General features: G+C 32.5%; 71 protein-coding genes and 2 pseudogenes (1 of these 73 only partly in view). 68 read left to right on the top strand and 5 right to left on the bottom strand.

All coding sequences use genetic code 11. From position 1 onward, the window contains the following. Positions 1 to 201, bottom strand: a pseudogene (locus BW929_RS02775) (ISNCY family transposase); the annotation flags it as partial. Positions 202 to 367: 166 nt separating this feature from the next. On the opposite strand from BW929_RS02775, the gene BW929_RS02770 reads away from it, so the two are divergent. The 22 genes from BW929_RS02770 to BW929_RS02665 all read left to right on the top strand — a co-directional run bounded on the left by BW929_RS02770 (position 368) and on the right by BW929_RS02665 (position 33642). Beyond that, a complete protein-coding gene (locus BW929_RS02770; protein ID WP_076543849.1) occupies positions 368 to 1906 on the top strand; it encodes a tagaturonate reductase in 1539 nt (512 codons plus the stop codon). A gap of 84 nt (positions 1907 to 1990) precedes the next feature. Further along, positions 1991 to 3514, top strand: coding sequence for a tagaturonate epimerase family protein (locus BW929_RS02765; RefSeq protein ID WP_076543848.1), 1524 nt, complete (start codon positions 1991 to 1993; stop codon positions 3512 to 3514). A 99-nt stretch (positions 3515 to 3613) separates the two neighbouring features. After that, complete coding sequence (uxaC, locus tag BW929_RS02760; RefSeq protein ID WP_076543847.1) at positions 3614 to 4987, top strand: glucuronate isomerase; 1374 nt, start codon at positions 3614 to 3616, stop codon at positions 4985 to 4987. Positions 4988 to 5072: 85 nt separating this feature from the next. After that, positions 5073 to 6578 carry a UxaA family hydrolase gene (locus BW929_RS02755; protein WP_076543846.1) on the top strand — a complete coding sequence of 502 codons (1506 nt, stop codon included), beginning with the start codon at positions 5073 to 5075 and terminating at the stop codon, positions 6576 to 6578. A 158-nt stretch (positions 6579 to 6736) separates the two neighbouring features. Continuing rightward, on the top strand, positions 6737 to 7723 hold the full coding sequence (locus BW929_RS02750; protein WP_076543845.1) for a Gfo/Idh/MocA family protein: 987 nt from the start codon (positions 6737 to 6739) through the stop codon (positions 7721 to 7723). A gap of 78 nt (positions 7724 to 7801) precedes the next feature. Next, the gene (locus BW929_RS02745) at positions 7802 to 9124 is read left to right on the top strand and encodes a glycoside hydrolase family 28 protein (RefSeq protein ID WP_076543844.1); all 1323 of its coding nucleotides are present in this window, start codon (positions 7802 to 7804) and stop codon (positions 9122 to 9124) included. A 20-nt stretch (positions 9125 to 9144) separates the two neighbouring features. Then, the gene (locus BW929_RS02740) at positions 9145 to 10200 is read left to right on the top strand and encodes a dienelactone hydrolase family protein (protein WP_076543843.1); all 1056 of its coding nucleotides are present in this window, start codon (positions 9145 to 9147) and stop codon (positions 10198 to 10200) included. 60 nt (positions 10201 to 10260) lie between these two features. Then, positions 10261 to 11622: a hypothetical protein gene (locus BW929_RS02735; RefSeq protein ID WP_076543842.1), complete on the top strand. Its 1362-nt coding sequence runs from the start codon at positions 10261 to 10263 to the stop codon at positions 11620 to 11622. 58 nt (positions 11623 to 11680) lie between these two features. After that, entirely contained in the window at positions 11681 to 13678 is a 1998-nt protein-coding gene (locus tag BW929_RS02730; RefSeq protein WP_076543841.1) for an FAD-dependent oxidoreductase, read from the top strand. 81 nt (positions 13679 to 13759) lie between these two features. Continuing rightward, entirely contained in the window at positions 13760 to 14596 is an 837-nt protein-coding gene (locus tag BW929_RS02725) for an AraC family transcriptional regulator (protein WP_076543840.1), read from the top strand. A gap of 162 nt (positions 14597 to 14758) precedes the next feature. Beyond that, positions 14759 to 16021, top strand: a complete 1263-nt coding sequence (locus BW929_RS02720; RefSeq protein WP_076543839.1) for a glycoside hydrolase family 28 protein — start codon at positions 14759 to 14761, stop codon at positions 16019 to 16021. A gap of 356 nt (positions 16022 to 16377) precedes the next feature. Beyond that, the gene (locus BW929_RS02715; protein ID WP_076543838.1) at positions 16378 to 18288 is read left to right on the top strand and encodes an ABC transporter substrate-binding protein; all 1911 of its coding nucleotides are present in this window, start codon (positions 16378 to 16380) and stop codon (positions 18286 to 18288) included. 106 nt (positions 18289 to 18394) lie between these two features. Next, complete coding sequence (locus tag BW929_RS02710) at positions 18395 to 19405, top strand: ABC transporter ATP-binding protein (RefSeq protein WP_076543837.1); 1011 nt, start codon at positions 18395 to 18397, stop codon at positions 19403 to 19405. Then, entirely contained in the window at positions 19402 to 20424 is a 1023-nt protein-coding gene (locus BW929_RS02705; RefSeq protein WP_076543836.1) for an ABC transporter ATP-binding protein, read from the top strand. Before BW929_RS02710 ends, BW929_RS02705 begins: the two co-directional genes overlap by 4 nt. A gap of 35 nt (positions 20425 to 20459) precedes the next feature. Further along, entirely contained in the window at positions 20460 to 21449 is a 990-nt protein-coding gene (locus tag BW929_RS02700; protein WP_076543835.1) for an ABC transporter permease, read from the top strand. A gap of 25 nt (positions 21450 to 21474) precedes the next feature. Continuing rightward, the gene (locus tag BW929_RS02695; protein ID WP_076543834.1) at positions 21475 to 22599 is read left to right on the top strand and encodes an ABC transporter permease; all 1125 of its coding nucleotides are present in this window, start codon (positions 21475 to 21477) and stop codon (positions 22597 to 22599) included. Positions 22600 to 22729: 130 nt separating this feature from the next. Next, positions 22730 to 24307 (top strand): glycoside hydrolase family 43 protein, encoded by a 1578-nt coding sequence (locus BW929_RS02690; protein ID WP_076543833.1) that lies wholly within the window; start codon positions 22730 to 22732, stop codon positions 24305 to 24307. Positions 24308 to 24395: 88 nt separating this feature from the next. Beyond that, complete coding sequence (locus tag BW929_RS02685) at positions 24396 to 25082, top strand: rhamnogalacturonan acetylesterase (protein WP_076543832.1); 687 nt, start codon at positions 24396 to 24398, stop codon at positions 25080 to 25082. A 29-nt stretch (positions 25083 to 25111) separates the two neighbouring features. After that, a complete protein-coding gene (locus BW929_RS02680) occupies positions 25112 to 27451 on the top strand; it encodes a pectinesterase family protein (RefSeq protein WP_076543831.1) in 2340 nt (779 codons plus the stop codon). A 92-nt stretch (positions 27452 to 27543) separates the two neighbouring features. Further along, positions 27544 to 28353 (top strand): alpha/beta hydrolase, encoded by an 810-nt coding sequence (locus BW929_RS02675; protein WP_076543830.1) that lies wholly within the window; start codon positions 27544 to 27546, stop codon positions 28351 to 28353. Positions 28354 to 28706: 353 nt separating this feature from the next. Then, positions 28707 to 32516 (top strand): bacterial Ig-like domain-containing protein, encoded by a 3810-nt coding sequence (locus BW929_RS02670; RefSeq protein WP_076543829.1) that lies wholly within the window; start codon positions 28707 to 28709, stop codon positions 32514 to 32516. A 178-nt stretch (positions 32517 to 32694) separates the two neighbouring features. Then, positions 32695 to 33642, top strand: a complete 948-nt coding sequence (locus BW929_RS02665) for an AEC family transporter (RefSeq protein ID WP_076543828.1) — start codon at positions 32695 to 32697, stop codon at positions 33640 to 33642. 182 nt (positions 33643 to 33824) lie between these two features. Here BW929_RS02665 and BW929_RS02660 read toward each other — a convergent pair whose 3' ends face one another. Beyond that, positions 33825 to 36251: a glycoside hydrolase family 94 protein gene (locus BW929_RS02660; RefSeq protein ID WP_076543827.1), complete on the bottom strand. Its 2427-nt coding sequence runs from the start codon at positions 36249 to 36251 to the stop codon at positions 33825 to 33827. A gap of 255 nt (positions 36252 to 36506) precedes the next feature. Between BW929_RS02660 and BW929_RS02655 the strand changes: the two genes are divergently transcribed. The 8 genes from BW929_RS02655 (at position 36507) to BW929_RS02620 (ending at position 43632) form a co-directional block, all read left to right on the top strand. Then, entirely contained in the window at positions 36507 to 37379 is an 873-nt protein-coding gene (locus BW929_RS02655; RefSeq protein ID WP_076543826.1) for an aldose 1-epimerase family protein, read from the top strand. 91 nt (positions 37380 to 37470) lie between these two features. Further along, entirely contained in the window at positions 37471 to 38121 is a 651-nt protein-coding gene (locus BW929_RS02650) for a hypothetical protein (protein WP_076543825.1), read from the top strand. Between the two features lie 151 nt (positions 38122 to 38272). Further along, positions 38273 to 38557, top strand: a complete 285-nt coding sequence (locus tag BW929_RS02645; RefSeq protein ID WP_076543824.1) for a hypothetical protein — start codon at positions 38273 to 38275, stop codon at positions 38555 to 38557. Between the two features lie 264 nt (positions 38558 to 38821). After that, positions 38822 to 40963, top strand: coding sequence for an EAL domain-containing protein (locus tag BW929_RS02640; protein ID WP_076543823.1), 2142 nt, complete (start codon positions 38822 to 38824; stop codon positions 40961 to 40963). 15 nt (positions 40964 to 40978) lie between these two features. Then, positions 40979 to 41422, top strand: coding sequence for a GNAT family N-acetyltransferase (locus tag BW929_RS02635; RefSeq protein WP_076543822.1), 444 nt, complete (start codon positions 40979 to 40981; stop codon positions 41420 to 41422). A gap of 63 nt (positions 41423 to 41485) precedes the next feature. Continuing rightward, positions 41486 to 42271, top strand: coding sequence for an inositol monophosphatase family protein (locus BW929_RS02630; RefSeq protein ID WP_076543821.1), 786 nt, complete (start codon positions 41486 to 41488; stop codon positions 42269 to 42271). Between the two features lie 21 nt (positions 42272 to 42292). Further along, positions 42293 to 43081, top strand: coding sequence for a fumarylacetoacetate hydrolase family protein (locus BW929_RS02625; protein ID WP_076543820.1), 789 nt, complete (start codon positions 42293 to 42295; stop codon positions 43079 to 43081). A gap of 92 nt (positions 43082 to 43173) precedes the next feature. Next, positions 43174 to 43632: a hypothetical protein gene (locus BW929_RS02620; RefSeq protein ID WP_076543819.1), complete on the top strand. Its 459-nt coding sequence runs from the start codon at positions 43174 to 43176 to the stop codon at positions 43630 to 43632. Positions 43633 to 43700: 68 nt separating this feature from the next. On the opposite strand, the gene BW929_RS02615 is transcribed toward BW929_RS02620, so the two are convergent. Beyond that, on the bottom strand, positions 43701 to 45515 hold the full coding sequence (locus tag BW929_RS02615; protein WP_076543818.1) for a heme NO-binding domain-containing protein: 1815 nt from the start codon (positions 45513 to 45515) through the stop codon (positions 43701 to 43703). A 265-nt stretch (positions 45516 to 45780) separates the two neighbouring features. Here BW929_RS02615 and BW929_RS02610 point away from each other — a divergent pair, with 265 nt between their 5' ends. The 6 genes from BW929_RS02610 to BW929_RS02585 all read left to right on the top strand — a co-directional run bounded on the left by BW929_RS02610 (position 45781) and on the right by BW929_RS02585 (position 55461). Continuing rightward, positions 45781 to 48255, top strand: a complete 2475-nt coding sequence (locus BW929_RS02610; RefSeq protein WP_076543817.1) for a GH39 family glycosyl hydrolase — start codon at positions 45781 to 45783, stop codon at positions 48253 to 48255. 295 nt (positions 48256 to 48550) lie between these two features. Next, positions 48551 to 50032, top strand: a complete 1482-nt coding sequence (locus tag BW929_RS02605) for an MFS transporter (protein WP_084566060.1) — start codon at positions 48551 to 48553, stop codon at positions 50030 to 50032. A 118-nt stretch (positions 50033 to 50150) separates the two neighbouring features. After that, complete coding sequence (gene uidA, locus BW929_RS02600; RefSeq protein ID WP_076543816.1) at positions 50151 to 51962, top strand: beta-glucuronidase; 1812 nt, start codon at positions 50151 to 50153, stop codon at positions 51960 to 51962. Positions 51963 to 52056: 94 nt separating this feature from the next. Beyond that, complete coding sequence (locus tag BW929_RS02595; RefSeq protein ID WP_076543815.1) at positions 52057 to 52899, top strand: HAD family hydrolase; 843 nt, start codon at positions 52057 to 52059, stop codon at positions 52897 to 52899. Positions 52900 to 52915: 16 nt separating this feature from the next. Next, a complete protein-coding gene (locus BW929_RS02590; protein ID WP_076543814.1) occupies positions 52916 to 54622 on the top strand; it encodes a glycoside hydrolase family 3 protein in 1707 nt (568 codons plus the stop codon). A gap of 260 nt (positions 54623 to 54882) precedes the next feature. Then, complete coding sequence (locus BW929_RS02585) at positions 54883 to 55461, top strand: class I SAM-dependent methyltransferase (RefSeq protein ID WP_076543813.1); 579 nt, start codon at positions 54883 to 54885, stop codon at positions 55459 to 55461. A gap of 108 nt (positions 55462 to 55569) precedes the next feature. Here the strand turns inward: BW929_RS02585 and BW929_RS02580 are convergent, their stop codons facing one another. Further along, the gene (locus BW929_RS02580; protein WP_076543812.1) at positions 55570 to 56775 is read right to left on the bottom strand and encodes an ISL3 family transposase; all 1206 of its coding nucleotides are present in this window, start codon (positions 56773 to 56775) and stop codon (positions 55570 to 55572) included. A gap of 987 nt (positions 56776 to 57762) precedes the next feature. On the opposite strand from BW929_RS02580, the gene BW929_RS15445 reads away from it, so the two are divergent. The 27 genes from BW929_RS15445 to BW929_RS02445 all read left to right on the top strand — a co-directional run bounded on the left by BW929_RS15445 (position 57763) and on the right by BW929_RS02445 (position 90475). Continuing rightward, positions 57763 to 58314, top strand: a complete 552-nt coding sequence (locus BW929_RS15445; RefSeq protein WP_234978051.1) for a reverse transcriptase domain-containing protein — start codon at positions 57763 to 57765, stop codon at positions 58312 to 58314. 46 nt (positions 58315 to 58360) lie between these two features. Beyond that, positions 58361 to 59011 carry a group II intron maturase-specific domain-containing protein gene (locus BW929_RS15440; protein ID WP_234978050.1) on the top strand — a complete coding sequence of 217 codons (651 nt, stop codon included), beginning with the start codon at positions 58361 to 58363 and terminating at the stop codon, positions 59009 to 59011. A 283-nt stretch (positions 59012 to 59294) separates the two neighbouring features. After that, the gene (locus BW929_RS02565) at positions 59295 to 60023 is read left to right on the top strand and encodes a GntR family transcriptional regulator (RefSeq protein WP_076543809.1); all 729 of its coding nucleotides are present in this window, start codon (positions 59295 to 59297) and stop codon (positions 60021 to 60023) included. A 95-nt stretch (positions 60024 to 60118) separates the two neighbouring features. Further along, positions 60119 to 61462, top strand: coding sequence for an extracellular solute-binding protein (locus BW929_RS02560; protein ID WP_076543808.1), 1344 nt, complete (start codon positions 60119 to 60121; stop codon positions 61460 to 61462). 76 nt (positions 61463 to 61538) lie between these two features. Beyond that, positions 61539 to 62441 carry a carbohydrate ABC transporter permease gene (locus BW929_RS02555; protein WP_084566059.1) on the top strand — a complete coding sequence of 301 codons (903 nt, stop codon included), beginning with the start codon at positions 61539 to 61541 and terminating at the stop codon, positions 62439 to 62441. Position 62442: 1 nt separating this feature from the next. Further along, positions 62443 to 63279, top strand: coding sequence for a carbohydrate ABC transporter permease (locus BW929_RS02550; protein ID WP_076543807.1), 837 nt, complete (start codon positions 62443 to 62445; stop codon positions 63277 to 63279). Between the two features lie 41 nt (positions 63280 to 63320). Continuing rightward, positions 63321 to 64241: a carbohydrate kinase family protein gene (locus tag BW929_RS02545; protein WP_076543806.1), complete on the top strand. Its 921-nt coding sequence runs from the start codon at positions 63321 to 63323 to the stop codon at positions 64239 to 64241. A gap of 23 nt (positions 64242 to 64264) precedes the next feature. Next, positions 64265 to 65635: a family 4 glycosyl hydrolase gene (locus tag BW929_RS02540; protein WP_076543805.1), complete on the top strand. Its 1371-nt coding sequence runs from the start codon at positions 64265 to 64267 to the stop codon at positions 65633 to 65635. 574 nt (positions 65636 to 66209) lie between these two features. Further along, positions 66210 to 67586 carry an extracellular solute-binding protein gene (locus BW929_RS02535; protein ID WP_076543804.1) on the top strand — a complete coding sequence of 459 codons (1377 nt, stop codon included), beginning with the start codon at positions 66210 to 66212 and terminating at the stop codon, positions 67584 to 67586. A gap of 89 nt (positions 67587 to 67675) precedes the next feature. Beyond that, a complete protein-coding gene (locus tag BW929_RS02530; protein ID WP_076543803.1) occupies positions 67676 to 68539 on the top strand; it encodes a carbohydrate ABC transporter permease in 864 nt (287 codons plus the stop codon). Further along, positions 68536 to 69363, top strand: a complete 828-nt coding sequence (locus BW929_RS02525) for a carbohydrate ABC transporter permease (protein ID WP_076543802.1) — start codon at positions 68536 to 68538, stop codon at positions 69361 to 69363. The genes BW929_RS02530 and BW929_RS02525 overlap by 4 nt, the downstream gene beginning before the upstream one ends. A 15-nt stretch (positions 69364 to 69378) precedes the next feature. Continuing rightward, complete coding sequence (locus tag BW929_RS02520) at positions 69379 to 70473, top strand: ABC transporter ATP-binding protein (protein WP_076543801.1); 1095 nt, start codon at positions 69379 to 69381, stop codon at positions 70471 to 70473. Between the two features lie 40 nt (positions 70474 to 70513). Beyond that, positions 70514 to 71986: a CehA/McbA family metallohydrolase gene (locus BW929_RS02515; protein ID WP_076543800.1), complete on the top strand. Its 1473-nt coding sequence runs from the start codon at positions 70514 to 70516 to the stop codon at positions 71984 to 71986. A 114-nt stretch (positions 71987 to 72100) separates the two neighbouring features. Further along, positions 72101 to 73375 carry a Gfo/Idh/MocA family protein gene (locus BW929_RS02510; protein WP_234978049.1) on the top strand — a complete coding sequence of 425 codons (1275 nt, stop codon included), beginning with the start codon at positions 72101 to 72103 and terminating at the stop codon, positions 73373 to 73375. A gap of 154 nt (positions 73376 to 73529) precedes the next feature. Next, a complete protein-coding gene (locus BW929_RS02505) occupies positions 73530 to 76157 on the top strand; it encodes an alpha-mannosidase (RefSeq protein WP_076543799.1) in 2628 nt (875 codons plus the stop codon). Positions 76158 to 76183: 26 nt separating this feature from the next. Continuing rightward, a complete protein-coding gene (locus tag BW929_RS02500) occupies positions 76184 to 78445 on the top strand; it encodes a pyruvate formate lyase family protein (protein ID WP_076543798.1) in 2262 nt (753 codons plus the stop codon). A 57-nt stretch (positions 78446 to 78502) separates the two neighbouring features. Next, on the top strand, positions 78503 to 79408 hold the full coding sequence (locus tag BW929_RS02495; RefSeq protein WP_159437144.1) for a glycyl-radical enzyme activating protein: 906 nt from the start codon (positions 78503 to 78505) through the stop codon (positions 79406 to 79408). A gap of 73 nt (positions 79409 to 79481) precedes the next feature. Next, positions 79482 to 81893, top strand: a complete 2412-nt coding sequence (locus BW929_RS02490) for a glycoside hydrolase family 38 N-terminal domain-containing protein (RefSeq protein WP_076543796.1) — start codon at positions 79482 to 79484, stop codon at positions 81891 to 81893. Between the two features lie 166 nt (positions 81894 to 82059). Further along, the gene (gene istA, locus BW929_RS02485; RefSeq protein WP_234978052.1) at positions 82060 to 83259 is read left to right on the top strand and encodes an IS21 family transposase; all 1200 of its coding nucleotides are present in this window, start codon (positions 82060 to 82062) and stop codon (positions 83257 to 83259) included. A 97-nt stretch (positions 83260 to 83356) separates the two neighbouring features. Next, a complete protein-coding gene (locus BW929_RS02480) occupies positions 83357 to 83881 on the top strand; it encodes a DUF6431 domain-containing protein (RefSeq protein ID WP_076543794.1) in 525 nt (174 codons plus the stop codon). A 155-nt stretch (positions 83882 to 84036) separates the two neighbouring features. Continuing rightward, positions 84037 to 85299, top strand: coding sequence for a helix-turn-helix domain-containing protein (locus BW929_RS02475; protein WP_076543793.1), 1263 nt, complete (start codon positions 84037 to 84039; stop codon positions 85297 to 85299). Continuing rightward, complete coding sequence (locus tag BW929_RS02470; RefSeq protein WP_076543792.1) at positions 85292 to 86092, top strand: ExeA family protein; 801 nt, start codon at positions 85292 to 85294, stop codon at positions 86090 to 86092. Before BW929_RS02475 ends, BW929_RS02470 begins: the two co-directional genes overlap by 8 nt. Before the next feature lie 157 nt (positions 86093 to 86249). Continuing rightward, positions 86250 to 86606: a hypothetical protein gene (locus BW929_RS02465; RefSeq protein WP_076543791.1), complete on the top strand. Its 357-nt coding sequence runs from the start codon at positions 86250 to 86252 to the stop codon at positions 86604 to 86606. Then, positions 86599 to 87348 carry an IS21-like element helper ATPase IstB gene (gene istB, locus BW929_RS02460; RefSeq protein ID WP_076543790.1) on the top strand — a complete coding sequence of 250 codons (750 nt, stop codon included), beginning with the start codon at positions 86599 to 86601 and terminating at the stop codon, positions 87346 to 87348. Before BW929_RS02465 ends, istB begins: the two co-directional genes overlap by 8 nt. 277 nt (positions 87349 to 87625) lie before the next feature. Next, positions 87626 to 88696: an IS30 family transposase gene (locus BW929_RS02455; RefSeq protein ID WP_076543789.1), complete on the top strand. Its 1071-nt coding sequence runs from the start codon at positions 87626 to 87628 to the stop codon at positions 88694 to 88696. 158 nt (positions 88697 to 88854) lie between these two features. Continuing rightward, positions 88855 to 89967 carry a GntR family transcriptional regulator gene (locus BW929_RS02450; RefSeq protein ID WP_076543788.1) on the top strand — a complete coding sequence of 371 codons (1113 nt, stop codon included), beginning with the start codon at positions 88855 to 88857 and terminating at the stop codon, positions 89965 to 89967. Between the two features lie 229 nt (positions 89968 to 90196). After that, on the top strand, positions 90197 to 90475 hold the full coding sequence (locus BW929_RS02445) for a helix-turn-helix domain-containing protein (protein ID WP_076543787.1): 279 nt from the start codon (positions 90197 to 90199) through the stop codon (positions 90473 to 90475). A gap of 228 nt (positions 90476 to 90703) precedes the next feature. Here the strand turns inward: BW929_RS02445 and BW929_RS02440 are convergent, their stop codons facing one another. After that, positions 90704 to 92143, bottom strand: a complete 1440-nt coding sequence (locus BW929_RS02440; RefSeq protein WP_076543786.1) for a DDE-type integrase/transposase/recombinase — start codon at positions 92141 to 92143, stop codon at positions 90704 to 90706. A 164-nt stretch (positions 92144 to 92307) separates the two neighbouring features. Between BW929_RS02440 and BW929_RS02435 the strand changes: the two are divergent. The 5 genes and pseudogenes from BW929_RS02435 to BW929_RS02415 all read left to right on the top strand — a co-directional run. Further along, positions 92308 to 93157: pseudogene (locus tag BW929_RS02435) on the top strand (IS30 family transposase); the annotation flags it as partial. 201 nt (positions 93158 to 93358) lie between these two features. Then, positions 93359 to 94801: an ISLre2 family transposase gene (locus tag BW929_RS02430; RefSeq protein WP_076543785.1), complete on the top strand. Its 1443-nt coding sequence runs from the start codon at positions 93359 to 93361 to the stop codon at positions 94799 to 94801. Between the two features lie 845 nt (positions 94802 to 95646). Beyond that, positions 95647 to 96654, top strand: coding sequence for a sugar ABC transporter substrate-binding protein (locus tag BW929_RS02425; RefSeq protein WP_076543784.1), 1008 nt, complete (start codon positions 95647 to 95649; stop codon positions 96652 to 96654). Between the two features lie 56 nt (positions 96655 to 96710). Beyond that, positions 96711 to 98204 (top strand): sugar ABC transporter ATP-binding protein, encoded by a 1494-nt coding sequence (locus tag BW929_RS02420; protein WP_076543783.1) that lies wholly within the window; start codon positions 96711 to 96713, stop codon positions 98202 to 98204. Positions 98205 to 98229: 25 nt separating this feature from the next. Continuing rightward, positions 98230 to 98276 carry the 5' end (the start) of an ABC transporter permease gene (locus BW929_RS02415; RefSeq protein WP_076543782.1) on the top strand. The gene runs 919 nt beyond the window's last position, so the window shows 47 of its 966 coding nt (coding positions 1–47); the start codon lies at positions 98230 to 98232; the stop codon falls past the right edge of the window.

Raw genomic sequence — 98276 nt, 5'->3', positions numbered from 1 at the left:
AAGCATCGATTCTAGATCATATTCTCTTTTTCTACCAAAATATTTGTAGTAAGCAGTGTAGAAACTGAATGGAATAAATTCAGATAAATCAAGATATTGATCGAGCATTTCAAGGAATTGAGGTTTATCATTTTGAGCCCAATCTTTGGCCTGTTCATAAAGATCACCGAAAGACAATTGCTTTTTAGAATTAAAAGACATTATGATTTCCTCCTTTTGGCTTTGTGGTATTTTTAGTATCTCTAACTATATTATACCATATCTTAAGGAGGAAATCACCAAAAATTTATGTCATGAGCCCTGTCATTTAGGGCCTTAGACATTATACAAACGACTACTAGTTTTTTAAATTTGAAGGAGGCAAATGATGTCTGAGAATAATTTACCGATGCTTGATCGTAATTACTTAGAATCAGAACTTTTAGGGACAGAGATTGCAGATTTTCCTGCTGAAATTCTTGATTATCCCGAAAAAGTAGTTCAAATTGGTGAAGGTAACTTTTTACGAGCCTTTGTTGACTGGATGTTTCATACAATGAACAAAAAAGGAATTTTTAAAGGAAGAACAGTTGTAGTTCAGCCAATTAGAGAAGGTAGAATTTCTAATTTGAATCAACAGGATGGTCTTTATACTCTTTATTTAAGAGGAATTGAAAATGGTGAGGAAGTAAATAAAAAAGAAATTATGACCGCTATTTCTCGCGGAATAGAATCATATAATCAGTGGGAAGAGTATTTAAAATTAGCTGAAAATCCTGATATAGAATTTGTTGTCTCTAATACTACAGAGGCGGGGATTGCCTATAATGAAGATGATAAATTAACAGATAATCCTCCAGAATCATATCCAGGGAAATTAACCGCCTATCTTTACCGACGTTATCAAACTTTTAATGGGGCTGAAGATAAGGGAATGGTAATTATTCCGGTAGAACTAATTGATCGTAATGGAGATAATTTAAAGAAAATTGTGCTTCAATTAGCAGAGGACTGGGAATTAGAGGCTGGATTTTCTAATTGGATTAAAGAATCAAATCATTTTTTAAATACACTTGTTGATCGAATTGTAACTGGGTACCCTTTTAACGAAATAGAAGAATTAGAAACTGAACTTGGTTATCATGATCAGAATCTGGATACTGGCGAAATTTTTCATCTCTGGGTTATTGAAGGGGATGAAAGCTTAAAAGAAAAACTGCCATTCCATAAAGCAGGATTAAATGTTAAATGGGTCGATGATTTAACACCTTATCGGACAACAAAGGTAAGGATATTAAATGGGGCCCATACTTCTACGGTACCTGTATCATATTTGGCTGGAATTGATCTGGTTCGAGATGCAGTTAATGACGAACTGGTGGGAGAATTTATTAATCAGGCAGTATTTAAAGATATTATACCTACTCTTGATGCGGATGAAGAGGAGTTAGAAGACTTTGCATCTAAGATTTTTGAGCGCTTCAAAAATCCTTATATTGATCATAAATGGCTTGATATTTCTTTAAACTCAACTTCTAAATTTAAAACCAGAGTGCTGCCTTCACTGGTCCAGCATATTGAAGAATATGATAAAGTACCAGAACGTTTAAGTTTTGCCCTTGCTTCTTTAATTCATTTTTACCATGGAACAGAGTTAGAAGAAGGCAAACTGGTTGCTTATCGTGATGGAGAAAAATATCTAATCAGAGATGATAGAGAAGCCCTTGAATATTTTGCTGATCTCTGGTCTAAATTTGAAGCTGAAGATATCACTTTATCTGAATTAGGTGAAGATGTACTGGCAAATAATGATTTTTGGGATAGAGATTTAAATGAACTTCCTGGATTGACAGATTCCCTAGTTCATAATTTAAAATTAATAAAAAATGAAGGAATGAGAGCAAGTATAGAGAAATTAATTAAATAGATGAACCAAGTAGATCTATCCTCACTTTTTGAGTGGGGATATTCTGCCTGAATAAAGTTTATTAATTATAAGGAGGTAATATATATGTCCTGGAGAGATTTTGCTGAAGAACTTGTTGGAACTTCAAAAGAAGCGGTAAAAAAAGTTGCTGAATATGCCGAAGATTATCGTATTTATCCCCGGTCAATAGTTAAAGAGGGTAAGTCATTTTATTTTATTGCGAAGATTGATCAGAAAAAGAAATTAGTTATTCTAAATAAGAGTAAAAATTTCAAACTTTTTCAGGGTAAAATCGAAGAGTTAGCAGGCTTTAAAGCAAAAATAGCACCTTTAAGTCATTATAATGCGGAGATATTAAGAGATATTTTTCCTTTTACTGCTCCTCAGGCTCTCGGTAATCAGTCTGCAAGCATTGGGCTTGGAGATAGATTAGGAATTGCTACCCCCGGACATATTGCAGCCATTAAAGATTTTGATGTTATGCCTGTTTTTGCTCAGCAGTCAGTCAGAGAATTAACTTTAACTGGAAGAACTTTTAAATCAGTACTTGATGATGTTAGTTGGGCGGTTTTTCAGGAGGGGTATCAGGATGGTTTTGCTGCTGATGCAGACCATTTAAAGGAAAAACCAGATATTCAAAACGCTCTAGATTTAGGCTATACTATGCTGACTTTGGATTGTACAGATTATATTAATGATGATCTGGACCAGATGTCTAAGGCTGAGATTGAAGAAGCTTATCAAGAAGTGCCTGATTATTTAAGAGAGGGACTTGAAGATCAATATTTAAACAAAACTTTTGTTCTCGATTCAGGCTATCAATTAGAGTATAATGAAAATAATTTTCAAGAGATTGTATTAGTCTATTATAAGATGCTTGATTTTGCTAAAGAAATTCAGCATTTACTTAAAAAATCAGATAAAGATGTGGACTTTGAAATTTCAATTGATGAGACTTCAACCCCGACAACTCCAGAAGCACATTTCTTTGTTGCTAATGAACTAAAAAGGAATAAAATTAAAGTTAACTCTCTTGCACCTCGTTTTGTGGGTGAATTTGAAAAAGGAATTGACTATATTGGGGACTTAGATCAGTTTGAAAAAGAGTTTAAAGTTCACTCAGATATTGCTGATCGTTTTGGTTATAAACTAAGTATTCACTCAGGTAGTGATAAATTTAGTGTTTTCCCAATAATTGGTCGTTATACTCAGGGGAGAGTTCACGTTAAAACTGCAGGTACCAACTGGTTGGAAGCCATTAGAGTAGTAGCAGAGAATGATCCATCTTTATATAGAGATATACATGCTTATGCTTTAGAAAAATTTGAAGCTGCAAAAGAATATTACCATGTTACTACAGATTTATCTAAAGTACCTGAACTGGCTAAGATTAGTGATCGGGAACTCGGATCTTTATTAGAAATAGACGAAGTTCGTCAGCTCCTGCATATAACCTATGGCTTTATTCTTCAGGATAAAAAGGATGGACGTTATATATTTAGAGATAAATTATATAAATTCTGGGATGAGCATGATAAAGAATATCGACAGGGACTGGAAAAACATATCGGCAGACATTTAAAAAAATTAGGGTTTTATAAAGAATAATTAAAAATTTGCATTTGTTATAGAAAAGTAACTTTTAAAATGATATTATAATTATGAAAACATTTTCAGGAATGAAATTATAAAATTAGGAGGAGAAAAATGGCTTTTTTAGACGAAAATTATTTACTTGAAGGTGAAACAGCAAAAAAGTTATATAAAGAAATTGAAAATCTACCTATTCTGGATGCTCATAATCATGGTGATGTTCCAGAGATTTTAGAAAATGAAGGTTGGGACGATATCTGGGAAGTAGAAGCAGAAACAGATCATTATGTCTGGGAAATGATGCGTAAAAGAGGTGTTCCAGAAGAAAAAATTACTGGTGATGCTTCTAATAAAGAAAAATGGTTTGCTCTGGCAGAAATTTTCCCTGAGATTGCAGGAAACCCAACATATGAGTGGATTCATCTTGATTTAAAACGACGTTTTGGGATAGAGGAGCCAATTTCTGAGCACACAGCTGAGATGATCTGGCAGAAAACTAAAAATATGCTGGCTGAAGATGAAATGAGCCCTCAGAACCTATTAAAAGAAATGAATGTAGAGATAATGTGTACAACTGATGAGCCATATTCTCTTTTAGAAAATCATAAAAAAGCTAAAGAAGAGGTTGAGGGAGTAAAAATCCTTCCTACCTGGCGTCCTGATAAGATTATGAATATTGAACATGAAAATTGGAGCCAATATGTTGAAAAATTAGGTGAGGCTTATGAAGAGGATGTTAATGATTTAGATGGTCTTTTAACCGCACTTAAAAAGTCTCATGATTATTTTGAAGAAATGGGTTGTGTTGCCAGTGACCATGGTATTGTGGAACCTATTTCCTATAAAGTTGAAAAACCAGATGCTGCTGAAATTTATGAAAAGGCAGTTAATGGTAAAGAATTAACTGAAACTGAGATTAGAGATTTTAAAGCATTTACTTTAGTTGAATTTGGTAAGTTAAATAAAGAGAGTGGCTGGGTAACTCAACTCCATATTGGAGCTGTGAGAGACTATAGAGATAATTTATATGAAAACTTAGGTCCGGATACAGGTGGAGATATTTCTAATAATGATATAGAACTTGTAGATAATCTAAGATATTTTGTAAATAAATTTGATTCTGAGCTGGATATTGTTCTATATACTATGGAGCCAACACACTGGTTTACAGCTTCTACAATCTCCAGAGCTTTTCCTAATGTTTCATTGGGTGCTCCCTGGTGGTTAACTGATAGTCCGTTTGGAATGGAGAGACAGCTGCAGCAGGTTACAACAGTTGATTTATTTTATAATTTGGCCGGTATGGTAACTGACTCCAGAAAATTAATGTCCTATTCTTCCAGATCAGAAATGTTTAGAAGAACACTGGCAAATGTTGTGGGTCGTCAGGTTGATCGAGGGAGAATGCCTTACAGTGTTGCTGCCGATCTAGTAGCTCAAGTTAGTTATTATGGTCCAAAGAAATTATTTTTTGAAAATGTAAAGTAATTTGTTTTAGTAATAATCAAATATAAATTTAAATAGCCTGGGATTCTAGATTCCAGGCTATTTTAGAATAAATAAGGAGGTTCTTATGGGAGCCAGAGTTTTGTTAATAAATGAAAATGATAATATTGTTATTGCAGTAGAAGAGATAAATGCTGGAGAAATAATTGAAGTTCAGGGAAAAAAAATAAAAGTTTTAAGTGATATCCCGGTAGGTCATAAGGTTGCTCTTAAAGATTTTGCCGAGAATGAAGAAGTAATTCGTTATGGTTTTCCAATTGGAAAAACAATAGAGGAAGTAAAAAAAGGTGAATGGATACACACTCATAACTTAAAAACTGCTTTAGAGGGGAAATTGGATTATGACTATCAACCTGATTTACCTGAGCTAAAAGAGCCTGAGCAAATCCCTACATTTATGGGCTATCAACGTGAAAATGGAAAAGTCGGGATTAGAAATGATATCTGGATAATTAATACGGTTGGTTGTATTAATAAGGTAGTAGAAAAAATGGCTTTAAAAGCAGAAATGAAGTATGAAGATTTAATTGAAAATGAAATTATAGATAGTATCCATGCTTTTCCACATCCTTATGGATGTTCTCAGCTGGGGGATGATCTTGAGATGACTCAAAAGGCTTTAGCTGGTTTAGTTAATCATCCTAATGCAGCAGCTGTTATGGTTGTGGGACTTGGCTGTGAAAATAATTTGATTGAAGATTTTAAAGAATATATAGGAGATTATAATCCAGAGCGGGTTAAATTTATTAATCTTCAGGATGTGGAGGATGACCAGAAGGCAGCAGGAGCTATTTTAGATAACCTGGTAGATTATGCTTCCAAGTTTGAGCAGGAAGAGATTCCGGTTTCTGAACTAAAAATTGGCTTAAAGTGTGGTGGCTCAGATGGATTTTCTGGAGTAACTGCTAATCCATTACTTGGAAGGATTTCTGATAAGTTGGGAACATATGGAGGAACAAGTATTTTAACTGAGGTTCCAGAAATGTTTGGGGCTGAGAAAATTTTAATGAATAGAGCTAAAGATGAGGAAACCTTTGAAAAAGTGGTGGAATTGATTAATGGATTTAAAGATTATTTTCTTTCTCATGATCAGGAAATTTACGAAAATCCTTCACCAGGAAATAAAGAAGGTGGAATTACTACTCTGGAAGAAAAATCACTGGGCTGTACTCAAAAAGGCGGGACGGGTATTGTTAATGATGTATTCTTTTATGGAGATCAGGTTACAGGTAGCGGTCTAAATCTTCTGGAAAGTCCCGGGAATGATTTAGTAGCAACAACTGCCCTATCTTTATCTGGAGCTCACATGGTGCTATTTACTACCGGTAGAGGAACTCCTTTTGGGGGGCCGGTACCAACTGTAAAAGTTTCCACTAATAATAGATTATATAATCAAAAGCGTAACTGGATAGATTTTAATGCTGGAGAATTGCTGGAAGGTAGGAATATGGATTCTTTGGCTGAAGAATTTTTTGAATATCTACTGGATCTGGCTTCCAAAAAAACAAAAACTAAAAATGAAATTAATGATTATCGAGAAATAGCAATTTTCAAGGATGGAGTTACCCTATAAAATTTTTTGAAGAATAGATAATAACAATAAAGGTTCTTCCTAAGGCTGGAGATTTTTGAAGGACCTTTATTGATAATTTGACTTTCAGAGTTGAATCTGATATTTTTTATTTGATCATGGAAAATGTTTTCCACCAAATTATATGAGGGGTGTAAGAGATGAAAATAGTTCTTATTGGTTCAACAGGCCACACTAATTATGTTGTTGAAGGTTTAAAAGATAACTATGAGGATCAAATTGTTGGAATCGCACCTGGATCTGAAACTGAAGAAGTTGATTCTCTCTATCAAAAATTGGCTAAAGATTATGACATAAAAAAATATAATAATTATATAGAGATGCTTGACCAGGAAAAGCCTGATGTCGCAGCTGTTGCCTGTCATTTTGGAGATCATGCTCAGGCTGCAATTGAAGTATTAAACAGAAATATTAATTTATTTGTAGAAAAACCAATTGCTACTACTTTATCTAAACTGGCAGAAGTTAAAGCAGCCTATAAAAAAAGTGAGGCTAAACTTGCTGCAATGTTTGGAATTCGTTATAAACCCTGGTTTTTAACTGCTCATAAATACATAAAAGAAGGAGCTATTGGCGAAGTAAGACTAATGAATGCTCAAAAATCCTATCGCCTGGGCCAGAGAGAGGATTTCTATAAAAAGAGAGAAAGCTATGGAGGAACTATCCCCTGGGTTGGTAGTCATGCGATTGACTGGATGCAGTGGTTAAGCGGCAAAGATTTTAAATCAGTATATGCCTCTCATTCAACAAAAGCAAATAAAAATCACGGGGAATTAGAGGTTTCTGCACTCTGCCACTTTGATTTTGAAGATGAAGTTGCCGGTTCAGTCAATATTGATTATTTAAGACCCCAAAATGCCACCAGTCATGATGATGATCGGATTAGAATTGCTGGTGATAAAGGAGTTATTGAAGTATTAAAAGAAAAAGTCTATCTAATAAATGATCAGATTGAAGGTAATCGAGAGCTTCCCCTACTTGCTAAAAAAGAGGTGTTTGCTGACTTTTTAAACTGGGTTAAAGGTAATGGAGAATCTATGATAACTGCAGAAGAATCATTTAGAGTTACTGAGGCTGCGCTTCAAGCCAGAAGATCTGCAGATCAAAAGAAATTAATTCATTTTTAAGACTTTAAATATTAATTTGATTAAGAAATTGAAATAAACTCTTAAATATTTTATATATCAGTGATAATGGAGGTTAAGATGCTAAAAAATAATTTTGAAATAGAAGTTAAAAAACCAGAATTTCCCGAGCGAAAATTTAATCTAAAGGAGTTTGGAGGAGTAGCTGATGGGAATTTTGATAACACAGAAGTTTTTGCTGAAGCAATCTCCAGCTGTCATCAGGCAGGTGGAGGAATAATAATTGTTCCGGCCGGGGAGTGGTTTACAGGACCAATTCATTTTAAAAGTAATGTTCATTTAAAACTAGAAAAAGATGCAGTTATTTCTTTTAGTGATAATTTTGAAGATTATTTACCTGTAGTTTTTACCCGCTGGGAAGGAAATGAATGCTATAACTATTCTCCTTTAATTTATGCCAGCGAATGTGAAAATATTGCAATTACTGGTCAGGGCAAGCTGGTTGGTAATGGAGAAAAATGGTGGCCCTGGAAACAGACTCAGCATGATGCTGCTAAAAGATTATATGATGCAGAGTATAATGGGATTCCAGTTAAAGATAGGGTTTTTGGGCAAAAAGAGGGTTTAAGGCCTCAGTTTATTCAGCCTATTAACTCCAAAAATATATTAATTGAGGGAATAACTATCGTTGATGGTCCAATGTGGACGATTCATCCTGTTTACTGTGAGAATACAATTATTAGGGATTTAAAAATAATTACTGATGGTCCAAATACTGATGGAATTAATCCTGATTCCTGTAAAAACATGTTGATTGAAAACTGTGATTTTGAAACAGGTGATGATTGTATTGCGATTAAATCAGGGATTAATGAAGATGGTCTGCGGGTAAATAAACCTACTGAGAATCTTCTAATTAGAAATTGTAAATCTAAAGAAGGTCACGGTGGAGTTGTAATTGGCAGTGAAATGTCAGGTGGAGTAAAAAATGTCCATGTCCATGACTGTGTATTTAATGGTGGAGAAAGAGGTGTACGTTTAAAATCTATGCGCGGCCGGGGAGGTTGTGTTGAAAATCTTTTGTTCGAAGATATAGAAATTAATAATCTGCGAGCTGAGGGAATAATTTTGAATATGTATTATGATGCTACTACAGTTGAGCCAAGAACTGAGTTGCCCCCATTATTTAGGAATATAACCATTCGAAATATTAAGGGAGAAAATGTTAACCAGCCTGTTGTGTTGAGAGGCTTACCGGAAAAGAAAATGAAAGATATCACTCTGGAAAATATTAATTTGAGTGGTAAACGGAGTCTAACTGCCAGTAATTTAGATGGACTAAATTTAAAAAATATAAATTTAGAAATAGATTCTGAAGTACAGTTTGAATTTAAAAATGTAGCTAATTTAAATATAAAAAATAGCAGCTGTAAACAAAAATAACTAATATGAGGTGTGAAGAGATGGCAGGAGAGAAAAATATTTTTTCCCCAGATTCCTATTTAGATAAATTATATCAGAAAAATAATCCTAAGTTTCATTTTAAGGCGAAAAATATAAAAGAATGGGAGCTTTGGCGTCAGAAATTAAAAGATAAAATTGCTGAAATTATAGGTGGAGTTCCCAAACAGACTGAGATTTCTGAAATAGAGGTTTTAGCAGAAAATAGATTTAAAAATTATCGACGACTTAGGATCTCCTATCAGGTTAAAAATTATCTTCAAATTCCTGCCTATCTTTTAATACCGGAACAAAACAAGAAGGAATATCCGGCAGTTGTGATTGCCCACGGACACGGAAATGGAAGTAGAGAGACAGTTGGACTTAATGGTGCCGGCGAAGATCTGCAGGAGAGTACCTGTCATAATAATCTGGCGTTAGATTTTGTTAAAGCGGGTTACATAGTTATTATACCGGAGTTAATTGGCTTCGGAGACCGCAGACTTATGGATGATTACAATCAAGATCCTGATTTAAAAGAGGATCCAACTTTAAATTCTTGTTACAGAATAAATAGTCAGCTTTTACTGTATGGTCAGAGTATTTTACGCTTAAGGATGTGGGATATTATTTCAGCAGTCAAGCTGCTTAAGAAAAGAGATGATGTAATAAAAAAAGAGATTAACTGTCTGGGTTTTTCTGGAGGAGCTCCGGTTGCAATTTTAAGTGCTTTATTTGAAGCTGAAATTAAATCAGCTGTTATTAGCGGTTATACCTCTTATTATAAGGACAGTATTATGGACAGAAGACACTGTCTTGATAATTATTTGTCTGGGATTTTAAAATATGCTGAATTACCAACAATAATATCTGCACTGGCTCCTAAAGCAATTATGATTCAGGCAGCAGAAAAAGATCATCTTTTTCCTATTGATTCCGCAAAAAAAGCATATCAGGAAGTAAAGAAAGTTTATCAATTTTTAGATAGTGAAGAGAAAATTGAAAAGGATATTTTGCAGGCAGGCCATTCTGTTGCTGCAGCTGCAGCAATTGATTTTTTTGATAGTTTAGATTCTTGAGCAAAAAAATTATAAAAAATAGGAATTAATTTAGAAAATATAATCAGCAAGGAGAATTTGATGTCAGATAAAATAGGGAATAAAGTTAGAGAAATAAAATATAAAGAGTTGATTGAATTTTTTCTACCGCTTGCTGTGATGCCGGTTATAATTGGTATCTCACATAATGCAGTTAATGCCAGTCTGGCCCGACTTCCTTTTCCAGAAATAACACTGGCGGTTTATGCAGTCGCCAAAAGTATTACCAATATAATTAAATCTCCAATCCATATGTCAAGACAGACAGTTACATCTCTAGTAGATGATTACAGTAGTTTTAAGTTTGTCAGCCGTTTTATTTTTGGGCTTGGGATTTTGTATTTTTTAATGATAGCTTCACTGGGTTATACTCCTCTGGGAGAAATTGTATTTAAAAAGATAATTGGCCTTAAAGATCCAAAGGAGATTAACTTTGCCTATCAGGCTTTAAGTATTATGGCTTTTATTCCTCTGGTAGAATCGATAAGGAATATTATGCAGGGTCTTGCCATCAGTCTTAAAAAAACTAATTTAATTACCCCTGGAGTGGTTGTTCGGATTATTAGTATTTCCCTAATTTTGCTCTGGGTTACTATTAATCAGTCGGTAGCGGGAGTAACTGCTGCCAGTGGAGTCTGGCTAACCGGGATAGCTATAGAAATGATTTTTATTACTTTAGCTCTTCGTTATTATTATGGAAGTTTTGCGGTAGTTATAGACAGTTTGCCGGCTAATGTCAGTAAAAAAGTTAACTTAAAACGTATAATTAGATTTTTTATTCCAATTGCTATTATGGCATTTCTGGCAAGGTTTGTGCAGCCAGTTGTACAGAGCGGGATCGTACGGACTAGTGTAACTACTCATGATTTAGCTGCTTATGGAGTGAGCTGGACTCTGGTTATGATTTTTGTAGGTCCTTTAGATATGCTTCATCAGTGTTCATTAGTTTATGCTGCTGAGTTAAACCAGAATAACTGGCAGAGAATTTTAAAATTTTCACTGGGGATTGGAAGTATAGTAAGTATTATTCTGGCTGGTTTAAGTTTTACTCAAATAGGAGATTTTGTTTTAATAAAGTTAATTTCTGTTACTCCTACAATAGCATTATTAGTTAAAAAAGTTATTTTTGCTTTTATTTTATTTCCGATTATTAGAGCTTTTAGAGAAACTTTTTGGGGAGTAATGATGCAGAGACAGACTACTAATATAATTGCTGCTGCCAAAATTGTTGGATTAATTTTTGTTGTACTGGTTTTTATAGTTCTGGCCCTGACAACTGATATTAATGCTGCTATTATAGCTGCTCTGGCCTTGACAGCTGGGGAAGCGGCTGATGCACTGACAATTTCACTTTATATTACAGGTAATAATGTTCTCGAGATGATTTATTATGATAACCACTAAAATTTTTAAATAATTGGATGGATCAATATAGAATTTGTTTCATCCGGGGAGGAAAATAATGAAGAAAGAGCAAATTAATATTAATGAGCATAAGATTGATGTTTATTCTTTAAATACAGTTTTAGTAGGTTCCGGAGCAGCCGGCTTTAATGCAGCAGACAGGTTATATAACTTTGGCCAGGAAGATATTGCTATTGTAACAGAAGGAATTAATATGGGGACCTCCCGCAATACTGGATCAGATAAACAGACATATTATAAACTAACTCTGGGTGGTAAAGATAAGGATTCTGTGTTCGAAATGGCTGAAACTTTATTCTCGGGTGGCTGTATGGATGGAGACATAGCATTAGTAGAAGCTGCTTTATCAGCTCGTTCTTTTTATCATCTGGTTGACATTGGCGTTCCTTTTCCTCATAATCGATTTGGGGAGTATGTTGGTTATAAAACAGATCATGATTCCCGTAAACGAGCAACTTCAGCCGGTCCTTTAACCTCCCGTTATATGACAGAAAAATTGGAGAAAGAAATTAAAAATAAAGAAATTAAGATTTTTGATAATTATCAGGTAATAGGAGTTTTAACAGATAAAGAACAGGAGAAAGCAGTTGGGATTATAACTCTTAATAAAAACCAGGCTGAGGACAAAAATAAACGTTATACAATTTTTAACACTACAAATATAGTCTATGCAACTGGTGGGCCGGCCGGAATATATGATACATCAGTTTATCCAGGCAGTCAGACGGGAGCATCCGGACTTGCTTTTGAAGCTGGAGTTAAAGGGAAAAATTTAACTGAATGGCAGTATGGAATTGCTTCTACTAAATTCCGCTGGAATTTGTCAGGTACCTACCAGCAGGTTTTACCAACCTACGTTTCTACTGATCAGGATGGAAATGATAAAAAGGAATTTTTAAATCAATATTTTAATGAACCTGGGAAAATGCTTGATGCAGTATTTTTAAAAGGCTACCAGTGGCCCTTTGATCCCCGTAAAGTTAAAGATTTTGGTTCTTCTTTAATTGATATTTTAGTTTATAATGAAACTGTAATTAAAGGACGAAGAGTCTGGCTGGATTATAGAAAAAATCCTGATTATGCCTCTGAAAACGGTGATTTAGAATTTAACTTACTTGGTGAAGAAGCTCATCAATATCTTGAAAACTCTGATGCTCTTTTTGGAACTCCAATTGAGAGGTTGAGTAAAATGAATCAGCCTGCAATTGATTTATATGCTGATAACGGAATTGATTTAGAAAATGAAAAGCTGGAAATTGCTGTCTGTGCTCAGCATAATAATGGTGGCTTAGAGGGCAATATCTGGTGGGAGAGCAATTTAACTCACTTTTTCCCGGTGGGAGAAGTAAATGGAAGTCACGGAGTTTACCGTCCTGGTGGTACTGCTTTAAATTCAGGTCAGGTTGGAAGTACCAGAGCGGCTCAGTTTATTGCTGCTCGTTATCAAGCTCAGCCTCTTGAAATTGAAGATTTTAAGGAAGAAGTTTTGACTCAAATAGAAAAAAAATTAAGTCTGGGAGAGAAATTTGCTAATTCAATTAATGAAAATAGTTCCTCCAATGTAATCTCTATTAGAAAGAAACTTGGTGAGCGAATGAGTGAAGCTGGAGCCCATATTCGTTCAGAATCAAAAATTGAGTCTGCTTTAGCAGAGTGCAAAAATGAGCTTAAAGAATTAGAAACTAATTCTAATTTAGCATCTTATAGAGATTTAAGTCTGGCTTTTCAAAATTATGATTTACTTTTAGCTCAGCTTGTATATCTAACTGCTTTTAAAGATTATATACAAAATGGAGGACGAAGTCGTGGTTCTTATTTAGTGCAGGACAGTGAAGGCCAATTACCTCTTACAGGTTTAAAGGAAGAGTTTCGCTTCAGTCTGGAAAGTGGTGTTTTTAATCAAAAAATCCAGAGAATTAAGTATAAAGAAGACCATTTTGAATTTAGCTGGCAGGATGTAAGATCTATTCCCGAAGATAATAACTGGTTTGAAAATGTCTGGAATAAATATCTTAATGATCAGGTAATCAAATAAATACTTTGCCAATTTAATGCATCCATTGCTAATATGTGATAAAATTATCACAAAGTTATTTTAAATTATAGGGAGGTAAATATGGTCTGTAAAGCCGAACAGTTAAAAGGAGACTTGAGTTTTGAAAATTTGAGTAAACTAAATGATAATGGAATGTCTTCGGTTCACTATCATAATGCTTATGAGATATATTATTTACAGGATGGTAATCGTGGTTATGATATTAAAGACAAAACCTTTAGAGTAAAAAAAGGCAATTTGATATTGATTGATAAATTTAAGCGACATAAGACATTTAATGATAGCAATGATTCTTTTAATAGAATGCTGGTTAAGTTTAAAGAAACTTCTCTGGGAAGTTTTAAACAGGGTGATTATGACTTATTATCCTCATTTAATAAAGATATTAATATTATTCAATTTGATGCTAAAGATAGGATTATGGTTGAAAATATTTTTGCTAAAATGGAAGCTGAAAAGCGAAAAAATAAACCGGGCCAGAATCTTTATTTAAAAACACTTTTAATAGAACTGTTAATTTATGTAAATCGTTATGTTGACGGAAAATATATTGATCAAAAAGAGAGAGATTATCATGTTAAAATTGTAGAAATTATGAACTATATTGATCAAAATTTTTATAAAAAATTAACTTTAAGCAAATTGGCGGATAAATTTTCCTACAGCAGCAGTTATTTAAGTTCACTATTTAAAGAAAAAAGTGATTATACAATAACTGAATATATTAATAATACGAGAATTAAGGAAGCTCAAAATCTTCTTTTAAAAGGAAAAGATAATATTACTAAGATTTCCGAAAGAGTAGGATATAATAATTTAGTCCATTTTGGCCGTAATTTTAAAAAAATAACCGGTTTAACTCCAAGTGAATATAGAAAATGTTATAAAAACAATTAATAAGCTGAAATATGAAACTGCAGTCTGATTTATTTAGACTGCAGTTTTTTTTGATAAATAATGTTTAATTAGTGAAGATAGCTAAAAATATGTTAAGAAATTATTTTTAAATATTGTTATGATGAGTTTAGATTTTAAAAATTACAAATAGGAGAGAGAATAATGAATAGCTCATTTTATAATATTCTTGATTTTGGTGCTAAAGGTGATGGTAAAACTTTAAATACAGCTGCTATTAAAAAAGCAGTAGAAAAATGCAGCCAAAATGGTGGTGGAGAAGTTTATATACCTGCAGGTGATTTTTTGACTGGAACCATAGAACTATATAATAATATTATTCTAAAGATTTCTGCTGGAGCAAAATTAATATTTAGTAATCAACTTAAAGATCATAAAATCATTTCTCAACGCTGGGAAGGTAAAGTTCAAGAAGTATACAGTCCTTTAATCTATGCTAAAGATTCTAAAAATATAACTATTAAAGGTCAGGGAATTATTGATGGCCAGGGTCAAAAATGGTGGGAACTTTTTGCAGCAAACAAGCTGCAGTATCCGAGACCAAGAACAATTTCTTTTGAAAAATCCAGCAATATTTTAATTGCAGACATCAAAATAGTTAATTCGCCAGCCTGGACTATTAATCCTATTAAATCAGATAAGATAACTATTGATAATGTAAGTATTAAAAACCCTCCTAATTCTCCAAATACAGATGGTATAAATCCAAGTTCCTGTAATAATGTACATATATTGAACTGTCATGTTGATGTTGGTGATGACTGTATTACTATTAAATCTGGAACAGAAAAAAGTTCGGAATTGGTCCCCTGCGAAAATGTTACAGTTACCAATTGTACAATGGTTCGCGGTCATGGCGGAGTTGTTATTGGAAGTGAGATGAGCGGGTCAGTTAGGAATCTAACAATAAGCAATTGTGTTTTTAAAGGTACAGATCGAGGAATCAGAATTAAATCAAGGCGCGGTAGAGGGGGAGTTGTTGAAGATATAGTTGTCAGCAACATTGTAATGAAAGGTGTTTTATCTCCAATTATTATGAATTTATTTTATTATTGTGGTGAGGGTGGAAAAAATAAATTTGTCTGGGATAAAAATCCTAAAGAGTTTAATTCTAAAACACCTGTTATTAGAGAGATTCATTTTAACAATATTAGAGCTAATGATGTTAAAACAAGAGCAGTCTTTATTTATGGACTTCCCGAAAGTCCAATTGAAGCAATAACTTTTAATAATATTTCTATTACAATGGCAGATAACGCTCAGTTGCAGACACCTGCTATGATGAGCAATCTTGAAGCTGAAAAACAAAGAGGGGTATATTGTAATAATTTTAGGAATATAGATTTTATTAATTTTAAAATTAAAAATCAAGTCGGCGAAAAATTTGAACTGATTAATGAAAAATAAAAATATACATCTATTAATAAAAAATTTAAAATCATAAAAACATATGTTAAATTTTTCTTAACCTAAAAAAATGTAAAATATCTTAACTTATCTAAATATCTGTTAAGAATCTAATTTTTTTTTCTGTTATTATACTTAATAGATATTTCTAAACTAATAAGTAAATAAGAAGATAAGGCAGTTTAAAATTTGTTATTTTTTCAAGGAGGTGGAAAATAACAAGATTATAGGGTGTGAGATTTTCTAGTTTGTTCAAGTTATCAGGATTTTCATAACTTAAATAAGGATAATTAGGATAAGCTAAATATTTAAAAATCATTTAAATAACTTAAATTATTAAGGGGGATATTTACTAAATGAAATTGGTAAAAGAAAATAGTTATATTTTACTAACAGTGTTAATTTTATTCTTAACTTCTGGTCTGGCTTCTGCTTATAACCAAGCTCCTGTTTTAGATCAAGAAGTTGAAAATGGAAATCTACCGGCAGTAGATGAAAGATTACCTGAAAACCCGTATGTGACAGAAGTAGTAGATCGTATTGGTGATTATGGTGGTACTTTAAACTGGTTCGCAACTAATGCTACTGATGATCCTAAATTGATGGCTTTATATAATAATATTAATCTGGTTAGATATACACCAAGTCTAACAATTAAACCTGACTTAGCAGAAAGTTATGAGGTGTCTGATGACTTAACAACTTATACTTTTAATTTAAGAAAAGGAATTCGCTGGTCAGATGGTGAGTTATTTACAGCAAATGATGTTATGTTCTGGTTTAATGACATTATTAAAAATGATCAATTAACTGCCGAATCTGGAAGTGGCTGGCTAAAGATTCAGGATAAGCTTCCTGAAGTCGAAAAATTAGATGATTATACAGTAAGATTTTCTTTTGCTGCTCCTAATCCATATTTCTTAGAAAAACTGGCTTTTCCAGGTCGTAAACCATATGCTGCTGCTCACTATTTAAAACAGTTTCATGCAGATTATGCAGATCAGGCTGAACTAGAAAAAAGAATAGCAGACTCTGATTTTGATAAGTGGGTTGGTTTATTTGAATCGAAAAACTCTAAGAAGTTTTTTAGAAATCCTGAACTTCCTGTTATAGAACCATGGGTACCGGTTACCGAACCGCCTGCAAATAGGTTTGTTTATAAAAGAAACCCTTACTTCTATAAAGTTGATGAAGAAGGAAATCAGTTACCATATCTTGACGAAGTTGTTCTAAAAATTGTATCTGATAAAGAAGTACTTTCAATGCAGGTAGTATCTGGAGCTGCAGATTTACAGATGAGACAATTAATGACAAGTAACTTTACACTTTATAAAAACAATGAGAAAAGTGGTAATTATAAAGTCTTAAAATGGCAGAGAAATACTCCATCCCTACCAACCTTTGCTCCCAATATTACCTATGCAGAGGATGAATGGATGCGAGAATTAAATAATAATAAGAAATTCCGTCAGGCATTATCACTTGCTATTAATAGACCAGAATTAAATCAAGTAGCTACTAAAGGTCTGGCTGTACCTAGACAGGCTACTGTTTATCCTCAGTGGGAAGGATTTAAGCAAGAATGGGCTGATGCTTACGCTGATTATGATCCTGAAAAAGCAAATAAGCTTTTAGATGAAGCTGGATTTACTGAAAGAAACAGTGATGGAATTAGACTTAAAGATGGTAAACCAATTCATTTAACTATCTATATAGGAGAAGATCCCAATTTACCAAGAACAATGAATATGATTAAGGATTACTGGAAAGATATTGGTGTGGATATGGACTTTAAAGGTCTGGAAAAAACTCTACATTACACAAGAAGAGATGCAAATAAACTTCCATGGGCTTATATTGGTGGAGCTTCCTGGTCACCAACTTATCCCTATAACTTTATACCTGTAAGTAATTCTTACTCATCTGGAAACTGGTGGGCACCTCTTTATGCAAAGTGGTATGAAACTAACGGTAAACAGGGTGAAGAACCTCCAGCAGAAATTAAGAAGCTAATGAATCTCTATGATGAAATTCAGATTACTAAAGATCAGGATGAGCGAGTGGAGTTATGGCAAAAAGTCTTTGATATCCATGCAGAAAATGTCTGGATGATTGGTACTAATGGCTTACATCCACAGTTTGTAATCAAGAAAAATTATGTTCACAATGTTCCCGAGACTGCTCTGGCAAGTTGGGATTATGGAGCATATTTCGGACCAAGTGAATTTTATCAATTCTTTATCGAAAAAGATGCTCAGGATAAATAATAAAATATAAGAGAAATTGGTCTCTCTACTCTAAGAGAGGCCAATTTCATTAAGAACTAATTTATTTAAAAATAGTTCACAATTAGATAAGTTTGGAGGTTAAATTATGAGTTCCAGTAATTGTGTTATTGATGTAAAAAATTTGCAGACATTTTTTAACACAGAAAATGGTGTTGTTAAAGCAGTAAATGGTGTTAGTTTTTCCATAGAAAAAGGTAAAACACTGGGAATTGTTGGAGAGAGTGGCTGTGGTAAAAGTATGACATCTATGTCACTTATGAACCTGGTGCCTCGTCCTAAAGGATTTATTGCAGGGGGAGAAATAAACTATTTTTATGAAGATGGCAGTAAAATTGATATTACAGAATATGATCATGATAGTGAAAAAATGAGGAAAATACGAGGAAATGAAATGGCCATGATTTTTCAGGAGCCAATGACTTCTTTAAATCCAGTTTATACAGTTGGAGATCAGATTATTGAAGCGATAAAACTGCATCAGAATTATAAAAATAAAGATGAATTGAGAGAAAGAGCTGTAAAAATGTTAAAAAAAGTTGGTATTTCAGCGCCTGAAAACAGGGTTGACGAATATCCACATGAATTTAGTGGTGGTATGAGACAGCGAGCAATGATTGCAATGGCTTTATCCTGTAATCCTCGTCTTTTAATTGCTGACGAACCAACTACGGCCCTTGACGTAACTGTGGAAGCCCAGATTATTAATTTAATGGGTGAATTACAAAAAGATATGGATATGTCAATTATGTTTATTACTCATGATCTTGGGGTCATTGGTGATATAGCAGATGAAGTAATGGTTATGTATACCGGTAAGGTTGTTGAAAAATCTGATACAAAAAGTTTGTTTTCAAATCCCAAGCATCCTTATACCAGGGGTTTATTGAATTCCAGACCGGTTATTGGAAGTAAGAAAAGACTGGAGCCAATTGAAGGTTCTGTTCCAGATTTGCTTCATCTTCCAGAAGGGTGTGACTTTTATGACCGCTGTCCAAAAGCAATGGAAATTTGCAAAAATGAAGATCCACCAGTTTTCGAAGTGGAAGATTGTAAAGTTAAGTGCTGGCTTTATCGAGAGGAGGAAAAAGCGTCTTGAGTAAAGAAGAAACAATTTTAGAAGTTAATAATTTAAAAAAATATTTTCCTATTAGAAAAGGTTTTTTTAAAAGAGTGGTCGGTCATGTAAAAGCAGTAGATGATGTCAGTTTTTTTATCAATAAAGGAGAAACTCTGGGTTTAGTTGGCGAGAGTGGCTGTGGTAAATCAACACTGGGTAGAACTGTTTTACAGCTTTTAGAACCAACTGCAGGTGATGTAATTTATAATGATCAGGGAGTAAAAAAAGATTTAGCAGAAACCAAAGGACAGGAATTAAGAAAATTGCGCCGGAATATACAGATGATTTTTCAGGATCCCTTTTCTTCTCTGGATTCTAGATTATCTGTAAGAGATATTGTCGCTGAACCACTTACTGTTCAGGGAATTGGTAAAGATCGTGAAGAACGAACTGAAATGGTTAAAGAGCTCTTGGAACAGGTTGGCTTAAATAGTTATCAAATGAATCGATATCCCCATGAGTTCAGTGGTGGACAGAGACAAAGAATCGGGATCGCCAGAGCACTTGCCTTAAATCCTGAATTAATTATTTGTGATGAGCCAGTTTCTGCACTTGATGTTTCAGTACAGGCTCAGGTATTAAATCTTTTGTCTGATCTACAAAAAGATTTAGGTCTAACTTACTTATTTATTGCCCATGATTTGGGTGTAGTGGAATACATAAGTGATAGAATTATGGTAATGTATTTGGGTAAAATTGTCGAAGTAGCTGATTCAGATACTTTATATCAAAATCCTCAACATCCTTATACTGAAGCATTATTAAAGTCTATAGCAATTGGAGATCCATTTTCTAATGAACCAAGAGAGGCTCTGGAAGGAACTGTTCCTGATCCTGCAAATCCACCTTCAGGATGTAAGTTTCATACTCGCTGTCCTTATTGTAGTGATATTTGTAAAACTAAAGAACCGGAATTGATTCCTACTGGTGAGGATTATAATAATTATGTTGCCTGTCATTCAAGAGATAGTTTAAATCTTGAGTCTTTTAAAAAGTAAGTTGAAATTATTTTAAAAATGAAGGGAGTTAAAAAATGATTAATTATATTTCTAGGAGAGTTGCTGTAATGATACCAGTTCTCATACTTATCTCCATGTTTATATTTTTTATTATTCAGTTACCTCCAGGTAATTATCTTGACTCGTATGTTGCCTTAGTATCAAGTCAGGGTGAAACTATAAGTGCTGAGAGAGTACAGAAACTTGAAGAAAGGTATGGTTTAAACCAGCCTGTTTATGTTAAATACTGGAAGTGGGTCAAAGGTTTTGTGTTTCTAGACTTTGGGAATTCGTTTCAATATGATAGTGCTAGTGTCTGGTCTATTGTCAAACAATATTTAGGTTATTCAATTCTAATCGCAGGTTCAACGCAGATATTTATGATTGTGGTGGGAATACCAATCGGTATTTATTCGGCAACTCATCAGTATTCTTTTGGCGATTATTTCTGGACTTTTATTGGTTTTATAGGCTTATCTATTCCAAATTTTATGTTAGCTTTAATATTGATGTATGTAGGTTATTTTGTTTTTGGGATTCCTTCCCTGGGGGGACTTTTTTCAGAACAATATGTTACAGCCCCCTGGAGTATTGCTAAATTTATTGATCTACTGGCTCATCTCTGGATTCCAGTTGTTGTCCTGGGAACAGCGGGAACAGCAGGAGTTATCAGAACAATGAGAGCTAACTTACTGGATGTATTAAATATGCAGTACATTAGTACAGCTCGTGCCAAAGGCCTTAAAGAAAGTGTAGTTATTTACAAACATGCTGTCAGGAATGCACTTCATGTAATTATAATGTGGGCTGGAATGAGATTACCAAAATTAATTTCTGGATCTACTGTAGTATCAATAGTACTTTCTTTACCTACCTTAGGACCTATAATATATAGTGCTTTAAGGTCCCAGGATATGTACTTAGCAGGAACGGTTTTATTATTCCAGTGTATTCTTTTATTAGTTGGTAATCTTGTTGCTGATATTATTTTGGCTGTTGTAGATCCCAGAATTCAGTATAATTAAATTTTGATGGTGAGGGAGGATAGATATGAAAACAGAAACAAATCAATCTGAGAAAAATATTAATGAAATTGATGAGTCGCCAGAAATTTTGAGCAGAAATCAATTGATGTGGAGAAAATTTAAAAGAAATAAATTAGGTGTTGCTGGTGGAATAGTTGTATTATTGTTTTATCTTATGGTGATCTTTGGAGGCTTTCTAAGTCCCTATACTCTGGACCATAAAGATTATTCAAACATTACAGCTCCACCTAGAAGAATTCGTATAATTGATCAAGATGGTTTAAGTGCTCCATTTGTTTATGGTTATAAAGCTTCTATGGATCCTGAAACTTTGCAGAGAAATTATGAAATTGATAAAAACAGTAAATATTATATTGATTTTCTTCATCGAGGAGATGAATATAATTTTTTAGGATTGTTTAAAACAGATTTACATTTATTTGGTGTAAATGAAGGACAGATGTATTTACTGGGAACTGATGAAACAGGTAGTGATCTGCTAACTAAGATAATACTGGGAGGAAGGATATCTTTATCTATTAGTTTATTGGGGCCTTTAATTAGTTTAATAATAGGGGCAATCCTGGGAACAGTATCTGGCTATGTAGGAGGAGTTGTAGATGGAGTTATTCAAAGAATTATTGAATTCTTTAAGTCGTTTCCAAGAATTCCGCTCTGGTTAACTCTGGCAGCAGCTTTACCTGCGAATTGGTCTTCACTGAGAGTATATATTGGTATTGTAGTTATTTTAGCATTTTTGGGCTGGACTGGATTAGCCAGAATGGTTAGAGGTAAAATTATGTCTTTAAGAGAAGAAGATTTTGTCTCTGCAGCTATAGCCTCTGGCTCTACAGGTTGGTGGATTGTAAGAAAACACTTAATTCCAAATGCGATGAGTCAGCTGATAGTTTCTGCTACTCTATCAATACCTTCAATGATTTTAGCAGAAGCATCCTTGAGTTTTCTTGGCCTGGGAATTAGAGCTCCAATGACAAGCTGGGGAGTATTATTACAGGAAGCTCAGAATGTACGTACTATTGCACTTCATCCCTGGTTATTTACTCCAGCATTATTTATTATAGTAGCAATCTTAGGATTTAACTTTCTGGGGGATGGCTTAAGAGATGCAGCAGATCCATTTTCAAATTAAATAACAGTTATTATCAACTGTTTATATTAACAAATATATCCCTGTCTTTCTGACTATTGATTTAATATCACTGGCTCAGGGAGGCAGTTTTTTATTAAAATTAATTAAAAATTTATTAAGGAGATTATAGATGACTGTAAATTTGAAGCAAAATGTTTGGTTAGCTGATCAGGGCAATGGCAAGTATAAAAATCCAATTTTACATGCAGATTATTCTGATCCGGATTTGATCCGGGTGGGAGAAGATTTTTTAATGGTTGCGTCCAGTTTTAACTGTATGCCTGGACTGCCAATTTTACATTCTAAAGATCTTGTTAATTGGGAAATTGTAAATCATGTATATTCAGAATTTCCTGTTGCAGATTTTAATAAGGTAGCACATGGAAAAAATGCCTGGGCACCATCTATTCGCTATCATGATGGTAAATACTGGGTATTTGTTGGTGATCCTGACCACGGAATTTTTATGAGTAATACTGAAGATCCATTTGGAGACTGGTCAAAACCAATTTTTGTTAAGGAGGGGAAAGGTTTAATTGATACCTGTCCTTTCTGGGATGATGATGGCAATGCTTATCTTGTTCATGCTTATGCCCGCAGTAGAGCTGGATTTAAAAATGTTTTAAATCTCTGCCGGATGAGTAATGATGGGACTGAATTATTGGATGAAGGTACTTTTATTTTTGATGGAGAAGATGGGCATCCGACTACAGAGGGTCCAAAAATGTATAAAAGAAATGGTTATTATTATATTTTTGCACCGGCTGGTGGGGTAGCTACAGGCTGGCAGCTTGTTATGAGATCAAAAAATATTTATGGACCTTATGAGAAAAAGGTTGTTTTAAAACAGGGAGATACTCCAGTTAATGGACCACATCAGGGTGGTTATGTTGAGCTGGAGTCAGGTGAATCCTGGTTTGTTCATTTTCAAGATAAAAACGCCTATGGTAGGATTGTTCACCTGCAGCCTATGAGCTGGAAAAACGACTGGCCGGTTATTGGAGTGGATAAAGATAATGACGGTATTGGGGAACCTGTAATGGAATATTCAAAACCGGCTGTAAATTCTGAGGCTGAGATTAAGGTACCAGCAACAAGTGATGACTTTAATGATCAAAAATTAGGTTTACAGTGGCAGTGGCACGCAAATCCAGAAACTAAATGGTATTCTCTTAGTGAAAATAATCAATCACTCCGATTATATACAAACAATATCAGTCAGGAGCAAGAAACAGTTTTATGGTATGCGCCTAGTTTATTACTGCAGAAATTTCCGGCTCCAAATTTTAGTGCTGAAACCAAAATTACTTTTGACCCAGAAGTTGAAGGAGAAAAAGCAGGTTTAATTGTAATGGGAGAAAAGTACAGTTATCTAAGTCTTGAAAAATCTGAAAAAGGTTTGAAACTTATTCAGTACTGGGGAGTTGAAAGAGAAAAAAGATCCGAATTTAAAATGACCAAAAAACAGATAGAGGGGCAAACACTTTATTTAAAAGTAGAAGTAAGAGAATTTAACGAAGAAGCTCTTTGCCAATTTAGTTACAGTATTGAGGGTGAAAAGTTTAAAAACTTTGGTAAACGTTTTAAAGCAGTCCCGGGACGCTGGATTGGGGCAAAGTTGGGTCTTTTTGCAGTTAATACCAGTAAACATTTAACTTCGTCTTTTGCTGATTATGATTATTTTGCCGTTGAAGAACTTTCTCAATAAAATTATTTAATCTTAAATTTTATCGGTTTTCTATCCCTGGAAAAAGGATTTATTAAAGCTAATAATTTATAAAGGAGAATAAATTTAAATGCTCAAAGAAAAAAAGATTTTTATTGCTGGAGATTCAACTGCTTCTACCTATGCTGAAACGGATGCTCCAAGAGCAGGATGGGGCCAGGTTATTGAAAGATTTTTTATAGATCAAATTAATATCATAAATAAAGCTGCATCTGGAAGAAGTTCAAGAAGCTTTATAAATGAAGACAGGCTTTTTGAGATTGATAATTTAATTTCTGAAGGAGATTATTTTTTAATTCAATTTGGCCATAATGACCAAAAAGATGACCCTGAAAGAGCAACAGAAGCTTTTGGCAGCTTTCAGGATTATTTAAAAAAATACATTAATGTTGCTGAGAAAAATAAAGCAATTCCTATTCTTTTAACACCTATTCAAAGAAGGAATTTTTCTGATAATGGTCATTTAATTGAAACTCATGGCAAATATCCAGAAGCTGTAAGAGAACTGGCATCTAAACTTAATATAACTCTAATCGATTTAGCTAAAATTACTAAAAAATATTTTGAAGAACTTGGACCGGGAGAAACTAAAGATATTTTTCTCTGGCTACAGGCCAAAGAAAGTGAAAATTATCCAGAGGGAATAGAAGATAATACCCATTTTTCAGAGAAAGGAGCTTTAAAAATTTCTGAGTTAATTGTTGAAGAAATTAGAAATCAAAATTTAGAATTGAGTAAGTATATATTGAAGAAATAATTTCTCGAAAAAGAAAGGTGAATTTATTAATGACGAAAAAAAAGAATAAAATTGATCGTATTTCAGAAATTATTAATCAGAATAAAATAAAAGAAGTTAAATTTAGAGATCAAAGTTTCAATATTAATGATTTTGGAGCAGTAAAAGGGGGGAGGATTAAAAATACTGAAGTTATAAATAAAACAATTAAAAAATGTTCTAATGCAGGTGGGGGAAGAGTTATTATTCCTGCAGGTATATATTTAAGTGGCCCTATTGTGCTGGCTGATAATGTTAATTTATATTTAAAAAAAGGAGCAGTATTAAAATTTAGTTCTAATTTAGCAGATTATAAGATTATAAGAAGTGAATTTGAAGGAGAAAAAAATTATAGATTTGAATCTCCAATCAGTGCCAAAAAAGCAGTTAATATTGCAATAACTGGAAAAGGCATTATCGATGGTTCAGGTGATAAGTGGAGACCTGTTAAGAAATATAAAATGACAAAAAATCAATGGCAGAAATTAATTGCTACTGGAGGGGCGGTTCAGAAAACAGAAGAATGTAAGATATGGTGGCCGTCCCAAAAAGCTCTAAACGGTCAGGATTTGGTACATAACTTAGATATTAAAAGAAAAGAAGGCGCGGAAATAACTCCTGAAGATTACAGAAAAGCTGGAGAGTATCTGCGACCTGTCTTATTAAATTTAAAAGAATGCAAAAATATTTTAATAGAAGGTGTTACTTTTCAAAATTCTCCCGGCTGGAATCTTCATCCATTGATGTCTGAAAATATTATCCTGCGTCAGCTTACTATTCGTAATCCCTGGTATGCTCAGAATGGAGATGGATTGGATATTGATTCTTGTAAGAATGTGCTGGTTGAAGAATGTAATTTTGATGTGGGTGATGATGCCATCTGTCTCAAGTCAGGTAAAAATGAGTCAGGAAGAAAAAGAAAAATGCCTTCAGAAAATATTTACATAAGAGATTGTAATGTTTATCATGGACATGGTGGTTTTGTAATTGGAAGTGAGATGTCTTCTGGTGTAAAAAATGTTTATCTTGAGAACTGTAATTTTATGGGGACAGATATAGGGATTAGATTTAAAAGCACCAGGGGAAGAGGAGGGACAGTAGAAGAAATTTATTTACGGCAGGTTAGAATGTCTAAGATTAAACACCAGGCAATAAAGTTTAATCTTTTTTATGAATCTAAATCAGGATCAAAGATAAAAAAAGAGAAAGTTACTGTTGAAACTCCTCAATTTAAAAATATTTATCTTAAAGATATAAACTGTCTTGATTCTGAACAGGGAATTTATATTAAAGGACTGCCAGAGATGCCGGTTGAAAATATTTATTTGGAAGATCTTAAAATAAATGGAGATAAAGGCCTGAAAGTGAATTATGCTGAAAATATTGAGATCGAGAATTTAGATTTGATTAGTAAAAATGAACATCTGCAGCTTTTAAATTCTAAAAAAATCAATTTAAGAAATTACCTTATTATTGCGGCAGATGGCAGTGGTGATTGCAAAACATTTTCTGAGGCATTAAAAATGTTAGAAGGGAATAACACTATTAATAAAGTTTTTATAAAAAACGGAATTTATAAAGAAAAAATAGTAATTCCAGAGACTTTAAAAAATTTGACATTTATAGGAGAGGATCCTGAAACTACTATTTTGACCTATGATGATTACGCCCGAAAAATTAAAGAAAATGGTAAAGAAATGGGAACATTTGATTCTGCTTCAATTTTTATTAATGGTGAGCGATTAAAGTTTAAAAATATTACTTTTGTTAATACCTCAGAACCACGCAGCAAAGTTGGGCAGGCAGTAGCAGCCAGTGTGGGTGGAGACAAAGTTGCATTTTATAACTGTAAATTTAAGGGTAATCAGGATACTCTTTATACAAAAAGTAGTGAAGGAAGATTATATTTTGGTAACTGCTATATTGAAGGAGATGTAGATTTCATTTTTGGAGCAGCAACTGCATATTTTAATGAATGTGAAATTTACAGTACAGGGCCCGGCTATATTACAGCTGCTTCTACTCCTAAAGAAAAAGAATATGGTTATGTTTTTAAAGACTGTATTTTAAGCTCTGATCTTAAAGAAAATACTGTGTTTTTAGGCCGTCCCTGGAGACCTTATGGAAATGTAGTTTTTATAAATACTTATATGGGAAAACATGTTAGAGAAAAAGCTTGGAATAACTGGCGAGATCCAGCTAAAGAGAAAACAGCACGTTATGCTGAATATAATAGTTATGGTCCAGGAGCAGCAAATAGCAAAAGATTTGACTGGATTAAAATTTTGACTGCAGAAGAAGCCAGACGATATAATATAAATATGATTTTTACCGATCAGAACTGGTTTTAGTCTTATAGTATTAAAAATTATAAGATATATTTAGTTTTTAATTAATAGCCTGGTTCATTTGATTTAAAAGTTATTTAGAGAGGAGATTAGAAATGTTAGATATCTGGAATGGTCAAATTCCTGGTTATAAAAAGACAGATGATTTTGCACCTCTTTTAAAAAAATACCTGCTCGATACAGAAAAAGTAAAAAAGTCAGTATTAATTTTTCCTGGAGGCGGTTATACTCATCGAGCTGAACACGAAGGTAAAGAGGTGGCTCAGTTTTTGAATAAAAATGGATTTAATGCATTTGTTCTGCATTATAGGGTTGCTCCTTATAGATTTCCTTATCCACTATTAGATGCCTTAAGAGCTGTAAAGTATATTAGGTCAAATGCTGATAAATGGAAGGTTAATAAAAATAAAATTGCAGTTATGGGGTTCTCAGCTGGCGGTCATCTTGCCTCGATTGTGGGCACTAATAATGATTTGTATAGAAATATATATAGAGAAAAATTGAAAGATTATAGTTTTGACCAAGATTTAGTTGAAGCAGAAAATTCAATGGTTAATGCACAAATTTTAGCTTATCCGGTAATCAGTGCTGGAAAGTTTGCTCATCAGGGTTCAGTAGACAATTTACTTGGCAATTCTCCTTCTCAAAAGCTCTTGGATTTATTTTCAACTGAGAAAAATATTTGCAAGAAAACAGCACCAGGCTTTATCTGGCATACTGCTGATGACGCTTCAGTTCCAGTTGAAAACACTATTTTATTCTGTAGAGCATTGAGTGAAGCGAACATTAATTTTGAAAGTCATATCTTCCCCCAGGGAAGGCACGGACTTGGTTTAGCAGCAGAAAACGAATATGTTTCTAAATGGTCTGATTTAGTTTTAGATTGGCTTGATGAAGTATTATAGAGAAAATTGAATAAAGTTTTAAAACTTTAAAGTAGATATTAGCAGATAAATTATTAATATCTACTTTTATTGTTTTATATTGAATATTTTAAGTACTTAAAGCTTTATTTGTTTAAATTATAAGAAAATTTAAATTTTAAGCTAAAAATATGTTAAATGAAATCTAAATTCTAAAAATATGTTTAGATAAAATTAGGATAAAGTGCTAATATTATATTTGTAATTATTTATAAATTTCAAAGATTTGTTATTTAAGGGTAAACGGAAAACGTTAAACCTAAAAAGGAGGTGAAATTTAAATATTTAGTAAGTAATTCTTTTCTAAATTAAAATCAGAGGGGGAAATTAATAAAATGAATTCTAAAATCAACTTAAATATTTTAGTGGCTTTATTAATCTTAATCATCATGACACCAGCAGTTTCTGCAGAAATGATTGAAGTAAACAGTAACTGGGAAGCAAGTGTTTTTGGCAATGTAGGTGGAGATAATAAAATAACAGCCGAAAATTTTGCCATTCAGGAACTGGATAAAGACAGAATTAAAATGATGAGTGCAAATAACAGAGGTAAGATTGAAAGTTCATCAGAAGGAATAGCTTATTATTTTAAAAAGTTAAAGCAAGATGATAATTTTGAGATGAGCGTTCAGGCAGAAGTTCAGTCTTTTGATCTGAATAATCAGGTTTCCTTTGGTATTATGGTCAGAGATAAGGTTTTATATAATAAAAATAATAAAAAAGATATCGGTTATGCACTTGCGGTAGGACCCCTAAATGTAACCAAAGAAACCCCAACAACAGCTTTTTATAGAACTGCAAAAGGACAGAAAAAACTTGGAGAGCTGGTTAAGGGGACCATTCCGGCACCAGAATTAAATTATAAAGTGAAAATGAAAAAATTTGGTGATACATACTGGTTGAAATTTGGTGAGGAAGAACCGGTAATTGTAGATAATTTTTCTGGATTTGAAGGTGAAGATCTTTTTGCAGGACTTTATACCTCCAGAAATACAACAGTAATTTATAGTGATTTAAAGCTTGAAAAAATAAAAGAAGTTGAAGAATTAAATATTAATAGCGATAATTTCAAAAAAGATTATCTTCTAGAAGAGGATTTAAATCTTAAAGGATTGGATGTTACAGCAGAATTTGCTGATGGTAGCAGTAAAGAGTTAAGCAGTAAAGATTATATAGTTACTGGATTTAACAGTTCTAAAGCAGGTAAAAACACCATTAAAATTCAATATGGAGGAGCTGTTAAGAAAATAGATTTAAATATTAGTGAATTGACTGCTACAGCTTTAAAAATTAAATACTATCCTGCTAAAACAAATTATTATTTAGGAGATCAGTTTGAGTCAGAAGGACTTTTAGTTATAGCTGAATATAATAATGGCTACAGAGAAAAAGAAATTAATTCTGAGCAGTATAAAATAGCTGTTGATGGAACTGAGTTAACTGACACTGGATTTATATTTGAATCTCCAGGAGAAAAAAATGTTTCAATAATTTATAAAGAAAAGCCTGAAGTTAAAAGCAGCTTTACTATAAATGTTAGTGATGCAGAACTTAAGAATTTGAAAATCAAAGAAAAACCAGAAAAAACTTTATATTTTCCCGGCGAAGAATTAGACCTGGATGGAATTTCAGTCTATGCTAATTATGATGATGGGAATTCTATTCGTTTAATGAGAGAAGATTATGAAGTTGAAGGTTTTGATTCCAGTGCTATAGGGGAGCAGAAAGTGATGCTTAAATATAAAGATCAAAAAACAGCCTTAAATTTAAGGCTAAAAGAGAAGGAAGTTAGTGGTCTAAAGCTGATTGAGTATCCTCAAACAACAATTGATCTTGGAGAAGAATTTAAAACAGAAGGTATAAAAATAGCAAAAGTATATGATAATGGTGATCAAGAAATATTGGCAGCTGATGAATATACAATTGATGATTCTAATATCGATAATCAAAAAGAGGGAACCTACACGGTGCAGGTAATTCCAGAATCTGATCAATTAGAGGCTATTACTTTTGATATTACAGTAAGAAAAGCAAAAGAGTACAGCTGGAATGCAATTAATTTTGGTCAGTCAGCTTCTGATGATGATACATTTATCAATGTTAAAGAAGATTCAGTGGAAGTAGCTTCTATTAATGGTGGAGGAAAAGTAGCAACTGATCATGATGGAATAGCTTACTATTATACCGTACTTGATGCTGATGATAACTTTAAGCTTTCAGCAGATATTAAAGTGATTGAATATGCGAAAGAGCCACATGATGGCCAGGAGGCTTTTGGAATCATGGCTCGTGATGCAATCGGGAAAGATGGTGATGACGGTGTTTTTGCCTCAAATATTGTTGGTGTAGGTGGCTACAGTGGTGGAAGTAAGGATCCAAATGGAACCCAGTTATTTTACAGAACTGGTGTGGAATCACCGGATGGAAAAGGCAGTAATGGAGATAAAGGTATGATGATTGAGCAAGTTAAACCAACTCCAGATAATACCTATCCTGTAAAAGAGTATAGACTAACACTTGAGAAAACAAACAGCGGCTATGTTGGTCGACTAAATGGAGAAAAAGAAGAGATTTTATTTGAACCTGAACTACTGGAAGTACAGAATGACAAAATTTATCTTGGCTTCTTTGGAGCTCGAGTCGGTCATATTGAGGTTAGTAATATTGACTTAAGAGTTTCTAATGCAGCAACTGATGCTCCAAAAGTAGTACCTCCAGCTGAGCCTGTTGATCCAGATTTTGATTTTCTCTCTCTGGAAAAAACTGCAGTTAAAGATTATCCACTGATTTTTGAAGCAAATGTTGATGGTACTGCAGAAGTAAAACAGGGTAGAGAAATAATTGAAAATGAGTTGGATATTAATGCTGGAAAAGAAATTGAGATTGCAACTCAGCTTAAAAATAACACTGCCAATGATTTTACGATTATATTTTTACCAGATGACACTCAAAATCTGACAGACTATAATCAGATTATTAAAAACTTCAGTGTTAAGATGAAAACTTATAGAGATGGAGCAGATATTTATGCTGCACCTGAAGGTAGTCCAGCTGCTGAGGGAAGTGAAGATTCTCCGCTTGATATTGATACTGCTGTAGCATATTCTCGTCCGGGGCAGAAAATTGTAGTTTTAGATGGTCAGTATTTAAGAGAAGAAAAATTAGAAATTAAGAAGTATAATGATGGGACTCAAAAAAATTACAGGTATCTTGTAGCAGCAGAAGGAGCAAATCCTGTTTTTGATTTTAATAAAAAATCAGAAGGGATTATACTAAGTGCTGATTACTGGCATATTAAAGGAATAGATGTTACTCAGTCTGCGGCAAATGAAAAGGGAATGGTTATTGGTGGTAATTATAATATTGTTGAGGAAAGTAGATTTTATGATAATGGAAATACAGGTCTGCAGATAAGTAGAACAGATATTACTGAATCTGATAAAGATCAATGGCCATCACATAATCTTATCTTAAATTCTACAGCCTTTGATAATGCGGATCCATCTAATAACAATGCTGATGGGTTTGCAGCTAAATTAACCTCTGGTGAGGGTAACGTATTTAAAGGCTGTATTTCTCATAATAATATTGATGATGGCTGGGATCTTTACACAAAAGTGGGTACTGGTGCAATAGGGAAAGTAGTAATCGAAGACTCTATAGCCTACAATAATGGTACTTTAACAGATGGTACTGTCGGTAATGGAGATAAAAACGGCTTTAAACTTGGTGGAGAGGGAGTTCATGTACCACATCTAATTAAAGATTGTATAGCTTTTGGAAATGGTGCTGTCGGTTTTGCCAGCAACAGTAATCCAGGAGTTAGAGCTGTAAATAACGTCTCCTTTAATAACCAGGGAGGAAACATTGTCTTTACCACTTATAATGGAATAGAGGAGGATTATGTTATAGAAGAATTCATTTCTTTTGCCACAAAAGAAATAGATGCTGATAGTTATCCTGAGGTTGAAGCTTCTAATCATAATTTCTTTTATAATGGTGAAAACTCAAAAAATATCAGTGGTGTAAAAATTACTAAAGATAATTTTGAGAGTTTAGAAATTAAATTACCTATTGAGAGAAATAAAGATGGAAGTATTAAATTAGGAGATTATTTAGAATTCACTTCTCCTATGTTCAAGTAAATAAGATCTAACATTTAATAACAAAAATGAACAGAAAGGCTATTTTATCTAGCCTTTCTGTTTTACTATTTTATATCAAAAAAAGTAGAAAATTAATTTAATATAACAATTAATGTCTTGTTATTATTCTTTTTTTTATATACACTATTGTTAAATATAATGATTTCAGGAGGGAATTATGCTAGATAATTTTGTTTTTAGTCTCAGTGTTGCTTTACCAATTTTTTTGATAATGTTGAGTGGTTTTATACTAAAGAAGAGAAATATAATCAGACAGGATTTTATTAATGCAGCTAATTTTATAGTTTTTTACATAGCTTTACCATTAAAACTTTTTAACAGTGTTTCTCAGAGTGCTGTAGTTGAAAATTTCAATTTTAAATTTGTTAGTTTTGCAATTGTTGGCACAGCAATTAGTGTAGTGATTATATATTTTTATTCCAAATTATTTGTTAAAGAAGACACTAAAGTTGGAGCTTTTATACATGGAACTTTTAGAGGTAATTTTGTTTATGTAGGATTTTCTTTAATTGAAAATGTTACAGGTGTAATTGGTCCTCTTGCTTCTTTAGTCGTGGCTTTTGTAGTGCCGATTTATAATATCTTAGCTGTTTTAGTCTTAGTTCTTACTAATCCTGATAATAAGGCAAAGAATCAATTTAGAAACTCTCTGAAAAATATAATTAGTAATCCTTTTATTATTGCTATAGTTCTTGGTGTTTTAGCCTCATTAATGAAATTTAAATTTCCACCTCTGCTTCAGAATACAGCTAATTATTTTGATGTTTTAGCAACTCCGCTGGCCCTGTTGACAATTGGAGCCACCTTTAAAGTTGATAAATTATTTGTAGATATTAAATCTGCAGTTGCTGCAACGATTTTCAAACTATTAATTAATCCAGCGATAGCTGTTTTGGCAGCTTTTACTTTAGGATTTGGTAATAGTGAAATATTTTTAATTTATATTTTATTTGGAGTACCAACTTCAATTTCTTCTGCAATTATAACAGCTGCAATGGGAGGAGACGAAAATCTCGCCGCTTCAATAGTTATGATGACTACTCTGGGATCAGTTTTTTCTCTGACTTTCTTTGTTTTCATCTTTAGGGCTATAGGAATTGTATAAAAATTATTGTCGAAATGTTTGTAACATGATATATAAGATTACTAATCTATTTGATAAATAAAACTAGAAAAAGCGGCTTAAGGTCTTTAGAAATTATGATCTAAGCCGCTTAGATGATTTTATAATTTTTATTGTTACTTTTTAGAAATAAATTCAAACCAAGTTTTAAGTTTATTCAAAATTTATCCCATTATAACTTCGACCTTACTCTCATCTTTATCATGAGTTTTAAGCAGCTGACCTTCTATTTCTTTGCCATCGACAAATATTTTTTCTACACCTTTATTTATATTTTTCGGGTTTTTAACATTAATTTTAAACTTACAACCTCTAAATTTACGTATTACAGTATATTCATCCCATTCAGCTGGTATACAGGGATCAATTTTCAAACCATCAAAATCAGGTCTGATACCTAAAATCCACTGGCTAATAGCAACAAAATTCCAGGCAGCAGTCCCTGTCAGCCAGGAATTTTTAGCTTCTCCAAAGCTGGCAGCATCTTTACCAGCAATCATTTGAGCATATACATAGGGTTCTGTCCGGTGGAGTTTACTAATATCTTCTCTATAGGCTGGAGCAATTTTACTATAGTATTCAAAAGCACGTTCCCCATTTCCTATAATCGTTTCTGCTATCATGATCCAGGGATTATTATGACAGAAGATAGCACCATTTTCTTTATAACCAGGTGGATAAGAGCTTACTTCTCCCATATTTATTTGATATTCCTTAATTGTAGGATCTAAAATCATTAATCCGTGTTCAGAATTCAGCTTTCTATTTACAGAGTCTAAAGTTTTTTCAGCAAATCCATCTTTGAGTCCAATTCCTCCCATGATGCAGAATCCCTGAGGTTCAATAAATATTTTAGCATATTTATTATCTTTTGTTCCTAAAGGCTTACTGTAGTAATCATAAGCTCTAACAAACCATTCATCATCACGACCATATTTATTGACTGCTGCTTTCATTTCTTCTAAAGCCATTTCTGCTTTTTTTGCCAGTTTATTTTTATTCATTTTTCTAGATAAATGGACAAAATCAGGACCGGCTGTTAAAAACATACCTGCAATCATTACAGATTCAGCTGGACTGTTGTCTTTGTTGCTCACAGTCTGAAAAGATTCTCCTGGTTTTTCGGAAAAAGCACTTAAGTTCAGACAATCATTCCAGTCAGCATGTCCAATTAATGGCAAGTTGTGCGGCCCCAGATTATTAACTACATGCATAAATGAGGCTTCCAGATGATCAAAAATAGTGGCTTTTTTTCCGTTATTAAATGGTACTGTTTCCTTTAAGATTTCATAATCTCCTGTTTCTTTAATATATGCAGCAACAGCAAAGATAAGCCAAAGAGGATCATCATTAAATCCACTTCCAATTTTATCATTACCTTTTTTAGTTAAAGGTTGATATTGGTGGAAAGCACTGCCATCTTCAAATTGAGTTGAAGCCAGATCTTTAATTCGTTTTTTGACTCTTTCCGGAATCATATGAGCTGATCCCAGCAGATCCTGATTAGAGTCCCGGAAGCCAATTCCCCGACTAATTCCTGACTCAAAATAGGAGGCAGATCGAGCTAAATTATAAGTAACCATATTCTGATACTGGTTCCAGATGTTAACCATTCTTTCCAATTTGGGATCAGGATGTTTTATAGAAAATGAAGAGAGGAGTTTTTCCCAGTGTTTTCTTAACTTTTTAAAAGCTTTATTAACTTTGTCAGAAGAATTATATTTAGAAATTAGTTTTTTAGCTTTGTTCTTATTTATTACTCCCTTGCTTTCCCACTTTTCTTCCTCTTTATTTTCTATATAACCAAGCTGAAAGATAAATTCTTTTTCCTGGCCAGCATTTAATTCAATTTCTAAAGAATGAGAACCAATCGGTGACCAGCCGTGAGCAATTGAATTATTTGATTCACCTGTTTTTAAAACATCTGGATTAGAAAAGCTATTATATAATCCTAAAAAACTTTCGCGATCTGTATCAAAACCAGAAATTTCTTGATTGACCGTATAGAAAGAATAGTGATTTCTTCTTTCTCTATATTCTGTTTTATGATAAATTGTTGAACCGTCTACTTCAACTTCTCCAGTATTAAAATTACGTTGAAAATTAGTCATATCATCTTCGGCATCATATAGGCAGAATTCTAAAAATGAAAAAAGCTTAATTTTTCTGTGTTCATTACTAAGATTCTTAATTTTAATCTGGTGGATTTCTATATTGTCTCCCAGAGGAACAAAAAACTTCATTTCAGTTTTCAGTAAATTTTTTTCTGATTCAATAATTGTATAGCCGAGTCCGTGTCGACACTGATAGCTATCCAGATTGGACTTTTGTGGTGCCCAGGCCGGAGAAAAATATTCTCCTTTTTCATAAATATAGTAATAACGACCTCCGGCATCAATAGGAACATTATTATAACGGTAACGGGTTAGTCTTCTTTTGCTGGCATCTTTGTAAAAACTGTATCCTCCAGCAGTATTTGAAATTAAACCAAAGAATTCTTCGGACCCTAAGTAATTAATCCAGGGATAGGGAGTATCAGGTTTTTGAATTATATATTCCTTTTTCCTGTCATCAAAATGACCATATTTCACGATAAAACTCCTTTCTTAATGACTAATCAAAAATTTTAAAAAACAAGAACCGAAATCGTTTTAGCATTATTTATATTATTCTTGTTAAAATAAAAAACTCCTTCTTTTTTTATTAAATAAATTAAGTTTTATTTGAAAAAATTATGAGTTTAAAGCAGGTTTGCTTGCTTTTAAATTTATTGTATCTATTATATAATTGTGTTATAAGAATAAATAATTATTAAAATTCAAAAGTAAGTCAGGAGGAGATTCCTAATGATTTCAGAACTGGAAAATGGAGAAATAAAAATTGCAGTTGATACTAATGGTGCTCAATTAAAGAAATTAATTTTAAAAAAAGACGGAAAAAATTATCTCTGGCATGGTGATTCTAAATACTGGGGGAGAAGCGCACCTGTTTTATTTCCGATTGTTGGACGTTTAAAAAATAATCACTATTTTTATAAAGGACAAAAATATGAGATGACTCAGCACGGTTTTGCCAGAGATAAGGAATTTGAACTGGTGGAACAAAGTAAAAAACATTTGACATATCTATTGGAAGAGAGCAAAGATACTTTAGAAAAATATCCTTTTAAATTTAGACTACAGATTATATATAATATTGAGGGTAATTCCCTGGATATTACTTATCGAGTTATTAATCAGGATCAGAAAAATATCTACTTTTCAATTGGAGCGCATCCTGCTTTTTACTGGCCTCTTACTGAGAATGAAAAAAAAGAAGATTATTATTTAGAATTTGAAAAAAAAGAAACAGCTGATAAATATTTATTAGAATCAGGTCTGTTAAATAATCAGCGAAAAAACTTATTAAAAAACTCAAAAACTCTGGAACTAAAGCCAGAAATTTTTAAAGACGATGCCTTAGTCTTTAAAAATTTAGTATCAGAAAAAATAACTTTAAAAAGTAAAAAATCAGAAAGAGAAGTGAAAGTAGAATTTCAAAATTTCCCCTATCTGGGGATCTGGTCACAATCAGCAGAAGCTCCTTTTATTTGTATTGAACCCTGGCAGGGGATTGCTGATTCGGTAGATTCTACTGGAAAACTTGAAGATAAAGAGGGAATTAATGAGCTTGAACCAGGGCGAAAATTTGAGTGTACTCATATAATCAGTATTAATTAATTCTGTGACACATATCATATAAACTCCTTTTTAAAAATGCTATAATAACTTGAGAAGAATAATCAAGTATAAAAATAAAGGAGTTTTGATAATGAGTGCATTTTTAGGACCGATTCATATGTGGTTATATAATCAGATCCAGATAGTTGAAGCCAGAGAAGCAAAAATTGTTGCTAAGTTTAGTCAAAAATATTCAACAGAAATTGTTAATGATCTAATTCAGCCTTATCGTCAGCAGTATGGGGAATTAAAAGCAGATAAACCTCTGACCGAATTAATTGCTGGTAATGATATCCATCCCTGGCTGGAAGCTGCAATTAGCAGTGCTCAGAGTAGAGAAGCTGCAGTGGTATCAGTTTTATTGGACAAATATAATGACCAGGAGTTGCTTTTTACCATTTATGAAGAACAGGCAAAAGAGCTTGCGCAAAAAGCAAAAAAACGGGATGAGGTAAACGAGTTTGATTTAAATGAAGCATTTGAAATTATCAATGAGCATTTTGTGGAAAGGATGCCCTGTGATCGTTTGTCAGGAGCAGTTAAAGAGGAAAACAAGATAATCTGGAAACATCAGAATCAGCTGCATCAGGAATTCTGGCAGCAAACAGAGGTAGAATTGGAGTTAATGCATCAGCTTTATGCAAAATGGCTGAGTGTTTTTGCAGAAAATCTTAATTCTGCACTTGTTCATAAACGAGAGTTTGGAAGTAATTATTATAATGATATTTTTTATGTTAATTAGTATCTATAATTGCAAAAAAGTTATTTAAACCACTCAAATTTTGACATTCAAAATCAGGACTGATATTATATAGATACTCTTAAGAAATGTTTTATAAAGGAGAAGTGATATTATTAAGAAAAAGTTAGTTATTTTAAAAGACCTTCTCTCAATGTTTATTACACAGCATAGAAATCAAATTTCATATGTTATCGGCTTTATTACTGCCCTTGCTTTCGCTCTTATTTATTTTGAGATGGGCCTGGAGCTGGCTCTGGCAGTTCTTTTAGCCGGGATTTTAATATTTGAGATATTTGATCATTATTTTGGTGGCAGTCCTGATATTATTGTTATGGGTGTTGATAGTGAAGAAGATATGATGAAAACTCTGAAAAAGACGATGTCAAAAGCAATGAAAGAAAAAAATAAGCAAAATTCAAACCAAAATAATGACTAATTATAAAAAAACATCTTTTTTTAATTATACTTCCAAAGTAGGTAGCCTAATTAATTCAGACTATCTATTTGGAGGTATTTTATTTTTATTTGATTTGAACAAATATTCAGAAAAGTGTTACCTTGAAAATAGAATTATTATTAATTAATTGAGAGTAAATTGGCTGCAGAATAGATATAATTTTACATTTCTGTTATAATAAAGTTTAGAATGCTTGTTTTTATTTCTCTAATCAGCAAATAAAAATATAAATAGGAGCTAAGGATGAGAATACTTAAAAATTTATCTATTCAAAATAAAATCTTATTGGGAATTGGATTAAGTTTTGTTATGGCAATGATTTTTCTGCTGGCAATTGTAATTTATCAGTTTAATTATCTTTCCGAAGAAAATCAAACTTTGATGGAATTAGAGTTATTGGAAAGAAATTATGATAAATATGAAGCTCTGGTTAAAAGTAGAGCTCAAATTCTCTCTCAAGCTTATCAGATACGTCTGCAGGAGAGTCAGGAAAAAGATCAATCTTTTTCTGAAAATGAGTTAAAAAATTTGATGTCTAAATTAAATAATGAGATAGCCATTGATGATCTTTATTTTTACATTTATGATCTGGAGGGGAACACGGTTTCTCTGCCTCCAACTCCAAATTTAGAGGGTAAAAATAGAATGGAACTTCAGATTCAGGATAGAAAATTATTAGAAGAAATGATTAATCTTGTTAAAAATAAGGGTAGTGGCAGACTAAGTTATCCTTATATTAATCCTGATAATGGAATGATTGAAACTAAATATGGGTATCTACAAAAAATCGAAGGTACAGATATGTTTGTTGGCTCTGGCGGCTATCAGAGTAGTTATTATAATATTGTTTCTCAAATTCTTGCCAAAATAAAAAATATTCGTGATGAAACAATCTATTTATTTTTAATTATTTTTGGTATTATTGTTCTGATTATATTTTTAATAATATTTGATATTTCAAAATACATAAATCAGAATATAAAACAGATAGTTTCAGCTTTTAAGCGGGTAGAGAATGGGCAATTAAGTTTTCAGTTAGATATTAAAACTGAGGATGAATTTGGTAGCCTTGCTTCGGGGTTTAATAAGATGCTTAATAGAATAAAAAAACTTACCTATAATGATCCCCTAACAGGTCTGCCAAATTTAAACTTTTTAGAAAGTAATCTTTCGGAATCTTTAAAAGAAAATATAAGTAATGAGAGTCAAATTTATTTATTTACTTTGATAACAGATAATTTAACTCTGGTAAATAGTAATTATGGTTATCAAAAAGGAAATGATATTCTGCGAGAACTTTACCAGCGTTTAAGAAAAAGTTTGTCTGAGGAAATGACAATTGCTCGTAAAAGTGATGAATTCATTTTTTATTTTTCTTCAAACAAAAGCAAAGAGGAAGTAAAAGAATATGCTGGTGATATAATAAATACACTTTCAGAGCCTTATGAAGTTAATAATAATCTTATTTATTTAAAAATTAAAATTGGAATTGCTATTAACGAGCAGGGCGAAAATTGTTCGGATTTAATTAGAAAGTCAAGACTGGCACTTCATTTTGTGGATGAGAAAAATAATATTAAGTTTTTTGATCAGGAGATGTTGGGACAGCTGTCAGGTAGGTTGAATTTAGAAGGTAAGTTAAGGAAGGCAATAGTAAATGACGAGTTTCAGTTATTTTATCAACCACAGCTTGAAAGTCAATCAGATAGGGTTGTTGGAGTTGAAGCGTTAATTCGCTGGCAGCATCCTGAGGAGGGGAGGATTTCTCCGGGGGAATTTATCCCACTGGCAGAAGAGACAGGAATGATTTTAAGACTGGGTGACTGGATCTTAAATGAAGCGCTGCAGCAGTTAAAAGCCTGGCAAAATAGAGGTTATAATATAATTATGGCTGTAAATATAGCTCCTCAGCAATTTCAGCAGGAGAATTTTGTTGAAAAAATAGATAATTTGCTGGCTAAATATCAACTAGAAGCAAGATTTTTGGAGCTTGAAATAACCGAAAGAACAGTGATTAAAGATATAGAATATACTGTAGAAGTTTTAAGTAGGTTAAAAGAACTTGGCGTAAAAATATCTATTGACGATTTTGGAACCGGTTATTCTTCTCTTGAATATTTAAACCGTTTTGCTCTTGATAAACTTAAAATTGACAAGTCTTTTGTTCATAATCGGAGTAATTTAAATATTGTTAAAACTATTATTATGATGGGAAGTAATTTGGGACTGGAAGTGGTAGCAGAGGGTGTAGAGACTAAAGAAGAATTAGATTTTTTAAGAGAAAACAACTGCAATTATTATCAGGGTTATTATTTTTCGCGAGCTCAAAAAGCAGCAGTAATAGAGAAATACTTTACAGATAACAAGGAAGAAAGTGATTATTAAGTAAAGGAGTAGATTATGGATTTAACTATAAAGAAATTTGAAGAACTGAGTAACCAGGAATTATATAAAATTATTGAGGCAAGAATTAATGTTTTTGTTGTCGAGCAGGACTGTCCTTACAATGAATGTGATAATAAGGATCAACACTCCTTTCATTTATTTTATCAAGATCAGAAACAGATTGCAGCTTATCTTCGGATTATTTTGCCAGGTATATCCTATAAAGAAGCATCTATAGGGAGAGTACTGGTAAATAGGGAATACAGGAGAGAAGGACTTGGTCTGGAAATGATGGAACAGGCAATTTCTTTTATTAAAAATAATCTGGGTACAGATTCAATTAGAATTTCTGCTCAGGAGTATATTCTTAATTTTTACAGAAGTCTGGGATTTGAGGTTGTATCCGATAGATATCTGGAAGATAATATACCGCATTTTGAAATGCTGCTTAAATTGTAATTAAAGAAAGTTTTTGATAAAATTAAAGTGAGCAATTATTAATCGTGGAGGAGCTGTTTTAATTTGATAAATTTAGTTGATGCACTGGCTCTAGCAAAAGAATGGGCGCTGGATGTTGGTAAGATTCAGAAAGAAAAGTTAAAAAAAGAAAATTTAGAAATTAATACTAAAAGCACTTTAACTGATCTTGTAACAGAAATTGATTTATTGAGTGAAAAAATGATTAGAGAAAAGATTGAAGACAACTATCCAGCCCACAATATTCTAGGTGAAGAGAATGATTATGCTGATAAAAAAAGCAAATATACCTGGATTATTGATCCACTTGATGGAACAAATAATTATGCAAGTGGTTATCCTATTTATTCTGTGTCGATTGCCTTAAAATATAAGGGAGAAGTTGTACTTGGGGTTGTTTATATTCCAGAATTGGATGAGATTTATTCAGCAATTAAAGGCAGAGGAGCTTATAAATCTACAAAAAAAATAAATATTTCTAAAAAATCTGTCTTAAGTAATTCTTTAGTTGCAACTGGTTTTCCATATGATAAAAAAGTATCCAGAATTGATAATCTGGAACCACTTAATAGAATATTAAAAGAAATCAGAGGGCTCCGGCGTTCTGGAAGTGCTGCTTTTGATCTTGTTTCTGTAGCTTGTGGGCGCATAGATGCTTACTGGGAATTCAAACTTAAAGAATGGGATTTTGCAGCAGGAGAATTACTGGTTAAAGAAGCAGGAGGAGAAGTTTACAAAACTGAGATAGAAGGAGAGCCACTTTTTATAACAGGGAGCAAAGAATTAGTAAATCAATTAAAAACGATTATTGAAGTTATTTATAAAAAATAAAATTGAGCAGGTGAGTAGCAGATGAAAATTATTAGATATCAAAAAGATGAAAAAATAAAAAATGGAATTTTAAAGGACGAAACAGTGTTTGAGCTAAAAGGGGATGTTTTTTCAAACTTTTCTGTTGGACAGGAGGTTGCAAAGCTTGAAAAAATTAAACTTCTGGCTCCAGTCCAACCACCAAATATAATTGCAATCGGTTTAAATTACAGGCAGCATGCTGTAGAAACCGGAGCTGAGATTCCAGAGCGTCCGGTTATTTTTCTAAAAGCAACCAGTAGTTTAACTGAGCCGAATTCAGAGATCGTTTTACCCAAACTGGCTCCAGCTGAAGTTGATTTCGAAGCAGAGTTGGCAGTTGTGATTGCTAAAAAGGCTAAAAATATTGAGACTGTTGAAGTTGATGATTATGTTTTAGGTTATAGTTGTGCCAATGATGTTAGTGCACGCGATTGTCAGAAGAAGCTGGATAAGCAGTGGGCTAGAGGAAAATCATTTGATACATTTTGTCCTTTAGGTCCCTGGATTGAAACTGAGGTTGAACCTGATGATTTAAAGATTAAATCAATTTTAAATGGAAAAGTTATGCAGCAGTCAAAAACTTCAGATATGATTTTTAATATTGAGCAGCTGGTAAGTTATCTTTCACATAATATGACGCTGCTGCCAGGAACAGTTATTTTGACCGGCACACCCGAAGGGGTAGGTTTTGCCAGGGAGGAAAAGATTTTTTTAAGAGATGGCGACCAGATAACAATCGAAATTGAAGGTATTGGAAGTTTAAAAAATACAGTTCGCAAAGAAAAGTAAATTAAGTTAAAATAGAAAATTAGACCCTCATTGACTTAAAACGATTATAATTTAACTTTTAATTGAATATCAGCTCTTTAGGGAGGTTAATTATGCAGTTTTTCAATCAGAAAACTTTGGTTTTACTAATCCCTGTTCTCTTAGCTGTCCTTAGTTATGTTATTCATAGAGTAATTGCAAGTATTAAAAGAAAAAGGGCAGAAGAACTATTTACTAATTATCATAAAGATAGAATTATTTATTTTAGCAAAGAAGTTAATTTTTTTGGTCAAGAATCAGCTGGTAGAGCTCAACTTAGAGGTAATGGCTCTTTACTTTTAACTCCGGATGAACTACATTTTTTAAGATGGGTACCAAAAAAGAATATAGTTATACCTTTAGATAATATTAAAAACATAGAAAGAGTCAATTCATTTCTTGGTAAAAGGAAAAATAGTGAATTATTAAAAGTCGAATTTAGTAATAATCAGGGAGAAAAAGATGCAGCTGCCTGGCTTCTGGATAACATGCAGGTCTGGGAACAGGTAATCAAAGATAATTTGAAAGAATAAAAAATCGCTCTTAAGATCAGGATTTAAGCTCCCGGTCTAAAGAGCGGTTTTATTTTTACAGTAATTAATTAAACATTGTAACCTTTTAGGTTATTACGAAAGTTTTCTGTTAAATCTTCCATTTGTTCAATATAACCTGTCATTTCTTTAATTTTTTCAGAATAGCTATTAACACTGGCACTCATTTCTTCACTGGATGCTGAATTTTCTTGAGCAATTGCAGCAAGGTTATTAAAGTTTTCAATAACCTCTCTGATTTTTTTAGTTTCAGTATTTAAGCTGCTGACTATTTCTACAACCTGATCGGTAGCTGCTTCAATATCATTTGTAGCACTATTGCTCGATTCAGCAACTTCCTCCAAAGCCTGATTACTGGCTTCAAGGTTGCTAAACTGTTCACTGATACTTGAACTAAGTGTTTCAACATGTTCAGTAAATTCTCCCAGATTTTTTCTGATTGTTTCAACAGCCTGCTGAGATTCTTCTGCTAACTCTCTTACTTCTTCAGCCACTACTGTAAAGCCACGTCCATTATCAGAGGAACGTGCCGCTTCAATAGAAGCGTTAAGTGAAAGTAGATTAGTCTGGCCAGCAATTTCTTCAACTGTATCTACAATTTCCATTATTGTTTCAATTTTTTCCGAAAGTTGTTTTCCCAGTTGGTTAACATTAGCAAAGGCAGAGCGAACTCCACTGATTCGTTCATTTACATCAACAACTGCCTGAGTAGAGGAACGGATATTTTTAACAGCATTCTCGAGATTATCACGGCTTTCCTGACCCGCTTCAGCAAGTTTTTCAATTTCTTCAACATTCTGATTGACTATATAGGCAGATTCTTCAGTTTCCTGAGCCTGAGCCTGTGCTCCCTGAGCAACTTCATCGACAACTGTAGAAATGCTATCAGATACTTCTTCCATATCTTCAGCCAGCTCGACAAAATCTTCAGTAAAATTATGCATATCATCAGTTCCACCCTTAAGGAAGAGTATATCTTCTCTTAATTTAGATTTAATCTGACGTAGCTTTTCAAATAATTTTTCAAAATCATCAGCAGTTTGCAGCCTGTTTTCGTCATCGAGATTTAGGGCTTCTATTTTGCTTAATTCATCATCAATAGCTTTAATAGGTGACATTAAAATTTTGCTGATAATTGTCAGAATAATTCCCAGCCCTGCTGCTCCGCCCAGATTAACTTGCCATCCTGCCGTAAATTGTGGCAGAGATATTAAAGCAAAACTTGAGATAAATCCAATTAAGCCCATTTTAGCAGGGATACTCTTTAAAAAACCCAGACCTAAAATTTTTGAAAAGAGATATTTCTTCTTATTTCTAAAAGATTTTTCAAAGCTGATATGAATAGTCAAAAAATCTCTGCCATCATCAAGAGTACCTCGATCAATTTCTTCTACCTCGATAGGTGTTTTGAAAAAAGAAGAGCTTCCCTCCAGAAGTCCCAGAAAATAGTCATACATACCCCGCTTTGATTTATAAGTCATTTCGATCTGATTATCATTTAATTCTTTTGCTCGCAAACGAGGAGGATTAGCTCCTGGAAGCATTTCTGTTAACTGTAGGTGAACTGTATCCATTAACATCAAAAAGTTTTTCAAAGTTCTGTTGCTAAAATAGGAAGGAAACCATTTAGAAAAAGTTTCAATATTTTTAATCCCCATCTCATGCCAAATTTCTCTGGGATCTTTACCAACATCCTGGCCTAAATATTTCATTAGATCTTTTGTTTTTTGATCTTCAATAGTTGTCATTGGAGTAATAATTAAATCTTCCTTAAATCCTGCTTTCTTTTTAGCTTTATTGACTTTTTCCTCCCCATATGTTCTGGTTAGAGTACTCAGCCAGGTCGAGACGACTGTTCCTTTCATAAACTTCCCTCCATTTATTTATTATATAATTTTAAAATTTATTTACAGACAAAAATAAAATAGCTTCTTCTTTAATAAGCTATATTAATAATAATTCGTGATAGGTAGAATAATCCCTGCTTTTAATAGGAAAATTTAATAATATTTGTATAGATACCGTTTATAATTCCAATAACCGGTATTTATTTATACATTTTTAGCTGTAGATGATATAATAAAATTAAGTTTTAGAGTACCCTATAAAATATTTGAGGAGTTTTAAGTAATGAATTACGAAAAAATAGATTTTAAATTTGGTCTTCCCCTTAACATTTCTCTTAATTCACTTGTAAAACAGCAAAAATTTAATCGAAGTTTAAAAATCATCTGGCTTTTAAAGGGTAAAATAACTTATAGCAACAATAGTGAGTCCAGAGATATAATAAATTTAAAGGCAGGGGAAATTAAGATAATTAATAGTTATACCCCCTTTCAGCTGCTTAGAAAATCAAAAGATGCTGAATATCTTGTTTTTAACTTTAAATATAGTTATTTGTTGAATTTAATTTCTAACTTTGAAACTAAGATATACAAATTAAATAATCAGGATAATCTGACTAAGATTAAATATTTAATTGCTTTAATAGCCAGAGATTATTTTTCTTCTCATTATCAAGTGGAAGAAAAAATAAAGAAAAATCTAGCTGAACTTTTTCGAGAGCTGAATAACAATTACTGTATTTATAATCAACGTCAGGATCAATTTTATCAGGAAGCAAGGGGAAATATAGTACTTAAAGTGATTGAAAAATTGGAAAATCAAATTCAAAAAAATTTGACATTAAAGGAAATTGCAGAAGAATTACATTATAATAGTTCTTATCTATCAGAAAAATTTAAACTATTAACTGGAGTTAATTTCAAAAAATTTTTGGACCGATTGCGGCTGGAAAAAATACTGTCAGAACTTCTTTATACAGATCAAAATATTAATCAGATTGCACTTAAAGCAGGTTTTAGAAATGTGAAGAGTTTTTATAGAGTATTTAATGAGTATTTTGAAGAGAGTCCGCTTGCAGTAAAGAAAAATTATCCCCAACTAAAAAAGCTAAATTTAATTGAAGAGTTTGGTGAGCTCAGTTATTATATTCAATATTTTGAGAAAGTAATCAAATACTTTAAAGAAAATAATTTCAGTCAGGTTAAAAAAATAGAGAGTGAAATTAACTTAATTGAGTCAGAGAGAATAAAAAATGTAAGGCCTGTCTGGCAAAAACTAATTAATGCTGGAACAGCTCAAAGTATTCTGGATTCAAATCTACGCCATCAGATTAGAGAGCTTCAGCAGGAGATAAATTTTGAATATTTACGTTTTGAAGGTATCTTTAATGATGATCTGGAAGTTTGTAAAGGTGATAGTCTGGAAAACATCCATTATAACTGGAAACTTGTTGATAATATAATAGATTTTATTTTAGAAAATAATTTAAAACCATTTATTACCTTAAGTTTTATGCCTGAGCTACTGGCCAGTCAAAAAGATAAAACTATTTTTTATTATCAGGCTAATTTTTCGCCACCTCAAAAAATAGAAGCCTGGCTTGAGCTGATTAATGCATTTATAATACATTTGATTAATAGATATAGTATTGAAGAGGTAAAAAGCTGGTATTTTCAGGTCTGGACTGAATTTCCTCATCAGGGTTTTCACTGGGCTGGAACAGAGCTTGAATATTTTGAATTTTATGCCAGGACAGCTGAGAAAATAAAAGGTATTTCTAAATTACTGCGAGTTGGACCGGCTTCAGAAACATTTTTTGAAGAAAATTTTCTTTCTCAAAAATTTTTGAAATATGCAGAAAAAAATAATATTGCTGTAGATTTTTATAATATCAATCTCTATCATAATTCAGTGCCAGTAATCGAAGAAGAAATTGATATGAGTCAATTTTATAAGGAAAGTACCCTGGAAGATATTAAATTTAAGTTTAAAGAAAAGGATTACTCAATAAAGATGTCTAAAAAAATAAAAAAACTGCTGCAGGATTATTATCCGAAGGCAGAATTAATAGCAACCCGCTGGAATGTCAGCTGGAATGCAAAAGAACTGGTACATGATACTGCTTTTATGTCAGATTTTATAATAGATAATGCCTTAAAACTTCAGGATTATTTAGATGGGCTGGGTTATTTAAATTTATCAGATTTAATTTCGGAGTGGCCGATTAACGAATTACCATTTTTTGGTGGCAGAGGATTAATGAATACAGAGGGAATTAAAAAATCTGGTTATTATGCCTATATAGTTTTATCAGAACTGGGAGATAAGATTATTGCACAGGGTGATAATTATATAATTACTGCCCGGGGAGATGATCTTCAATTTTTGATTTATAATTATGCTTATTTGAGTAAAAGTTATCAAAATGCTGATTACAGTATTATTGATAAATATAACAGGTATCAGGTTTTTGAAAATAAATCTGACCTGAAATTTATATTTAAACTTAATGGATTAAAAGGCAAGTATAAGCTCAGTCAGTATAAATTGAATAGAGATTCTGGTTCTGCTTTTGATCAGTGGTTGAAGATGGGTGCTCCTTCTGACCTGAATAATCATGAAATTAAATATTTAAAATACAAATCATTTCCTGATTTAAGAATTGAATATCTCGATCTGGAGGGTAAGTATAAACTTCAGGGTGAAATTAAAAGTCATGGGATAGAATTTTATCTGCTAAGAAAACAGTTTCAAATTTAACTAAAAACTAAATATTTATAGGAAAAAATAGAAACCCAAAGAAAAGAAACAGTTAATTATCTTTTCTTTGGGTTTTAATGATTTGTTTCTGAATAAATTCAATTTAACTGGATTTTTATTTATTAATTCCAAATAAATAGAGACGAAATTACAATATTTTTATTTTATAATGTTATTAGAAGTTATATAAGAGTTAGTTAAATCTAACATAAGTCCTATAAGACATGATTTTCGTAGTTCAGCTCAATCCGGAAGGGCCGGACTAAATCCATTAAAAAACTAGGAGGACTTATTAATGTTAAATAAGCCAGATCAAAAAGAAATTAAAAAGAAAAGAGAAAAATTGAAAGAAAAGGGAAAGTATCATAACGCAGAAAAATGGCAGATTGCATTTTTTGCTTTAAATAATACTGCTACAAACACAGCCTTTTTATTAATAATGTATTATGCCTTTTTTACTCAGAATGTTTTAGGTTTATCAGCAGCTATTGTTGGTGGTATAGCAACTGCAATGAGAATGTTTGATGGTTTTACCGATCCGATTATTGGGTTTGTACTTGACAAGACTGACACTAAGTTTGGAAAATATCGTCCCTTTATGCTAGTAGGAAATATTATTTTAGTAGTAATGCTAATAGCCCTGTTTCATGTCCCACCTGAATGGTCAGAACAGACAAAGTATATTGTTACAGCAGTTTTATATGGTTTAGCAATTATTGGGTATACTTTTCAGACTTCCTGTACTAAAGGAGCTCAGGCAGCTCTAACTAATGATCCAGCTCAAAGACCACTTTTTACTTTTTTTGATGCAATATATAACACTTTATTATTTTCTGGTGGTACCTGGTTTATTATGACCTATATGGCACCTAAATATGCTCAGAATGTTAATGATCCTGCCTTATGGTCAACTGTATCTATTGTATTTATGGCTGCTTCTTTTGTGATGACTATCTTAGCAATTATTGGTATCTGGTCAAAAGACAGAACTGAATATTTTGGACTGGCTGAAAATTCTAAAGAAGTTAAATTTAAGGATGCCTGGGAAGTATTAAAAAACAACAGACCTTTGAAAATGTTAATTGTGGCTGCTTCTACTGATAAATTAGCTATGACTGCAAGAAGAGCTGGTTTCGTTTACTTCTTTTCCAATATTCTATATAATACTGCTCTTCAGGGTAAATTTACACTCTGGGTGACAGTACCAGCTGTAATAGTTACCTATTTAGGAGTTAAATATGCAGAAAAAGTTGGTCTTAAAAAATCTTTTGTTAGATTAACCTGGGGTGGAACAATATTAGTTTTAATGCTTGTTGTTGCTACACCATTTTTAGCATCAGGAGAATTTTCAACTCAAGTATTAATTCTTTTAATACTTTTAGGTGCTCAATATTCAGTAAGTCAGTTAGCTGGTAATATTGTTATTCCAATGATTGCCGACTGTACCGATTACGAAACTTATCGCTCAGGCAGATTTATGTCTGGATTCATTGGCACTATTTTTTCCTTTGTGGATAAAATGATTTCTTCTTTAGGTACAGTAATAATGGGGCTTAGTATTTCACTGGCAGGATATGGTGCCCAAAAGATTCCACCCAACTCTCCTGTTGGTCAGGGGCTGGAAATTGCCATAATGTTTATTGTTTTTGGTTTACCATTAATCGGGCATGTGGCATCTCTAATTGCTATGAAATTCTATCCTCTTGATGCAGAAAAAATGGCCGAAATTCAGGATGAAATCGATGAGAGGAAAACTGTAGCTTCAACTACTGCTTAATAATTTTGAATTAATAGTATAATGAATGAAATATTATTAGGGCTTTTCTAAAATTATATATATTAGAGAAGCTCTATAATTATATTTTTAAAATTTTAAATAAACGGAGTGATAAAAAATGGAATCACAATTTTTATATCCTGCTGAATCTGCAACCCGTCAGGTGATTGATTTATCAGGGATCTGGAAGTTTAAAGTTGATTTTGAAGAAAAGGGGAGAGAAGAAGGCTGGCAGAACGGTTTAAATGATTACAAAGAAGTGCCTGTTCCTTCAAGTTATAATGATCTTTTTACAGATAAAGATATTAGAGAACATGTTGGAGACGTCTGGTATCAGACAGAATTTTATCTGGCAGAAGAATGGCAGCAAAAAAATATTAACCTGCGCTTTGGCAGTGCAACTCACAGAGCGGAAGTCTGGCTAAATGGCGAAAAAATTGCTGAACATGAAGGCGGATATATGCCCTTTGGAGCAATTATTAATGAAGCAGCTGATTTTGGAGCCAAAAATACTCTGGTTGTAGTTGTTAATAATGAATTAGATTTAACAACTATCCCTACAGGACAGATTAAAGAATATGATGATGGCAAAAGGAGACTCTTCCCTTATTTTGATTTCTTTAATTATGCTGGAATCCACTCTGCAGTAAAACTGCAGCTTCTGCCTAAGGACTATATTTATGACATTAGCACAGTTACAGATTTTGATGATAGTACCGGTATTGTAGAATATGAAATTAAAAGCAGCTCTCATTCTGAAATAAGGGTTGAATTAAAGGACGCTGACGGCGAAGTTGTTGCCCAAAACTCAGGTGCAGAAGGCAGATTGAAGTTTGAAGACGTTAAGCTCTGGCAGCCTGGAGAAGGATATCTCTATAATCTGGAAGTAAGTCTGTTAAGTGCAGGAGAGCTGGTCGATAATTATCCACTGCCGGTAGGAATTAGGACAGTTGAAGTTAAAGGCAACCGCTTTTTAATTAATGATGAGCCATTTTATTTCAAAGGTTTTGGTAAGCATCAGGACAGTGAGATTAACGGACGCGGTTTTGATCCGGCAGTAATGATCAGAGATGCTGAGCTTTTGGACTGGATTGGAGCTAACTCAGTTCGCACCTCACACTATCCTTATGACGAAGAATTTTATCGAATGTGTGACCGCAGAGGGGTTGTAGTAATCGATGAAACTCCTGCAGTCGGACTTTTTGATATGAATATGAACTTCCTGGCTGCAGGTACAGGTAAAGAATCGGAGTTCTTTGAAAAAGAAATTGTCCACGAGCAGACAATAAAAAATCATAAAAGAGAAATTAAGCGTTTAATGAAGAGAGATAAAAACCATGCTTCTGTTGTTATGTGGTGCCTGGCCAATGAACCGGATAGTGCTCAAAAAAGAGCAGAAGAATACTTTGCAGAAATTTTCTCCTTTGCCCGGGGCCTTGATCCTCAAAAGAGACCTCTTACGTTTACCAATATTATGACTGCCCCCTATGGCAAGTGTAATGTAGCCCAGTTTGCTGATGTGATATCGCTAAATCGCTATTACGGCTGGTATATCATTGGGGGTTCTGAACTAGAATATGCTCAGAAAGATTTTGAAGAAGAACTTGCCGGCTGGGAAAAAGAAGGAAAGCCAATTGTAATGACCGAATATGGTGCAGATACCAAGGCAGGTATTCACAAACTACCTTCAGTTCAGTGGTCTGAGGAGTATCAAAATGAATATTTAGAAGTTCAGCATCAGGTTTTTGATAACTGTAATTCAATAGTTGGAGAACAGATGTGGAATTTTGCTGACTTCCAGACTGTAGAAGGTATTTTAAGAGTTAACGGCAATAAAAAAGGTGCTTTTACCAGAGACAGGCAGCCTAAGATGTCAGCTCATCTTTTAAAAAAGAGATGGGAAGAAATGCCGAATAATTATAAAGCTTAAACAATAGTGAAATGATTCTTTTGTACCCGGTCCAAATAAGCCTATCTGGACCGGGTATAAGTAAAATATATCACAAATAAGAGCGGGTGAAAAAATGAACCTTATTGATAATTATCTAAAAGAAAAAGAATATCTGATCTGCATTGATTCTGATGGTTCAGCGATTGATACAATGACTGAAAAACATAAAAAAGCTTTTGGTCCGCAGGCAGTTAAAGTCTGGCAGTTAGAGGAGATGGAAGAAGATTTTTTGAAACACTGGGATAAGGTTAATCTTTATTCTCACAGCAGAGGTATCAACCGCTTTCAGGGTCTGGTTAAAACTTTTAATGAATTAAAAAAAGAAGGTTATCAACTGCCCCAAATTAATCAGATTGAAAAATGGACTCAAGAAAGCAGCGAATTATCCAACCCTGCTTTAAAAAGAGCCATTAAAAATAATGAGAATAATCAGCAGCTTAAATTAGCACTTCAATGGAGTCAGCGGGTTAATCAGGAGATTTCAAAACTGGAAAAAAATCAGGGAAAAGTTTTTATAGGAGTTAAAAAATCACTTGCTGAAATCTCAGCTAAAGCAGATCTAGCAGTTGTTTCTTCAGCTAATCAGGAAGCTCTTTTAGATGAATGGGAGAGTTATGATTTAAAGAAGTATGTTAAAGTCATACTTGGTCAGGAAGCTGGTTCGAAAGCTGCTAACATTAAGGATTTAAAGGCAAAAGGGTATGATAAAAATCAAGTATTAATGATCGGTGATGCACCGGGAGATTTAAGAGCCTCTGAGAAAAATGAAGTATTATTTTATCCGATAATGCCCTGTGAGGAAGAAGAATCCTGGCAAGAATTTGCTAATCAGGCAGCAGAAAAGTTTTTCAGTGGAAATTATCAGGGTGAATATGAAGAAAAGCTGATTAAAAAATTTAATTTTATTTTAAAGTAAAAAAACGGAGGTAATTATGGTAGATTTAAAAGCAAAGCCTTTTTATTTAAATGATGAAGATATTAAATGGGTAAAAGACACAATTTCTGAAATGTCACTGGAAGAAAAAATCGGCCAGTTATTTATCACCAGGATTCATGGTGATTTGGCTGATCCGGATAATGCAGAAATTGTGAAGAAGTATCATGTTGGTGGAATCAGATATGCCAGTAAAAGATCTGAAGAAGTTTATAATTTTATCAAAGATATGCAGGCAGCAAGTAAAATTCCACTGCTGGCAGCAGCCAACTGTGATAATGGTGGCGATGGTGCTTCAACAAATGGAACTTTTATTGCCAGTGGAGCAATGACTGAGGCCTCAGAATCAGAAGAAGTGGCCTATAATGCAGGTCTGGTCAGCGGTCGAGAAGAAGCAGCTCTCGGAGTAAACTGGAATTTTGATCCCTCAGTTGATATTTTATATAACTGGCGGAATACAATTGTTAACACCAGAGCCTATGGAAACACACCGGAGAAGGTAATTAAATATACCTCAGCCTATCTTGAAGGTTTAAAAGACAGCGAAGTTGGTGAAATTGCTACCTGTGTTAAGCATTTTCCCGGTGATGGTGTTGAAGAAAGAGATCAGCATCTGGTTTTAGGAATTAATGATTTTGAGCCAAAAAAATGGGATCAGACTTTTGGTAAAGTATACAAACACCACATTGACAATGGTCTGATGAGTATTATGGCCGGTCATATTGCAATGCCGGAATACTCAAAACAGCTGAACCCGGAATTAAGCGAACAGGATATTATGCCGGCAACTCTGGCTTCAGAGTTATTAAATGATCTCTTAAGAGATAAATTGGGCTTTAACGGTCTGGTAGTAACAGATGCCTCACATATGCTAGGAATGACAGCTGCTATGTCAAGAAAGGATTATGTCCCTGGTGCAATAGCTGCTGGCTGTGACATGTTTTTATTCTTTAATGATAAGGAAGAAGATTTTCAGTTTATGCTGGAAGGCTACAAAAATGGAGTAATTACAGATCAAAGATTAAATGAGGCACTGGAAAGAATTTTAGGACTCAAAGCAGCAATTAATCTTCATCAGAATTCGGAGGCTGATCAGTTAGTACCGGCAGAAGATAAGCTTGAGATAATTGGTCAGAAGGAACATCATGAAATGGCTGCAGAGGCTGCCGATCAGGGAATTACTCTGGTTAAAGACAGCCTGGATCAGCTGCCGATAACCCCGGAGACTCATCCAAGAATAAAATTATATTATCTCTATGGAGAGCTTGGTGGAATTTATAATAGCGATACCTCATCCAGAGAAAGAATTATTGAAGAACTGGAAAAGGCAGGTTTTGAGGTTGATTTAAACGAAGGTGAATCCCGTGAAAAAGGTAAAATAATGGAATATCGTGATAAATATGATGCAGCTTTTGTTTTTGCTGATGTTAGGGGTTATGCCCAGCAGAATAATTACAGGATTAAGTGGAAGTCTCCAATGGATAATGAGGTTCCCTGGTATGCTGCTGAAATTCCAACAGTATTTGTTTCCTTAAATTATACCAACCACTTTATTGATGTACCTATGGTTAAAACTTTTATCAATGCTCACGGAAATACAAGTGAAATTATCAGACAGACTATTGAAAAGATAATGGGTAAATCTGATTTTAAAGGTTCTTATAATGAAAATGTTTGGTGTGATATTTGGGAAGCAAAGAGATAGCATAATAACGGCACCGGGTACCTGAAAAAAATCCCAGGTACCCGGTACCAAATAAATTAGCTCCTTATTAAATTAATATAGATGAAGTAAAAGGCCTTACAATCTTTACAGATGTAGGGTCTTTTACTTTTTAATTGTCTGATTTAAGTTATAATATCTTTAGATAAGATAAAATAACTTTATAAATATATTGATTTGAATTTAATAGTTAAATGAGTAAATTTATAAAAGTGATATTTTAATAGAATAGGAGTGGTTTTATGTCAGGTAAAAGATTTCATCCATCTAAAAAGAAAAAATTATTTTCAGAAAAAAGATTAAAAAGTTTAAAACCGGCTGAAATGCTGTCAAAGTTAAATTTAAAAGAGGGAGATATATTTGTTGATGTAGGAGCAGGGAATGGATTTTTCTCACTGCCGGCAGCAGAAATAGTTGGTGAAAAGGGAAAAGTTTATTCTGTTGATGTAGAAATAGATATGCTTTTGGATTTAAAACACAGAGCTCAGCAGGCGGGCTTAACTGACAGAATAGAAATTTGTAAGAGCGAGGATAATGATGCCAACCTGCATCAGAGTGCAGATTTTATGCTTTTTGCTTATCTTTTTCATGAGGTAGAAGATAAAGCTGAGTTTTTGGATAACTATTTTAATTTTTTAGAGAAGGGTTCCAGGGTTGTTTTTATTGAGTGGGATCCAGATCAAAGAGAAGAGGGTCCACCACTTCATCATCGGGTTAAAAGTGAGCAGTTAAAAGCTATGCTGGAAGAGAGAAATATTAAAAATATAGAAGTTAAAGCTATAGATTATAATTCTTATTTGATCAGCGGGCTTAAAGTTTAGAGGATTTTATTAAAAAAAGAGTTAAATATTATGGTTCTTTAACAAATGTTGTGAAATCTAAATAGCATCCATTGAATCATGTTAGCTCTTTGATTTTTTAAATTTCTCTTAAATACTTAGTAATGATAAATATACTCGGCGTTTTAAGTTTTCAACTTTGGGAACACCGTAGCCAATTCTTTTGATTAATTTGATTTTGTTGTTTAATCCTTCAGCAAATCCGTTGGTTATTCTAGTCTTAAAATAGTTAATAATATGCTGTTCCCAGCGTTTCACTGTTCCTTTAGCTCTATAGAAAAGACTTAATTTAGACTGACTAACATTTTCATACCAGTGATTTAAAGCTTGAATAGATTCTTTAACATCAGGAATTTGGAGTAAATCACGGAATTCTTCTTTTAGCTCCCATGCTTTTTCTAAAGCAGGAGATAGTTTGAAGATCTCTATCAGTCGCTGGTGTCCGTCATCATCAAGGTCTTCACCAGCCATTAGAAGGGTTAGTCTTGATTTATAGAACTTCTTTCTATTAGCAGCAGTCTGTTTATCCTGCTCCTCTTTTCTCAGCTTATCTAGGGCATTATTAATGGCTGTAACTAGATGAAACTTATCAACCACTATTTTAGCATTTGGAAAAACAGTTTCTGCAACAGCTTTATATGGACTCCACATATCCATGGAGAAGTACTTGATCTGCTCCCGCAGTTCCTCAGGCCAGGTATTGAAGTACTCTATAAGATCCTTCTTTTTTCGAGAGGATAGAACTTCAATTAGCTTACCGTTAATTGGATCAGTTAAAGCAACTGCGTATTTATGTTTTTTCTTGATTGCAAATTCATCAATACTGATAGCTTCAACTTTATCTAAAGTTTCCAGCTGAGCCTTTTCTATCATAGTATCTATTTGAGTATTAACTGAGTTTTTAATACTTGTATAGCTGAGATCATTTTCTCTTGCTACCCTTGAATAATCACGGCCATCAGTCTGCTTTAAAAGATAGAATTTAAAACGCTCAGTTTTCCTGGAATAACCAGGAATACTCTTAAGATTTTTTGGTATTGCTCTTTTGCCACAATGCTTGCAGCTATAGCGTTTTTTAACTATTTTAATAACAACTTTTTTATCTCTAAAAGGAACATCCTGAATACTTTGAGGACGCCTATCATGAATATTATCTGCCTTTTTGCCACAGATAGGACACTTAACATGATCTGTTTTGTAATCAACGATAAAAGTTAAATATTTTTCTGTTTGGATTAATTCTGTTGCCACAAGGTCTGGTAAATCTAATAAATCTGTGACAAGATTATTATGCATTTGCTTGACTCTTTCATTGAATTTTTGGTGTGCAAACTAATTAATTCAACAGAGTCAGGCAAATGCCTTTTTTTATTTAGATTTTTTTAGATTTACAGTTTTTTCTTCACAACATTAATTATACAACCAAAATTATTTTAATTTATTAACAAAGTACAGTCTCCTATTTTACTGAGACTGTACTTTTTTTATGTGTGCTCCGTAAATTATTCTGATAGTAGATGAAAGTCCTACCTATGTTGTGGCATGTATCATGTAGAAGTCAACAGTGACAGGGTGTTCACCGCGAGGTGGAATCTGAAGAGTCTGAGACGTGCTGTTAGTCCAAAACATTATGTGAACCAGAGGTGGCATCTGTAAATGGCGATTCGCCATAAAAACGAAGAAGCTCAATGCCGGTATAAAAACCATGCAATCTAGGCCGGATTTGCAGATGTGATTAGGGTTGGAATGACAGTAAGATAGAATAATTGACCGGAGGAGTTCTGTATTTGTCTGAAACTGAAACTAGTTTTAGTAAGTCGAGGCATAACCTGAACGGGAAAACCAAGATAAAGCAGATACAGAGTTCAGATGGCGTCAATAGTAGCTATGATGACTGGTCCTTAGATAGCAGGGCGAGCTGCAGGAGGATAAAACCAGTTTAGCAAAGGACAGCCAGCGCAGTCGAAGTTGAAGATATTACAGGAGTGGTAAACAGATTTTAATGGTTTAAACATTGCTTAAAGCAATGGGTCAGGCTGGTAGCCGGAGGGAGAAATCTAATCCCAAAGGTGGTAGGCCAGAAACACCATAACCTCAGTAGTAATATGTCAGAGGGGGCGATTGGTGAGAATCTAAAACGTGGCTGATAATATTATGAAGATAGGGTCTGTTCAACTGGACTGTAGAGTTGAAGACTGGTAAGTCGTGAAGTAAGGACTGGTGAAAGAGATAACTAAGAAAACGTACTACACTCTTAAAGATAAAGTAACAAAGATTAGAAATATGAAAGTAGCCGCAAAACATGTCTTAGATAACGGTGGTAATGCAGGTGTTGATAGAATAGATACAGTAGAATTCAAAGAAAACTATGCAGTTCACATGAGAGAACTATACAGAGAATTCTTAGAGAATAGATATCAACCCAAACCAGCACTGAGAGTATTTATCCCAAAAAGTGATGGAAGACAGCGACCACTTGGAATACCTACAGTTAAAGATAGAATAGCTCAGGCTGCAGTGAGAGGAATACTGGAACCGATATATGAAAAAGAATTCTGTGACTGTTCTTTGGGATTTAGAAAAGGTAAATCGCAGATTGATGCGATAAACAAAATAGAAGAATACAAAGAACAGGGCTACAAATGGGTATTAGATGCAGACATTAAAGGGTTTTTCGATAATATAGATCATGAGCTTTTAATAAAATTTATCAGGCAAAAAGTAACAGATGGATGGGTAATTGAAATAATAAAATCGTGGCTGACCATGGGAGTCATGAAGGATGGAGAATATATACCCACAAAAAAAAGAACCCCTCAGGGTGGCTTATGCTAAGCTTAGCATAATAACTTTCTTTGCATAAGGCGGGCCTTTAAGTCCATTGCTTAGTAATATCATGCTGGATGAACTGGATAAAGAACTGGAGAAACGCAATCATAAATTCTGTCGCTATGCTGATGATAGTCAGATCTTTGTTAAAAGCAGAAAAGCGGCTAAAAGAGTTATGAAAAGCATAACTGTATTTATTGAAAAGAAACTGAAACTTAAAGTTAATACAACAAAAAGTGCAGTCGGCAGACCCTGGAGAAGGAAATTCTTAGGGTTCTCATTTTATCGAAGGAAAGGTAAAGTAAGGATTAGAGTCCACCCGAAATCAATCAAGAAAATTAAAGCAAAAATAAAAGAACTCACATCGAGAAATAAAGCCTGGACAATGAAATATCGTTTTAAGAAATTAAAACAGACAATCACAGGCTGGGTCAGCTATTATAAAATAGCTGATATGAAAAGCAAAATGAGAGCTCTTGACCAGTGGACAAGACGACGAATAAGGATGTGCTACTGGAAAAGGTGGAAAAGGGTTAGAACTCGTTTTAGGATGCTCAAGAAACTGGGCATTAAAGAATCTAAAGCGTGGGGATATGCTAACACAAGAAAAGGCTACTGGAGAATTTCCATTAGTCAAATACTTACAAGAACCTTTACCAACAAATTTCTAAAGAAGCTGGGATACCTTAGTTTTACGGAATGATATACACAAGTAATTAATTCTTAATGAACCGCCCAGTACCGAACGGTACGCTGTGGTGGTGTGAGAGGACGAGAAATAAATTAATTATTTCTCTCCTACTCGATTTAAAAATTAAAGTTTAGCTTTCTATTTTGCGGATTACTAATATTAATGATTTAAAAGGTGAATTGAAATATGAAATGTATCTAGAGTATTAATTAGCGAAATAATTTGACAATTCAAAAAAATGATATTATAATAATATCAGACATCAGATGAATGATGAATGATAGGAGTTGATTAAATGGATAAAAATAGAAGAAGACGTGAGCAGCCTCTTTATATACAAATCTATAACGAATTAAAAGCAGAAATAAAAACTGGGATTTTTGAAGATGAAGATAAATTACCACCACTTAAAGATCTAACTGAGATGATGTCAGTTAGCAGGAGCACAATTAGAGAAGCTATTGGAATTTTAGAAAGTGATGGTCTAGTAAAAAGAATGCAGGGTATTGGAACATTAATCACTCGTTCTCAGATAAATGGAATGGAAAGATTAAAAAGTTTTACTGAAAGTATAAAAGAACAGGGTTTAGAGGCAGGAACTAGTTATAAAAAATTGAGTTGGGAAAAAGCAGATCAAAATTTGGCTGATATTTTAACTGTAGAAAAAGGTACAAAAGTTGCAGTTATTGAAAGAACAAGAACTGGTGATGGAAAGCCAATGATCTACAGTATAGATAAACTTCCGCATACAATAATTCCAGAAAATTTTATGTTAGATGATTTAGATGAATCATTATTTACTTATTTAAAAGAAAATTGTGGAATTGAATTAGAATTTTCTCAACTAAATGTCAGAGCAGCTGGTGTTGAAAAAGATATAGCTAAAAAATTGGAATTGAAAGCAGGGGCACCTGTTTTAAGTGCTGAAGAAACTTATTTTAATGTTAAGATGGAACCAATTTTATACTGTGTAAATATTTATCGTACAGACAGATTTTATTTTCAAATTTCAAGTCGTCGTTGATTTAGGCTTACTAACTTTCCTTAAATACATAATTGATAATTGCCGAGGAAAGTTTTATTAAATAAAAGAAAAAATATTAAAGGGGGAAAAGGTAAATGAAAAGATCAATTTTTGTTATTGTTGTATTAATGCTGGTTTTAGCTTCAATTGCTTCTGTGGTTTCTGCTCAAGAAGAGGTAGTGCTTAAAGTATGGGATAATTATTTTAGGCAAGCAAATGATCAAATAATTAAAGATGCTATGGAGAAATTTAAGCAGAAACATCCAAATGTTAGCTTTCAACGTGTAGCGAGACCATTAGATGATCTAAAAATGCAGATAATGGCCGCTTTACCAAAAGGTCAGGGTCCTGATATTATGACTGTAAATAATGCAGAAACAATGATGGGACCACTAGTTAGAGGAGGTCATTTGCTAGCACTAGACAAATATGCAGAAGAATATAACTGGGAAGATAAAATATTATCTCCTGCAGTTATGAACAGAGCTCGTTATTCTGAAGATGGTACAGTCTTAGGTAAAGGTAACCTTTATGCTGTCCCATTTATGGGAGAGTTAGTAGGTGTTTACTATAACAAAGAAATATTTGAAGAGCTTGATCTAAATATACCTCAGAGTTTAGAAGAATTCGAAGAAGTATTAAAAACTCTCAAGGATGCAGGGTATATTCCAATTACTTACGGTGGTTTAGATGACTGGCAGTTTTTCCATCTTTATGGTGAAGTCTTAGGAAGTGTTCTGGCTCATGACATGGGTGCAGATAATGCTCAAGAATATCTAGATGATATTGTTCTTCGGTGGGATGAAGATCGGAGTTTTGTTAATAAAAGCACTCAAGAATCAGCATCTATTTTACAAGAGTGGGTGGAAAATGATTATTTTGTTGATGGGTTTTCCGGTTTAAATGGAGATGATGCCTTGCCAATCTTTACAGCTGGTAAAGCAGCAATATTTATTCAGGGAAGCTGGTACAGTGGAGATATAACTGTATCTGATATTGAAGCAGGATTTTTCCCATTTCCTCCTTATAAAAAGGATGGAAAATTACCGCCTCAGGTTGGCGGAATGCTTGTTCCCTATGGTATAAGTGCTTACACAGAACATCCTGATCTGGCTGCTGAGTTTATTGATATAGTTATTTCTTCGGAATCTACTAATGAACATTTGATAGATAATAACAGTCTACCAGCTTCAGTTCCAGTAGATACTTCTGAATTAGAAAGGGGTACATTAAAATACGATATTTATACTACTTGGAATGAAGTGAATGACTCTGGAAGACTAGGGCACTATTTAGACTGGATTTCATCTTCAATGTGGGACACTATGGGAGAAGCAGGACAGAATCTAATGAACTTAGATATTTCTCCAGTAGATTTTGTAGAAAAAATAGAAACTGATTTTAGACAGTGGCAGGATGAAAAACCCAAAGCGGATTAAAAATAAACAGTAATAAAGAAAAAAGCGGCCTCTTTAATAAGAGGTCGCTTAATTAAGTGATTTTAGGAGGAATTTTATGTCTGCTGAAAAAGATAAAAACTTTGAACCTCTATTTGATATTATGGGTAAATTTACACCATATATTTATATTTTGCCCACTTTAGCCATTACATCTGTATTTTTGATTTATCCCTTTATTAATACTTTCTTTTATAGTTTATTAAAATGGGATGGCATTGGAGAAATGAATTTTTTAGGAATTACTAATTACATAAATATGTTTCAAGATCCCAAATTTTGGGCTTCTTTTAGTGCTAATTTAATTTATATTGTAATGTATAGTATAATTCCTGTAATTGCAGGATTAATAGTGTCTTCTTTAATAGGAAGAACTGAACTTTTTGGAGTGAGATTTTTCAGAACCGTTTTTTTCTTACCCCAGGTAATTGCATCTGTAGCTATAGGTATTATATTTTCCTGGATTTATTCTTCCCAATTTGGAGTAATCAATCAAATTTTAGGAGTAATTGGTCTGGATAAATACCAAACAGCCTGGTTTGGTCATCGAAGTACAGCACCATATGCAGTTGGATTTATAGGTATTTGGCTGACATTAGGTTTTGCAGTAATAATATTTTTATCAGGCATACAAAAAATTGATGAAAGTATTTATGAAGCAGCTAAGATTGATGGAGCCAATTCGACTCAGCAATTTATATATATAACTTTACCTGAATTAAGATATGAAATGGTAGTGGTATTTGTAGTTACTTTAATCAGGTCGCTGAGCACCAATATTTTTGGTATAGTGTCTTCGACAACAGGTGGTTCTTATGGAACTCGACCAATTTCTCTTTATGCTTATGAACTCGCTTTTGTTCAGTATGAGTTAGGTTATGCATCAGCGCTGGTAGTAATTCTTGTAGTATTAATATTAGTTTTAACGCAGATAATTGAGAGAATTGGTGAGGGGAGCTAATATGATATCAAAAAAACAGGTTTTCAAAAATTTATTAACTTACAGTATATTAATAGTTTTATCTATATTTGTTTTAATACCTTTTGTATTAATGTTTTTAGGTTCTTTTAGGGAGCATGTTAATATAATAATTAATGGGGCTCTTGCTTTCCCAGAAAGCTGGAGTATAGACAATTTTAAAGAAGTATTAATTGAATACAATTTTCGTTATTATTTTATTAATACAATAATTGTGACTGTTCCTACAGTTATTTTAGCAAATATATTTGCAATTATGTCAGCTTATGCACTTGCATTTATGGAATTCCCTTTTAAAAGAACGATAAAATTATTTACGACTGTAGTTGGAATAATGATTGCTACTCCTTTTATAATGATTCCATTATATCAGCTGATGGCACGTTTGAATTTAATAGACAGTTATCTAGCACCAATATTGCCTCAAGTTGCAATGAGTGCCTGTTTTGCAACTATGGTCTTGCGTTCTTTTTTTAAAGGTTTACCAAAAGAATTGCTGGAAGCAAGTCTGGTTGATGGAGCAACAAGTTGGCAGGTTTTATGGAAAATACTAGTACCAATTGCCAAACCGGCGATTATTACTTCAGCTGCACTTACAACTGTCTGGACTTGGAATGCTTATCTGCTTCCTTTAATTTTACTGCAGGATCCTGCTAAAGTAACTCTCCCAGTAGGCCTGATGTTTTTTAAAGGAAGATATACTACTAATATTCCTTTAATGTTGACCGGTACAACTATAACTTCGGTACCGATGATAATATTTTATTTAATATTTCAGCGTCATTTAGTTAAAGGATTGAGTCAGGGAGTTCTTGATTAACTTTTAATATAAATTACAATTATTAAGAAAGGAAGATGATTTTGACAGAAAAAATATTATTAGTTGGAGAAATATTTTTTGATACTATTTATAAAGGTTTAGAAAATCTCCCCAGTAAAGGTCAGGAGATATTTTGTTCTGATTATAAAACATCAGCAGGAGGAATGGCAATTACTGCTGTAGGAATGAGTAGATTGGGATTAGATGTAGAACTTGCTGGAGCAGTAGGTAGTGATGTTCAGGGTGAATATTTAATTAATAAACTAAAACAGGAAGAAGTAGGGATTAAATATTTAAAAAAGATTGAACCTGCAGTTACTAATAATTCTACTGCTATAGTTTATGATGGCGACAGGTCTTTTATTAGCTATCGGGGAATAGAAGATAAAACAGAACAAATACTGCAAGAAATAGCTGAAAATAACAATCCTAATAATTTCACTAGATTGCATATTTCTTTGGCTGCAGGTAATGATTTTATGGGCTTAATCAAAAAAATAAGTAAAATGGACTTAAATATTTCTCTTGTAACTGGTTGGAATGCTGCCGAATATTATGGAGAACATAAAGATGAATTTGAGGAAATTATGCACTACACAGATATCTTTTTTTGTAATGAACTGGAAGCAAAAAAAATTACAGGGTTTTCTAATATGGAAAAAGCATGCAGATATTTGAACACAATTTCTACAGCAGTTGTTACACTGGGAGAAAAGGGAGCAATAACTTATGACAATAAACAAGGTTTTGTTAGGAGCAGTGCACTAAAAGTTGAGTTTAAAGATCCCACAGGAGCTGGGGATTCTTTTATTGCTGCTTATACTGCTTCAATCAATTGTGACTTTTCTTTATTAGAATCCTTAAAAATTGCAAATGTATGTGCATCTTTATCTACACGTGAACTGGGTGGTATTGATGCTTTCCCTCAGAATATGAATGAAGCAAAAAAATATTTAAATTAATAAAAAAGGTAGGTGCTTAAATTATGAAAGTAGTAATTGTTGGTGGTGGTGGGGTTAGAACTCCCCAAATTATTAAAACACTTTATAGTAACAAAAAAGAACTCTCTCTTGAAGAAATTACTATGTTAGATATAGATCAAGAAAGACTAGATAATATTAAAATGATAAATAATGAATTGATTTCTGGAAAAGATATTAAACTAAATTATACTCTTGATGCAGAAGAGGCATTTATTGAGGCTGATTTTATACTTTTTACGATTAGAGTTGGTCAGATAGATGATAGAATAATTGACGAAAATATTCCACTTAATTACGGAGTTGTTGGTCAAGAAACTACTGGTCCCGGTGGTTTTGCAATGGCAATGCGTACTATTCCTGTTATGCTGGAATATTTAGATTTAATTATGAAAGTTTCTCCAGATGCTTGGATACTTAACTTAACTAATCCATCAGGTTTAATTACTCAAGCTCTAACTGAATCTGGTCATGAAAAAGTTATTGGACTCTGTGATGGCCCTACTGTTTTAAAAGAAGAAATTGCAGACGCAATGGATTTAAATGAAGATGAGCTTTTTTATGAATATTTTGGACTTAATCACTTTGGCTGGATAAAAAGAGTGGTACATAATGGTATTGATATTACAGAAAATGTATTAAATAATAATCAGGCTCTTGCTGAAACAAGAGTTGATCCCGACTTTTTGAGACAGATAAAAATGATTCCAAATGAGTATTTATTATTTTATTATAATAATACTGAAGCTGTAAAAAATCTTAAAGATAGCAAAATGAGTAGAGGAGAAATTATTAAAGCCTTAAATACTAAATTATTTAATGAGTTAAGAAAAATTAATAATGATGATAGTAATAAGTCACCTCTTCAGATTTATAAAAATTACAATAGTGCCCGAAATGACAGCTACTTGCAGGTAGAAACTATGGGGTTACAAACTGATAATATTGCGGAAAAATTATGGGGAGGGATTAATTCTACCGGTAGTTCTGATAAAATGCAAACAGGTTATGGTAATATTGCTTTACAAGTAATGCAGTTATTAAATTCTGATCAGGCAGAATTAATGCTACTTAATGTGGTTAATAATGGAGCAATTAACTGTCTTGATGATCAGGATGTTGTAGAAATACCTGTTTATGTAGATAAAAATGGACTACATCCTTTAAATATTGCAGATATACCAGAACATGCTAGAGGAATGCTGCAGGCAGTAAAAAGTTACGAAAGACTTACAATTAAAGCAGTTAAAGATAAGTCTTATGCTTCAGCACTTCAAGCACTAATCATTCATCCATTAATTCCTGATTTAAAAGCTGCCAGATCTATTCTTGACGATTATATTGAAAATCATCGCTATTTTCCAGAATTAAAATAAATAAAATATTTATTAAGTGAATATTACTTTGTTATTTAGATATTCAAAAAAATTCTAAGCGGCTAAGTCTTAGATTCAAAAGGGCTTAGGCCGCTTAATTTTTTAGTGAAGAAACTGTTTTTTTAAAAAATTAATTTAATTTTCTTTTTTTTCAAAAAAAGAAGGACTTTTTCAATTTGTCATGAATATATAATATAGATACGTACCAATATTAATCAAAATGTTAAATTGGTACATATCAAACAAGCATAATGGTCAAAAAAATTAAATATAAGGGTGAATAGTAGTAGATGAGCGATATTAAAAGATACTTATTCTTATAGAAAGCAGTCTACGTATTAAGAGTAATGTTGTTAATAAATTCGTTAATTTAAAAAGCTTATTTAAAGTTGAGTAATGACACTTTGAAAAAGGAAATGAAAAACTGTGAATAAGTTAGTATTTAAGAAAATAACCAATAGAGGAGGTGAGGAAATAATAGTCTTTTGAGTTATATAGGTGTTTTATTAGTTCGAATTAAAAAAATCAGAATATTGGAATTTATTTTGTAACTCAAAATATTAGGAGGTTTAAAATGAAAAGAAATAAGAAAATGATTATTGTACTAACAGTGGTTTTTTTACTAACTTTTTCATTTGTATCTTCAGCTACCACATTAGAAATAATTGCAAATGGTACAGAAGGTGGTAAGAATGGTCCTATAATTGAATTTTATAAATATACATTAAAACCAGCTTTTGAAGATTATATGAAAGATCAAGGAAAAGATGTAACTTTGGAAGTTATTGAGACAGCTGTACCTGATGCTGATTATAAAACAAGAATTACTCTTGATATGAGAGCTGGCCGTGGTCCAGATGTTATTTCATTTGATCAGTTTTGGTTAGCATCATTTGTAGAAGCTGGATTACTTGAACCACTTGAATATTATTCTAGTGATTATTCTAATTGGGAGGGTTGGAATAATTTTAATGAAGGCGTAAAAAATATGATGGCTTTTAATGATAAAATGTATGGATTTATGAAAAATACTGATTTACGTATGATATATTATAATAAAGAAATTTTTAGAAAAGCAAATGTCAAAAAATGGTGGGCTTGGCAGCCAGAAAGCTGGGAAGATCTACTTAATACTGCTAGAAAAATAAAAGAAGAGATGCCAGATGTTACTCCATTACAACTTAATGCTGGTGAGCAAATGGGAGAAGCCACCACAATGCAGGGCTTTTATATGGCATTATTAGGAGCTGGAGGTAGACTCTATGATCAATCTGCTGGTAAATGGGTAGTAAAAAGTAATGCTTTATTGGATACATTAGAATTATATGAAACAATTTATGTTGATGAAAAATTAGGTGATGGGAATCTTCAGGTATCATTAAATGCAAGAGACAAGACATTTGAACAATATAAAAATAATGAAATTGCAATGCTGGTTGAGGGAATCTGGTTTTGGACATCAGTTATAAAACCTGATGCTGCTTGGGGTATAAAACATAGAGATTCTAAAATTGGTTGGGCTGCTATGCCTGCTCAAGAACCTAAAGCCGGAATTAATGAACAAGATTATGTATCAATTTCTGGAGGTACAGGTTGGGTTCCATCACCATCTACTGATAATAGAGAGTTAACTTGGGAGCTATTAAAGTTCTTAAATTCTAAAGAAATGAAGCTAGAAATTTTAGAAATCAATCCTGGAATACCTGCAAGAAATGATGTTGCTGAAAGTGATATGATTCAGAGTGACCCTTATATGGCTAATATTGCTCCAGCTTTATCAGAAAACACTACTGCTCGCCCTGGTTTTTCTGAATATGAACAGGTATCAAGACAAGTTCAAATTATGACAGGTGAAGTGGTTACTGGTAATTTGACTCCAGAAGAAGCATTAGATAAATATGCTCAAGAAGTGACTAGAATTGTTGGAGAAGATAAAGTGATGGAAAAATAATTACTGTTAGGTAATGATTATATATAGCTTTCTCCTTTCCCTAAATTTTAAAATTTAGGGAAAGGAGAATAAAATAGAGGAGGATTTTAATGAAAATATTATCAAAACGAAAGGCTATATTTTTTGTATTACCTGGATTAGCATTGATTTTTGTGTTTTTAATATTTCCTGCTATCTGGAGTTTATTTTTATCATTAACCAATTATTCTTTATTACAAGATAGTCTTGAATTTGTAGGTCTTGACAATTTTTTTCGTATGTTTACAGATAGTAGATTTTGGCATTCTTTAAATTTAACTTTTCAATTTGTTCTTGGTTCAGCAGTAATTGGACAAGTTGCATTGGGATTATTATTGGCAATTATTTTACGAAATACTCAAGGAATAATGAAAAAATTATTAAATGGATTTGCTGTAGCTAGTTGGATAATTCCTTCTGTAGTAGTTGCGTATTTATGGGGAGCGTTTCTTGATGTAGATTATGGTCTATTAAATAGAATTGTTGGTTTGGTTGGTATGAACTCTAAAGACTGGCTCACTCAATATCCAATGCCCGTCATAATAATTTGGAACAGTTGGAGAGGAGCTGCTTTTTCAATGATGTTATTTACTTCGGCTCTTCAAACAGTTCCTCCTTCTTATTTAGAAACTGCTGATGTAATTGGTGCATCTTTTTGGGATAAATTTAAAGATATTTTATTGCCATCATTAAAAAATTATATTGGTACTGATTTAATTTTAATTACACTTTGGACTTTTAATTTATTTACACCTTTTCTTTTGACTAAAGGTGGACCTGCAAATGCAACAGAGATTTTGCCTATTTACACTTATAATGAAGCATTTAAATATATGAGGTTTGGTTATGGTTCTGCAGTTTCAGTTGTTATGTTACTAATCAATTTAATATTTGCATTATTCTATTTTCGTTCAATGAAGGGTGGTAATGGATGAGAGAAGTAAAAAAAGTAATTTTAAGATTATTATATAATTTGTTAGTGGTTGTTTTATCAGCGTTTTTTGTTTTACCGATTCTTTGGCTTATTTTTACACCATTTAATGAAAACCCTACTTTAGCACTTCAGTTTCCTTTAAACCCTACTTTAGAAAATTTTTCTAAGGTAATAGAAAATGATTATGCTATTGCTGCTTTTAAAAACAGTTTAATTCAAAGTTTTGGAGCAACGTTTTTAGTTTTGTTTTTGGCTTCATTAGCAGCTTATGCTTTTTCTAGAGTTGAACTTCCAGGTAAGAATATAATTATGTATATATTAGTTTTGTTTTCTTCTATTGTTACTGGAATAGCGGCAATGGTACCACTTTTCTTTTTATTATTGAGAGTAGGATTAATTGATACTCATTTAGGGGTAATATTGGTTTTTAGTGGGGGATTTTTACCAACAGCTGTTTTTTTACTAAAAGATTTTGTTGATTCTATTTCAACATCATATGAAGAATCTGCTATTATTTCGGGGGCTTCAAAGTTTCAAATTTTTAAAGATATTATTTTTCCATTATCAAGACCTGGAATGGTTGTAATTGGAGTCTATACTTTTGTTCAGGTTTGGTCTAACTTTTTAATTCCGTTTTTATTTTTAAGGAGTGAAGGGAAAATGCCTGCCTCAGTTGCAATATATTCATTTACTAATCAGGTAGGTATGCCAAAAATTGATCTAATATCAACTTATTCTTTACTATATACCATTCCAGTTATAGCATTATATTTATTTGCAAATAAAAAGTATGGTTTTAGATTTTATGGTGGCTTGAAAGGATAAATAAGGAGGATTTAAATGACAGAAGTTATTGGAATTAATCTTGATTCATTGGTAAAGAAATTTGGGAATGTTATAGCGGTTAATAATATAAATTTTAATATAAAACCAGGTGAATTTTTTGCTTTGTTAGGCCCTTCAGGTTGCGGAAAGACAACAACTTTAAGATTAGTTGCAGGTTTAGAAGAAGCTACTGAAGGAAGAATAATGTTTGATGATGAAGATGTTACTTATAAAGAACCCAAAGAAAGAGATGTGGCAATGGTTTTTCAAGATTATGCTCTTTATCCACATATGACAGTTGCTGAGAATATTGGTTATCCTTTAAAAGTGAGAAAAATAAATAAAAATGAAATAAGGAAAAAGGTTAAAGAAACATCTAAACAATTTAAAATAAGTAATCTACTTGAACGTAAACCCAATCAACTTAGTGGGGGGCAGCAGCAACGTGTTGCTTTAGCAAGAGCTTTAGTACATCAACCGAAGGTGTTTTTATTCGATGAACCTTTAAGTAATTTAGATGCACGATTACGTTTAGAATCAAGAACATTTCTTAAACATTTTCAATCAGAATTAGGAATTACAACTATTTATGTAACACATGATCAATCTGAAGCTTTGGCTTTGGCTGATAGAATTGCAGTTTTAAAAGACGGTCAAATTAGACAAATAGGAACACCACGAGAAGTATATGAAAATCCTTCTGATTCTTTTGTTGCAGATTTCATTGGAGATCCTCCAATGAATCTAATTGATTGTAAACTAGAGGATAACAAAGATAATATTGAAATTCATTTTCCAGAAACAAGTGTTTCTATTCCTAAAAATAAAATAAAATTAAACAAACCAATTGATTTAATGAAAGATTATATTTTTGGTATACGACCAGAGAATGTTTTTATTTCAGAAAATGAAAGTGATATTAAAAGTGAAATTTATGCAATTGAAACACTTGGGGCAACTACTTTAGTAACATTACAAGTCGGAAATTCAAGAGTTAGGCTAACTCTTGAAAGAAATATTGATTTAGAAATAGAACAACTTGTGCAAATTAAATTTGATTACAATATGGTAAGAATTTATGAAAAAGAATCAGGTTCACTAATAAACTAATAAGTGAATATTTAAGAGATTAACACAATAGAAGGAGGTTTTGAAAATTAAAGTAATAGAGCAAAAATTTTCTGGTGAATTCCATAAAAAAGACAACCAGAAATTTTTTCCAATAAATTTAAATATACCAGAAGGTACTCAAAAATTAAAATTAAAATTCACTTATTTTCCTGAATATATGAAAAATAAAAAACAAGCAGTTGAAGATATTAATAATAAATTAAATGATTTTTATAAAAAAAATGTTATAAAACTTGATTCAGAAATGCGTGAAATTTTTAAAGAAAAGAAAAAAACATTAATTAAAGAATTAATTCCGTTAAAAAATCAATTAAATTTTTCATTATACAGTCCATTGGGAAAATTCAGGGGACGGTGGGATTCACCACATTTTTATGGAAAAAAAATTGCAATTGATTCTAAATGCCAGGAAGATACAACAACTGGTTTTTTATGCGGTCCAATTACAGGTGGAAACTGGACTGTTGAAATAGAAACTCATGGAATTTGTTCAGAAAAAGTATCTTATGAACTTGAAATTTGGTTTTATAAAAAAGAAATAGAATATAAATGGTATAAAGGAGAGTTGCATCTTCATACAAATCATAGTGATGGAAAGACAGATCTTAAGAATATGGTTGAACTTGTCAAAGATTATAATCTTGATTATTTTGCACTTTCTGATCACAATACTATTAGTGCTTGGAATGAAATAACAAATGAAATGACAGATGATATTACAATTATACCTAGTATCGAATTATCTAGTTATTTTGGCCATGCAGTCGCGTTAAATATAAATTCATATATTGATTGGAGAACCACCGATAAAAATGATAATTTAGAAAAACAAATTCGTCAAATACATAATCAAGGAGGGCTTTTTTCAGTAGCACATCCTTTTTCTATCGGTAATCCAGTCTGCATGGGATGTGAATGGGAATATTCTGAAATTGATTGGAAACAAATAGATCTATTGGAAGTATGGTTTAGAAATTGGGAATATAATATTATTCAAAACACTTTAGCTAGAAAACTTTGGCATAGAAAGTTAGATGAGAAATATAAAATTACTATTATTAGTAGTAATGATCTTCATGATCCTCAATTTTACAAAAATAATAAACGTATTCCATTTACTTATGTAAAGGCAGAAGAATGTACTAAAGAACACATATCATATGCATTGTCAAGAGGAAAGGCCTATATTAGTTCAGGACCTGAAGTAGATTTTAAAGCTGCTTTAAACGATAATATAATTGGAGAAATGGGAGATGTTATAAAATTCAACTCGGAAATTAAACTTAGATTTTCAGTAAAAAAATTAACAAATAAAGTAGAAGCTAATTTATACCATGACGGAGAAATAGTTTATACAAAAAATTTAAAAAAATCAAAAGATAATATGATATATTATAATATATCTAAAGTTGGATATTATTATTGGGAAATAAAAGCTGAAAATAGTAAAGAAATTTTAGTATTAACTAATCCAATATTTATTAAACAATAAATTTTAAGTTTTAATTTTACAATTGTTCGTAATGATTTATTTTTAAATTTAATATCTTCAATTTATAGTATGAACTATTAAAGATAAGAAAGGAATATACAGGAATGAAAGGTAGTGATAAATAAAATGAATAAAACAGTAACAGTAGCTATAATAGGTGCTGGTGATCGGGGTAGAGGTGCATATGGACAATTCATAAAAAATAATTCAGATAAGATTAAAGCTGTAGCTGTAGCAGAACCTAATCAAAAAAAAAGAAAACTATTTGCTGATGAACATAATATAAAGGAAAAATTACAATATAATTCTTGGGAAAATTTTCTTAATCAAAAAAAATTAGCAGATGGAATTATAATTTCAACCCTAGATAATATGCATTTAAATCCAGTGTTGTATGCCATGGAAAAGGGGTATAAAATATTATTAGAAAAGCCAATCACCCCCAATTTAAATGATACTTTTAAGGTTCTTCAGAAAGCGCAGAAAACTAATAGTGATATATTAGTTTGTCATGTACTTAGATACACTCCATTTTATCAAAAACTAAAAAAGATTTTAAAAAAAGAATATATTGGTAAAATTCGTTTTATAAATCACATTGAAAAGATAGGCTACTATCATTTTGCTCATAGTTATGTGCGAGGAAATTGGCGTAATACTTCAGTAGCAGCTCCGATAATTTTAGCCAAAAGTTGTCATGATTTAGATTTGCTGTACTGGTTAACAGATGAAAAATGTATAGAATTATCTTCTCATGCTTCACTTGATTTTTTTAATGAAAATAATCATCCCAAAGGAGCAACAAATAAATGTTTAGATTGTTCTATAGAAAGTGAATGTCCATATTCAGCAAAAAAAATATATCTTAATGGCAGTGATGGGTGGCCAACTTCAGTTATAACAGATGATTTTTCTTATGAAGCAAAAATTGAGGCTTTACGGAAGGGTCCTTATGGACGTTGTGTATATAAATGTGATAATAATGTACCTGAAGTTCAAACTATTAGAATGACTTTAACCAATAATATAGAAGTTAATTTTGCATTAACAGCATTTTCTGATAAAATAACTCGAAAAACATCTATTTTTGGAACTAAAGGAGAAATTAACGCTGATTTTGATAGAGGTATAATTAAAATTAATAAATTTGGTTTTTCTGAGCAAAAAATTAAAGTTAAAAAGTCTAAAAGTGGTCATAATGGTGGTGATGCAGGAGTAATGAAAGAATTCATTAAAATGATTCAAGGTAAAAACAAATCAGATAGTATAAGTATTTTAGAAAATTCAATTGAGAGTCATATTATGGCTCATGCTGCTGAAAAGTCACGATTTAATAATAAAGTAATTTATTTGGATAATATAAGAAAAAGTTTTAATTATAAAGAATAATATTTTAATTTATTACTTTCATATTAATTATATATAAAATATTCGAACCCCATATTTTATGAAGTTACTCAAGGTGAAATTGGTGACAAAATAAAATCTAAAGGTGAAATTCAATTAGAACCAATTATTATTTTTGTTTTGAGGGAGGAATAAAATGTTTAAAAAAACAAATGATTATAAAGCTTTCATTGTACCACATACTCACTGGGATAGAGAATGGTATCTTACCTTTCAACAGTTTAAGTTAAGACTGATAAATACTTTTGAAAATTTATTTAATACACTTGAAAATGATGAATTCACTGATTTTAGTTTTGATGGCCAGACAATAATATTAGAAGATTATCTTGAAGTGTATCCAGAAAAAAAAGAGATACTAAAAAGATATATTGGTGAAGATAGAATACAGGTGGGTCCCTGGTATATTTTACCTGATGAATTTTTAGTTAGCGGTGAAGCTACTATTAGAAATTTATTATTAGGTCATAAAATAGCAGATGACTTTGGAAAAGTTATGAAAATTGGTTACTTGCCGGATCCCTTCGGTCATATATCTCAAATGCCTCAAATACTTCAGGGATTTAATATAGATAATATAATTTTCTGGCGTGGTATTGATTATAATAAGACAAAAGGAAACGAATTTATCTGGGAAGGACCGGATGGAACAGAACTATTTGCAGCGCATCTTCCACAGGTTGGATATTGTAATGCCCGAAGTCTTTCCACAGATTTTGATGAAGCTTATGATGTTATTAGAGATTCAATAGATGACCTATTGAAAAGAGAAACTTCAAAATCACTATTATTATTAAATGGAGTAGACCACCTAGAGGCACAACCTCATATTCCAGAATTAAGTAAGTATCTAAACAAAAAGTTTCCTAATATTGAAATAAGTCAGGGGAATTTAAAACAATATATGGACTATGCTAAAGAAACGGTAAATGATGATTTAGAGAAGTTAAAAGGTGAATTCAGATCCAATAAAGATATGATGACCCTAAATTCGGTTTATTCTGCGAGAATGTATATTAAGCAGGCCAATGAGAGATGTCAGACTTTACTTGAAAATTGGGCAGAACCAACATCTACTTTTGCTTGGCTGCAGGATAAAAAGTATCGCTCTAATTTGATCTGGAATGGATGGAAATGGTTAATGAAAAACCATCCTCATGACAGTATTTGTGGATGTAGTATTGACCAGGTGCATAAAGAAATGATGACCAGGTTTGATTGGGCAGAACAGATTGCTGAAGAGATAACTAATGAAAACTTACAATATATAACTAATAAAATTAATGTTGAATATTTAGAAGACGATGAGTTAGCTTTAACAATATTTAACCCACTTCCTTATGAAATTAATGAAAATATTAATACAAGGATTAAGTTTTCAAAAGAAATCACGTTTAATAGAGTGAAAGTATTTGATGATAATCATGAAATAATTCATCAACTTAAAGACTATGGTGAAGATATAAAAATTGAGCTAGATCCATTTGATACTCCAACTCTAATTGATGTAAATTATGCTGACATATCATTTACTGCAGAAAATATCCCGGCAGCAGGCTATAAAACATATAAGATTAAAGCGGTAAACGATCTTACAATGCCAGGAGAATATAGTTCAGATATAGCTCATGGTAGTAATTATATAGAGAATGTTTTTTATATAGTAAAAGCAAATAATGATGGAACAGTTGACATAACAGATAAAATAAACAACAGGACATATAATAATTGTAATAGATTTTCAGATAGAGGTGATGCTGGAGATGAATATACATATTCTCCTCCATTAAAAGATAAAGTTATATTATCTAATCTTTCAAATTGCTCGATTGAAAACTTTGGTTCTTCAGAAGTGACATTAAAAATATCAGGTTCTATGTCTTTACCTGAAAAAATAGGTGAAAATCGAAAGTCCAGATCATGTAGTTATATTGACTGTCCTTTAGAAACTAAAATTACCTTATATAGTAAGATCCAAAGAATTGATTTTGAAACAACTTTCGATAACAAAGCAAAAGATCATCGTTTACAGGTTGAATTTCCAACAGGGATTGATACAGATGTTGTATATGCAGATAGTCATTTTGATGTAGTAAAAAGACCTATCGCGGTTCCTGATAGTAAAGGGTGGGTTGAAAAGGCTTATAAAACTGCTCATAATTCAGGATTTGTAAGTTTGAGTGATGATCAAGTTGGGGTTTCATTATTAAATAGAGGTTTACCTGAATATGAAATTATTCCTGAAAAACAAAATTCAATAGCGCTTACATTGTTAAGGAGTGTTGGGTGGCTATCAGTTGATGATCTGGAACATCGTACAATTGAAGCTGGACCATGTTTGCCTGCTCCTGAAGCTCAATGTTTAGGCAAGCATAGCTTTTCTTATGCTTTAGTTTTACATAAGGGCAATTGGGCTGAAGCTGGAATTTCTCATAAAGCTAAACAATATAGAGCACAATTAAAAACAAAAACTCTTAAAAAACAGTCAGGCAGTTTACCAGAAGAAAAAAGCTATATTGAAATTGAAAATGAAAAAATTGAAATTAGCTCGATCAAAAAACATGAATCGAGTGAAAAGATCATATTAAGAATATACAATCCGACTGAAGAAAATCAAAAAACACAAATCAACCTAGACTTTGATTATTCGAATGTTTACTTAGGAAACTTGTCTGAAGATATTATAGAAGAGATTGAGCATGAAGAAGGTTTATATTTGAATGTTCCTTCTAAGAAAATATTTACGATTATAGTTGATAGGTAATCTTAGTTTATAAAGGAGGAATTATTTTGAGGCAAACACTAAAATCTTTGGATGCTGAACTACTTTTTACTGAAACATACAAAAAATATAAGGATGCTTCAAAGTCAATAAGAGAGTTGGAGTGTTTAAAAGTTCAGCTTCCTACAATGCTTAGACCTATGAAAGACAATGATTTATTAGCAGGTAGAATAGAGTATAACACTATTGGATTTCATCATATAGTGTATGGTGAAGGAACAAGTGATGAAATTGATAGATGTGGTTATTGTTATGATTTAGGTAGGGTAAAAGAGAAGTTAAATAGTTCGAATATAGATGAAGAATATGAAAGATTAGTTGAAGATATGTGTGATTTTTGGGAAACTGAAAATACAAATTACAAGGCGCGCCAGGCGTTTTCAGCTACTATGAAATATGCAGCTCCTACTGATGATTGGGTGAATGAAAGTGCTATTATCCATCCATTATATAGGATAGCAGAGTTTCAGGTGGACCATGAAAAACTTATACAAGTAGGTATACCAGGCTTACGCAAAGAAATTAATAATGGTTTGAAAAAAGCAAAAAAATATGGCAGAAACAAAGATTTCTATACTGGTCTTAATGGTGCTCTGGATTTAATTCTATATGCTTGGGACTATTATATAAAAGATATAAATCGACAGTTAAAGGCCGCAGATATAACTGTTGATAAAGCAGAAGAACTCCATGAAATCAAGAATACTATCTCTAATATTAAAAATAATAAACCTGCTACTTTTAGGGAAGCTTTACAACTTATTTGGATTTTTAATATAGTTGCTGGGATTACGGATTTTAATAGGATGGATGTAGTACTTGGTGATCTCTATGTTAATGATCGGAATAATGATATTATTACAGAGGAAAAAGCTATTCAGCTTTTGACTTCTCTTTTTAAACTAATAGATCAATTGTATGGGAGGAATAGCAGAGTTATTCTTGGTGGAGTGGGAAGGTGGAATGAGAATAATGCAGATGAATTTGCACTTATTGCCATGGAGGCCACTAAAAGGGCAGGAGGTATGTTTCCTCAAACAAGTCTAAGATATTATGAGGGAATGAATTCTTGTCTCATGGATAAAGCACTTGATCTACTTGGAACTGGTCTTACTTTTCCTGTTTTATATAATGATGATGTTAATGTTCCAGGTGTCGAAAAAGCTTTTAAAGTGACACGGGAAGTTGCAGAGGACTATTCTTTTTTTGGATGTGGAGAGTTTATCCTTGGTCATAGAAGTCTGGGAACTCCCAATGTAATAATTAATATGCCTAAAATAGTTGAAGTTACTTTAAATAATGGTGTAGATTTGTTGACAGGAGATGTTATTGGTTTAGAACTTGGCAACCTTAATGATTTTAAAACTTTTGAGGACTTTTTTGCTGCTTATGACAAGCAAATTAAATTTTTTATTGAAAAGGCAGCAAAAATTCAAGAGCAGATATATAAAACCTTAAATGAAGAAGGTTCTTTTCTGCTTCAAAGTATGCTCATGAGTGACTGTCTTTCTAAAGGAAAAGCTGCTCTTGATGGTGGAATACAGCATCTTGGAGGGACTATAGAGACATATGGAAATATTACTACATCTGATTCTTTAGCTGCAATAAAAGAAGCTATTTATGATAAGAAGACGTTTTCGGCTGAATATTTATTAGAAATGCTAAATGATAATTTTAAAGGCTTTGAAAAAGAAAGACGGTATCTACTGAATATAAGCAAGTATGGAAATGATGAAGCACAGGCAGACAGGATGGCGGCTAGAGTTCATGAACATATTTGTAATATTACAAAAAAACAAAATCAAAATACATGTTTAGATTCTTTTCTGGTCGTGGAAATAAATAATAGTGCCAATACAACTTTAGGAAAATTCACAGCTGCAACAGCTGATGGAAGGCTCTGCAGGACACCTTTATCGAATGCCAATGGCCCTGTTCAGGGGATGGATACACAAGGCATTACTGCTTTGATTAATTCACTTACACAAATGAGATGTGATATTCATGCTGGTATTGCTCAGAACTTCAAGTTTAGCAAGAAATTATTTAATAAAGAAAGAAATAAGCTGAAGCAATTGTTATACACTTATTTTGATCTTGGTGGTTCGCAATGTAATATTAGTGTTGTAAATAAAGAAGATCTGGAAAAGGCAATGTTAGAACCTGAAAAGTACCAGAATATAGTGGTGCGTGTTGGAGGCTATACTGCAAGGTTTGTTGATCTTGAGCAGGGAGTTCAGAAGGATATAATAGGTAGAACTATTTATTAAGGTTTAATTAAGTTATCTATAATTCAAAAAGTTCAAATGGTATTAGGAGTTGTAAACATGTCAGAAAAGGGATTAGTCTATAATATAAATAGATCCTCATTTCATGACGGGCCGGGAATAAGAACAACCGTTTTTTTAAAGGGATGTCCACTAAATTGCATCTGGTGTCATAATCCAGAGTCACAACAATATGAAGCTCAGTTATCTTATAATGAGAGTAAGTGTATAAATTGTAGGATGTGTGAACAAAGTTGTGGTAATGGTGTACATAACTTTGTTAGTGGTAAACATTATGTTTATTTCGATAAATGTAAGTTGTCCGGAAAATGTATTGAAGTTTGTGAGTTAGATGCATTATCAATCATAGGGAAAAGCGTTTCAGTGGAAGAGGTAATGGATGAAGTTATTAAAGATAAGAAGTTTTATGATAATTCTGGTGGTGGTATAACTGTATCTGGTGGGGAACCAACTGTTCAAATCGATTTTTTGGTGAAATTACTGGAAAAATGTAAGCAAGAAAATATTCACACAGCTATAGAAACATGTGGATACGCTAAAGAAAGCAATTATAAAAAAATTATTTCGCTGGTAAATTTATTTCTTTTTGATTATAAGATTACAGGAAAAAATAGGCACAAAAAATATACTGGAGTATCCAATGAATTAATATTATCTAATCTAGATTTTTTATGTAATCGAGATGCAAATGTAATTTTAAGATGCCCAATTATTCCGGGAATAAATAATTGCGATGAACATTATAAAGCAATAGCAGACCTTTCGAATAAATATAAAAGTATTTTAGAAACCCATATTATGTTTTATAATAATTGGGGAATTTCTAAAAATAAGAATATAGGTAATATTAATTACTTTGAAACCAAGATGTTCTCAGAAACTGAAAAAGCTTCTCTAGTTAAAAAATTAAAGGAGTTTGGAGTAAAAAAAGTGAGTATAGGATAATTGTTTTTGATAGATAACAAAATATATAAACTAAGATTTATGAGTTTTATAATAAATCAAAGGAGAAAAATAAATGCCAAAAAGAAAGTGGACAATTTTTGTTATTAATCATTCTCATACAGATATTGGTTTTACTGCAGAACAAAATATTATTAAATTACGTCATGTTAATTATATTCGAAAAGTAATAGAGATGTTATCTAAAGAATCATTAGAAGGGTATAAGTGGAATTGTGAAACTTTTTGGAGCGTTGAAGAATTTTTAAAAAAAGCTCAATCTGATGAACTTAAACAATTCATAAAATACGTTATTGAAGGTAAAATAGGGCTTTCAGCTTCTTATCTGAATTTTACTGAACTTCTTGATTATAAAGTACTAAATAATCTTACAAAACGTGCTGTGGATTTTTCAAAAGAAAATTCTATAAATCTAGAAACAGCATTAACTGCGGATATTAATGGTTATAGTTGGGGTTTTTCTGAAATTTTATATAGCAATGGGATTAAGAATCTTTATAGCTGTACCCATAGTCATCATGGAATGTTTCCTATTGGAAGAAGACAATTTCCATTTTACTGGAAGACTCCTAAAGAAAATAAAGTGCTGGTTTGGAATGGAGATCATTATATGTTTGGAAATGATCTTGGTATTGGACCAATACATGGGAAATTTATAGATGATGAATTAGATTTAAATCAAATGGAACCATTTTCTATTGCAGAAGTTAGAATTCCTAGATATTTAGAGAAATTAGAAGAAGAAAACTATCCTTTTGACTTCGTTCCGATTACAGTTAGTGGAAAAGTGATTGATAATGCCCCCCCAAATGAGAATATTATCAAAATGATAAAAAAGTGGAATAAGTCTTATGGTGACAAGATATTTTTGAAAATGGTAACAATAGATGAAGTATTTCAAAAAATTAGAAATACAGATGTGAAAATTCCAGTATATAGCGGGGATTGGCCAGACTGGTGGACAGATGGAGTAATTAGTACTGCAAGAACTACATCTACTTTTCGTTTAGCTCAAAGAAAACTGAAATACTATCGTAATTTATTAGATAAGTATAATACTAAAGACGATACTAAAATTAGAAAAGCAGAAAAACTTCTAGGTCTATATGCTGAACATACTTGGGGACATCATCAATCTGTGTCACATCCTTATTTAAATAAAGTAAATATAATTTCTGAAACCAAAAAGCAGTACGCTACTCAAGCATATAATTATATAAGTAAAATAACTAATGAACTATTAATTTCCGAAGGAATTTTAAATGCTCAATTAATTAATTCTAAAAAAATTAAAATAGTTAATCCAATGCCCTTTAAGGTCAATAAATTATATAAATTTCCTATTTCTGAGTCTATAAAAAATAATGAAAAGATGGTTGGTATAATTAATAAAAAGATTCCCAAAAAACAATATTTTGATAAAGAGAGTAATTCATTGTTTATGAATATTTGTGTTGAGGCAAAAAAAACAAAAACAATTGATATTCAAAAAAAATATGAAAATAGCCAGATAAGTCGGAGTAGTTTTGATATGCGAGGTAATGTTAGTTATAGAGATAAGTCTGGAATTATTGTAGATACAGAATTAAAATCAAATCTAAATTGTAAATCAGAATCTGGTGAGCATTTTCTGGAAACTCCATATGTTAAACTTGAATGGGAAAAAGAAAAAGGAATTACAAAGTGGTTTGATAAGAAAAATAAAATAAGTTTATTATCTGATGAAAGAGTACATAATCCTTTTACTCCAATTTATGAAATGAATCCTGCAAAGAATGAAGAGGATATAATTAAAACAAGAGTTTCGATGGGTAGAAATCGCAAGAATTGTCAAGTAAATAGATTTATTGGAAAATTCACAGGTTTAAGATCAATAAAAGAGAATAAACTTTTCACTGAAGTAGAATTAAAATATAGTTCCCCTGGACTTAAACATTATTTGCTTAAAATAAGAGCATATCATTATAAGCCACAAGCTGATTGTACTATAAGATTTTTAAAAACATGTAACTGGGAGGCAGAGAATTTATACATCTCCTTACCCTTTTCTGCTGATTCTTCTAAGATTAATAATATTTTTCTTCATAAAACTGGTGGACAAATAGAACCTTGGAAAGACCAGTTACCCGGTACATTAACAGATTTTTATTGTGTTCAGGAAGGATTTTCAATTATCACAAAAAATAGTGGAATAACTGTAGCAACACCTGACACTCCAATTATACATATTGGAGATCTTAAATATAGAAATCGTTTACTCAAAGGTTCTAAAAAGTTAAAAAAACTCAAAAAAAATGTATATGCATGGGCTTTAAGTAATTATTGGGAAACAAATTTTAAAGCTGAAATTGGTGGTTTTTATCAGTTTGAATTTTTAATTAAATGGTCAAATGAATTTAATGATGCAGAAAAATCATTTTTAGCTTGTAAAGAATTAAATACAGATTTACCATATTTTGAGTTTTAAGAAAAGTTCTTGACTATAGATTTTTGAAATAGGTGCATATGCTAAACTAAAAGTGTACCAAAAATAATATTCTGCTAATCGAAAAGTGTACCACCTCAACACCATCTCCTGTATAATTGATTTATCCAATAATCATTATAAACAGGAGGTAAGAAAGGTGAAAGAGATGGCACAATATAATTATATTAGGTTTCTATATTTTAATCAAAAGAAAAGTAAGAGAGCTATTGCAAGCGAACTTGGGATACATCGCGATACTGTAACTAAAGCTATTGCAAACCCAGAACAAAAATACAGGCTAAGTACAGACAGACCTCAGCTAGTAAATGGTGATTTCAAAAAGCGAATAAACATAATGGTTAAAGAAAACAGTGAAGCTCCTAAAGGACAAAAATTAACTAAACTCAGGATGTATGAATTAATCCGTGAAGAAGGCTATTCAGGTACTTATTCTTCCTTTACTTATCAGTGTAGAAAGGAGGAAGAAAAACTCCATATAAACCAGCAGGAAGCCTATCTGAAACTGGTTCCAATTAGTGGGTCCCTACAGGTTGATTTTGGTGAAGTATACTCTGTGAAAAAAGGTGTTCCTGTCAAGCAGCATGCCTTCTGTGCTAAATTATGCTCTGGCAAAGGTGAATTTGTTAAAGCCTATCCGAGAGAACAGACAGAATTCTTTTTTGATGGACTTAGTTCAGCATTTAAATTTTTTGGTGGTATTCCTAAAAAGATTATTTTTGATAATCTTAAACCAGCAGTAAAAACAGTTCTTAAAGAGCAGGATCGTATACTGCAGCAGGAATTCCTTAAAATACAATCATTTTACTCTTTTGAAGCAGAGTTTTGTGGACCTGGCAAGGGTAACGAAAAGGGCTTAGTTGAAAATTTAGTAAAATATGTTCAGAATAATTACTTCTTACCAAGACCAGAATTTATCAGTTATGAAGATACAAATCAGATGCTGCTTAAAAAATGTCAGCATAGACTTAGAACCAAAAAACATCTCGGTGAAACCTGGGAGAAAAGGTTATTAGCAGAAGATTTTCTTCCTCTAACAGAAATTTATGACTATGCCCGTCTTAAAGATGTTAAAGTTAGCAGCTATCAGCTGGTCCATATAGATACCAATCGATATTCTGTACCAACTGAATATGTTGGCAAAAGGCTACAGGCCAGACTATATCCATTTGAAATCAGACTGGTCTACAATGATAAAGTGGTTGCCGTACATGATAGGCTCTTTGGTAAAAACAAAGAAATTCTTTATCCCTATCATTTCCTGAGTTTACTCAGGAAAAAAGCTAGAGGATATGATCAGGCAAAAGTGATCCAGGACTGGATGTTATCTATCAAATTAATCCACTAGAAAACGATAAATATTAATCAAAATAATTTAAAGCAAGCACTTTCTTTTCCTAAATTAATCTGATAAAATATTGTCAGAATATTTAGGGTGTGATCAGATGCAAATCATTCATGACTTTAAAATACCTGTAAAAAAATATTCTGAGCTCGGCCAGAATAATAATTTTCCTCACCCTGAAGAATGTCCTCACTGCCATGATAAACTTCTTAAACATGGATTTTACCACCGCTATGTAATCACCATCGATAACCAATGCTTTTGGATACAAATTAGAAGATACAAATGCCAGCACTGTAAGAAAACTGTTTCCATTCTTCCAGCTTTTCTCTTCCCTAGATTTCAGAGATCTCTAAATTATATTGTCTGCTGTATGAAAGAATATCTGCTGCAGAAAAAACTACTTCTTTACAAACGAGCAGTATATTTTTATCTGCACAGGTTTACCTGCAATATTCCTGGTCTAATTGCTTTTTTCAGAGATAAATATCACTCACTGATCCCCTTTAAATTATCAAGAATAAAAAAAGCCACAAAACTAATTAAAATGATTTGGAGCTCCGACGCTCAGATACTCTCAAAAGAGTATCAGGATCACTTTAATCAATGTTTTATGGCACTTTAATTGTACCATAAAGATTGACTTTTTGGAACTATTTTTTTAAACACAAAAGCTTTCACTAGAAAAGAGTTATTTTCTGATTAAAATGTTATTATCAGCAGTTTAAGAACAATTTTGCTCTTAAATGCTAAAATTCAAGCTTAAAGGAGCTGATTTTGATGACTGATAATGACAGAGAACAGATAGCTCTATTCCGCTTTTCCCTCATTTCACCTATCCTGAATAGACAGGTGAAAAAACAGAACGAGTATCTGGCAAAGGTGGCTGCTAAAAAACATAATGTCCCTTATTATGGTGTCAGAGAATACTCACCAAAAACCATATCCATGTGGGTTAGAGCCTATCGCAAAGGTGGTTTTGAAGGGCTGAAACCCAAACCCAGAAATGACAGAGGTAAAAGTCGTGTTTTAACTCCAGAACTTAAGGAAGTTATTTTAGAAGCCCGAAAAGAACATCCTGATCGGTCTGTTTCTTTGCTCTACGATCAGCTGATTACGGAAAAGAAAATGCTGCCCTCTCAGGCCTCCTATTCTACTGTCTATCGCTTTCTTAAAAAGAAGAACCTGTTGGTCAACTCTCCCCGCAAAGAAGAAAACAGACGCCGTTTTGCCTATGATCAGGTTAATATGCTCTGGCAGGGAGACGAGATGTATGGACCCTATCTCAACCTTGATGGCAAAAAGGTTAAGACTTTTCTCTTTGCCTTTATTGATGACTTCTCCAGGGTTATTACTTATGCCAAATTCTTAACAACAGAAAAGTTTTCTGCTGTGCAGCAGGTACTCTCAGAAGCTATTTTAAGAAGAGGTATTCCAAAACTCCTTTATGTTGATAATGGTAAAGTCTATCGCAGTGATAATCTCCATTTTGCCTGTGCTTCGCTGGGTATTACCCTGATTCACACTAAGCCGTATTCACCTGCTGATAAAGGCAAAATTGAAAGGTTTTACTTAACTGTCAGAAAAAGATTTTTACCTCTTTTAACTGATAAAGATTTATCTTCCCTGGATAAGCTAAACAAGAGCTTTTTTAAGTGGCTGGAAAAAGATTATCACCGTAAAGTGCACTCTTCTCTGAAGATGACTCCTCTGGATAAATACATGTCCCAGATTAGTCAGGTTAAAACCTATGATGAGCCTGAAAAACTTAAGCTGCTTTTTCTCAAAAGAGCTCAGAGAAAAGTTAGACACGACGGAACTATATCGGTTAACTCTAAACTCTATCAGGTTCCTCCTGTCTATATTGGCAAAAAGGTTAAGATCCGCTTTGATCAGGAAACATATGATAATATTTATCTTTATGAAAATGGTAAATGTATTACTAAAGCTGAGCCTGTGATTATGGCTGATAATGCTCATGCTAAAAGAGGTAATCCTCTCTCCTTTGCTAAAATGACTGAAGGAGGCAGCAAAAATGTATAAATCTTTTTATTCTTTATCAGATAATCCATTTAAAAAAGAGATTGCAACTAAAGATCTCTACCAGTCTGAAAACTTAAAAGAACTTTCTGCCAGACTTGACTATCTTAAAAAAACAAGAGGCATTGCTGTCATTATTGGTGAACCTGGAAGTGGTAAAACTTCTGCCCTGAGATCTATGGCTGACAGTGTTAATCCATCATTATTTAAGGTCATCTATTTCCCCTTATCTACAGGCTCAGTAATGGATTTTTACAGAGGGATAGCCATTGGCCTGGGAGAAGAACCTAAATTCAGAAAGGTGGACCTTTTTAATCAGGTTCAGGCTGCTATCTTAAAGTTTTACAACGAGAAAAAGATTACCCCGATCATTATCTTAGATGAAATGCAGCTTGCTCCCAACAAATTTTTGAGTGATCTTGGTATTTTATTTAATTTTGCTATGGATTCTCAGAACCCATTTATTCTTATTTTAGCTGGTTTATCTCACTTTATGACCAAGCTAAATTTGAATCATAATCAGTCCTTAAATCAGCGAGTAATCATGAAGTATCAGTTAAATCCTTTAAACAAAGAGGAAGTCAAAGAGTATGTTGAGCACCAGCTTGAGCTTGCTGGAGCAAATCACCCAATATTCATACCTCAGGCTCTGGAGGCAATTGCCTTGAGATCCAGAGGACTACCCAGATTGATCAACAATATCGCAGTTAACTCGCTGCTTTTAGGATTTCAGCTTAAAGCAGAACAGATAAACCAGGAAATTGTCTTCAAAGCCTGCGAAAAAGATACATTTTAAAGTGAAAAATATTATTCAAATTAAAGGGGCTTATTTTTAAGTCCCTTGCTAATTTAATCTGCAAAATATTTTTGTTTTTACTAATTCAATTTGAAAATTATGCTGTAATTTTAGATAATTTAGGCTGATTTAATCTGAATAATTTAACTGGATTAATTTGCAAAATCACAACTGGAAACTGCCAGAAATTTTTGATGAATATCATAGATTAATCCAGGCTCATTTAAGATCAAAATCTAAAGGAACCAGAGAATTCATTGATATTTTAAGACTGACAGAAGAATATTCAATTCCAACCATCAGCAGAATTTTAAAAGACCTTGACCAGAAAAACAGATACAGTTACCAGGATGTATTAAGTGTACTTCGTTACCAAACTCAGTGTACCACTGGTACACAGTATTTAGCAGATGATATCCTGAAAGAGCTTAATATTGACCATATCTACACTACTCATCTTCCTTTAAGCGATTACGATTCTTTACTGGTAAAAGGTGGTGAGATAAATGGATGATAAATTAAGAGAACAGCTTAAATTCTGCCGCCTACCAGGCATTGTAGAATGCTATGATGATATTCTAAAAGAAGCAAGAGATAACAACTGGAACCATGAACAATTTTTTAGTAACCTTGTTGAATATGAAGTTATCATGCGAGAAAACAACAGATTTAATAGGCTTTTTAAACAGGCTAAATTTCCTAATTTAAAGACAATCGAACAGTTTAATTTTTCTGAAGCTCCTTTTTTATCTAAAACTGAAGTTATGGAATTGTTTAGCTGCAAATTTATTGATCAAAACACCAATGTTTTATTTTTAGGATCACCAGGTACTGGGAAGTCCCATTTGCTGATTTCAATAGGTATTGAGGCCTGCAGACTGGGTAAAACAGTTGGATTCTTCACAGCAGCTGGTTTGTGTAATCAACTAATTGAGATGCAGGAAAAGCAGCAGCTGCTTAAATTCTTAAAGAAGATCAACAAACTGGATTTATTATTAATTGATGAATTGGGCTTTGTTGAATTATCAAATCAGGCGACACAATTAATGTTCCAAATCTTTTCAGAACGATATGAAAAAGGATCTATATTTTTAACCAGCAATCTTGAATTTGCTGAATGGGCTAAAGTATTTCATGATGAAAGAATGACTGCTGCAATTATTGATAGACTGATTCACAACAGCAAGATAATGTTATTTAATGGATCCAGTCATCGACTCTTAGATCAGCAAAAGAAAACAAAGAAAGCCCAGTAATTTTAACTACAGAAGGAGTATTTTCTTCTCCTTCTCTTTTTTAAACTAGGTGGTACACAATTCGATTGGTAGGGTGGTACACTTTTCGCTTGACAAAAGCAAATAGGGTATGTCAACATTATTAGGTGCCTTTATTAGTTTTAAAAAACAACGATTTTTTAATGAAAAGATAAATTGTATAATTAAATGCACGCGTTGATTTGATAAAAAAATAGACACATACCTGTACCTTTTGTATAATGTTAATAACCACAAAAACATTAGGAGGGTACAGAATATGTGTCAAAATAATTGTAACACAAAAAGAGAAAAAGGTGAACACCTAAGTTATGAAGATCGCGTAAAAATAGAACATCTATACAATCAACAGGATAAAAATTATACTGAAATAGGTAAAGAATTAAACTGTCATAGAACTACAGTAAGTCGTGAAATTAAAAAGGGTGAAATAGAGCAAAAAAATAGTGATTGGACTTATAGAAAAGAGTATAGTGCCAAAAGAGGACAGGAAGTTTATGAGCAAAATAATACTGCAAAAGGACGAGATTTAAAAATAGGTAAAAACAAAGATTTAGCTAAATTTATAAAAAAACAGATACTTAAATTACGATCACCTGCAGCAGTTGCAAAAGACATTAAAAAATCAGATGATTATGACCTACAATTACACTGGAAAACAATCTATAATTATATAGATAAAGGTGTTTTAGATATAGATCGAGATGATCTCATACATGGCAATTATAAACCTGAGAAAGATAGGCCTAAAGAAAGTGCAAGCACTACGAGACGCAAGGAAGGTCGGACAATTAGAGATAGACCTGAAGAAGCTGATACTAGAGAAGAATTTGGACATTGGGAGATGGATTTGGTAGAGGGTTTGAAAGAAAAAGGAGAACCATTTTTACTAGTCTTAACAGAAAGACAAACCAGACAGGAAATCATAGAAAAAATACCAAACAAAAAAGCGGAATCAGTGGTAAAAGGTCTGGATAGAATAGAAAGACGATTTGGAGTGGTTAATTTTAGGAAAACTTTCAAGACGATTACTACAGATAATGGATCAGAATTTGCAGATTATGAGGGTATTGAAGAGTCTTTTACAAGCAGTAGTATTCCCAGAACTAGCCAGTATTATTGTGATGCATACAGTAGTTGGCAGAGAGGATCAAATGAGGTTGCTAACCGTTTTATCAGACGCTTCTTACCTAAAGGCACAAGTTTCAAAGGGATCAAAAGAACACTGGTAAAAAAGATTCAAGAATTTATAAATACTTATCGCAGAAAAATGTTTGACTACGGAAATTCAAATGAATTGTTTAAATCGAAATTAAGTTTTAGCATTTAAAAACACTGAAGGTGCGGGTTATTTCAAAAAAATCAAAAAAACCGTGCAATGCAACTTGCAATTCACCTTTTGATGAAAATAAAATAAAAAACTTGATAGCAACCTGTTAATTGTTTATAATAATTGGTACATATGAATTTTAGAAAGGAGCTTAAAAGATGGAATCTAAAGAAATAAAACGTGACAGCTCTAAAACACTATATAAACAGGTTCAAGAATTTATTTTAAATAAAATTAATGAGGATATATATAGACTGGGAGAAGCTATCCCCACTGAAAGAGAATTATCCCAACAATTAAGTGTTAGTCGATATACTATAAGGCGGGCAATACAGGATTTAGTTCATGAGGGTTGTTTATACAGAGTTCAAGGTAGTGGAACTTTTGTCTATGATAACAAAAAGACCACTGAAAATTATGGGAATATTGGAGTTATCTTAACCCACTGTGAACATGAATTGGAAGCAAATATTTTAAGTGGAATTGAAAGTTTTATTCAGAAAAAGGGATTCAATATGAGCTTCGTAAGTTCTAATGATAATTATAAAATTGAGGCTGAAAGTATTCATACGATGCGTCTTAATGGTATAGAGGGATTGATTATTATGCCTGCTGAAGACCAAAAAGAGAGTAATGCAATTACAGATCTAAAAAATGAAGAGTTTCCTTTTGTATTAGTGGATAGAGGTCTTCAAGATTGTAAAACTAATTGTGTTATGTCAGATAATGTTTTAGGTGGGTATAAAGCTACAGAATATCTAATAGAATTAGGACATAAGAAAATTGGTTTTATAAAAGGTGAATTTAGTAAGACCAGTAGTATTGAAGATAGGATTATTGGATATAAATCAGCTTTAAAAGATTATGGATTACTGGGAAAAGAGAATAAAATTTTTTCATATGATAATAATCTTGAAAAAAAAGAAGTGTATAAAAATATATATGATTATATAAAAGAAAGTGGTATTACTTCACTAATTGCAATTAATGATTATATTGCTTTGGATGTTATAAAGATGAGTAGGGGCAAAGATATAGAAATTCCTGCTGATTTATCTTTAATAGGTTTTGATAACTTAGATTTTTCTAGTCATTTAGAAGTTCCTTTAACTACTATTGCTCAATCCTCAAAAGAAATTGGAGAAGAAGCAGCGAGAATACTAGTTGAAAAGATTAATGAAAAAAAGAATGATAAAAACAAAAAAATAATTGTACAAAAATATTTTCCTGTTAAGCTAATAGAAAGAGAGTCATGTAAAAGGTATGGATAGATAACAATGACATGGAGTTCACTTTGAGGTGAAATTATAAGAATTTGATAGGATTTTCTCGATTTTTGCAATGATTCGTTTTTTTGTACTTGATTTTATAATTGAGTGAGACAAAATTCTAGTAAATTGTATAATTAAATGCACGGTTTGAATTAGACAAAAAAATAGACACATACCTGTACCTTTTGTATAATGTTAATAACCACAATAACATTAGGGGGTACAGAATATGTGTCAAAGTAATTGTAACATAAAAAGAAGCAAAGGTGAACACTTAAGTTATAAAGACCGTGTAAAAATAGAACATTTATATAATCAACAAGATAAAAACTTTTCAGAAATAGGTAGAGAATTAAATTGTGATAGGACAACAGTAAGCCGAGAAATTAAGAAAGGGACTGTTGAATTAAGGGATTATGAATGGAAAAAAGTAGAGGTGTATTCACCTGAAAGGTTATGTCAACAAATCTATGAAAAAGTGATGTTGAAGAAAGAATTTAGTTTTTAGAGTAAATTTTAATGGTTGGGATGACCGCATTGCCCTTGACAAACACCATCTAAATGCTAGCTGGAGGTTGCCGAGGGTGAAGGAGATGGATATAAAGGCAGGTTAAACTAGCCAACCCTCGAACCACTGATTTTAGCATTTATCTGGTTCGGTTTGTAAAGGGTTCGCTTTGCCAATGCTTTTAAATAGCTTTTAGCTGCCTCAGGCTCTGCTAGATAGATATAAAGGTTAAGCAGAATGCTGCTGTTGATGAAGTATGTATTCCTGAGATAGCTCAATTAGTTTGCCCCATCTGGCAGGCATATTAGGCAGATTAATGAGCTGAGGCACAGTCACAGGTATCTTTTTCTCTAAAGCTGAGTGAGGCCTTAGAAAGTTAAAATAAGCAGCAAATAAATTGACATAAGCCACTGAGCCTTGAGAGGATTTAAAACCACATGTTGACCTGTAGCTCTTTTTAAAAGTTCTATTGAGTCTTTCAATAATCTGCTTTAAAGGGCGATATTCTGTTGAAACAGGGTCATCATTAGTCAGGCCAATGACTTGTGTGACATCAAAATCAATACCCTGTTGATAGTAATAATGTCTTGCTAAAAGATAGATGGGATTACCATCAACTACAAAATTAAGATTATCAGGTATAGGATCCATCTTAGTAAGAACGTCATTAATAGCTTTAATGGCTGAGGGAGTATCTCTTTTAGGTGAAACATGATAAGAGAGAATAATTTTCTTAACAGCATCAAAGAAAAAGAAAATATACTGCCATTTGCCATAAACTTTAATATATGTTTCGTCACCGCAAAAAGAATCAGAAAGATCATAAGGATAATTATCCAGATAGGGTTTAACAAGATACCCAACTGAATCAGCATAGTTAAGTACAGTCTGATGAGAGATATCAACATTGTGAATATCCTTCATGATAGCAGCTACATTACGAGAAGAAAGACCGTAATTGACATAGTAAGTAAGAATTAACCCTAGAGTATGTGGAGACGAATGAATGCCTGAAATATCAACCTTAGGCAGGTAGGTAGACTCCTTACTCAGTGGCTGAAAGTCAAAATCAAATTCTCGATAAATGTATCTAACTTTAAATTTGTGAGGATGTTTCTTAAAATGTTTTTTCTCTTCTTTACTCATAGTTCTTAAGTTTTTAAGGTAGAAAGAGCAGTCGTCATTTCTACACTTGTAGATATAGAAATCCTTACGCTCTTTAATCCTGTCAAGGGTACGTGAACAGTGAGGGCACTTAAAGATTACTGTTTTAGAAAAACGATTTTTATCATTAAAATTAGTGTTACAGACTTTGCAGAGGTACTGTCCGCGGCCTCCAGTATTATCATAGAGATAAACATGTGGAGCACCGCATCTGGGGCAGGTCACAGACTCAGGAACCTTGTTTTTAGAGTTTTTATGGCGTCTAATAGGCTTAAGTGGTTTATCATTTTCTTTTTGATAATCAGCTATTAATTTCTGATAATCAAATTTTTCTAAGACTTCAATAACAGGTAGATCATCATCCTTAAGATGGTGGTACTCTTTACTGATAGGAATATCATCTTTGGGCATAAAGTCTTTACTTAAAAACAAAGTCATCAGATAACAAATTATATAATACTGAATTTGAATATAGACAAGTAAAGTAGTAATAATTGTTTTCAAAGTTTGTCACCTTTCCCTTCTTTTTTGGTTTAAAATGGTGCTATTCAACCTAAATATACCTCAAAAAGAGGGGGGTGACAAGTATTTAAGCTCAAATCCCTGCTACAATAGGGTTTTGACTATATAAATTAAATGATTTTTTGACAATACGACCTGAAAAAGGACAGGAAATTTATGATCAAAACGCAACAGCTAAAGAACCTAACTTGAAAATTGGAAATAATTCTAAACTTGCTAAGTTTATTGAAAAAAGAATAAAAGAGCATAAATCACCAGCAGCAGTAGCTCAAAACATAAGAGAATCAGATAAGTTTGATATAGAATTGCACTGTAATACAATCTATAATTATATAGATAAAGAGATTCTAGATTTAGATAGAGAAGATCTTCCCCATGGTAACTATAAAACTGGAAAAGAAAGACCTGAAGAAAGTGCTAGTACTACTAGACGTAAGGAAGGTCGGACAATTAGGGACAGACCTGAAGAAGCTGATACTAGAGAAGAATTTGGACACTGGGAGATGGATTTAGTAGAGGGGTTAAAAGAAAAAGGAGAGCCTTTCTTACTGGTTCTAACAGAAAGACAGACCAGACAGGAAATTATAGAAAAAATACCAAACAAAAAAGCAGAATCAGTGGTAAAAGGACTGGATCGAATAGAAAGACGATTTGGGGTAGTTAATTTCAGGGAGACTTTCAAAACAATAACCACAGACAATGGAGCAGAATTTGCAGATTATGAAGGGATTGAAAAGTCTTTCACAGGCAGCAGTATTCCTAGGATCAGCCAGTATTACTGTGATGCATACTGCAGCTGGCAGAGGGGCTCAAATGATCAAATGAGGTAGCCAATAGGTTTATCCGAAGATTCTTACCTAAAGGCACAAGTTTTAAAGGAATCAAAAGAACCCTGGTAAAAGAGATACAAAAATTCATTAATACATATCCTAGGAAAATGTTGACTATGGAAACTCAGATGAATTATTTAGAAAAAAATTAAGCTTTAGTATTTAAAAAGACTGAAGGTACAGGTGATTCAAGGAAATCAAAAAAACCGTGTATTAAATGTTGCAATTCACCAATCACTGCCATTCTTTAGTTAGTGTAAAATAAAAGTGGGATTTAAGAATTGATTTATGTAAATAGGCAGGAATTTTAGCATAAATAAAGAAGGAGCCTCACAAGGACAATTCTAAAAGAAAGGAGTGAGGCCCCTTGGAACTTAATTTAAGAATATTACAAAATGAGACTAACTTCAAGGATGTAGAGAAGAAAATTTTTAGAATCGTCTGTAAACAGGCTCAAAAAGCACTAAAAAAGCTTTTAGAAGACATTGATCAGGCTATCATGGAGAGCAGAAATAAAGATAAATTTAAACTTAAAGATATCAAAAAAAGAACTATTGACACTCTTTTTGGTGAAGTGACTATCGAAAGAAGATACTACAAAGATTCCAATGATAAGTTTAGATTTCTTCTGGATGAGTATCTAAATATTCCTGCCAATGAAAGACAGTCACCTGCTTTAAAAGAAATAGCACTGGACCTGGTCCAGGAGCTTCCATATAGAAAAGCTGCAGATAAAATAGATAATATTTTAGAAACTTCAGCCAGTCATACAGCAATTTTTAACTGGGTTCAAAAAGAGGGTGAGAAGCTCAGTAAAGAAGCTGAAACAAAGCAGCTTGATTTCTTTAGAGATGGGTTAATCCCAGATGATAAAGATGGAGATAGAAAAGAAATAGAACATCTTTTTGTAGAAGCAGATGGTATTCATATTCCACTTCAAAATGATGATAAACAAAAAGGTGAACTCAAGCTTGGGATGAGCTATCAGGGATGGGAAAAAAGACATCCTATGAGTGATGAATATAATTTGACTGGCAAAAAATATTATGGCGGAGTATTTAGCAGTGATGAATTCTGGAAAGAAACTGCAGCAGAGATGTATGAAGACTACTCTTTCAGTGATGGCAGCATTTCCGTTTTATGTGGAGATGGAGCTGAATGGATAACTACAGGTAATGAATACATACCTCAGATAGAGGTAAGATTCCTGGACGAATATCATCTTAACAAAAAGTTTTTTAGAAAGCTTGGCAGATCAAAGTTTGTTCCTAAATTACTGGAGAATATAGAAGAAAATGATATAGATAAATTAAGAGAAAATCTGAAGAAAGCAAAACAATACAGGCAGAAGAAGAAAGATAAAAAGAAGGTAGATCAACTAAAAAAATATCTCTTGAAAAACTGGGAATTTATCCGTGATAAAAAGCAGAAGCAAAAGAAAAAGGATTTAGGTCTGCCTGAGGAAATAAGAGGTCTTGGGGCAATGGAATCAAACATAGATAAAGTTTTAGCTAATAGATTCAAAAAAAGAGGAATGAGATGGTCTAGAAAAGGTGCAAGAAATTTAGCAAAGATAATAATAGCAGATAGAAATGACAGCTTAGAAAGGCATTTAAACAAGATTAACTGGGAGTTTAAAACGAATGATTTAAGAAAAGCATATAATAATGTGCAAAAGAAATATTCCAGGTCAGAATCTGAAGTATTAAAAGCTACAATGCCTGCTCTTAGAGGTCCAAAATCAGGTCAGGACTGGGTTAAGGGATTAAAGAATATATCAGATTCAATGACAAACAACCCGATAATTTAAGCTGTTTAAATAGTTTCTGATATTTACAAGGTGTAGTATGTCTAAAAATAGTTAAATCTAAAGCTAAAAAAACGAGATTATATAAACTGAAATTTAAGCTAAAAAATGATAATTAATAAAGAGAATATAAGATTATGTCTTTGTGAGGAAAAAGTCTCCCACAAAAGCTTGACACAAACCATTCTTTAAAATTGTTTGACAATTAAAAATTATTATTCTATAATATTATTGAGTTAAACAAATAAAGAATTTTAAGCTTGATCAGAATTAATTCAGCTGTCAATAAAAATTTCAGGGAAAAATCAATTAATTCTTAAAATTGTTTGACAATTGAAAAATGTTGTATTATAATAAATTTAGAAAATAAATATTTTTTGAGATCCTTTGCAAACGTTTAATATTTGCTTTTGAAAAGCAAATATTATTTTTTAAGAATTTTGTAAACGTTTGATATGCGAAAATAGTTAATATAATATTGATTCACAATTTTATAAAAACTTAACTTATTTTTGCAAACATTTAATATTATCCATTTCAAAAGAACTAATTAATATTTTTCAATGTTTTTGTAAACGTTTGATATTTGAAAATTAAAAATTTTGTGGGAATAACACTATCACTTTATAACTACCACTTGGTTAAATCCGGAGTCTTTTTATTCAAAAAGCTGCTCCTGGATTATTAATCGGCTGGTAGTTTTTTTTATTAATTAAAACTAGAAAGGGGTGATAATAAATAACGCTTCACAGTTTGGGTTATAATTTTAAGGGTTAAGTTGATTATTTGCTTATTAGGGATGAAAGTTTTCAAAAATAATATTTTAGTAAAACAATAGGAGGATAAAAATGAAAAAATTATTTTACTTATTCATAGCTATGACATTGATCTTAGGTCTAACAGTTACAGTATCTGCTCAAACTGAAGCTGACGAAGAATACAGAATTTCTGTAGTTCTGAAAGCGACAAACAGTGATTACTGGAAGTCAGTTCAGGCCGGTGCAGAGCAGGCAGGAGAAGATATGGGTGTTGATGTTTCAGTAGTTGGTCCCAGTAATGAAACTCAGGTTATGCAGCAGATCAACTTATTAGAAGATCAGATTTCTAGAATGGTTGATGGTCTGGTTGTTGCTCCTTTAAGACCTTCTGCAGCACTGAATGTTTTAAAGAAATCAGTTGATCGCGGGATTCCAGTAGTAACCATAGATACTGATGCTGATTTTGAAGGTAAGACTTCTTTTGCAGGGACAGGTAACTTTTTAGCAGCTCAGCAGGCAGGAAATTATATGGAAGAAAAGCTAAACGGCAAAGGAAAAATAGCAATTGTAAGAGGAGCAGCTGGAGATTATATTCATGATCAAAGAGTAGAAGGATTTCTGGATGCAGTAAAAGATTCAGATATTGAAATAGTAACTACTCAACCTGCTGATAGTCAAAGAGGTCAGGCTGTTAGTGTAATGCAGAATATCCTGCAAACATATCCAGATATCGATGGTGTTTATGGTACAAATGATGAGATGGCATTGGGTGCTTTAAGAGCACTTAAGAGTGCAAATGTTGATAAAGATGTTGCTGTAATGGGCTTTGATGGCTCACCAGATGCAATTAAGTCAATCAGAAATGGTGAATTAACAGCTACAATTCAGCAGGACTCCTATAATATTGGTTATACTGGTGTAGAATTGATGGTAAAAACTCTAAATGGTGAAGAAGTAGAAAAAACTGTTCCAGTACCAACCAATATAATTGATGCAGATAATGTAGATGCAGCTATTAAGGATTTAACTAAGGCTTTCAGTAGAGATCGTCTTGAAACTATCTTTGGTGAAGAGTTAATTGAAGAACTCTTGGATTAACTAGTAATTAAATTATTGCGGCCCCTTAAACGGGGCCGTATTTAGGAGGAGAGCTTATGGGCGAAACATTTTTAAAAATCGAAAATATCACAAAAACTTTTCCTGGAGTTAAAGCTTTGGATAATGTTAATTTAGAAGTTAAAAAAGGTGAAATTCATGTTCTTATCGGAGAAAATGGAGCTGGAAAATCAACTTTAATTAAAATTTTAACAGGTCTTCATCAGCCAGACAGCGGTAAAATCACAATTGATGGAAAAGAGATTAAAGAAAACAATTTAAGAACAGCCTTAGATAATGGAATTATACCAATTTATCAGGAATTAAATTTAATTCAGCAGTTAGATGTAACTGAAAATATTTTTATGGGAAGAGAAATTAAAAAGAATAAAAAATTAGGAATAATAGACCGCAAATATATGGAAGAAAGAACAAGCGATATTTTAAAAAGATTGAATCAGGATATTAGTCCTACTGCTAAAATACAGGATTTAGGTGTAGGGAAACAGCAGATGGTCGAAATAGCAAAAGCTCTTTCTGTAGATGTTAATTTATTGATTTTAGATGAGCCAACATCTTCTCTGGGTGAAGATGAGGTAAATGAACTTTTGAAAACTATGGAGAAATTGAAAGAACAAGGTGTAACAATGATTTTCATATCTCACAAGTTAAGTGAGGCCAAAAGAATTGGCGATAGAGTTACTGTTCTAAGAGATGGACAGTATGTATCTACTAATAATATAGCAGATGTTACAGAAGAAGACATAGTAAGGGATATGGTCGGAAGAGATATTGATGAGCAGTATCCTAAAATAGATATAGATAGAGGCGAAGAAGTTTTAAGAGTTGAAAATTTAAAACGCGGCAAAATTGTTAATGATATTTCTTTTTCAGCTCATCGAGGTGAAGTGCTGGGAATTGCAGGTCTGGTTGGAGCTGGCAGAACAGAATTAGTTAGAACAATTATAGGTGCAGATAAAAAAGACAGTGGAGATATTTACATTAACGGCCGCAAAGTTGAAATTAATCATCCTAAAGATGCTCTAGAAGAAGGAATGGTCTTATTAACAGAAGACAGAAAAACTCAGGGCTTATTTTTAGATCAGACTGTTAAATTTAATATTGTTTCATCTAATTTAAACAAATATAAGAAAAATATTTTATTAGATTTAAAACAGCAGGCAGCAGACACTGAGAAATATGTAAGCAACTTAAAAATCAAAACTCCTGGAATTCACACTAAAGCAAAACAGTTAAGTGGAGGTAATCAGCAGAAGGTTGTAATTGGTAAATGGCTGAATACCAGTGCTGAGATATTTATTTTTGATGAGCCTACCCGAGGTATTGATGTTGGTGCAAAAGTAGAAATTTATAATATTATCAATGAGCTGATAGGTCAGGGTAAATCAGTAATTATGGTTTCATCAGAATTGCCAGAGATTTTAGGGGTTAGTGATAGAATTTTAGTGATCAGTGAAGGAAAACTAACTGCGGAAATGGATGTAAAAGAAGCCACTCAAGAAAAAATCATGAGTGCAGCTACTGTAAGTTAATAATTTTAAGGGGGAAAATTAAAAAATGGAAAAGGCAAATAATGACTTAATTAAATGGAAAAACATAATTTT

The sequence above is a fragment of the Halanaerobium kushneri genome (genome assembly GCF_900156285.1).
In the GTDB taxonomy this organism is placed as follows: Bacteria; Bacillota; Halanaerobiia; order Halanaerobiales; family Halanaerobiaceae; genus Halanaerobium; species Halanaerobium kushneri.
The sequence above is the reverse complement of the archived record's forward strand: the minus strand, read 5'-3'. Positions and strand labels throughout refer to the sequence as shown.

Bases quoted from the DNA above. Each gene is read 5' to 3' on its own strand.
- BW929_RS02770 (WP_076543849.1), top strand. From the start codon at position 368: ATGTCTGAGAATAATTTACCGATGCTTGATCGTAATTACTTAGAATCA.
- BW929_RS02765 (WP_076543848.1), top strand. From the start codon at position 1,991: ATGTCCTGGAGAGATTTTGCTGAAGAACTTGTTGGAACTTCAAAAGAA.
- uxaC (WP_076543847.1), top strand. From the start codon at position 3,614: ATGGCTTTTTTAGACGAAAATTATTTACTTGAAGGTGAAACAGCAAAA.
- BW929_RS02755 (WP_076543846.1), top strand. From the start codon at position 5,073: ATGGGAGCCAGAGTTTTGTTAATAAATGAAAATGATAATATTGTTATT.
- BW929_RS02750 (WP_076543845.1), top strand. From the start codon at position 6,737: ATGAAAATAGTTCTTATTGGTTCAACAGGCCACACTAATTATGTTGTT.
- BW929_RS02745 (WP_076543844.1), top strand. From the start codon at position 7,802: ATGCTAAAAAATAATTTTGAAATAGAAGTTAAAAAACCAGAATTTCCC.
- BW929_RS02740 (WP_076543843.1), top strand. From the start codon at position 9,145: ATGGCAGGAGAGAAAAATATTTTTTCCCCAGATTCCTATTTAGATAAA.
- BW929_RS02735 (WP_076543842.1), top strand. From the start codon at position 10,261: ATGTCAGATAAAATAGGGAATAAAGTTAGAGAAATAAAATATAAAGAG.
- BW929_RS02730 (WP_076543841.1), top strand. From the start codon at position 11,681: ATGAAGAAAGAGCAAATTAATATTAATGAGCATAAGATTGATGTTTAT.
- BW929_RS02725 (WP_076543840.1), top strand. From the start codon at position 13,760: ATGGTCTGTAAAGCCGAACAGTTAAAAGGAGACTTGAGTTTTGAAAAT.
- BW929_RS02720 (WP_076543839.1), top strand. From the start codon at position 14,759: ATGAATAGCTCATTTTATAATATTCTTGATTTTGGTGCTAAAGGTGAT.
- BW929_RS02715 (WP_076543838.1), top strand. From the start codon at position 16,378: ATGAAATTGGTAAAAGAAAATAGTTATATTTTACTAACAGTGTTAATT.
- BW929_RS02710 (WP_076543837.1), top strand. From the start codon at position 18,395: ATGAGTTCCAGTAATTGTGTTATTGATGTAAAAAATTTGCAGACATTT.
- BW929_RS02700 (WP_076543835.1), top strand. From the start codon at position 20,460: ATGATTAATTATATTTCTAGGAGAGTTGCTGTAATGATACCAGTTCTC.
- BW929_RS02695 (WP_076543834.1), top strand. From the start codon at position 21,475: ATGAAAACAGAAACAAATCAATCTGAGAAAAATATTAATGAAATTGAT.
- BW929_RS02690 (WP_076543833.1), top strand. From the start codon at position 22,730: ATGACTGTAAATTTGAAGCAAAATGTTTGGTTAGCTGATCAGGGCAAT.
- BW929_RS02685 (WP_076543832.1), top strand. From the start codon at position 24,396: ATGCTCAAAGAAAAAAAGATTTTTATTGCTGGAGATTCAACTGCTTCT.
- BW929_RS02680 (WP_076543831.1), top strand. From the start codon at position 25,112: ATGACGAAAAAAAAGAATAAAATTGATCGTATTTCAGAAATTATTAAT.
- BW929_RS02675 (WP_076543830.1), top strand. From the start codon at position 27,544: ATGTTAGATATCTGGAATGGTCAAATTCCTGGTTATAAAAAGACAGAT.
- BW929_RS02670 (WP_076543829.1), top strand. From the start codon at position 28,707: ATGAATTCTAAAATCAACTTAAATATTTTAGTGGCTTTATTAATCTTA.
- BW929_RS02665 (WP_076543828.1), top strand. From the start codon at position 32,695: ATGCTAGATAATTTTGTTTTTAGTCTCAGTGTTGCTTTACCAATTTTT.
- BW929_RS02655 (WP_076543826.1), top strand. From the start codon at position 36,507: ATGATTTCAGAACTGGAAAATGGAGAAATAAAAATTGCAGTTGATACT.
- BW929_RS02650 (WP_076543825.1), top strand. From the start codon at position 37,471: ATGAGTGCATTTTTAGGACCGATTCATATGTGGTTATATAATCAGATC.
- BW929_RS02645 (WP_076543824.1), top strand. From the start codon at position 38,273: ATGTTTATTACACAGCATAGAAATCAAATTTCATATGTTATCGGCTTT.
- BW929_RS02640 (WP_076543823.1), top strand. From the start codon at position 38,822: ATGAGAATACTTAAAAATTTATCTATTCAAAATAAAATCTTATTGGGA.
- BW929_RS02635 (WP_076543822.1), top strand. From the start codon at position 40,979: ATGGATTTAACTATAAAGAAATTTGAAGAACTGAGTAACCAGGAATTA.
- BW929_RS02625 (WP_076543820.1), top strand. From the start codon at position 42,293: ATGAAAATTATTAGATATCAAAAAGATGAAAAAATAAAAAATGGAATT.
- BW929_RS02620 (WP_076543819.1), top strand. From the start codon at position 43,174: ATGCAGTTTTTCAATCAGAAAACTTTGGTTTTACTAATCCCTGTTCTC.
- BW929_RS02615 (WP_076543818.1), bottom strand. From the start codon at position 45,515: ATGAAAGGAACAGTCGTCTCGACCTGGCTGAGTACTCTAACCAGAACA.
- BW929_RS02610 (WP_076543817.1), top strand. From the start codon at position 45,781: ATGAATTACGAAAAAATAGATTTTAAATTTGGTCTTCCCCTTAACATT.
- BW929_RS02605 (WP_084566060.1), top strand. From the start codon at position 48,551: ATGTTAAATAAGCCAGATCAAAAAGAAATTAAAAAGAAAAGAGAAAAA.
- uidA (WP_076543816.1), top strand. From the start codon at position 50,151: ATGGAATCACAATTTTTATATCCTGCTGAATCTGCAACCCGTCAGGTG.
- BW929_RS02595 (WP_076543815.1), top strand. From the start codon at position 52,057: ATGAACCTTATTGATAATTATCTAAAAGAAAAAGAATATCTGATCTGC.
- BW929_RS02590 (WP_076543814.1), top strand. From the start codon at position 52,916: ATGGTAGATTTAAAAGCAAAGCCTTTTTATTTAAATGATGAAGATATT.
- BW929_RS02585 (WP_076543813.1), top strand. From the start codon at position 54,883: ATGTCAGGTAAAAGATTTCATCCATCTAAAAAGAAAAAATTATTTTCA.
- BW929_RS02580 (WP_076543812.1), bottom strand. From the start codon at position 56,775: ATGCATAATAATCTTGTCACAGATTTATTAGATTTACCAGACCTTGTG.
- BW929_RS15445 (WP_234978051.1), top strand. From the start codon at position 57,763: ATGAAAGTAGCCGCAAAACATGTCTTAGATAACGGTGGTAATGCAGGT.
- BW929_RS02565 (WP_076543809.1), top strand. From the start codon at position 59,295: ATGGATAAAAATAGAAGAAGACGTGAGCAGCCTCTTTATATACAAATC.
- BW929_RS02560 (WP_076543808.1), top strand. From the start codon at position 60,119: ATGAAAAGATCAATTTTTGTTATTGTTGTATTAATGCTGGTTTTAGCT.
- BW929_RS02555 (WP_084566059.1), top strand. From the start codon at position 61,539: ATGTCTGCTGAAAAAGATAAAAACTTTGAACCTCTATTTGATATTATG.
- BW929_RS02550 (WP_076543807.1), top strand. From the start codon at position 62,443: ATGATATCAAAAAAACAGGTTTTCAAAAATTTATTAACTTACAGTATA.
- BW929_RS02540 (WP_076543805.1), top strand. From the start codon at position 64,265: ATGAAAGTAGTAATTGTTGGTGGTGGTGGGGTTAGAACTCCCCAAATT.
- BW929_RS02535 (WP_076543804.1), top strand. From the start codon at position 66,210: ATGAAAAGAAATAAGAAAATGATTATTGTACTAACAGTGGTTTTTTTA.
- BW929_RS02530 (WP_076543803.1), top strand. From the start codon at position 67,676: ATGAAAATATTATCAAAACGAAAGGCTATATTTTTTGTATTACCTGGA.
- BW929_RS02525 (WP_076543802.1), top strand. From the start codon at position 68,536: ATGAGAGAAGTAAAAAAAGTAATTTTAAGATTATTATATAATTTGTTA.
- BW929_RS02520 (WP_076543801.1), top strand. From the start codon at position 69,379: ATGACAGAAGTTATTGGAATTAATCTTGATTCATTGGTAAAGAAATTT.
- BW929_RS02505 (WP_076543799.1), top strand. From the start codon at position 73,530: ATGTTTAAAAAAACAAATGATTATAAAGCTTTCATTGTACCACATACT.
- BW929_RS02495 (WP_159437144.1), top strand. From the start codon at position 78,503: ATGTCAGAAAAGGGATTAGTCTATAATATAAATAGATCCTCATTTCAT.
- BW929_RS02490 (WP_076543796.1), top strand. From the start codon at position 79,482: ATGCCAAAAAGAAAGTGGACAATTTTTGTTATTAATCATTCTCATACA.
- istA (WP_234978052.1), top strand. From the start codon at position 82,060: ATGGCACAATATAATTATATTAGGTTTCTATATTTTAATCAAAAGAAA.
- BW929_RS02480 (WP_076543794.1), top strand. From the start codon at position 83,357: ATGCAAATCATTCATGACTTTAAAATACCTGTAAAAAAATATTCTGAG.
- BW929_RS02475 (WP_076543793.1), top strand. From the start codon at position 84,037: ATGACTGATAATGACAGAGAACAGATAGCTCTATTCCGCTTTTCCCTC.
- BW929_RS02470 (WP_076543792.1), top strand. From the start codon at position 85,292: ATGTATAAATCTTTTTATTCTTTATCAGATAATCCATTTAAAAAAGAG.
- istB (WP_076543790.1), top strand. From the start codon at position 86,599: ATGGATGATAAATTAAGAGAACAGCTTAAATTCTGCCGCCTACCAGGC.
- BW929_RS02455 (WP_076543789.1), top strand. From the start codon at position 87,626: ATGTGTCAAAATAATTGTAACACAAAAAGAGAAAAAGGTGAACACCTA.
- BW929_RS02450 (WP_076543788.1), top strand. From the start codon at position 88,855: ATGGAATCTAAAGAAATAAAACGTGACAGCTCTAAAACACTATATAAA.
- BW929_RS02445 (WP_076543787.1), top strand. From the start codon at position 90,197: ATGTGTCAAAGTAATTGTAACATAAAAAGAAGCAAAGGTGAACACTTA.
- BW929_RS02425 (WP_076543784.1), top strand. From the start codon at position 95,647: ATGAAAAAATTATTTTACTTATTCATAGCTATGACATTGATCTTAGGT.
- BW929_RS02420 (WP_076543783.1), top strand. From the start codon at position 96,711: ATGGGCGAAACATTTTTAAAAATCGAAAATATCACAAAAACTTTTCCT.